The sequence below is a fragment of the Mangrovimonas sp. DI 80 genome, assembly GCF_001975575.1.
Classification (GTDB): domain Bacteria; phylum Bacteroidota; class Bacteroidia; order Flavobacteriales; family Flavobacteriaceae; genus Mangrovimonas_A; species Mangrovimonas_A xylaniphaga.
The window spans coordinates 1-115343 of the sequence record NZ_MSDT01000001.1 but is presented as its reverse complement, the minus strand read 5'-3'; the positions used below and the strand labels follow the sequence as shown (position 1 = coordinate 115343).

The window sequence follows — 115343 nt, the reverse complement described above, 5'->3', positions numbered from 1 at the left end:
TGCCTCATGACCAATTGGACGACATGGCAAAATTGGTACTAAAGTATGGTCAATTGATAAAGGGGTTTCCCAACCATCTCAGTGTTCATTCCTGTGGCATTTTAATTTTGGACAGGCCCATCCATTATTACTCCGCTACAGACATGCCGCCAAAAGGGTTTCCAACGGTACAGTTCGACATGATTATTGCTGAGGATGTGGGCGTCTTCAAATTTGATATTTTGGGCCAACGGGGTCTTGCCAAAATCAAGGATGCCTTGGAGCTTATCAAACAGAATAATCCCAATCTACCTCCTATAGACATCACTGATGTGGAAAAGTTCAAACGGGATTCCAAAGTCAATAATCTTCTCAAACAGGGCAAGGCCATTGGGGCTTATTACGTAGAGTCTCCCGCTATGAGGGGGTTGATGCAAAAATTACAGACACAGGATTATTTGGGGTTGGTGGCGGCAAGCTCTATTATCAGGCCAGGAGTATCCAGTTCCGGAATGAAACAGGAATATATCATCCGTCAACGTCACCCCGAAAGGAGGAAGGAGGCCAATCCCATGCTACTCAATATTATGCCGGAAACCTATGGTATCATGGTTTATCAAGAAGATGTCTTAAAAGTGGCCCATCAATTTGCGGGGCTAAATTTTGGAGAGGCAGATGTGCTAAGAAGAGGGATGAGTGGTAAGTTCCGTTCGAGGGCCGAGTTTTTGGAAGTGGAGCAAAAGTTCATTGCCAATTGCAGGGAAAGGGGTTATCCCGATACTCTTACCATAGAGGTTTGGGAGCAGATAAAAAGTTTTGCAGGCTATGCCTTTGCCAAAGGGCATTCTGCTTCCTATGCTGTGGAAAGTTATCAAAGCCTCTATCTTAAATGTTACTATCCGTTGGAATTTATGGTAGCGGTGCTCAACAATGGTGGTGGTTTTTACAGCACCGAACATTACATCCACGAAGCCCAGATGTGCGGAGGTAAAGTACATCCTCCCTGTGTCAATACAAGCGACCATCCCATAACCATTCAGGGAGATAGCATCTACTTGGGCTTGGGCTATCTCAAACAATTGGAACACTATACTATAAGACGACTCCTTTCAGAACGCCAACTTTACGGGGCTTATAAATCCTTGGATGATTTTATTGACAGGGTACATATTAGTGTAGAGCAGCTGTCCATCTTGATTAGGATAGAAGCTTTTAGGTTTACGGGGCAGCCCAAAACGGAACTGTTATGGCAGGCCATGTTCAAACTCAATAAAAACAAGTTGAAGTCTTCTCAGGCATTGTTGTTTAAACCTGAGCACAAAACTTATAAACTGCCAAAGCTAAATGGCAATTGGTTGGAAAATGCCTATGACCAAATGGAGTTGTTAGGCTTTCCTCTCTGTGGGTATTTTGATTTGGTGGAGGAGACTTTGATGCCTCATATATTGGTTAAAGATTTTAAAAAGTATGTCAATAAACAGGTGTTGTTGTATGGTGCTTTGGTACATACAAGGTTTCATAAAACATCCCAAGGGAAGCGTATTCGGTTTTGTACTTTTATTGACAAGGAGGGGCAATATTTTGATACGGTACATTTTACAAAAGTGGTCGATTTGTATCCTATTCACGGCATTGGGGTGTATGCTTGCTATGGTACTGTCACGGAAGACCATGATTTTTGTAGTTTGGATATCCTGTGGAGTAGGAAATTGGGTTTAAGACAAGACCCTAGAAATATTTGAATTCAGGAAAAAGGAACAGTATTGTAAGAGGCGGTAGTCGTTATTACCATGACTATAACCATCATAAATCTTTTAATTATTTCCACTGTTAATTGTTTTAAGAAAATCCCTATCTTTATATGAATAAATTCTCACTGTAAAATACTGTAAATATGAAAGTTAGTCAAAATGGAATCCCCAAATTAATTGCGCTCTTGTTTTTGTTTTTTACGCTGTCATGCGATCAGACGGAGTACCCTACTTTGTCCACCTCTGATTCTATCCAATACAATCACGGTCAGATTGTTTGGCATGATTTGATCACGCCTAATCCGAAACAGGCTATGGATTTTTATGCTAACCTTTTTGGTTGGACCTACAAGTCCCTTGGTACGGATGATATGGCCTATCATGTCATCTATAGCGGAGGCCATGCCATTGGCGGTATTATTCCGTTAAATGTAGCAACGCATCCTTCTGGGGAATGGCTGAGTTCTGTTTCAGTGACCGATGTCGACAAAGCGGTGGAATATAATACGGCCAAAGGAGGAAAGACCTTATTTAAACCTTCCAACTTTAAGGGCAGAGGCCGATCTGCTTTGGTCCAAGATCCGCAGGGGGCCTATGTGGCTTACGTCCATTCAGAAACTGGAGATCCTCAATTTCAAGTAGCCAATAATTCCTGGCTTTGGAACGAGCTGTGGACCAATGATGTTACGGGCTCCTTAGACTATTATAAGGGGGTAGCTCCCTATGCTGCCATGGAAAACAATGAAGAAAAGGTACCTTATTTCATCTTGAAATCAGGAGATCAGAAGCAGTGCGGTGTCATGAAAAATCCAGTTGCCAACATGAGATCAGCCTGGTTACCTTACATTAAAGTGGTGGATGTCGAAAGCGTTTCTACAAAGGCGGTTTCTTTGGGAGCCAAAATAATGCTCGAACCTCAGCAGGATATCAGAAATGGTTCTGTAGCCATCATTCAAGATCCTAATGGAGCGCCTTTCGCCGTTCAAATCTGGAATCAATAACATTAAAACTCCTTAAAATGAAAATACATAAATCCTTTTCCGTTCTCGTCGTTATTTTGTTCTTATTTCTTTTAGCTGCCTGTGGCTCTGCCCATACCAATGTGGGGGTAGACATGCGTTTCGGCCCCAATGGACCTCATGTGTCACCTCATGTAGGTGTTGACTTTTATGGTGGTGGACGCCACTAATATTTTTTTGGAGTTGAGGTTAAGCTGATGATGTGTAGTGCAGTTGCTCTCTGGCTAGTTGCTCTTGTTTGTGGCTATAAGTCCTAATTGGGCAAAGGTGCCTATGGTGAATAGTTGTAGAGCTTGAGTTACATTGCCCTATTTGCAGTTTGTGCTAATATTTTAGAGTTTCTATGTTAAATGTCCTCAGTGGGTTGTTCGATGTATTTTAAAACAATCCCTCCATTTACTAATTGTTGAATAGAAACCAATGACAGGTGCTTTGGTGTTAAACCTTGAGAGAAGAGTGGGCGGCCACTACCCAAAATAACGGGAGCAATCCCAATACGATACTCGTCGAACAGATGGTCGTTCATCAACATTTTGGAGAGGTTGGCACTTCCAAACACAAACATGTAGCCTCCTTGTTGAGCTTTTAATTTGAAGATTTCTTCTGATGGGTTTTCCTTAATGAGTGTGGTATTGTTCCATTCGGCGTTTGATAAGGTTTGAGAAACCACAATTTTGGGAATTTGATTCATTAAATCGGCAATTTCTCCTTCGGCGTTGGTCCAATAGGCCGCCATCCCTTCATAGGTCAAACGTCCGAATATGAGATAGTCTGCCGAGTGCAGTTGCTCGATACTTAGTTGTTCAAGCTCAGGTCCCCATACCTTATTGTGAAAGGATAAATCCCAAGGCTCATTGCCTTCATAGTAGCCGTCTAGTGTGATGATGTTCCACATGATCAGTTTTCTCATGACGCCATTGTTTAGGTGAGGAAAAGGAATGTTTTTAGTAGGGAAGGGTATCTAAAGTTAGTGGTTTTTTAGGAATGGATAGGTGAAACGGTAAGTTTTTGAAATAGAATTGTTTAGTTTGTATTGTTTGAAAATAGATTTAAGAGCGGTATCAAGAGTATTAGTCTTTCCACCAAACTTTATTCTCATGATTTTTATAATCGACCAATTCACCCAATTTTGGATGGATATGGGCACTCTTGTTGCCTTGTGCAGCATCTAAAAAAGCGTCCATGGGTTCTTGCCAACTGTGTTGCGCCAAGGAAAAGCCAGCCCAGTGCACAGGCATGATGCATTGTACTTTTGCATCCCGAGCCGCTTGCACACTTTCTTTTGGGAACATGTGGATAAGGTGCCAATTTTGGTTGTATTGGCCACATTCCATAAATCCAAAATCGAAGGGGCCCAATCGGTCTCCTATTTCTTTAAAATGTTTGCCATAGCCACCATCGCCAGAGAACCAGATGTTTTCGGAAGACGTTTTAAACGCCCAGCCTCCCCAAAGGCATTTTGCCCTGTCGGTAAGTCCTCTACCTGAAAAGTGGCGGGTGGGAGTAAAGGAGATATCGATCCCTTCAAATGAACTTTTTTCCCACCAATCGAATTCGGTGATTTGATCATTAGGAACTCCCCATTTCTCTAAATGACGCCCCACCCCCAAGGCCACATAAAACTGTTTCACCTTTGACTTCAGTTTTTTGATGCTTTTATAGTCTAAATGATCGTAATGATCGTGGGTTATCAACACAAGGTCAATCTCTGGGAATTCTTCAATCAGGTCCAAGGTGTTTTTGCTAAATCTTTTTACAGGAAAGGGCGCAATTGGCGCTGCATCTGGTCCTAACATAGGGTCGATCAGGAGAGTTTTGTTCTGCATACGCAGTAATATCACGGAGTGTCCGTACCAGATAAATTTGGTGTTTTCGGAAGGTGAGAGAAACTGTTCTTTATTGAAGGTTTCTATTGGCAGGTGCGTTTTGGGTTCACGATCCTGCTTTTTAAAAAACTGTTTGTACAGTAATTTGGGAAGGTTTTGTATACTGATGGACATGATAGTTTCTTCCAAATTTTGGAATTTATCATTGTTCCAATTGGGGCTCTTGGCATATTGGGTGATATGGTCGTTGGTGGGTTTTGCTCCGTAATGCTTTTTGTTCATGGTTGAGGTTTTAATGCTAAGTTCTCCTTCGTTTGTTCTTGTCTAATAGATTATAGTATACTAGGCTACAATATATTCAAACCTGGAAATATACTTTCTGCTAAAAATCAAGTAAAATTACGCTTTATATATGATATGCTCGCGCAGTAGCTATCCTTAAATAATTTGGTTTTAAATGGAGTTGTGAGAGAAAAACATCGCGTCGCATTTCAGTGTGAAAAACAACGCAATGAATTATGATAGGGGTAATGAGGAGGAGTTATTGAAATACTATAGGCAAATTGGATATTGGAATTTTCACAATAAGAAAAGGTTGCGTCATCACTGTGGTTGCGATTCCATCGGAACCTAGTGTGTTAATCCTAAAGATGATATTTTCAACATTGGCAGTCATATTAAAATCCAAACTAGAGCCTCCATTAGGAAGTACTTCGCTAAATATGGCTATAACTTGATATTGAGAAAAATCGATATCCGTTTCCGAAAAATTATCGGACACATTGTTTACTGAATTCATTTGGGCCAATAGAATTTTCCAAGCTCTTTCTTCAGTAATAATCATTTTCTGTTCTACTAATCCTTCGGCTCCAGCACCATAAAGATTGTCCTTAGCAATCAAGGTGGGTTCAATTTCTATCATGTCAGGTTGATTGTCGATTGGTTCGCATCCCAATAAGATAATCGATACTAAGATAATTAAGGCATGTGTTCTCATAATTGTGTGTTTTTTTGATTAATGATGATTATTCAAAATAGATGGTTTTGAATATTTTTAGAACATAGGTGCCTATAACTTAAAAGCGCGTAGTTTTGTTAGGATGCCAATCTCTTTGAAGTAATGATTCTTTTATCCTTTTAGTTAAAGAATAATTTTAAGTGATTGATTTTGTGTTAGGTGTAATAAAATTACAATATAAAAATCAGAAACCGAGTGATTTTCAGGTGTTTATATTTTTTAAGAGGAGTTTTTTAGGGAGTGCTATTATAAGTTTGTCATTGTTTATACTATTGTTACTTAAAAATGAGTTCCCAATAGCCAACATCAATCCATTTTTCAAACTTATAGCCCACCTCTTTGAATTGGGCAATCTTTTCAAAACCTAGTTTTTCATGAAGTGCAATACTTAAATCATTGGGTAGGGCAATGCCTCCAATAACCGCATGGAATTTCTGTTTTTTAAGTTGATTTATAAGGCTTTTGTAGAGTTGGGTACCCAATCCTTTTCCATGTTGGTCGTACCTAAGATAAACAGTACTTTCAACAGTATATCGATAAGCAGATCTTGATTTCCAAGCCATAGCATAGGCATAGCCTAAAATTTCATTATTTTCTTCGTAAACAATCCAAGGGTATTGAGCGCTATTGGTTTTGATTCTCTCTGCCATCTCCTCTTTGGTAATAGGAGTTTCCTCAAAGGTAATCACGGTATTTTTGATATAGTAATTATAGATGTTTGAAATTTCTTCAGCATCGCTCATTTCAACATTTCTAACCATGCACTGTTTTGTTGTTTAATTTAAAATAGAAGGAACATTACTAATTTACAGAATAAAAAATCCAGTTTCACCCTATTGCAGCATGAAACTGGATTTTATTTAAAATGGTAAGTTTTAGTTACCGCCTATGGATGATTTCAGTTTTTCCTCAACGGCGCTCAAATTAAACGAACCTGGGGTCTGGCTAGGTGGGTAATCCTTCATGGTCATTAGGAAATTGGCAGCCAAACCTTGTATAGGGACCAATACATAGGCGCGGTCCAAAAGCCAATCGTAGTAAGTGTTGGAGTTGTGTTGGGCTTTTTCAAAGGGGTCTCGTCTTAGGTTTTCAATAACAGGAACCCGTAGTTCCGCCCAAGGTTCCATCCAAACACCGAATTTTTCACCCCTATTTTCCAAAAAGATAACTTTCCAGTCATCATAACGTGCGGCCACAATTTGTCCGTCGTCGTTGACATACCAAAATTCGTGACGTGGGGATTCTTCTGTTTTTCCAGTAAGATAGTCGGTTAAATCATACCCATCAATATAATTTTTATAGCTTCTGCCATTTAAGGAGACTCCTTTTTTGATTTTGTCCTTAATGCCGGGAGCTCCAGCAATGGAAGCAAAGGTTGGCAGCCAATCTTCATGGGACACAATGCCGTTTAAAGTTTTATCAGCAGGGAAATGTCCAGGCCATTTAATAAAGGTTGGCACACGGTAGGCGCCTTCCCAGTTGGAGTTTTTCTCCCCTCTAAAAGGCGTGGTCCCGGCATCTGGCCAAGTGTTGTAGTGAGGACCATTATCTGTAGAGTACATCACCACCGTATTATCAGTAATGCCCAATTCATCCAATAAATCCAAGAGCTCTCCAACGTTGCCGTCGTGTTCTATCATACCATCGGTATATTCATCATTACCAGGATGGCGATGTTCTTCCCTAACATGGGTACGGAAGTGCATACGCGTACCATTCCACCATACAAAAAAGCGTTTGCCATCTTTTACTGCTTTTCTGATAAAATCTTTAGCTGCCGCTACAGTTTCGTCATCAATGGTTTCCATGCGTTTTTTTGTCAAAGGTCCTGTATCCTCAATACGTTGACCTCCTTTTCCGTCGGCCCAGCAATGAAGCACTCCTCTTGGCCCATATTTTTCCAAAAAGGTTTTGCCGTCCTTCATTTTCATATCTCTTGGATAATCAAAATTTTCAGGCTCTTCTTCGGCATTGAGGTGGTACAGGTTTCCTAAAAATTCATCAAAGCCATGCATGGTTGGGAGGTGTTCGTCCAGATCGCCTTGGTGGTTTTTGCCAAATTGTCCAGTTGCGTATCCCTGGCTTTTCAAAACAGTTGCCATGGTCACATCGGTTTTTTGCCAACCTTGGGCAGCGCCAGGCAATCCTACCTTGGTCATTCCAGTTCTTACGGGGACGTTGCCACCAATAAAAGCTGCCCGACCAGCGGTACAACTTTGTTGCGCATAATAATCGGTAAAGGCAAGGCCTTCTTTAGCAATTCGGTCGATGTTTGGGGTTTTGTAGCCCATCATACCGCGGTTGTTGTGACTAATGTTCCAGGTACCAATATCATCGCCCCAAATAACCAAAATGTTTGGTTTTTCCTGACTGAAAGAGCATAAAGGTATCAGCATCAACAATAAAAACAACTTTAGAGGGTGAAGTTTTTGTTTCATGATTTTTGAGATTAATTAAAAGTTATTGATTAATAGCTGTGAAGTAGGAGGAGAATTATAGAGGGGCTGGTAATCAGTATCTAATGTAAACAAAATAAGTCAAACTTTTACTACAAAGTGTTGCTAATTAGTGTTTTATGTGGAAATTTTTGATTTTAGGGAAATTGTTTGCAAACTTTTCATTCTAAAACTTAAGTTGTTGAAGTTCAATTAATATAATGAAATAGGAAAGTAGTGATATGAAAAGAGGTGTTCAATTTTGAACACCTCTTTTCGGCTAACAACTCTAAAGATCAAAACAATGGAATTTTTAGGGTTTATATGTCGACACCCTCAAGGGCTATACAGTGATTATTTTGGTCAAAGTATACCCGTCGGTAGTGTTTCCGGTAAGGGTGTCGGCCATATTATCCTCCAAACTATCCGAGAACACATTATCGGTTTCGTTGGAGGTGTCTGCTGTACCGTGGTAGCCTGACGTGGCGTAAACGGTGTCGCATATATCTTTAGGAAAGGCAATTTGGGTGACTCTTTTTGAGTTGCCATTGGCATCTAGAATTTCCACATGGATGTGAGGCGCCCTGCCCATGTACCATCCGGGAAAAATACTGATAAAGGAGGCTTGTCCATTACTATCGGTAGTTTGACGCCCTCTTAAAAAGTGATTGTCGGTATAGTCGGCCGTCTGCATTTGTACGCCGCCATATTCAGAATAGTTTCCATCCGCATCACAATGCCATATATCCACCAAAACTCCCTCCAATGGAGCACAATCGTTGTCTTTATCTTGTACGGTAAGGGTCATTAGGAAAGCCAAACCAGAGCGATCGCCTATAATATTTTCCCTAACCAATTGCGAGGGTGTTTTGATAGGGAAGGGACCTTTGGTCTCACTTGGGGATAGTACACAGTCCTCAGTAGTACTGCCAGAGTTATTTCCTGAATTGTCTCCCGTTGCATTACCTGATCCTGAATCATCATCACTGGAACAGCCTGTTAGAACTGTTGGAATGGCCACGATGGTTCCAACTCCCAAAAGTCCGTTTTTTAAAAAATCTTTTCGTTTCATAAGCTGTATGTTTTAATTCTTCAACCAAATTATAAAAAGCTTAATGAGAAATGAACAAATTGAGAGGAAAGGGAGAAAATTTGCGGTTAATTAACCAAAAGTGTGTTTAGCTGAGTGGCTCCAAATTTTGTTTGTAACTGTTACCAATGGGCAGTTTGGTATAGCCTAGGTCTACTTCTTGGGAAGCGATACTTTTAATATTGTGCAAAGGCACAATATAGGATTTGTGGATTCTGGCAAACTGTGCTTTCGGGAGTTTTTCCAAGATGCCTTTCATGGTGGATCTTGTAACCAGACTTTTTTGGTCTTGGATGTGAATTTTTACATAGTCGTCCATGGCTTCCAAATAAAGGATGTCCTGAATTGGGATGCGGTGAAGTTTGTAGTCGGCCCTTATCGATAGCAAGGGGTTGGCATTTTCGTGTGCCTGTTCCAATTCCAAGCTTTTTTGAACTCGCAAGACTGCTTCGGTGAAGCGTTCCAGGGAAAAAGGTTTTAACAAATAGTCTGTAGCATTCAAATTGAAGCCTTCTACGGCATATTCATCATAGGCGGTGGTAAAAATGACCTTTACCGGTTTGGTGAGAGAGGCATAAAAATCGATCCCATTGATATTAGGCATTTCTATGTCCAAAAAAATGACATCTACCGGAAATTTATTGATGTATTTTTTGGCATTTGTAAGATTGGAGAAGGTTTTTTCCAATTGGATACCATCAAGCTGCTCACAAAAGGTCTCTATGACTTTAAGTGCCAGGGGTTCGTCGTCTATGGCAACTGCCGTGATCATGATAAGTTTAGTTGTAAAGCCACTTTAAACCTTCCTGATGCTACCGTAGTTGTGAGTTTATGCGCATTGGGGTAGAGAATGTTTAGGCGACGCTTTGTGTTTTTCAATCCTTGCATGGTAGAGGTTTGCTCATCTTGATATTTTTTGGAGAATGTATTCTCTACTCTCAAAAATAAGGAATTCTCTTCGTTTATGGATAGGTCTATTAGAATCTCTGAGTCGTTTTCTGCGGAAGGCCCGTATTTAAAGGCATTTTCAATAAAATTGATCAAAAGCAAAGGCGCTATTTTTTTGTTGGAAAAGTCCCCCGAAAAATTGGCAGTCACCTTTATGTCCTCTGAAAGACGCAATTTTTGAAGAGCGATAAAATTTTCTATATAGGCAATTTCCTTTTTGAGATCCACCATTTTTTGGTCGCTTTCCGTCACCACATAGCGCATTAGGTTGGAAAGTTTGATGACTGCTTTTGGCGCTTCATCAGATTTTGTAAGGGTTAGGGCATACAGACTATTAAGGGTGTTAAACAGAAAATGCGGATTGATCTGAGCTTTTAAATATGAGACTTCAGTGGCCAATTTTTCGTTTTGCACACTATGCAGATGTTCTTCCAATCTTAAAAATAAGGACAGTAAAAACACGACGATGTAGTGGAAGAAATAGCTATCTCTTGAAAAAATGCCGAAAGGCAACAACCGATTTCTCGGTTCGGGCGGCATTGCGGGCATTTTGGGTCGTCTCATGTTATTTGGGAAGTGTTCTGGAATCAGGATTTGTGGTAAATTAAATACAAGGAGATACCCCAAGAGAGAGAGCCCCAAAAACCAAAACCAGCGCTTTTTGATATAAAATTCTGGTACAATAAAATAGTAATTGCCATAAAATACCAAGAGCAATAGCACATAGCTTAAAAGGCTGCGCTGAAATGGTTTTACCTTAAGTAATTCCAAACCCGAACCAAGGTCGGGGGAGGTTAAAAAAGGAATGCTCACCAAACCAATACCAATCAATAGATTGATGAGGAGGTACCTGTTTTTAAAAGGGCTGAAATTCATATTTCAAAAATACCCCTTAAAGATAGTGATTTGAAAAAAATGAGGTGTTTGCTTGGTACAAAGCGGTAAACGCACATTTGCATGTTTGGTTAAAAGTATGGTATATATGCGAAGGGTTATTCTATCCGTCTGTAGTTTTCTGAATAGATTCTATTGCCCTCATCGTCGATCTCGATTTGTGTAAAGGAGTTGGGGCCCAATTGCAATTCGTTATTGAACTTTGTTTTCAAATCGATGATTTTGGTCATGATTTTAGAACCATAATCCAACACTTCCGTTAGGGTATCTCCATGGATTTCGTAACTGCCGTAGCCAAACCATTCCGAGGAATCTGACGGTACATTTTTACACCACATCACCTTAGATTTGGTATACATTTTTACTTGACGGTAACCTTCACTGGTTTGGAAGGAGTCTACTATTTTATTGTCTTCATAATTGTAAAAACTCACCAGTTCCCAAGCCCCTTCCAAGGATTTTTTGTTCATCATTTTATCCTTGTTAATGGGGTCAATGGCTTCCGTTGTGTTGGAAGATTTCGAGTTGTTGCAGGATGCTATAAGTATACAAATGGCTAAAAAAGGGAGTAGTTTTTTCATGATGGAATGCTTTAAAAAAGATGACACGATAGCTGTTTGCTCGCAGAAAATATTAGAAATTACCAATTGTTAACATATGTAAAAATACTCATTTTTATACGAATATCGTAATTTATTTCCCTTTGAATTATTGATATGCATTGAGTTGTTGTGAAAAATTAACAAAAAAATAACGCAACCGATTGAGTAAAAGAAATAATTACGTATATTTATCGATATCAAAATTATACTAGGTTAAAAATACCATAACCTTAAATTAACAGACCTTAAATTAATATTTTGACAAAATGACCGATCAATTCAAAAGTAATTACAGGAATAAACCCCAAAAGGGTTTTTTAACGTTACTGCTCATGGCCTTTGCCTTGGCAGTGCAAGCACAAACGGTTAGTGTTTCAGGAAAGGTTGCCGATGCTACTGGCCCTCTGTTGGGGGTTAGCATAATAGTAAAGGGAACTACCACAGGAACCGCAACCGATTTTGATGGGAATTATACCTTGGATGGGGTAGACTCCAATGCCACCTTGGTTTTTAGCTATGTGGGGTATCTTACCCAAGAAGTAGCCGTTGCAGGAAGAAGTGTCATCAATATCACCCTGCAAGAAGACCTTGCTCAGTTGGATGAAGTTGTGGTGGTTGGATATGGTACTATGGAACGAGCCAATGTAACCGGAGCCATTTCAACGGTTGAAATGGAGGAGGTAGCTAAAGCTCCTGTAGTCAATGTGGTAGAGTCTTTAAGAGGACAGGTTGCCGGGGTACAGATTAGCAGAAATACTGGGCAACCAGGTTCGCCGCCAGTACTTAAGATTAGAGGTAACAACTCTTTGGGGGCTTCTACAAACGGGGGGACAAATCTTGATACTGTGAACCAGCCTATCATTGTTGTGGACGGTGTTCCATTGGTTGGTGGTAATATGGCCGAGTTTAACCCAGACGATATCGAAAGTATAAATATCTTAAAAGATGCCGCTTCCGCTTCTATTTATGGTTCCAGTGGCGCTAATGGGGTCGTTTTGATCACAACTAAAAGTGGAAAAAAAGGGAAAACTCAGATCACAGTTAACAGTTCATCCGGTTTTGTTAGTTTGGCTCAAAGGCCTGATATCATGACTGGAGATGAATTCGTGAAATTTAGGATAGATGTTAATCAGAACAGTAGTTCAGGAGCGCAGTATTTTCCAAATACTTTGGGATTGGATCCTATTGAATATGCTAATTATATTGAAGGAAATCAAGTAGATTGGATGGATGAGGTTGCCAGAACCGGAGTTCAAAACAATGTAGGGTTGACAGTTTCTGGAGGAACGGAGAAGACAACTTTTTACTTAAATGGGGATTTTTTTAGAGAATCAGGGCCATTGGTGGCTTCAGATTATAAGCGGTTTTCTGTACGCTTCAATGGAGACCTACAAGCTACAGATTGGTTGAAAATTGGAGCTAGAGTTCAACTATCTAAAAGTTTTGCCGACCAAAGAACAGCCATTGTTGGTTTTGGAAATGGAGGAGTACCGGCCCTTTCTGCATTGGTTGAGTCCAGTCCGTACGGTAATTTATATGATGAAGATGGTAATTACAGCAAGTTTGCAACAACTGACCTGTTTGCAGTAAACCCATTGCACAAGTTTAACGAAAGTGAACTGGATGTTAATATTACAAGGTCTTATGTGAATCCTTATGTGAATATTGATATAGCCGAAGGCTTGGATTACACCTTGAATACTTTTGCTGAAGACAGAAGAGAGTTTTTAGGAAGATTCCAATCAACTAATTTTACAGATGGTGCAGATAATTTAGCTCAAATAAGAGAGCGTCAACAAGTTACCTATTTGATTGATAATATTCTTTCCTATAAAAAGGATTTTGGTAAGCACGGGTTCGATGTAGCGTTGATATACGGAATGCAAAAATCTGAATGGACAGAGGTCAATTCCCAAGCTACTAGAACCGCAGCCGATGAGTTGGGGTATTGGGGCCTTGGAACGGCACCTCAGGAGCTTCAAAGTACAGGGGTAAACACTAGTGATTGGGCTAAATCCTATCTAGCCGGAAGACTTGGTTATAATTACGATGGCCGCTATAGTGCTACTTTAACTTTACGTAGAGATGTGTCCAATAAATTTATTGGAGACAATAGAGTGGGCTATTTTCCATCGGCAGCTTTTGCATGGAATGCGCACAATGAAGCTTGGTGGTTTGGAGGAGATACCTTTAGCAATTTTAAAGTACGTTTGAGTTATGGAGAATTGGGTAACGATAATATTCCTTCATTTTCGTATCAAGCCAATACCAATGCAGTGTTAATTCCACCGGCAGATGCTGAAACAGGCTTAATCCCTGGAAATGTTGCTGGAAATCCAGATATTAAGTGGGAAACTAGTAAACAGTTCAATGTTGGGGTAGATTTTGGCTTTTTCAATAGTAGGGTTAATGGTTCTGTAGAAGTTTATAACACAAAAACAACAGATGTATTGCTTTATCAACGCATCCCAGCAGCGCTTAACAATGGATATGAATTTTACCCATCAAATATTGGTGAGACTGAGAATTCGGGAGTTGAAGTTGGCTTAAGAGGTGATATCATTAGAACCGAAGATTTTTCATGGAACATGGGTGTTAATTGGGCCACTTCGAAAAGTAAAATTATAAGATTGAATGAGGTAGGAGAAGATGGAGAACCTTTGGATGATATAGATAATGGTTGGTTTATTGGTCAAGATTTCCAGGAAATTTATGGATTTGAATATTTAGGAGTTTGGCAAACAGGTGAAACCCCAGATGTTACTAATTTGGGAGCGGTTCCACAACCAGGAGATCCTAAAATTAAAGATACCAATGGCGATGGCAATGTAGATTTTGAGGACAGAACCTTTTTGGGGAATCCAACACCAGATTGGTATGGTGGTATCAACAATGTGTTCCGATATAAAGGTTTGGAGCTTTCGGTTTTATTTGAATTTGTAGAGGGCGTAAAGAGAATCAATTCTATCTACAATAGTTATAATTCTGCTAGACAGAATAGAATAAATATCAATTATTGGACGCCAGACAATCCAACCAACGATTATCCTAGAGTAGGTGAAGGTAGTGCGATGACTCCAGGAGGAACTTTCTACAATTCTATTTTTCTTGAAGATGCCAGTTTTGTATCTTTAAGAAATGTCTCCTTGTCCTATAGTTTACCAAGTGAAATGCTGGATAGAACTTTTCTAAATGGTTTGACCTTATCCGTTAGTGGTAACAATTTAAAATATTGGACAGATTATACAAATGCCTATTCTCCAGAGATAACAAATACAGATCAGTATCCTATTTCTAAAACTTGGGTGATGGGAATTAAATTAACCTTTTAAAAAAGAAGACAATGAGAAAGTTTTATAAAATTTCAATTGCGCTTTTTGCAGTTACACTCTTTTTTACAGGGTGCCAAGATGATTTTTTAGATCAAGACTTACGCCATACTTTATCCGCTGAGGATGCGGCAAATACGGTAAATGGTAATAAAGCTTTAATTGCCAGTGGTTTGATTTACGCCAGAAGTATATTTGCTGATGGGGGCGCTGGAATTTCAGTATTTAAGCCCTGCGGTACGGATATCGTACGGAGTGGGACCAATTTAACTGATGAACCAGCAGATGGATTGTTGGGAATGAATACCTATGACGGTAATTTCTCTGCTGCCAGTGGGCCGCTTGATGCCATGTGGAATTATTATTACTCAGGCGTCACTCCTGCCAATATTGCAATTAGTGGCATAGAGGCTTCAGGCCCTATTGAAGATTTGGATCCAGAAATCAAGGATGCATTGGGCCAAGCGTATACCATGAGAGCCTATTTGTATCTTGAATTGGTGAGAAGGTTTGAAAATATCCCAATAGTTGAAGTAGCCGATTTGGAAGAAACAGGACCTGTGTTTACAACAGAGCAAAATTCTAAAGAGGAAGTATACGATTTAATTATTTCAGACCTAGAAGCTGCCATACCTTTATTGAAAACCAGAAGTGAGGGTGATGATCAGGCAATTTCTATATCTAAAGGTTTGGCTAATATGATGTTGGCAGAAGCCAGTTTAGATATTGGTGATTATACTAAAGCCGTTGCGGCAGCTGAGGCTGTGATTAACGATGGGTCTTATGTATTACAACCATTGGATAATATTTTCGGATTGGATGGAGGCAAAGGTGGTGAAGAAAATAACAGCGAGTTAATTTTTTCAATTGCTTTTCAAGAGTCCTCATCTACTGTGCAATGGACATCACAAATGTTTGTACCACTGTACGACAGAATCCCAGGTGTAGCCAGAACTATGGAAAGTGGCGGAAGACCTTGGTCAAGGTTATCGCCTTCAGAATACTATTGGTCTTTATTTGACACCAATGGTGATGGTGATGTTATGGATGAAGCCGACGGTCGTGTACAAGCTTGGCATAAGTTGTTTTGGACTTTTGATGATGCTGAAAATTTGCCTGATGGGGTAGAAATAGGAGATGTAGTTTTAGAAGAGCACGCAGCCTCAACCAATGTAAGATATATTGAACCAACTTCCACTAAAACTTGGGAAAATGGGCAATATAATAGAACAACTGCTTTAGCTGAAGGTTGGAGAAATATTATTATTTTCAGATTGGCCCATGCTTATCTTGATGCGGCCGAGGCACATTTTCAGTTAGGGAATACCGGTCAGGCCATGCAGTATCTTAATGTGTTAAGAGAACGTGCTTATGGGAATACTTCTGGGAATTTTTCCAACATCACTTTTGAAGATATTATTGAAGAGCACGCTCGCGAATTGGGCCATGAAGGTCATCGCTGGTATTTCTTAAAAAGAAATGGCCTATTAATTGAAAGAACCAATATGTACAATCCAAATGCAGCTGGAAATATAACTGCAGGAAAACATGAGCGTTGGCCTATTCCTCAAAGTTTTATAGATCAAACAGGTGCTACTCAAAACCCTGGTTACTAACAAGTAAAGAATAAGTTATGAATAAATTTTTAAAATTTCTTTTTAGTGCATTCACAATAGTGTTGGCCTTGACACTTGTGAACTGTAACAATGATGACGATTTTACTGAGGTTTCGGTAACAGCGGTAAATCCAACATCTGTATATCCTCTTGAAAGTGTAACCATTCAAGGTTCAAATTTCGATTATGTACAGTTTGTTTTTGTTGGAGATAAACACACGGAATTTTTCCTCAACGAGGATGGTACTTTAACCTTTGTCGTTCCAGAAAATGCCCAAGTAGGCAACAATGTGGTGACTTTGGCCATGGTTAATGATTATAGAGTTCACTTTAATATTGAAGTCTTATTAACTCCGGTACCTATCATACAAAACTTTGATGCTTTTGTGGCAGTAGGCAGCAATGTTACCATAACAGGAACTAGTTTTAATGCGGGATATAACCCGGTAGTAACAATAGATGATGTGCCAGCCACAATAGTTTCCAATACCGATACTGAATTGGTGGTGACCGTACCTGCTGGGGTAGATGACAATGCATTTTTGGATCTTACTGTTAGTAATGATTTTGGAGAAGCAACGGCTTCAACAGCTTTTGTGGCAAGACAAAATTTCCTAGTGAATAGTACCTTAAGCGAAGGTTCAGGGGATGAGTTTACCGGATGGGAAAAACTTAATGGAGGTGAAACCATGACCGAGCTAACAGGAAATGATGCTTATGGCGGCGGTCGCTCAATGAGAGTGGCACCTGCTGGAGGTAACCCTTGGGACCGACAGTTTGCCAGTACGCCAACACCGTTAACTTTCGGCGAGCAGTATACCATTATCTTATTTGCCAAGGCAGAATCTGCAGGAGCGCAAATGCGTGTGTCGGTATCGCAATGGGATGGCAATGGCGCCGATTATTTTTATGGAGACACCGTTGAAATTTCCAATGCCGATTGGTTGCCTTATACATGGACTTTTACTGTGACCAATGATTTACCAACCCACAAAGTGGTGTTGGATATGGGAATGGGAAGCGTACCTTTTGGTATTGATCATATTGCTTTGGTACCTGGAGCATTTTCAGCTGTCGCTGGGCCACCAGAATTATTGTCTAACGGAAGTTTTGAAGATGGTTTGACTGGTTGGGAAAGCTTGAATGGTGCCCACGATATCTCTACTTCTGAAGCCTATTGTGGTGATCAATCTTTAACGGCTACTGGAGCGGGAGGAAACCCTTGGGATACCCAATTGGCTTCAGACCCTATGGATTTGGTTGTAGGAACCCAATATGAAATTGGTTTCTGGGCCAAAGCGGCGGGACCTGATGGCGTATTTAGAATTTCCATGTCACAATGGGATGGCAACGGATCGGATTTCTTTTATTCGGATGATTTGAGTATTCCAGAAGATTGGAAGTATTTCTCCTTTGTAGTAGAAGCGGCTTCAGTTCCTTCGGGGGTATATAGATTATTGTTCGATATGGGAGCCACATCACAAACCTTCTTTGTGGATGCCGTAACAGTTAAAGAATATGAAGTAGTAGGAAGCAGTTTGGCTGCCAATGGTGGATTTGAAGATGGATTAACCAATTGGAATACCTTAAATGGCGCCCATGAGGTTTCCACAACAGAATCCCATTCAGGATCGGCTTCTATGACAGCTACTGGAGCAGGGGGCAACCCTTGGGATGTGCAAATGGCATCAGACCCAATGGATATGGAGGAAGGAAATGACTATAAAATTAGTTTCTGGGCGAAAGCCGCAGGACCTGATGGCGTCTTCAGAATTTCTATGTCGCAATGGGATGGTAATGGATCGGATTTCTTTTATTCGGATGATTTAAGCATTCCAGAAGACTGGACTTATTATTCGTTCGTAGTGAATGCGGCTGCAGTACCTTCAGGAGAATATAGATTGCTGTTCGATATGGGCGCTAGTACACAAACCTTTTTTGTAGATGATGTGTCGGTGGTTCCATACGATGCCTGCGATTAAAAAAATAGAAACAGAGTTAAATTAGAATTAGTTTTGAATTAGTTGGAAAATCGTCAGGTCTAGAAGCCTGACGGTTTTTTTATAGCTACATTTAAAATCGTTAAAAGAAAACAACTTGTATATGAACTCCAAATCCATATTTAAGAGCGCCCTGACAATTTTGGCGTTTATTGTTTGTAGCTCAAACCTTTTGGCTCAAATTCGACTTCCCAAGCTTTTAAGTGATGGTGTGGTATTGCAAAGGGATACAGAACTGAGGATTTTTGGTTGGGCTTCAGCGGGAGAGACCGTTCGCTTAAAATTCAACAAACAAAATTTTGAGACGGTTACCAATGCTTCGGGGGAATGGGAATTCTTATTGCCGCCTCAAAAAGCAGGAGGTCCTTACCAAATGACTTTTAGGGGGAAGAACTCAATTGAGGTAAATAATATCCTTTTTGGAGATGTATGGATTTGTTCAGGGCAATCCAATATGGAAATTTCCATGGAAAGGGTCAAGGAAAAATACCCAAAGGAAATTGCGGCTTCAAAGAATCCTTTTATCCGCCAAATCGAGGTGGTTGATGCTTATGATTTCCATCAACCCCAAACAGATTTTAAGGCTCCTATGCAATGGTTGGAGGCCAATCCCGAAACTATTTATAAGTTTTCTGCAGTGGCCTACTTTTTTGCCAAAGAATTGTATGATACTTATCAGGTGCCTATTGGTTTGGTTAATGCCGCCCTTGGAGGGGCTAGGGTGTCTTGTTTTTTGAGTGAAGAGGCCCTTAAGGAGTTTCCAGAGGATTACCAAGTTGCTCAAGAGTTTAAAAATGACAGTCTGATTGAGGCTATTACAACAGCCGACAATAAAAGAGCGGAAGATTGGCACAAAGAATTAAACTCAAATGATTTGGGTGTTAATCAGTTACCACAATGGAGTGATCCGCAATATAACGATTTCGATTGGAACCAAATGATGGTTCCTGGATTTTGGGCAGACCAATCGTTGGGCTTTGTGAATGGAGCGGTTTGGTTCAGAAAAACTATCGATGTGCCCAAGTCCATGGCAGGAAAGCCAGCAAAACTTATGATGGGGCGCGTGGTGGACCAAGATTTTATCTATATCAATGGGCAACAGGTGGGCAGTATCAGTTATCAATACCCGCCGAGACGCTATGAGGTGGCTCCTGATATTTTGAAAGAAGGTAAAAATGTCATTACCGTTAGAGTTGTGAACCAGTCGGGAAGAGGTGGTTTCTTCTATGATAAACCCTATTGCCTAGCTGTTGGTAACGATACCATTGACTTAAAAGGGATTTGGAAATACCGTTTAGGGACTAACATGCCATCTTTGGCTTCTCCAACTTTTATTAGATGGAAACCCTTAGGGCTTTACAACAAAATGATTGCGCCTTTAACCCAATTCAAAATAAAGGGTGTGTTGTTTTACCAAGGTGAATCCAATACCTACGATCCTCAGTTGTATGCAAAACAATTTCCTGCTCTCATTTCCGATTGGAGAGCTCAGTGGGGACAAGGAGATTTCCCTTTTTTGTATGTGCAGTTGCCTAATTATATGCAGCAATACAACACAGAAAAGGAGAGTCAGTGGGCGCAATTACGGGAAGCCCAATGGAAGGCTTTGTTGCTTCCCAATACGGGAATGGCGGTCGCTATAGATGCGGGCGAATGGAATGATATCCACCCATTGAATAAGAAGGTTATAGGAAAACGTTTGGCCTTACAGGCACGTTCCTTGGCTTATGGGGAACAAAACTTGGTGGCTTCGGGTCCTTTGTTTACATCTGCTATGGAGAGGAATGGTGCTTTGTATGTCAATTTTAAAAATGAGGGAGAAGGCATGGTTTGTCATGGGGATGCATTGAAAGGTTTTGAAATAGCAGGAGCCAATCTTCATTTCGTAAAAGCTAATGCCTCTATTGAAAATAATACCGTGGTGTTGAGTCATCCCAATATTGCCGATCCTCAATATGTAAGATATGCCTGGGCCAACAACCCTGTGGAAGCTAATTTATACAACAAAGGAGGCTTGCCGGCATCGCCTTTTAGAAACTATGATCCTGGAACGTTGCACAAAGTAGCTTGGCAAGGAAAGCAGTGCGCCGTGGTGCTAACTTATGATGATGCCCTAGATGTGCACTTGGACAATGTAGCACCACTATTGGATGAATTAGGCATGAAAGCGACCTTTTACATTTCTGCAGCAGCAAGCGGTTTTACATCACGAACAAAGGAATGGCAAACCTTGGCTTCCAATGGGCACGAATTGGGCAACCATACACTTTATCACCCCTGTTTAGGAAATCTTCCCGGTAGGGAATGGGTGAACCCTAACTATGATTTAAGTACCTACAGTATTGAAAAAATGGTGGAGGAAATTAGATTGACCAATGCCTTTTTAGGTGTTCTTGACCATAAAACCGAGCGCACCTTTGCTTTTACTTGTGGAGACATGGCCATAGGAGATAGAACGTTTATGGATTTGTTGAGAGGAGATTTGGTAGGCGCTAGAACGGTCTATAAAGGCATTGAACCGATAGATGCTATAGATCCATATGCCATCAAGTGTTTTGGGGTGAATGGCGAATCAGGAGAAGAGTTGATTGCCGAAGTGGAAAAGGCGATGAAAAACAAGGGCCTTTTGGTGTTTTTGTTTCATGGTGTTGGAGGAGGTCATTCCTTGAATGTTTCTTTGGAGGCTCACGAAGCCCTTGTACGTTATTTAAAGGCTCATGAAGATGTTATTTGGACGGATACGATGTTGGATGTGGTAAAAAATATTAAAGCCAACCAGGAGCAGCAATAGCTCTGTTTTGAAAAAGCTAAAAATAAAAAAGCCTGCATCACTTGCAGGCTTTTTTAATACTTAGTTTTTTTACGGAACGTTCGTTCCGTTTAAACCATCTTTAAAGCCGTCGTAGGCTGGTTTGGGTTCAAAGTCAGCATCATACATTAAGGGCCATTCGGTACCATTGTCGTACAGCCAACTGTCAACATCCCTTACGCCCCAAACCGTGATTCCAAATTGCTGGTTGGTAGGAACCATAGTCTTATAGTAATAGGATACGCGTTGGTATTGATCAGATTGAAGAGCTGCTCTTTCCGCCGTCAATTCAGTAAGGTCATCGGCATAATTCACTTTAACATCCAATTCCGAAACATGAACTAAAAGCCCAGTGTTGGCAATTTCCTGAATAGCCAATGGCAGATCGCTGGTAGGCCAATCGTGGTTGAGGTGCATTTGCATCCCAATACCATCAATAGGAGTGCCATTGTTTTGGAATTCGCTAACCATGTTCAGGATGGCTGCTCTTTTTGCAGGAGTTCCAGCAATGTTATAATCGTTGTAAAACAATTTTACATCAGGGTCAGCTTCTCTAGCCCATTGAAAGGCTTTGGCTATATAATCATCTCCAATACGCTGTTGAAATAGAGTGGAGCGCAAAGCGCCACCATCGTATCCTTCATTTACCACATCCCAACTTTGTACGATAGGATTGCCATCATCATCCAAAGCATTCGCAAAATGGGCTACGGCGGCCTGAATGTAATCTTTTATAAGAGTTTCAAATTCGGCATCGGTTCCAGAGAAATTTTCCAACCAATTTGGAATGGCATATTCTGGATGCCACAGTAAAGTGTGTCCATGAACCCTTAAATCGTTGTCTTTGGCATAGGCTACAATGGCATCGCCATCACTCCAATCGTAGCTGTCGGGACCCATATACATATTGTACATCTTCATGTCATTGCCTGCCGTGATGCTGTTATAATCGTTGAGCAACACCTCCTTAAAGGCGGTATTGGTTGCTGAACTAGAAGCAAGTTCGGCCGCTGATACTGTATTTCCTATTGGAAAATTTACCTGGTCTTGTAAATAGTCCGGAGTGCTAGGGTTTGGGTTGGGGTTGGAAGGACCGCCTACAATAGGACTGTTCCCACCATCATCGCTACTACAGGAAACGATGAGCACACAGATAAGGAGTTTGAAAATCTTCTTCATCTATATTTTTTTTAAGTTTTGCCTACTTCAAAATTTAAATGGTGGTTCGGCATATTCCCATTGTGCTTTTTTGTAACAGTAACGCACTTCTGTTATATTTTAAGTTTTGGACAGTTGATGAATGGTACCAAGTTCCAAACCACGCAATTCCGCTAATCCTTTTAATCTGCCCACTAATGAATAGCCGGGGTATTGTTCCTTTCCTTCTTCAATGGAATGTAAAAAGCCATGGTCTGGCCGCATGGGGAGACTGGTTTGTCGTTCTTGCATTAGAATTATGAGACGTTCCATAATTTGTGCAATTGGATTGTTTCCGTAAAGGTGTTCTGATTCCCTAAAGATACCTTCTTTTTCCCTTGTAACATTGCGCAAATGCAAGAAATGGATGCGATCTCCAAAATCGTCTATCATTTGCAATAAATCGTTGTCTGGATGGGCTCCAAAGGATCCCGTGCAGTAACACAGACCATTCGTTTTAAGAGGCACCGCATCAAAAATTGCTTGCACATCTTTGGAGGTACACATGACCCTTGGCAATCCCAATACCGAAAAAGGCGGGTCGTCTGGATGGATCGCTAATTTCAAATCCAAGGATTCAGCTACTGGAGCTACTTCTTCAAGGAAATGAATGAGGTTACTTCGTAAGGCATCGTCGTCAATGCCTTTGTAATTATCCAAAAGGGACAGAATTTCTTCTGCTGTAAAATTCTTTTTGCTTCCCGGAAGTCCCAAAAGTACATTTCTGAACAAGGTTGCTTTGTCTTGTTGTGAAAGCTGTTCCCCGTAGGCTAAGGCATCGGCTTTTTGTACTTCGGTATAGTCGTCTTTTGCCCCAGGGCGTTTCAATAGAAATACATCAAAATAGATAAAAGCCTTAGGGTTGTACATTAGGGCCTTGGTGCCATCAGGATTTGTAAAGCTATGATGCGTCCTTACCCAATCCAAAATGGGCATGAAATTGTAGGTAATTATTTTAATGCCACAATGGGCAATATTTTTAAGACTTTCTTTATAGTTTTCAATATAGGTTTGATAGTTGCCCGCACGACGTTTGATGTCCTCGTGTACGGGAAGACTCTCTATGACGGTCCATTCCAGTCCTGCGTTCGCAATGGTTTGTTGGTGTTTTTGGATGTCCTCAATTTCCCAAACGTCCCCCACTGGAATATGGTGCAGAGCACTTACAATCCCTGTGATGCCACATTCCTTAAGGTCTTTGAGCCCGATAGTATCGTTTGGGCCAAACCATCTCATTGTTTGTTGCATTTGTATCATGGCCTTTCCAATTAAAATCCAATACTGTTACCGCCATCTACAGGAAGTACGGTTCCTGTAACAAAGCTGGCTTCATTTAAGGCGAAAAAGTACACGGCATCTGCAATGTTGGAAGGTTCTCCCAAAATTCCCATAGGTGTTCTACCCAATACCTTGTTTTTGCGTTCTGGATCATCGTCCAAAGCTTTGGCAGACATTTTGGTTTTAATAAAGCCAGGGGCAATACAGTTCACCCGAATGCCATATTGCGCCAAATCCACGGCCATAGATCTGGTCATGGCTTCTATGGCTCCTTTACTGGCCGTATAGGCAATTACTTTTGGAATCCCATATTGAGATGCCATGGAGCTGATATTGATAATGCTTCCGCCTTGGTGCTGTTTCATAATTTTAACCACCTCTCTGCTCACGGCAAATACACTTAATACATTGGTGTGAATGATGTTTGCAAATTCTTCATCCGAGACGTCTTCAAAAGGTTTTTTGAGGTTGATCCCTGCATTATTGACCAAAATGTTTATATTTTCATCACCCGCTATATCCTGAATCATGTCTGGAATGCCTTCTAAATTATTCAAGTCAAAGATGACTGGCACGGCATTCGGACCTATTTCTTTACAGGCATTGTTGGTTTTGTCTTCCGAGCGTCCTATTATGTAGGTAACAATCCCGTTGTCGCATAATTTTTTTGCGGTGGCAAAGCCCAAACCCGAATTTCCTCCTGTTACAATTGCTATTTTACTCATGTGTTCTTCTTGTCATTTAAACGTTTAAACGTTACCATTGTGGCCGTATGCCTGGGGCATACGGAAATTGTAAATTTTGATAATATTGTAATGTGTGTGCAGGAGCTTCAACTCCTTTTGGAAGCTCCATTTTTGAAAATTGTTGAAAATACAATAGGCAGGCATCTCGCCACCATTTGGCTTCCTTGTATTGTATGTTCAATAGCATTTTTACTTCGTTGAAGCGTTGTGTGTCCACCTCGTTTTCCAATTGGTTCCAAGTGGCTTGCATTTGTGCTACTTCATTGACGCCTTCCTGGTATTTAAGGGCTAATCCGTCCCATAGTATGTGGCCATTTTTGAGCTTATAGTTCCATGGCACATGGTGGAACCATAGTAAATCCTCTTCGGGGCAGGTTTCTAAATTATTGAACATGGCGGCCACTTCAGGTGCATACTGCGCTGTAGCATTGCTTCCAGTAGGTGTGCGATCAAAACCAACACCGTTGTTATCTGCTTTATGGTAATAAACTGGGTTCCATTCGGGTCTGGAAAGGTCGCTTACCCATGGTCCAGGACCATAGTGATGACCGGTAGCCATAATATGATGTAAACCAAGTGGTGTCATATAATTAACTACCGCTTCCCTGGATTTTATCATCATGGCAGATACCTTTTCAACAAATGGTTCTTTATTGGAAAGGGTCATTTTTACCCATTCCTTGGCAATGTCTTCGGAATTTAAATACGGATCCCATGCCAAGCGGCCAAAACCATACCAATTGGCCTGTAGAAAATGGTGGCCGGTCCAATTACGATCGGTTCCGATGTTGGAAACTCCGGCAACCCCCGTAATTTTTTTGTTGTGCAGGCTGCCATCAATCACTTTTGCAACGGTAGACCCTTTTCCTTTTCGGTAGGTGTCTGCTTCAAAGACCTCTTCAAATAATTTGGGTTGATAGACTAGATGGGTAGCGCCACCCATATATTCTTGGGTGATTTGAAATTCAATCATCAGATTGGTATTGGGCATGGCACCAAACATAGGGTGGAAGGGCTCCCTAGGCTGAAAGTCGATAGGTCCATTTTTCACTTGAATGATGACATTGTCCTTGAATTGGCCATCATGGGGCACAAACTCATTGTAAGCCTGTTTGGCCCTGTCGGTGGCATCGTGTTCCGAATACACAAAGGCACGCCACATCACCACACCATTAAAAGGCGCTAGAGCTTCCGCCATCATGTTTGCACCATCCACATGGTTGCGACCATAGTTTTGAGGACCCGGTTGCCCTTCGGAATTGGCCTTTACCAAGAAACCTCCAAAATCAGGAATATAAGTGTAAATTTCTTCTACCTTATTTTTCCACCAGTTTTTGACATCGGTATCCAAAGGGTCGGCAGTTTTAAGTCCGCCGATTTCCATAGGGGCAGAGAATCTCGCCGTCAAGTATACTTTTAAGCCATAAGGACGGAAAATATCCGCCAAGGCTTTCACTTTTTCCAAATATTGAGGGGTAAGCACCAAGGCATTGGAATTGACATTGGTGAGCACGGTGCCATTGATGCCTATAGAGGCATTGGCTCTAGCATAATCTTCGTAACGAGGATCTTTATATTCTGGTAGTTGGTGCCAGTTCCAAAGTGAAAACCCTGCATAGCCGCGTTCAACAGTTCTGTCCAAATTGTCCCAATGGTTTAAAATCCGGATGTCTATTTTAGGACTGTCAGTTATATTTAGGTTTTCAATGGATTGATGGGTTTGGAGCCTTTTTATAAAGTTAAAGGTTCCATATAAAACGCCTATATCGGTTTTTGCTGTTATTACGATGGAATTGGAAATTGATTTTATCACATAGCCTTCTTTGTTGAGGTATTCCAACTCTTTTGAAAACTGATGGGCTATGTCTTTTGGTAAGTTGCTATAGGAGCCAATAACGAGCCTATATTTTCCATGTAGTTTTTCGGAATCCATTCCCAATAGGCCAGAAATTCCCTGTTGGATTTCCCTGCTAGCTTTCTCAATGGTTTCAGAGTTTCCGTAAAATTGAATACCTCCAAGTAATGATTGGTATTCTTTTAAAAGCGAGTTATCTGAAATCGTCTTATAGTCCAACCACAGTTTATAGCCATCGGTTGCGTAGGTCGCACTTTGGAAGAGCAAAATGAGACTAAAAGAGAAAAGCCATTTTAAGCATCTAGGCATAGGAACAAGAATTATTTTACACCCCATTTTTGAAGCCATAAAACCTCTAAAAATGGAATTAAGTGTAAAATAAACAAAAATAATGCTATTGTCAAAACAATAAATGCAATCGTTTGCATTTATTGTTTTTTTAATTGATATTTGGTTTTGTTATCAATTTCATAATATTATGTGGTTTTTATTTCATAGGCAGAAATCCCTTTCTACTTTATTAGGTTTTGCAATGGTTCTTTTGATGATTATTGCGTGCCAAAAGAATGTAAATTCTAAAGACTCCTCAGTTCCTTCAGAAGACATTGCTTTAGCAGAATCCCACCAAGAATTTGATTATCCGTTTTATAATCCGTCTTTATCTTTGGAAGAACGGGTACAGGATTTGATTTCAAGATTGACATTGGAAGAGAAGGCCGACCAAATGATGCACAACACCAATGCCATCGAACGATTGGGCATACCGCCATACAGTTGGTGGAATGAAGCATTGCATGGCGTGGGGCGTTCTGGAGTAGCCACAGTATTTCCGCAGGCTATCGGTTTGGGAGCAACTTTTGATGAGGAATTGGCCTTAAGGGTTTCCTCGGCCATTTCTGATGAAGCCAGAGCCATGCACAATGCGGCCAAAGCTAAAGGGTATTATAAACGATACAGCGGATTGACCTTTTGGACGCCCAACATCAATATTTTTAGGGATCCCAGATGGGGCAGAGGACAGGAGACCTATGGAGAAGATCCCTATTTGACGTCTCGTTTAGGGACTGCTTTTGTAAAGGGGCTACAGGGAGATAATCCCAACTATTTAAAAACGGCTGCATGTGCCAAACACTATGCAGTGCATAGTGGACCGGAAAAGTTGCGTCATGAGTTTGATGCCGAAGCCAATCCAAAGGATTTATGGGAAACTTATTTGCCTGCTTTTGAGGCCTTGGTACAGGCCGATGTGGAATCTGTGATGTGCGCCTATAACAGTACCAATGGCGCTCCTTGCTGTGCCAATACCTACTTGATCTCGGATGTGCTTTTAAACAAATGGGGATTTAAGGGGCATGTGTTGAGTGATTGTTGGGCCATCGTTGATTTTTACACACCATCTGATAAAGGAGGGCATGGCACTGTGGAAACAGCTGCTCAAGCTTCGGCTTTGGCGGTAAAAAATAGAGTGAGTTTAAATTGTGGCAGTACGTATTTGGAAGGTATTCCTGAAGCAGTAAAACAAGGGCTTTTAACGGAGGCTGAAGTTGATAGGGAATTAGCCACTTTGTTGAAAACTCGATTTAAATTGGGACTTTTTGATCCGTCTGGGAGTCATCATTATGATGATATCCCAATAGATGTTGTGGATAGTGATGAGCATCGTGCTTTGGCGAGGGAAGTGGCCCAAAAGGGGATTGTCATGCTGAAGAACAATGGCGCTTTGCCCTTAAAGAATGACCTGGCGCGTTATTTTGTAACGGGGCCCAATGCTGCCAATTCTGATATTTTATTAGGGAATTACTTTGGTGTGAATCCAAAATTGGTCACCGTTTTGGAAGGCATTGCAGGAGCAGTAGACCATGCCAGTCAATTGCAGTACAGAATGGGAATTATGTTGGACCGCCCCAATTCCAATCCACAAGATTGGACTACTCCAAATGCAGGGAAAAGTGATGCTACCATTGCGGTTTTAGGAATTTCAGGACTTTTGGAAGGAGAGGAAGGAGAGTCTATAGCTTCAGCCACTCTTGGGGACCGTTTTGAATATGGTTTGCCGGAAAACCAATTGGAGTTTTTGAGAAAATTACGAAAGGAAGCAGGAGAGCGTCCTATCATCACAGTGGTTACCGGTGGTAGTCCCATTGACTTGGCTGAAGTTGAAGCTTTGTCGGATGCGGTGTTGTTTGTATGGTATCCGGGGGAAGAAGGCGGCAATGCCATTGCGGATATTATCTTCGGAAAGGTGTCGCCTTCGGGGCGTTTACCAATTACCTTTCCCAAATCCTACGAACAGCTGCCTGCCTATGAAGATTATACTATGAAAGGGCGCACCTATAAATACATGGAAAAAGAACCCTTGTATCCCTTCGGTTTTGGGTTGTCCTATACTTCATTTACTTATGGCAGTCCAAAGTTGTCTTCAAAAACCATTACTTCCAAAGATACCGTAACTGTATCGGTTGAGGTTACCAATTCGGGTAAAGTCGATTCCGATGAAGTCATACAGTTATATGTGGCCGATATGGAAGCGAGCTTTGAAATACCCAATTTTCAGTTGCAAGGGGTAAAAAGAAGTCATTTTAAAGCAGGAGAAAGCAAAACAATAACTTTTGAACTAGAGCCAAAAGCCTTTAAAATGGTTAACGACAAAGGGGAACGACTTATAGAACCTGGGATCTTTAAAATCTATATTGGAGGTTCAAGCCCTATGAAGAGGAGTGTTGTTTTAGGTGCTTCCAAAATGGCTGAAACCACTGTAGAAGTTCGATAATCCAAAACGGAAAAATGACTTTTTTAATGACGTTTGGATGATTGTCTAACCACCACTTCGGTATTTAGGAAGGTGATTTCTGTAATATCATCGTCCAAAGCATTTTTAAGATGTTTCACTATTTTTTCTGCAGAGGTTTGGCCCATTTTAAATGCGGGATGCGTTACGGTTGACAGTCCAGGATCGATGATGGATGCAATAGGGTCGTCATTAAACCCGATTACCGCCAATTCTTCAGGAACCTTCACATTAAGACGTTTGGCTATTTGAATGGCGCTCACCCCTGTAGTATCGTTTGAAGAGAAGATGCCATCTGGTGGATTATCCATTGTAAGCAATTTTTTTGTGGCCTTTTCCCCTTCCTCATAACTTAAAGTGCTGAATGGGATGATAAGGTCTTCATTCACTTCCAAATTGTAATCCTTTAAGGCATCCATGTAGCCTCGTTTTCGCTCGCTATAAATATTCATGTATTGTGACCCCGCAAAGTGGGCAATACGTTTACAACCTTGTTCAATTAAGTGTTTTGTGGCCTTGTAGGCTGCCGAGTAATTGTCAATCATCACTCTATAGGTTTCAATGTCCTTAGGCACACGATCCACAAATACGATGGGGATATTTTTATCCAGAAATTGTTTAAAATGGGAGGTATCCCTAGTTTCCATGGCCAAGGAACAAATGACTCCACTTACCCTACTGTTATATAGGGCCTGGGCCATGTTGATCTCGTTTTCATAGGAATCGTTGGACTGGGTGATAATCACGTTGAATCCAGATTTTTGGGCCCGTTCTTCAATACCACTAATTAGGGCTGAAATAAAAGGACGGTTGATTCTTGAAATAAGAACCCCGATAGTATAGGTCTTGTTGTTTCGTAAACTGGCCGCAATGATGTTGGGGGAATAGCCCATTTCCTGAGCCGCTTGCTTTACTTTTGCAATGGTTTTTTTACTAATGCTATGATGGTTTTTTAAGGCTCTGGAAATCGTGGAAGTTGATAAATTGAGGGCCTTGGCAATATCATAGATGGTAATGTCCTTTTTTTGTGTCATGGATGAGGATTGTGCGTACCTACAAAAATAATCTTTTTTAACAAATTACCGATTGTTGAATTTTTTTAGCTTAAAAATTAGTAATACGAAAATTAGACGGATAAAAATTATTTAATTGTTAATTTTTATGTAAAACTTTTGTAAATTGTCAAGAAATAATTTTTGCTCACATCCTTGATTCGGGTTATGAAAGTTTTAAAAAATCAATTTATTCTTTTTGTGGCGCTTATAAGTTTGGGTTTGGTATTGGTTTCCAATGCCAAATTTTTTTCCAATTTAAAGCAACCGATTGCGTATAATGAAGAAGTCGCCTTTGATTGGTTTGAATATCAAGGACAGGATGCCATGTTTGATAGTAACCATCCAACTCAAAATGAATATGTAAATCCAATATTGGCAGGGTTTTATCCAGACCCCAGCATTTGTAGGGCCGAAGACACTTATTACTTGGTGACTTCGTCATTTTCCTATTTTCCTGGATTGCCCATTTTTAAGAGTAGTGATTTGGTTAATTGGAAGCAGATTGGCCATGTCATTACTAGAAAATCACAAGCAGATTTTAACGGGGGAGTGTCCAGAGGGCTTTTTGCACCTACTATTAGATACCACCAAGGAACTTTTTATGTGATATGCACCAATGTAAGTTCCAAAGGGAATTTTATAGTGACCAGTATAAACCCTGAGGAAGGTTGGTCCGAACCTATTTGGTTGCCCGAAATAGATGGTATCGATCCCGATTTGTTTTTTGATGATGATGGCAAAGTCTACATTACCCATAATGGTCCACCGCCAAGAAATATTTCCAAACACAATGGGCATAGAGCTATTTATACTTGGGAATATAATTTGAAAACACAAAAAATAGTCTCCAAACAAAAACTATTGGTTGATGGAGGCACTGACATGGCCAAGGAGCCTATTTGGATTGAGGCTCCGCATATTTTCAAAAAGGATGGCTACTATTATTTGTTTTGTGCCGAAGGGGGAACGGGCTATAACCATTCCGAAGTGGTGTTTAGAAGCAAGCATATTTACGGTCCATATACCAGTTATGAAAACAACCCGATATTGACCCAAAGGCATTTGCCTAAAGAGCGTCCCAACCAAATTACCACAACAGGTCATGCCGATTTTGTGGAATTGCCCAATGGCGATTGGTGGGGCGTATATTTAGGGTGTCGGCCTTACGGTGGCGACTTTTATAACACAGGAAGGGAAACCTTTATGCTGCCTTTGAAATGGGAGGCTAACGGTTGGCCTGTTTTTGAACAGGGCAATGAACCGCATCCCCTAATACATAGAAGACCCGAATTAGCTTTAAATACAGAACAGATTCCTCCAACCACCGGAAACTTTGTGTCTAGAGATGACTTTACGTCAAAGACATTAGGTGGGATTTGGAATTTCCTTAGAACACCCAATTCGCAATGGTACACTTTGGAAAATGGTCAATTACTGGTAACGCCACAAGATGAAAATATGCATGAGGAAACCAAGTTTTCCTTTATTGGGAGACGACAACAACATGCCAGTTTTGAGGTGGCTACCAAATTTTCATTTGTGCCTTCTCAATCAACAGGTGCTGCTGGGTTGGTGGCCTTTCAAAATGAAAAACATTATTTATTTATAGGTAAACGTTTGACTGATCAGGGAAACTCAGAGGTATTCTTAGAGCAAAGTTTTGGCGATTCGTTAGAGATTTTGGCCTCCAAAGCTTTGGAGGAACACAGTCAAAACCTTTGGGTGAAAATTGTAGGACGAACTAAATATTACGATTTCTATTATAAACAACATAAAGATGAGGATTGGCGCTTGCTGAAAGCAAATGTGGATGCCTCATTATTGAGTACCAAAGTAGCCAAGGGATTTGTTGGGGGCATGTTGGCAATGTACGCTTCCAGCAATCATTTTTGAAAATCACTGTTATTAACTAATCACAAGATGTATTATATAGGATACGATTTAGGAAGTTCATCAATAAAAGCCGCATTGGTGAATGCCGCTTCTGGTAAGGTTTTGGGACTAGCTCAATACCCAGACAAGGAGATGGAAATCATGTCTTCCAGAGCGGGTTGGGCCGAACAGGACCCTAATCTTTGGTGGGAATATCTGGGTATCTTGACACAAAAATTAATCAAGGACACAGGTGTTTCCAAAGTTAGAATAAAGGGAGTGGGTATTGCCTATCAAATGCACGGTTTGGTTTTGGTGGATAAGGATTTCGAGGTTTTACGACCCTCCATTATTTGGTGTGATAGTAGAGCTGCTGTGATTGGAAATAAGGTGTTTCAAGATCTGGGAGAAGAAAAGTGCATGACGCATCTTTTGAATTCTCCAGGGAATTTCACCTTATCCAAACTCAAATGGGTGAAGGACAATGAACCTTCGCTTTATGAAAAAGTACATAAGTTTTTATTGCCTGGCGATTTTATTGCCCTCAAATTAACTGGAGAAGCTACTACTACCATTTCTGGACTTTCCGAAGGGATTATGTGGGATTTCAAGACCAATACCCCTGCGAATTGGTTGTTTGATTATATGGGAATTGATACTGGTTTGATTCCTAACATGGTGCCTACCTTTTCTGTTCAGGGATCCGTGACCAAATCGGCGGCAAAGCTTACAGGGTTGCCTAGTGGCATTCCAGTGCTATATCGTGCAGGCGACCAACCTAACAATGCCTTGTCTTTAAATGTTTTGAGACCTGGTGAAATTGCCGCTACCGGAGGCACTTCGGGAGTCGTGTATGCTGTAACTGACAATAAAAGCACTCAAGAAAGTCTTCGTATCAACAATTTTGCTCATGTAAATTATACCAAGGAACAATCTATTATTGGCAAACTTCTCAATATAAATGGCGCAGGGATTCAATACAGTTGGATGAAGGAACATGTTCTAAAAGGTGAAAACTATGAACAGATGAACGCCATGGCGGCAAACGTTCCTATTGGATCTGATGGTTTGCGGGTAATTCCATTTGGAAATGGTGTAGAGCGCATGATGAACAACAGTAATGACGGGGCGTCTATATTCAACCTAAATTTTAATAAACATCATTCTGAGCATCTTTTTAGGGCTGCTTTGGAGGGCATTGCCTTTTCGTTTGTGTACGGAGTCAATATTATGAAGGGTGATGGGGTAAAGGTGTCCAATATTAGGGCAGGCAACGACAACCTATTCCGATCTGGAATATTCGCAACCACTTTGGCAACCCTTATTGATTCCGAAATAGACATTTTGGATACTACTGGGGCCATTGGAGCTGCAAGGGCGGCAGGAGTAAGTATGGGCGATTTTAAAAGTTTGGAAGACGTTTTTTCTGATAATGAAAAAGTCTGCACCTATGGGCCGGTTAAAGATAAAGGCCCATATACAGAGGCGTTTCAATTATGGGAGCAGGATTTGAGGCGAAGGTATTTAAGCAATTTGTAAGCTAATATTCATAAAATTTAAACATCATAATCTTGACTAAATATAACTAAAATGGCAACTAAAGAATATTTCAAAGGCATCAAACATATCGAGTATGAGGGGAATTTGTCCCATAATCCATTGGCATTTAAATATTATGACCCCAATAGGATAGTGGCAGGAAAAACCATGCGGGAGCATTTTAAGTTTGCCGTAGCGTATTGGCATACGTTCTGTGGCCAAGGTGCCGATCCTTTTGGAGTGGGCACCCAGAATTTTCCTTGGGATCAGTCTTCAGATCCCATTCAGGCGGCCAAAGATAAGGCCGATGCTGCGTTTGAGTTTCTTGACAAAATTGGCTTTGATTATTACTGTATGCACGATTTTGATTTGGTTCAGGAAGCTCCAACTTTTGCAGAATCGGAAAAGCGCTTGAGTACTATTGTGGATTATATCAAGAGCAAGCAGAAATTCCATGGTAAAAAGTTGCTTTGGGGAACCTCCAATTGCTTCACACACCCTAGGTATATGAATGGTGCAGCTACCAATCCAGATTTTAAAGTGTTGGCAAGAGCAGGAGGACAGGTGAAATTAGCCATAGATGCGACCATTGCCTTAAACGGTGAAAACTATGTGTTTTGGGGTGGTCGAGAGGGTTATATGTCCTTATTGAATACCGATATGGCAAGGGAGTTGAACCATTTGGCCCAGTTTTTAACTATGGCTCGCGATTATGCCAGAAAGCAAGGTTTTAAAGGCACTTTTTTCATTGAGCCTAAACCTATGGAACCTACAAAGCACCAGTATGATTTTGACACAGCTACCGCCATTGGGTTTTTAAAGGAATATGGCTTGGAACGCGATTTTAAAATCAATGTAGAAGTCAACCATGCTACCTTGGCACAGCACACTTTTCAGCATGAATTGGAAGTGGCTGCCAGAGCTGGAATGTTGGGCAGTATCGATGCCAACAGGGGCGATTACCAAAATGGTTGGGACACCGATCAATTTCCTAACAACATACAAGAAGTCACCGAAGCCATGTTAGTGTTTTTAAAGGCAGGTGGTTTGCAGGGGGGCGGTGTTAATTTTGATGCTAAAATCCGTCGTAATTCTACCGATATGGAAGACATCTTTTTGGCACATATTGGAGGTGCCGATACGTTTGCCAGAGCTTTGATTACAGCAGACAAAATCATTTCCTATTCTGGTTATGATTCCTTAAGAAAACAGCGTTACAGTTCTTTCGATTCAGGAAAGGGTAAAGAGTTTGAAAAAGGAAAGTTGGACTTGTCAGATTTGTATGAAATCGCTGCGGAAGGTGGCGAAATTCCATTGCAAAGTGGTAAACAGGAGTTGTTTGAAAACATTATTAGCCAATACATTTAAAACGGATATATGTCATTTTTAAAGATATAAGGATTATCGAAAAGGTTAGTTCCAAAACTTCTTATGGTCATTAAAAAATCAATTAAATTTTAAATATAAGTCTTACCTTACAACAGTAAAAATTATAATACCTAATAACTAAACTACTATTTATGGAAACAGTTTTGCAAACCGCCGACTGGTGGGTTTTGGGACTCTATTTTTTGGCCCTTATTGCCGTGGCGGTATGGGTTGTACTTCAAAAGAATAAAAACACAGAAGATTACTTTTTGGCAGGCCGTAATGTGGGCTGGTTCGTTATTGGAGCCTCTATTTTTGCTTCTAATATTGGATCGGAGCACGTTGTTGGATTGGCGGGGACGGGTTTTGAATCGGGCACTCCAATGGCGCATTATGAATTGCATGCGTGGATTGTACTGCTTTTAGGATGGTTGTTTTTACCATTTTACATTAGAAGTGGTGCTTTTACCATGCCCGAATTTTTGGAAAAACGATTTGATAGTCGCTCCAGATGGTTCTTGTCGGTTTTTTCATTGTTGGCTTATGTTTTGACTAAGGTATCTGTTACCATTTACGCCGGAGGAATTGTGGTTTCTGAATTATTGGGAATCCCTTTTTGGTATGGCGCTATTGGCATTGTCATTTTCACTGGAATTTATACCGTAGTGGGAGGGATGAAGGCCGTAATTTATACGGAAACGCTTCAAACGGTTATTTTGATTTTGGGATCAATGATCATTACCTATTTAGGAATGCAGGAAGTAGGCGGGTGGTCGCAATTGAGGGAAACTGTTACGGCGGTGAGCCCAGATCATTTCAACATGTGGCGTCCAATTAGTGACCCTGATTTTCCTTGGACAGGGATGTTATTTGGGGGGACCGTTGTAGGGGTTTGGTATTGGTGTACGGATCAATATATCGTGCAGCGTACATTGGCAGCCCATAATATTAAAATTGGTAGAAGAGGTGCCATTTTTGGAGCCTATTTAAAGTTGTTGCCTATCTTGATTTTCTTGATTCCCGGTATCATCGCTTTTGCCTTGACTATTCAGAATCCAGAAATGTTCGGTGTAGAAAAAGCCGATAGAGCATTTCCAATGTTGGTGAAAACCTTGTTGCCTGTTGGATTGAAAGGTTTGGTTGCAGGAGGATTGATGGCGGCGCTTATGAGTTCGTTGGCATCGGTATTCAATTCTTGCTCGACGATTTTCACCATAGATATTTACAAGAAGTTGAAACCACAAAAAAGTGAACGTGAATTGCTTACGATAGGTAAAGTAGCAACCGGTTTTATTGTAATATTGGGCATTATCTGGATTCCTATTATGGAAAAAATTGGAGGGGGAGTGATGTACCAATACCTTCAAAATGTACAGTCGTATATTGCGCCTCCTGTAACTGCAGTATTCCTTCTGGGGATTATTTGGAAACGTGTCAACTCGCAAGCGGCCATTACAACTTTAATGACGGGATTGGTGTTGTTGATTTTGCGTTTGGGATCTGAAATTTATTATCAGCCACAAATTGCTTCGGGGGAAACGGTAGATAGCATTATGTTTAGTTTTGCCTCTATCAATTTTGCCCATATGGCTATCTTCATGTTTATTTTCTCAGTGATTTTATGTGTCACTGTAAGTTTGGCTACTGGGGCTCCAAATTATGAGAAAATCAGTGGTCTTTCTTTTGGAACCTTGACAGCTGAAGATAAAGCTGCTTCAAAAGGTAGTTATGCTACAATCGACATTGTACTTTCTGTACTTTTAGTTGTCATTGTGGTCGCTATTCTATCGTATTTTACGAGTTAATTTTTCTGAACCTTACTATAAAATGGCCAATCAATTTTGATTGGCCATTTTTTTTGAAATTCACAAAAATAATTTTGTTTAGTCATTGTTAATTAAGCTTTTAGCGTTAATTTTAGTGAGTGAACTACAAAATGTTTATTTTGAAGTTTCCATTCGATTAGTAGCAAGCACTGAAAATATTAATCCATAAAAAAAATAGTATTATGAGCAACAGTAATTCAATTTTCGGACTTTTGGTAGGAACCGCGGTTGGCGCTACTTTAGGAATTCTTTTTGCACCAGAAAAGGGTAGTGTTACAAGACAACGTATCGCGGATGAAGCCATGTCGGCAGCAGACAAGTTTAACAGTACCGCACATGATTTAAAGGATAAAGCCAGTTCTAAGGCACACGATTTAAAAGATAAGGTTTCAAGTTTTATGAGCCATGATAAGGACTCGCTTGGTTCTAATTTGGAAAGCTTGGTTAAAGAAGCCAGTGTAAAAGCGGAGGACGTTATTTCTGTTTTGGAGAAAAAATTGGCGGACCTAAAAGCTCAAAACAAGAAATATCAAAAAGCCTAGTATGAATTTGTTTGAGTCATTAAATGAAGCATCATCCAAAGCCGTAGATTCGGGCGAAGTATTTTTGATCAAATCCAAGGAATATGCCAAATTAAAGGTCTTTGAACAGCTCACCATTTCTATGAGCTTATTGGGCAAGGCCCTTTTAATAGGCAGTTTTATATTAATTGGTTTTTTCTTTTTTGCTATTGCCGCTGCCATCGCCTTAGGGAGAGTCTTGGACGACTATGCTTTGTCCACTACCATAGTTGGTGGTTTCTTTTTGCTATTGGCCCTTTTGGTGTACCTGCTTAGACATCTTATCAACAAAAAAGTGATACAGACCATGTCACATAAATTCTTTAATTGATTTTTATGAAAAAGTATAGTTCGTTTGCAGAAATAGAGCACGACTTAAAGCGGTTGGATTTGGAACGGAAGATTGCTTTGGAAGAACTGAAAGGCGTTAAAGGAGGCTTGAAGGAAGATTTGCGACCTTCCAATTGGATGCAGTTAGTGTTAAATTCCGTAGGAAAATATGGTGCTTATTTATTGTTTAAAAAGTTGTTTTAAACAGCTCAAATAGTTCTGAAACAAATCTACCCCGAACATTTTGTTAAGCAAGGATGTTTCGGGGTTTTTTGTGGTTTATAGTGACCAATAAACGTCTCCTATTGATGTATAATAACTTTTAATAACTTCCATGTAAGTTTTTGTGTAAAAGTTCTACTTTTGTTAAGATTAAATCAGAGAAATTATGTCAGATACAATTGAAAAAGTAAAATGCCTTATCATAGGTTCGGGACCTGCAGGATATACTGCAGCTATATATGCAGCTAGAGCTAACATGGCACCGGTATTGTACCAAGGAACCCAACCAGGGGGGCAGTTAACCACCACCAATGAAGTAGAGAATTTTCCAGGGTATCCAGAAGGAATCACAGGGCCAGAAATGATGATGGAGCTTCAAAAGCAAGCAAGCCGTTTTGGAACCGATATTAGAGATGGTTGGGTTACCAGAGTTGATTTTTCTGGTGATGTACACAGAGTATGGGTAAATGACCATAAGGAAATCCACTGTGATTCTGTAATTATCTCTACAGGAGCCTCTGCAAAATATTTGGGATTGGTTTCTGAACAAAAATATTTGAAGTTAGGCGGCGGGGTTTCTGCCTGTGCCGTATGTGATGGATTCTTCTATAGAAATCAAGAGGTAGTGATTGTAGGGGCAGGAGACTCGGCTTGTGAAGAAGCTCATTATCTATCCAAATTGTGTTCAAAAGTAACGATGTTGGTAAGAAGAGATGTATTCCGCGCTTCAAAAATCATGGCCAATAGAGTTAAAAACACCAAGAATATAGAGATACTATTCAATACAGAAACAGAGGAAGTATTGGGAGACGGACAAGTAGTAACGGGTGTAAAAGTTAAAGACAATGTTACAGGAGAAGTTAAAACCATTCCTGCTACCGGCTTCTTTGTAGCCATTGGTCATAAACCGAATACAGATATTTTTAAGGAGTATTTAGATTTGGATAAAACAGGGTATATTATCAACAAACCTGGTACTTCAAAAACCAATGTTGAGGGTGTATTTGTTAGTGGAGATGCTGCAGATCATGTGTACAGACAAGCTATTACGGCAGCTGGCACTGGATGTATGGCGGCCTTGGATGCTGAGCGTTATTTGGCAGCCAAAGAAGCACCTGTAGAAGCATAAAGAAAATTTTTCTTCAATAATATAAAATCCGAAGTTTGCACTTCGGATTTTTTTATGTGGAATTTTGAATTTGATTAGGGTATATTTAAAATTTTGCAATTCTTAATTAATTATAGGTTAAAGGCATGTTAAAACTTTGGGCTTAGGTATTATTTTCTAAATTAGCGGCTTTATTAACCCTAATTAATATTATGAAGCAATACTCAAAATTACTTTTAGCTAGTTTGTTAGCAGTGTTTTTTATAACACTTTCTTGTAGCGATGATGATGGAACGAAATCAGAAAGTCCAGCAATTACCTTATCTACCAATGCAGAATCTATTCCTTTAGGAGAAAGCATTACTTTTGAAGTAATGACACATGAAAACCAAAACGTGACGGGGAATGCCACATATTTGGTGAACAATACTATTTTACAATCAAATGTATTTACTCCGGAAGCGGAGGGACAGTACACTGCTAGGGCAACATTTGCTTTAAACGGTTCTAATCTTACCAGTAATACTGTTACTTTTGCTGTAACAGAAATGCTTTTAACTTCTATCGAAATTAGTGCAGCATCTGAAATTATCGAAATAGGTGATACCTTTTCGTTTATTGTAACAGGAAATAACGGTCTAGATGTAACGTCTGAGGCCACTTACTATATTAATGGAGAAGAAATTTCCTTTAACGAATATACTCCGGAAGAAATAGGTACTTATGAAGTAAAGGCTACCTATATGCATGAAGGAGCACTTTTGGAAACTGATCTGTTGACTTTGGAAGTAACGTATCAGTCAACCGAAGTAACTGTTTTTGATGAGGTGGTATTTTACGATGGTTACCAAGGAACTGTAAGTGAACCGGTACCTGCGGGAGTTATTAGAAAAAGTAATGCTTCAAATGTAACTAAATTAAGTGCCGAAGCGATTGAATCATTTAGTGATGAGCTATCTATGCAAGTGACTATTGGTGCTTTGTGTGATAACTACGATAGAATTGGAGGTGTATATTTAAATTTGGTGCCAAGTGGTTCCGAATTCAGTACGGATATTGTAGAAGAGCGTATTGAAATAGGTCGTTTCATTACTCCTTTTATGAATAAAAACTATCAGCCTACAGAGGTGCCTTACGAATTTGAAGTTGGCAATTTAGCCTTGTTATTCAATGACCCAGTAATTAGCAGTACTTATGATTTTTGGATTGAATTATATGTGTTTGGTGTGTCTTCTGCGGCTCAAAAAGAAGTGTCAGGATGTGCGGGAAGAATTGACACCTTCTTAGGAACTTTAAAGTTTATTTCTAGTGATAAAACCTATGAGCATGTGGCACAACATTTAGAGCCAATTGCATCTAGTGCGCGTGTGAATAACTATAACTCCAATGGAACAGATGTTATTGGAGAAACGACCAAGACATTTACCTTTGATGTTGAAGCAAATTTAAGCAATGCCAAAATACATTTGATAACTTCTAATCACGGAGCTAATTCTGGAGGTGAAGAGTATGTAAGAAGAGAGCATTTTATATATTTTGATAATACCCAATTAGATATGTATAAGCCAGGAGGTAAATCTTGTGAGCCTTATCGTGAATATAACACTCAAGGTAACGGAATTTATGGTAGTTCACCAAGAACAGAAGCGCAATGGATTTCTTGGAACAACTGGTGTCCTGGAGATGTCATTCCAATTAGAAGTTATGAATTGGGAGAAGTTTCTCAAGGGACACACTCATTTAAAATTGAAGTTCCGGATGCAGAATTTGTTGACGGAAAAGGTTATATCCCGGTATCGGTTTACATACAAGGGGATATCAACTAGAAAGCATAAACTACAACTAAAACTACAGAAACTACAACAAAAAAATCCGAGGCGTAACTGCTTCGGATTTTTTATATCTATTTTTTAAAACTTAGATGGTTTCTGGTAACGTATAAGTTCTTCCTTCGTTCTGTGCTTTTAAATAGTCCATTAATGGCGCAAAGTAATCCAACATAGGTTTTGCACTCATTTCGCTTCCTACGCTTGATTTTAAAAGTTCTCTCCAATCATTGTTAGCTCCAGTTTCCAACACTCCTTTTAAGAAGGTTCCCACGTCTTTACTTCCAAAATAGTTTGTAGCGTGTGGATCTTGATGTAAGATGTTTTTAGCAATGTGATCGTGGAACTGGAACAATAAAATGTATGAGATGGCATAGTCATAATATTGTGCCGCATCATCATTGATATGGGTTTTTGATGCAGCATCACAGAATTCTTCACCTCTTTCTGATGGAGGTACCATACCTTGGTATTTTTTAGCCAATTCCCACCATTTTGCATTGTATTGGTCTTTTGGTAAGTTTTCTGCATACAAAGCGTTTTCAAACTCACTCATCACACCTGCAGAGAATGGTAAAAACACAACATAGTTCAAGGCTTCTTTTAATAGGTTTTGAGTCTCATCAATTTTTACACTTTCGTCAACTAGACCTTTACTGGCCAAGAAAGGCTTTTGCATTGCAGCCAAACCTAATAAACTTCCAATGGCTTCGTGGTACCCTCTATTGGCTCCAGCACGTAATAATGGTGGTACATTTGGATTGGTATAGGCTTGGTAGTAGTAAATATGACCTAATTCATGGTGAATGGTTTCATAGTAATCTGCAGTAGGCTCTACACTCATCAAACAACGCAAATCGTTTTCAAGATCCATGTGCCATGCAGAAGCGTGGTTGTTCTTTTTGTAATCAGCATCAGGCGGTAGTGGGTACATGCTTGATTTTTCGTAGAAACTCGCTGGAAGCGGATCGAAACCAATGCTCACATAAAAGTTTTCTCCTTCTTTTACAATCCACTCCGGATCTTTGTCAGCCAAGGCAGCGTCAATATCCAACCCTTCAACATTTACCAATGGACTCCAGTCTTGTCCCCAACGGTTAGGCAACCAGTGGGCAGGAATGTACTCAGGTACTTCGGCATTATATTTTTTAGCCAATTCGTAACGAGCCCAAGTGTGCAGTTCGCGGTATAAAGGCCAAACTTCCTTCACCATTTTGTTCATTTCTGCAAGCATTTCCTGGCGGTTCATTCCGTATTCAGAAACTTGGTAACTAAAGTAATCGTCATAACCTAAAGCCTGTACCGTTTGGTTGCGCAATTGACGTAAGTTTTCCAAGCCGTCTTTTAGATCTTTTCCAACTGCTTTTGAGGCTTCCCAATTTTTAAGACGCTCTGTTTCGTTGGAAGATTCTCTTAAAACTTTATCAATATCTCCCGTAGTTATTGATTTCCCATCCACTTGAAAATCGAAACCATAAAGGGTTTCACTTTGTGCATTTTGAGCAGCAATTCTTTTGGATACAATATCCGAAACAGTTTCAGGGTTGTTTCCTGCACCGTAAAGAATGGTGTTCAATTGACGTACCTGCACGATGTCCAATTCGTCTTTATGCTCTAAAAACTGTTTTGTTTTTTCAATAACTTCCGTGCTTCCTGTGAATTTAGCATATGCTTCATTGGCTTTTTGTACGTTGTAAGCGTTGGTGGTGTCACCTGCTACAATGTGGGTATTGGCAGCCCATTCTGCTTTGGAAGAATCATAATACAATTTTTTGTAGGTTTTGGAATAGTCATCCAAAAAGGCTTGAGCTTCCTCTTTGACATTGGAAGACGCCTCTTGTTTTTTGTCTTCTTCTTTACAAGCAAACATTGCAAGCAGAAGAAAAACTAAAGGGGTTAATTTTCTCATTTGTGTAGTATAATTATAGAATTTAATTAGTTTCTTTTTTTTGAAGTTTGGCCGTTCCCGTAAATTTGTTGATGGTTATTTGCGGTTCGTGGTACAGGTATATTTCAGAATTTCCGGCGGCGTCTATAGTGACATTTTCTTCAACACCAATGGCCACATAACTGCTGAGGTCGCTTACCAGATTACAGGTTTTAACCGTAAACTCTTTTCCTTCAAAACTTGACGAGTTATCAGTGCGAATTAAACAGGATTTTGAAGCCCCTTCAATATTGGCATCCGCACGCTGGTACATGTCCAATTTTACATATTTGCTGTTGATCAAGGCTTCGGTTTTGCTGTTGTCGTTTAAGATAATCTTGGAGCTATCTGCAGAAACATTCAATTTCACCTTGGATTTGTCATGGCTTGAAAACTCAAAATTAGTTGCATTAATGTTGAGATAGGCACGGGCAGAACCAGAAGTTTTTAGAGAGGTGTTTTTTAATTCCAAAGAAGTGAGAGACCTTACTTCGCCATCGTCCTTCACTTCAATATATTTCAGGTCATGACTATAATTGACCGTAATGTGCATTTTCTTGGAGGAGGTAATTTTTTTTGAAGAGCTGAAGACCAACGTGCTGTCCTTTACTTCAAAAAGAATGATTTCGTGTAGGTTATCGTCGGTTTCAATTTCTACGGAGGGCTTTGAGTTATAGATGATTTCGACTGAAAAGTCCTCGGCAACTATAATTTTGTTGAATGCATCAATGTAGGTTTGCTTGATGGTTACATTCCTGTCACCTTTTATTTTATCGTCGCTTTGGCCAGAGGCCGTTAGAATAAAACCTATGCCGATACATAACGTTAAAAGGATTTTGCTCATTAGGTTTATTTAAGGTTCGTTAAGCAAATATATACAAAAACCATCCCAAACTCTAAAATGAGCTTGAAATGGTTTTCAAAATGATTGGCTTGATGGTGTTTATTATGCTATCTAGTGCTTTTTGATACTTCCCGAAACGTTATCGCTTTTTTCAATCTTTTCTGGATTGCCATAGTAGGTTACATCGCCGCCACTGGTGGCCGTTGCAATGAGTTCCTTGGAAGTGTTTACCTTGATCCCAGCACCACTGGATGCTTTGACGTGCGAGGATTCGGTGCTTAGGTTTTCGGCATCAATATCGCTACCGCTGCTGGCGGATGCAATAAAATCGGTAGTACTTCCGGATAGGTCCAATTCGCTTCCGCTGGAAGAACTACAATCGATGGATTTGGCCTGTATGTCCAACTCCATGTCGCTGCCGCTGGAAGTTTCCAATACAAAATGGTCGCCTTCAATGGTATTGGTGCCGTGCACATCGCTGCCGCTAGTGGCTTTGATTCTGGATACTTTATCAAAATTCACCATCACCTTTTTAGAGGCTGAACTGGAAATGTTTTGGTTGGCGTAAATCTTCAAGACATCGCCATCAACTTCCGTTACAATAACATCTTGAAGATTTTCATCGGCTTCTACCGAAATGCTAGGTGTGTCACTTTGTGTTAGGTAAACATCAAGTCCTCTACTGATTTTTATTTCTGTATACTCGCCGGTTACCTGGCGTTGTTCAGTAGTTACGTTTCCATTGCCCTTTATCCCAGAAATTTTAAAATCCAGGTTGCAGGAGCTTGCTAGAGCTCCCAACAGGGCTGCAATAATAATTTTGGATAAGGTTGTCATAACTGATTGTTTTTTGATTGATAATTGCTTGTGTAAATGTATGATTTGTTGTTGATGAATGGTTTTATAAACGTATGGGTTGTCGATTTTTAATGATGAACTGTAGCTTAGTTGTCGTCTGAGGTAATTTCAATGCCCTCATCTGAAATGTTGACCTTTACATCTTCTTTTTTAGCCTTTAGTCCTTCGTTGTTAATTTCAATTTGAATACTGTCCTTTTTAAAGCGAACACCTTCCTCGTCAATGTTAAGTCCTGAATTTTCATCATTGACATTCACTTTTACTTTAAACTCTTCATCGTCACAGTCCAAACAAATGGTGTTGTCTTCCATTACTTTTAAAGTGTGAGAGGTGTCGTCATAAGTTGCAATATTGTCACTGTTCCTATTGTGTCTTAAGTAGGATCGCGTATTGCCATGCAAATTGAACACCATACCTTCTGGTAAATACAGAATCACGGTAACGTTTTGATCGGAAAATTTGTTTTTATAATCCGTATGCAAATAGTTGCTCAGCAATAACTGGTTGTTTTTAAGCTCAAACTCATAATCTATTTTCTCGGCAGTTTCTCGGGCTTCAATATAGTCGCTACCCTTGGCTTCTTTTACAATTTGCAAATAGGCCATGCTGTCTGAGGTAGAACGAATGTTAAGCATCACATTCTTTGAGAAAATAACCTTTTGGTCTTCATTGTTATACTTGATTTCAAAGCCACCTTCTCTATGCATACCATATCGGTACTTATCAAATTCGCTGGATACCATTTTAATGGACAAGGTGTCCTTTTTGGAAAGGTCTAAGGTTTCGGTTTGAGTGACTGAATTTTCCAAAGCAAAATGAGATGCTTCAGTAATTCCAATGACAATGATGCTTACTAGAGACAATAACCACAATCCTAATAAGGTGAATTTGGCCACATTTCCTATAGACTTAAGATTGTTGATCAATATTTTCAATCCCAAATAGAAAATGAAAAACAATGGAATCCCAAACAACAGGAACAACAGTACCGAGCCTACCCATAGTGGCAATCCTGTAGTGTTGAGTGCTTCAGGATAGTCCATCCACCAAGGGCTATAGAAGCTAGAACCTCCAAGGGAGAACAAGCTAATGATAAGCCCGAAGAGTAAAATCGCTCCAAAAATGATTAATATGATACCGATAAACTTGGCAAATATTTTAAGGAAGAACATGATAATGTCCCCAATAGTATCAAAGAACGATTTGGATGTCGATTTGATTCTGTTGCCCTGTTTGGGCAAATCGATACTTTTTACGGTGTCCGATACCGTTTGGGAGACATTTTCAAATCCGTCTTTAATTTTTTTTTCAATGTTGCTGATGTTTACAGGCTCTCCGGTCATTGTGAGTTTCTCAGCAGTGGTCACGGCCTCCGGGACCAATACCCAAAACAGGATATAAATGAACACGAAAGTACCTCCTGAGCCCAAAGCCAATAAAATCCACAACAAACGAATCCAGATGGCATCCACTCCTAAGTAATGTCCCAAACCGGAAGACACACCTCCTATATAAGAGTTGTCGGTATCGCGATACAGTTTTTTTGAAGTTCTAGACTTGCTTTGGTAGCTTGTTTTTGGTTCGTCCTCAAAAATCTCGTTATCTACAAGATAATCCTCTGGTTGCCCCATGATGGCGATGACTTCCTCTACTTCCTTGTTGCCAATGACTTGTTTATCGTGCTGTACACGTTCGTTGAACAGTTCCGCAATGCGGGCTTCAATATCTGCAATGATTTCTGAGCGACCTTGGGAGTCGGTAAATGAACGTTTGATAGCCTCAAGATAGCGTTGCAGTTTTAAGTATGCATCTTCATCGATATGAAAAAATATACCTGCTAAATTTATGTTGACTGTTTTATTCATTTTGTTTGTTTTTTTGGCTTGTTACTAGGTTTACGGCGTGTTGCAATTCACTCCAAGTGGTATTTAATTCTTTTAAAAACAGCTTTCCGGTTTCGGTAAGTCCGTAATATTTTCTTGGAGGTCCAGAGGTGGATTCTTCCCAACGGTAATTGAGAAGCCCGGCATTCTTTAATCTTGTTAGTAGGGGGTATATGGTGCCTTCTACCACAAGCATTTTTGCGTCTTTTAGTGTATCCAAAATTTCTGCAACATAAGCATCGTCATCTTTTAGAATGGAGAGTATGCAGTATTCAAGGACACCTTTACGCATCTGTGCTTTTGTGTTTTCTATTTTCATGTGTCAATGCTGTTTTTCAATGGATCCAACAGGTCCATTGGGTTAATTTTTTGGTGGAAACTTCCTGATACTGTTCGTGTCATGGTCCTGGGGAATTAAAAGTTAAACTGTTCATTTTATGATTGATTATTTGATGAAATTTATTGTAAAAGGGTAGTGGAACGGTTCACCATCCCTAGCCTTAAGACTGGCTTTTATGATGAAAACCAATTCCAGGATAAATCCTATAAAGGCCAAAACTCCCAATCCACCACCTATATATAAAAGTGGTGAAGGTTTGCCGATATTGATATGGAAATCGTGCAACCCATGAAAATCTATAAAGTCTATACCATGAAGGAATTTAAAGACGAAAAAGGGAACGGTAAGAGTTCCAATAATCAAGGCATATAACAAAATACTAATTTGAAAATTGATGGCCTGTTTGCCGTGTTGGTCTACAAACTCCGATTTATCCTTGTTCGCAATCCACAAAATAATAGGCCCGATAAAGTTCCCCATGGGAATTACAAACCTTGAAAAGGTGGATAAATGAATAAATGTGGCGATATTTTTTTGGTGATTGTCTAGCATGGTTTTAAAACATATAATAGTTTCTTATGCAAATATATATCCAAAAGAAGGTATTATGCAATACAAAGTACTTAAAATTAACAAAATATTAACAATAATCAATTCCTTAATTTTCAATACTTTTAGTGAAATTTTAATCGCTATTATGAAGCTTACTCCAGCAAAAATCAACCTTTTCTTAATGTACAAATTACCGGCGGCCTACTTTACCGGTGTCCGTGCTACCTATATCGATGATGAACGTTGCGAGGTTAAGGTGAGGCATCGTTGGATCAATCAAAATCCATTTCGATCTATGTTTTGGGCTGTTCAGGGAATGGCGGCCGAATTAACCACAGGGGCTTTGGTACTTTCAAAAATTAGGGAATCAGGAAAGCCAATTTCTATGTTGGTGGCTTCTAACAGTTCTACCTTTTCAAAAAAGGCTGTGGGTAAAATAACGTTTCAGTGTGTGGATGGTCTTCTATTGGATGAAGCTATAGAAAAGGCAATTGTCACCAAGGAAGGTCAAAGTTTTGTATTGCATGCCAAAGGTGTTAATAGCGACGGGGAAGAGGTATCTGCATTTAGTTTTGAATGGACCATTAAATTAAAGGATCGGCTGTAACAAAGTATAAAAATGAACAACTTATAGATGTTTAATTAAAAAAGGAAAAGATGACAGCACACGAAATCGACTATAGAATTTATGGAGAAGAAATGCAATTTGTAGAAATTGAACTCGATCCCAATGAAGGGGTTGTAGCCGAAGCTGGTAGTTTTATGATGATGGATGATGGTGTGAAGATGGAAACTATCTTTGGAGATGGCTCTACAAAGAGCGGTGGTTTTTTAGACTCCATTTTGGGAGCCGGAAAGCGTATTTTAACAGGTGAGAGCCTGTTTATGACAGCGTTTTACAATACATTGCCCGGAAAGCGAAATGTGTCTTTTGCATCTCCCTACCCAGGAAAAATTGTCTCTTTGGATTTGACCGAATTTGGAGGGAAGTTTATTTGTCAGAAAGATGCTTTTCTTTGTGCGGCTAAAGGCGTGAGTGTTGGTATAGAATTTAGTAAACGCTTGGGGAGAGGGCTTTTTGGTGGTGAAGGATTTATCATGCAGAAGTTGGAAGGAGACGGAATGGTGTTTGTTCACGCCGGGGGAACTTTGGCTAAAAAAGTTCTACAACCGGGAGAGGTTCTTAAGGTTGATACAGGTTGTATTGTTGGGTTTACCAAGGAGGTTGATTATGACGTTGAATTTGTTGGAGGCATTAGAAACTCCATCTTTGGAGGGGAAGGATTGTTCTTTGCCAGATTAGAGGGGCCAGGAACGGTTTACATTCAATCTTTACCATTCAGCCGACTTGCGGGAAGGGTATTGGCCAATGCGCCTCAGGCAGGAGGAAGAAGTAAAGGAGAAGGCAGTATTCTTGGAGGTTTGGGCGATTTGTTGGATGGCGACAACCGTTTTTAAGGCTTTAATAATAGTTTCTTAAAGCTGTATTAATGTTTGTTTTTTCGTGTTAAAATTTGAAGATTTTGGTCAGACATAAAGGTTTTTTTACTACATTTAAAACATGGAAAATCTAAAAAAAGAGCCTATACATAAATCTACTTTAAACCTAAAAACCTAACAAACGCATGGCAAGAGCAATGTTTGAGTACACCAAAACAATCCTTAAAAAAGTGAGTTTTGATGCTACGTTGTTTTGCAAAGAGGTACAAAAGGCAGTCAATAGATTATTACCCTATGAAATTGACGAACTTAGAATCTTTATCGATTCGCTTGTACAGCAAAACCCAGAACTAAATCAATGTTTAATTTATTTAAAAGCATAAAGAAAAAGGCGACCAATTGGTCGCCTTTTTTATGACTCTTTTTTAGAATAATAAGGATTAGCGAGTTATCTTTGCCGAAAATTTCATTCTGAAAAAGATATTTCTTCTCATATTGTTGGTTGCCTTTTCATTACGTCCTGTGTTCTACTTGGGCCAGATAGGCTATTATGAGTTGAATATCGACTACATTATTAAAACTTATTGTGTCAATAAGGACAAACCGCAGTTGCAGTGTAATGGAAAATGTCATTTGGCAAAACAATTGCAGCTTACTTCAACTTCTTCCGAAGATAGTGCCGATGCTACATTTTTGGCAGAAGCTTTTTTTCCGGTGTTTTTGGTTCAACAGTCTGAGGTGATCTTTAAAAATAACCATTTTGGCTTTCAAAAGAAACCAAAATTCTACTACAACAAGCAGTATGCCCATCTGGTAGAGCATTCCATCTACAAGCCTCCAATGGCCTAAAATTTAATATTCATTTTTTTTTACAAGGCTTATGGTGCTTGCCATTAAAAGCACCCCAATATTAAATTTTACAAATGAAGATTATCAAATTTGCATTTGCAGTATTGCTATGCGCCGCAATTATATCATGTTCATCTGATGATGACAATAATACAACAGACCTAACGGGTCAAACAGGAACTCTAGCTTTAAAATTCGATAACGGTGTAGGTGACCAAGATTTTATTTTTGGCGTGACCTATAATAAGTCCAACGGAGAATCCTATCAATTGCAAACCCTTAAATATATCATAAGCAACATTCGCGTAAAGGATGCCGAAGGGAATACATTTACCTATCCTTTAGAAAGCAACGCTTTTATTATTGATGAGAGCAACGGTAACAATGCCGGTGAAATTTTTGTGACCTTGGACAATGTTGATGCCGCCGACTATACTGAAATTACCTTTGGTATTGGGATTGATCAGGAGCGTTTTGCGATGGGAGCTGAAGGACAAGGCGATTTTCTTGTAGAGGCCGAAGCGTCAGGAATGATGTGGTCTTGGGCAACCGGGTATAAATTTACACGTTTTGACGGCACCTTTTCAACAGGAGCGCTTGTTGACCAACCTTTGAACATTCATATGGGAAGTGTTGGAACCTCTTTAGACAACTATAGAGAAGTAACCTTGTCATTTCCAAATACCGTAAGAGTAAGAGAAACAGCTTCTCCTGAAGTGCATATCAAGGCTGATTTTGCCAAGGTTTTTGATGGAGAAACCTCTGTGAATTTTGCCGATGGTTACGGTCAGGTGCATACCAGTTCGGAAACAACGCCTGTAATTGCGAGCAACCTTCCTGGTATGTTCCAGGTGCATCACGTTCATAATAACTAATTAATAAGCTAGTGTTTGTCTGGAGCATTCAAAAGGATGTTCCAGCCTATGCACTATCATTTAATATGACGTTGTGATGAAAAAGATCATTGTAATGATGCTTCTTCAGGTGTTTGTGTTGTCTTGTTCCAAAGATCAGGAAGTTGGTTATGTACCAGTACCCTTAATTTTGGAAGCACCTTCCAATTTTCCTGAATTGGCCTATAATTTAGACAACAATCCACTTACCGAAGCAGGTTTTGAGCTAGGGAAATCCTTGTTTTACGAAGGGAAACTTTCAGTGAATGATGCCATTCCATGTGCTTTTTGCCATGAACAGGCCTTTGCCTTTACCCACCATGGGCATAATTTGAGTCATGGTGTTGATGGTGCCATTGGCCTGCGTAATTCTCTACCAATTCAAAATTTGGCCTTTCTAAATGAATTTATGTGGGACGGAGCCGCTACGCATCTTGATATGCAGCCCATTATTCCTATTACAAGTCATTTGGAAATGGGGGAAACCATTGGCAATGTGGTTGAAAAGCTAAAGTCCGACCCTAATTACCAACAGCAGTTTGAAAGGGCCTTTGAAGATGGCACCGTGAACGCTGCCAATATGCTCAAGGCATTGTCGCAGTTTATGGTGATGATGGTGTCTTCCAATTCAAAATATGACAAATATGTGCGCAATGAAGAAGGCGTTACCTTATCTGCTATGGAATCGGATGGCTTGGAAACCTTTCAAAATAAATGTGCTTCTTGCCATGCCACCGATTTGTTTACCGATCAAAGCTATCGTGACAATGGTTTGCCCATCAATCCGCAATTGGATGATAAAGGACGTTTTGACATTTTTGAAGACCCAAATGACCTTTACAAGTTTAGGGTACCCAGTTTGCGGAATGTAGAGAAATCCTATCCTTATATGCATGATGGAAGGTTCCAAACCTTAGAGGCTGTTCTGGATTTTTATGACCATGGGATGGTAGACAATGGCAATGTAGATCCAATATTATTAAGAGAGGATCAAACCTATGGCATCCCTTTAAATGCCTATGAAAAGGAAAGCATCATTGCCTTTTTGAAAACTTTAACCGATAATGAATTTTTGACTGATGAACGTTTTTCAGAATATTAAAAAACAGACGTTTTATACCACATTATTACTGTGTTTCTGGTTTGTAACTGCTTCGCAAGCTTGTGATTTATGTGGTTGTACCACTAGTAGTGGGAGCTCTAGTTTTGGAGATCTAAGTACTTCAAACTTTATTGGGGTACGCTATATCCATCAAGATTTTGAATCTAGGGATGGTATTTTTGCAAATTCACCCAAAAGTGAAGAAACGTTCCATACCTACCAATTGTGGGGAAGGATTCCTTTATCGGATAAGGTTTATGTGAGTGCGATTGTACCATATCAAGATTTGTACAGACATTTTGATCACCGCACAGAGCATATCCATGGTTTGGGAGATATCAATATAATGGGATGGTACCAGCTTAATTTTTATCAAAAGCAGAAAAAGGATAGCCTGGTGTTTGCTAATAGAGAACTGTCTGGACATGGCTTGAATTTTGGTTTGGGAATGAAATTGCCAACTGGCGAATTTGAAGAACAGCTCACTGATAGAGTCAACCCAGGGTTTCAGGTTGGCACTGGAAGTTGGGATATGGTTGCTACCGTCTTGTATAGTTATAAAAAGAAGAACTTGGGAGTAGGGGCTAGTTTAGCGTATTACCTGAAGACTGAAAACAAGAATGACTATAAGTTCGGAAACCAGTTTAGCAGTGCTGCAAATGTGTTTTATGATGTGAATTTGAAAACCACCACATTGAGGCCCTTTCTAGGAGTGTCTGGAGATATTTACGAAAGTATAGAACAGTATAGCGAAACATTGGCCGATACCAATGGCCATATCATTAATGGTTCTTTGGGAGCTGAAGTTTCAAAGAATAAATTTATACTGGGATTAAAATATACCTTACCGATTGCTCAAGATTTGTTTGGTGGCGATGTGAATTCCCAACAACAGTATTCATTATATCTCAACTACAGTCTGTAATTGAGATATAATGATTTATAAAGGTTTGTCTGTTTATTTTGAAGCCGGCAGCGGACTGATAATTTTTACATTCTGAAAGGCAATGGCGCCTCTAATGATACCTGAAATTACCGTTTGAAGGGCCTCGATAATTTGCATCTTTAGCTCACTTTTGTGGTAAATGATACTGACTTCGCGGGCAGGAGACGGCTCTTCAAAATGACGTAGATTTGATTGGAGTTTATCATTTAATTCCAAAGTATGTAGATATGGCAATAAAGTCATTCCAAGGCCTTCATTTGAGAGTTTAACCAAGGTTTCTATACTACCACTTTCCAATTGAAAATTGTCGTCTACGTGGCTTTTAAATACTTTACAGAGGTTGATGACGCCATCCCTAAAGCAATGCCCATCTTCCAAAAGGAGCATGTCATCTATTTCAAGATCTTCTGTCCCAATTTTCGATTTTGCATGAAGTCGATGGCTTTCCGGAATGTAGGCAACGAAAGGCTCGTAATACAATACACGTTCTTTGATGGCTTCATTTTGTAATGGAGTTGCGGCAATGGCAGCGTCCAAATGCCCTTCACTAATACGGGTAATGATTTCTTCCGTAGTAAGTTCCTCAATAATCAATTTTACTTTTGGGTGCCTTTTGATAAAGGTTTTTAGGAACATAGGTAATAGAGTCGGCATAACGGTTGGGATGATTCCTAACCTAAATTCACCTCCAACATAGCCTTTTTGTTGGTCTACTATATCTTGGATTCGGTCTGATTCATTTACAATATTTCTGGCCTGCTGAACAATTTTCCGACCTACATCCGTCAATTCTATTGGTTTTTTACTTCTGTCGAAAATGAGCACATCCAATTCGTCCTCCAATTTCTGTATTTGGGTACTTAAAGTAGGTTGTGTTACGAAGCATTTTTCTGCGGCTTTGGTGAAGTTTTTATATTCCGCAATGGCTAAAACATAGTGAAGCTGGGTTATGGTCATGGGTTATTAATTTAAGCTATAAAAATATAAAAACTATTAATAAAACTTATGGAACAATGTGTTAATTATGCCGTAAATTTGTATTAAACCTAAAAATCAAAACGTTATGACATTTAACAGTATTGGATTAGATACTAAACAAACAAAAGCCATTGCAGAAGACCTAAATGTGCTGTTGGCTAACTTTCAGATATATTACCAAAACTTAAGAGGAATTCACTGGAACATTAAAGGAAAACGTTTCTTCGATTTACACGTGAAATTTGAAGAATTGTATACCGATGCCAATGTTAAGGTGGATGAAATTGCAGAACGTATCTTGACTTTGGGAGCAACGCCATTACACACCTTTGAGGATTACACCAAAAGTGCCAAAGTACCTGTGGGAAAAAATATTTCACAAGATGAAAAGGCGGTCCGCCTGATTGTAGATTCCTTAAAGGAATTGTTGCAGATTGAAAGAGAGATTTTAGAGGCTGCAGGTGAGGCTAGTGACGAAGGAACCAATTCTATGATGAGTGATTTTATTACAGAACAGGAAAAAACCGTTTGGATGATGAAGGCTTGGTTAGATGAAAGCATCTAACGAGTGTTAATTGATAATGATTGGTGAAACCACTGCGAAAGCAGTGGTTTTTTTGTTATAATAATCCTCGAGCTTTTATTTCGAGGTATTTGTTAATGGTATTTATGGTTAGGTTTTCTGGAGCAGTCAATATGGTTTGGATGCCATGTTTGTTCAGTTCTTTAACCATTAAACGTTTTTCATAGGAGAATTTCTCCGCAATGGTTTTATGGTAGATGCTTTGTAAATCTTCGGCATCCGTGTTAATGAGCGATTCCAATTCGGTGTTTTCAAAGAAAATGACAACCAACATATGTGTTTTGGAAATAGCCTGAAGAAAAGGCAATTGCCGTTTCAAGGCACTGATATGCTCAAAATTGGTATATAGCAATAGTAAACTTCTATGAGTGATTTTTCGTTTTATTTGGGCATAAAGTAGGCTATAATCACTATCGGTAAATTGAGTATTGACATTGTATAGCGTCTCCAAAATCCTGTTGAGATAGGTCAACTTTTGGTTGGCCGGCAAGAGGGTTTCAATGTTTTTTGAAAAGGTCATTAGTCCTACCTTGTCATGTTTTTTTAAAGCAACATTGCTAAAAGCTAAAGTAGAATTGATAGCGTAATCCAAAAGTTTCAGTTCATTGAAAGGCATTTTCATAACACGACCCGTATCTATAATAGTGTAGATGGGCTGCGATTTTTCGTCTTGGTATTGATTAGCCATCAATTGGGCCCTTTTGGCGGTAGCTTTCCAGTTGATGGTTCTAAAATCATCACCGGGAACATATTCCTTTATTTGTTCAAATTCCAAAGTATGGCCAATACGTCTTATTTTTTTCAGACCAAATTCAGTCAATTTATTGCCAATAGCCAAAAAGTCGTATTTCTGCATTTGAATGAACGAAGGATAGACTGCTACCATTTGCTCGTTCTGAAATTGATATTTCCGTTTAACAATTTTAAGGGCCGTAGACGCAAAAACATTCAATTGACCAAACACATATTCACCGCGTTCCACCGGACGAACTGAATAATTGAAATTATGGGTAGCGTTTGGAGCTAAAATAGATGTATATGAAAAATCCCGTTTTTGAAATTGCACAGGAAGTTCATCTATCACTTGGATAAATGTTTTAAAAGGATATCTGCTAGATATTGTAATGGGAACCTCATTTTCATCACTATTTGAAAATTTTTCGGGTAGCAAACGTCTTCCTTCGATAGCATTTTTAAAGCGATATAGCAAAATTAAATCCATGACAAACAGAATACCAAGTGTCAAGACCATGGCCCAAGCTAGAGCATATAAAGCAGTAAGCCAATAGGATGCCAGGAAGCAAAGGCTGACAATTGCCATGTAGACAAAAAAGCGACTGTGAATGTACAGGGATTTAATAAACTTCATTGCTTATCTAGGCACTTCAACAGATTGTACAACTATATCGATGACCTGTTCTGTAGTCATGCCTTCCATTTCACGTTCTGGAGTTAAAATGATTCTGTGGTTTAATACGGGAGCAATGGCTTTTTTAACGTCTTCAGGAATAACAAAATCTCTACCACTAATTGCTGCAAAGGCTTTAGCAGTATTCAAAATTGCAATGGAGGCCCTTGGAGAACCTCCCAAATATAAATGTGGATGATTTCTAGTTTTTGATACCAATTCCGCAATGTATTTTATGATCTTTTCCTCTACCAAAATGGCTTGAGTTTTTTCTTTAAAGGCGGCCAATTGTTCCGCATCCAAGATTGGAGAAATCAACGTTTGTGGTTGTTTGCCCTGACGTTGGTGATGGGTGTCCAAAATTTTAATTTCTTCCTCCAAAGATGGGTAATCCACTTTTATTTTGAACAGAAAACGGTCCAATTGTGCCTCGGGAAGGGCATAGGTACCTTCCTGCTCAATTGGGTTCTGCGTGGCCAAAACCATAAAAGGGGCTTCAAATTTATAAGTGGTACCGTCTATGGATGCCTGTCTTTCCTCCATGGTTTCAAATAGGGCTGCCTGTGTTTTCGCTGGGGCTCTGTTGATTTCGTCTATCAGGACAATGTTTGAAAAAATAGGCCCTTTTTTAAATTCAAAATCGGAGGTTTTCATGTTGAGTACAGAGGTTCCCAACACGTCACTCGGCATTAAATCTGGGGTGAACTGAATTCTGCTGAAATCTGTTTTCAACACCTTGGCAAATAGTTTTGCCGTAACCGTTTTTGCAATTCCCGGAACTCCTTCAATAAGGGCATGACCATCAGCCAAAAGAGCTACGATAAGTAATTCTACAAATTGGTCCTGACCAACAATGACTTTTTGTAGTTCCGCTTTAATCTGATCCACTGCATTTTTAAGGTCTTCTAGAGGAATGCGGTTATTGAATTCCAAATTGTCCTGTTGTGGTGTTATCTGTTCATCCATATTACAATATTTTAAGCATGCACCTTAGGCATGTTTGGATTTAAAAGTTTCAATTAAGTTATTTAGTGTTTCCAATTCCGTGGCGGTTATGTTAGGAGTGTTGGATATGCTTTCGATGGTGTTGAACAAGGTTTTGGTAGCTTCAACACTGTTGTTGCTTCTTGCCGCCAGGTTATTGATGAATTCAGTATTGACGGTTTCGGTAGACAAGTAAAGTTGGGTGCGAATGTAATCCATAAAATGCTGAATTTTATGCAACGCAATATCATGATGGTTGCCTTTTTCAAAATACATGTTGGCAATAGTCCTAGTAAAATCAAGTGTTTGGTTGCGTAATGGTGTTACTATAGGAATAGCTCTTTGCTTGCGTTTACCTTCAAAAATGATATAGAATAGAACACCGATAAGCATGATATAATAGGCCCATTTTAAATGCTTGTTGTTAAGTATGAGGTACAAGGGGGAGCTATAAAATATTTTACCAGATTTATAATATTCATCCAAGTAAATGGGCTGCTCCTCATTTAGATACGACATCAAACCGGCGGTATATTGTTGGTTGGGAGGGGTGAGTATAAAATAATTGGTAAAGGCCTGAGGAAATAAGCTCACGATAACTGTTCCCTCTCCAAAAGGGGTTTTGATGATATTTGGGTGGGCAAGGTTTAGCGAATCTGAACTATTCAATTTCTCGATTACCCCAACAATCTTCGAGTTTATAGTATCAATACTGCTGAAGTAAGCTAAAAGCCCTTTGGCGTCTTTATTATTGAAGCTTACTTTGCCCGTGTCAAGTACTTTATTTTTTAGCTGTAATTCATAGTCAAATCCAAAACCATCAAATTGGCTTAAATGGGAAGTTTCTAATTTTAGGGTGTCTAATAATTGTTGTTCCAAAATAGAAGCTGCCACAAAAAGCGTGTTGCCCTTGGAAGTCCAATCCAATAGTCTATCCAACTCACTTTGGCCAAAATTAATCTCATTGTTTATAAAAACGTAGGAGCCAATGGAGTCAGGAGTGTTTTCTAAATATTCAAAAGGAGGTCTATCGACATTGATAAGTTGGGATTCTGAAAATAACCTCTCCAATTGTTCTTGGAACACGTAGGTGCCCAACGGAATTTTATGGTGTTTGGCAAAGGATGGGAACCAATTGAGTTCTTTGGGTTTGGTAGCTTCTAATGCCACGATACTCAACAAAGTAAAGACCGCTAAGGCGATATATATTTTTCCTTTTTTATTCAATTGGTTTTGAGGCTTAGGTTAAGTTTTTCAAAAACGGTACTCAGGGTTCCAAACTTTATGTCATCTATAGGGAATTCTCCATACCAGACATAGTCATAGATTCGGGTAATGGTCGTGAATTCTATTTTTAACTGATCTTGAGAGATTTCCTTGATATAATCTTCATTGGTTTTTTGTTGTTTCCAATCAATGATTTGTTGTTCCGAAAGGTGTTTTAAGGATTGTAAATAGTGGTACCTAATCGCCAATCTATAATTGTTTTGGGAAATGGCTTTTTGTATCAAGACTTGGATATCTTCATTTTTAATGATATGTTCATCATCCGAAAACTTAACGGTAGGCGGGTTGGACTGCCCAGAAATAATGTTTTTAGACTTGACTTTTAAAAAGAATTTCGACAATAAAAAAACTAGCGTGGTAAAAATTAGATAAGGAAATGCCTGCAGAATAAAATTTAGTATTCCTGTAGCTTGACCTACTCCAAAAATGGCTTCCAAGATCGTTCTTAGCATGTCGATAAAAAATGATTGAATACCCTGTAAAAAGTCACCAACTGCATTCTCTCCTTCGGGAGTTTCAACATAACTAAAATCGCTATCTTCACTATATTTCGCTAAGTCTTCAAGGCTGATCTTCTTAATAGCGACAGGGCTATCGTCGTTACGAACCATCAAGGAATACTGTTGGGCATTGGCCAAAGGAGCTATCAAAAATAGGAATGTTGCTATGAAATATGGAAGCCGCATTTATTCCTCTGTGTTTCCAATAGCTTTAATTCGTTCCATGGTTCCTGTAAAGTTTTTGCGTTCATTTAAATTGAAATACAAAAAGGCAGTCCCTATTGTAACCAAGACGTTAAGGGCGTATTGGAAGAGAGAACTAAGTACGTTTAGGAAAATGTATACAGGGTCTACAAACGACCTCATATTGCTAGGGTCTACGGCGCCACTGAAAATCCCCATTTTAATCCAAGTATAGATTACCGTTGGTACAGAAAATATACTGGCAGCAACTGCTATAATGATGTAGAAAACAATGATTGTGGCAAGCGTGATCCAGAATTCATCTTTAGTCAAGGTAAAGCCATAACCAAAGGAGTCGCCAGCATTCATTTCTCTAAATACCAAAATAGGCAACACTATGGCCATTGGCACAATAAAATAGAACACAGGCAAACAACAAAGCATCATAGAAACGAATAAGGTGAGCCATTTCAAAAGTGAAAGTCCTAGGAACCCCCAAAATGTTTGTTTCACATTTTGTTTGACCTCTAAAACATCTGTGGCTCCATTATGCTTTATGTATGATTTGATATAGTGTAATACTGTTGATGTTGTTGCCGTATAGGCCACAATAGCGGCTATAAAATAAATTACAATCGCAAGTAGATACATCATTGGGCTGGTACTTGGAAACCCTTTGCTTATATCAAAATTAAAGCTATCACCAACTATATAAACGTAAAATACCAACGCTACCAAAAAGAACACAATATAAGGACCTGCAATTTTAAAAATAGCCTTAAAAAGAGGCTTGAATTCCATTCTAAAAAAGGCAAAAGTATCGGTTAAGATGGCTCCAAGTTCGCGCTGTTGTTTAAATTCTATGTATGATTTCATTAGTTTGGGGTTAGTGTTTTGGTTGATTTTCTATGTAATTGGATAGGATATAAAATGTAATAAAATACGATGCAAAATAGAGAGCTGCCAATAATGAAAATGGCCAGCCAATCCGGCATTTCGGTGTGACGGGTTACAAAACCTTCAAGGAACCCTGCTACCACAAAAAATGGAATGGTACTCAGTAAAATTTTAAGTCCGTTAACAATACCTCGTTTAAAGGATTCCAAACGGGTATAGGTGCCGGGGAACAGAATGCCGTTTCCAACCACCAAGCCTGCGCAACCGGCAATGATGATGACCGAAATTTCAAAGGTTCCATGAATCCAAATGGTTCTAGCCGATTCCCATAGTAATCCTTTTTCGTAAAAGAAATATTGAAAGCTTCCCAACATAATGCCATTTTGCATCATGACGAATAGGGAGCCTACACCAAATAGAATTCCGTAGACGAACGCCATCAATGCTACCTTGATATTGTTGATGGTAATGCCTAAAAACATATTCACTTCCCCTGTCTTTTTGTAAACGGCCATAGGATCGTTGTTTTCTATGTTTTCTAGCGTCATATTTACATAGCCGTCTCCCATAATTGCCCTTACAAAGTCCCCTTCATGGGCTGCCGAATAGGCGCCTACGCTACCAAAAAGTGCAAATACCAAAAAGGCAATCAGCAATTCCCGTTGATGGTGATAGAACTGTGTAGGAAATTCAGTTTTGAAAAAAGAAATAAGTCTGTTTTTGGATTCCTTTTTAGTGGTGTAAATTGTTAAATGCGCCTTGGATGCCAGTTGATTTAAATAGCGTTCGGTATTGCTGTTGGGATAAAAAGTTTTTGCGTAGCTTAAATGGTCGGTAATTTCAATATAAAGATCGGAAAGCTCGTTTGGGTTTACCGTTGTTTTATTTGAAAGAATGTTTTCAAATTGTAACCATTTATTTTTATTTTGCTTGGCGAAAGCAGCTTCACGCATAAGTAGCTATTTGCTTTCAAAGAAAAGAAAATATGGAAAAATTTCAAATAGAAACTGCGCAAAATGTAGGCATCCATCAAAATGTTGCCGGTATTGGAGATAGGATATTGGCATATTTGTTGGACTCTTTGGTTGTAGGGTGTTATTTAATATTGTCGTTCATGCTTTTGGGGGCTCTAGATTTGGGTATGGGAGATCAATGGGCGTTGTATTTGTTGATTACGCTACCTGCTTTTTTGTATTATTTATTGTTGGAAGCTTTTTGGAATGGGCAAACCATTGGGAAGTCTGCATTAAAAATTAGAGTGGTAAAATTGGATGGGTCTAAGCCAACTTTTGTCAATTATTTTGTGAGGTGGATTTTAAGGATTATTGATGTAAGTCTTTCAAGTGGAGGAGTAGCCATATTAACCATTTTATTCAAAGGAAATGGGCAGCGTTTAGGTGATATGGCGGCGGGAACTATAGTAATTAGTGAAAAGGATCTGGTTTCTGTAAATGATATGGTTCTAAAGGATTTGCCTACTGATTATGTGCCTACATATACCCAGGTAACCTTGTTTAAGGATAGCGATATGCAAACCATAAAAGGCTTATATCAAGACGCTAAGAGAAATGGACAGCACAATATTATTGTGATGTTGCATGACCAAATTGTTAAAGTGATTGGCATTGAGCCCAAAGAAAAGCCAATAGATTTTGTAGATACTGTGATTAAGGACTACAATTACTACACACAACAGATGTAATGTTTTTTCAAATTATTGATATACTAGGAACCATTGCTTTTGCCATTTCGGGAGTTTTGGTGGCACTGAGCAAAAAGATGGATCCTTTTGGGGTTTTCATAATTGCCTTTGTAACGGCGGTAGGTGGAGGGACCCTTCGGGATGTGTTGATTGGACAAACACCAGTTGCTTGGATGACTAATATGACTTATGTCTATGTTATTTTTGGAGCCACTTTATTTGCCGTCTTGTTTAAAAGTAAACTCAACTACCTAAGAACTTCTTTGCTGTTGTTCGATACCATTGGGATTGGTCTTTACACGGTTGTTGGCATTGAGAAGGGATTGGTAGCTTCTCTACATCCTTTAATATGTATTGCTTTAGGAACAATGACCGCCTGTTTTGGTGGGGTAATTCGTGATATATTATGTAATGAGATTCCTGTGATTTTTAGAAAGGAAATTTATGCCACAGCATGTATTTTGGGAGGAAGTACCTATTTTGTGTTAAGGGAACTGCCTATTGCAGAGAATATTGTTTTTGTTATCGCCGCTTTGGTAGTCATTGTCATTAGACTTTTGGCTGTTAAATTTAAGATTAGTTTGCCGAGTTTATATAGAGAATAAACATCAATTATTAACATAAAAAAACCACGCTTCTAGCGTGGTTTTCTTTTTCTATAATGAAGTTTTTACTTATTGAACTGGAAACCCGCGGTCTCTCATCAATGCTTCAATTTTAGCATCACGACCTCTAAATAAGCGGTACGCTTCAGCTGGGTCCATGGCGTTTCTTGGAGCGAATAAGTATTTTACCAATTTAGCGGCAACTTCTTTATCGTAGAATCCTCCTGGAGCTTCAGCAAAGGCTTCAGAAGCATCACTTGTCAATACATCGGCCCACATATATCCGTAGTATGCGGTGGCATATCCTTCACCAGAGAATACGTGTCCAAATTGAGGTGTTCTGTGACGCATTGGCAATTCCTTAGGCATGTTCAATTCTGCTAAAGTTTCACGCTCAAATTTGTCGATATTGATGTTTGTTGGATCTGCCAAGTGCAATTTCATGTCGATTAACGCAGATGCCAAATATTCTGTAGTTGCAAATCCTTGGTTGAAGGTAGCAGCTTTTTTGATTTTAGCTACCAATTCAGCAGGAATAGGCTCTCCTGTTTTGTAGTGCACCAAAAACTGGTTGATTACTTTGTCCGTTGATAACCAACGCTCCAATAATTGTGATTGGAATTCAGTATAATCTCTAACACCACTGTTTAAAGTAGGGTATTTTACATTGGCAGAGTAGAAGTGTAGTGCGTGACCAAATTCGTGGAAGAACGTGTTAGCGTCATCCCAAGATACCAATACGGCCTCACCTGGAGCAGGTTTTACAAAGTTAGAGTTGTTAGAAGCCAATACGGTTTTCTCTCCTTCAAAAGACGTGTAGCTTCTATAGGTAGTAGCCCAAGCACCAGAACGTTTTCCTTCACGGGCATAAGGATCCAAATACCAAAGTCCTACCAATTTTCCTGAATCTTTATCGGTTACTTCCCAAACTTTTACATCTTCGTGGAATACAGGTACGCTTCCTTCTTTAACAGGTGTAAATTCATAGTTGAACAATTCTCCCGCAACATAGAATAATGCTTGGGTTAATTTATCCAATTGCAAGTATTGTTTTACTTCGTCACTATCTAAATCATATTTCTTCTGACGCACTTTTTCTGCGTAGTATCTGTAATCCCAAGGCTCGATTGTAATGTTATCTCCATTAGCATCGGCAATAGCCTGCATGTCTGCAACTTCCTCTGCAACTCTACCAATAGCCGCTGGCCAAACAGCCATCATTAAATCCATTGCATTTTCTGGATTTTTAGCCATACGGTCTTGTAAACGCCATTGCGCATAGTTGTCGTAACCCATCAATCCAACACGCTCTTTGCGTAGTTTCAAGATTTGGGCAATCAAAGCGTTGTTGTCATACTCATCGCCGTTGTCTCCTCTAGCGTAGTAGTTGGTCCAAACCTGCTTGCGTAATTCGCGCTCGGTAGAATAGGTAAGGAACGGATCCATTGAAGAACGGGTGTTGGTGATAGCATATTCACCTTCGTGACCTTTATCGGCAGCAATTTTAGCTGCAGATTTAATAAATCCTTCCGAAAGTCCTCCTAATTGCTCTTTGGTAAGGTAGGTTACATAGTTTTCTTCGTCGTGTAACAAGTTGTCTGAGAATTTGTTGTAAAGACTTGATAATTCTTTATCGATTTCAGCATAACGGGCCTTTTTCTCAGCATCAAGATTCGCTCCGTTCATTTCAAAACTCTTATAAGTCAAGTCAACTACACGTTGTTGATCTGCTTCCAAAGGCGTGGTTTGAGACGCATCGTAAACTGTTTTGATGCGTTGGAACAACTTCTCGTTTTGTGAAATCTTAGAGCTGTACTCAGATAATTTAGGCGCCAATTCAGCTTGAATGGTTCTAAATTCTGGAGTTGATACGTTGCTGCTCATAATGCCGTAATAAGCAAACACACGATCCAAGGTTTTTCCAGAGCTTTCCATTGCTACAATGGTATTTTCAAAGGTAGCTGGTTCTGGATTGTTGGCAATTTTTTCAATTTCTAGAAGGTGCGATTCCATAGCCGTTTCCATGGCTTGTTTGATATCGGTTACCTTCATTTTATCAAAGGCAGGAACCCCTCCGTAAGGCCCTGTCCATTCTTGTAGCAAAATGTTTTCGGTATTGTCTGCCATAGCAATGTCTTCTGTTTGGTTAGGGACATCTTTGCATGAAGTAAATGCAACTAAAGCACATAATCCAAAGGCTTGGATGTGTTTAGCGATATTTTTTTGTTTCATTTAGAATTAGTTTTTATTAACGGCCTCCAAGGTATTAAATCTCTGTTGAATTTTGCGTGAATTTTTCGTTAAAACCTTAGTTTGTAGTAAGGTTTTAGTCGATAATTTCTACTTTTCTTATGTAAATGTTATGAAGGGGCCATTCTGCCTTGTCCGTTTTTTGGGCCGCAATTTTATCCACCACATCCATCCCCTTGATCACTTTCCCAAAGGCTGTGTAGGCGCCATCTAAATGGTGAGCACCACCTTGTTTTTGGACAATGAAAAATTCATAAGGGGAAGCCAATTTATAGGCGTTTTCAATTTCGCTGCTAGGCATGCTTACAATGCCACGGTCATGTTTAAAACCTTTTTTAGTGTCTGGTGGTAATAGGTATTTGCCAATTTTGCTTCTTTTTTTTGTGATTTCGTAATCATCGGAACTACCACCTTGAATGATGAAATTGTTAACCACTCTATAAAATTGGGTATTATCGAAATAATGCTGCTTGGTGAGGTATATAAAATTGGCACGGTGGAATTTTGTTTCGTCAAACAGTAAAATATCAATTTCACCAAAGTCGGTTGTGATACGCACTTTGTTTTCCTTGTTGTGTTTTTCGTATTCCAAAAAGAATTCCATCACGGTGTCATCTGTAAGTCGTGGGAATTTTCGTTTTGGCGTAGTAATAGTGTCCTTTTCTTTAGGTTGTATCTGGGGTACGGTAGTGGAATCTACCTTGGAAGTTGTGTTTTTTTTCTTGGATTGCGTACCTTCACAGTTTGTTAGAACACAAAAGGTGAGAAATAAAAGAAAGGGTGTTTTTAGAGTCTTAATAATGTTGGACATCTGTATCTATTTAGGGATTTGTTAATTTCCTGAGTGATTGGGCAATTAAAAATGGGGTTATGGAATTTGATGCATTCACTAAATTGGTTTCAAAAATAAAAAATCTGCCACTTCCAGGAGAAGCCTCGCAGATTAAAATGTCTCCGCCTTTTCGTTTGGAATTTATGAAACAGCAGGAGCAGGCCATAAGACATTCCAAAAACGCAGGGGTTATGGCCTTGTTTTACCCCGATGAAAAATTATACACCAAATTGGTGCTCATTCTTAGAAAAACCTACAAAGGAGTGCACTCTGCCCAAGTTGGATTTCCTGGTGGCCGCTATGAACAAAAGGATCAAAATCTAGAGGAAACGGCCTTAAGGGAAACCCATGAAGAAATAGGGGTGCCCATGACAGACATTGATATTGTAAAACCCTTGACCCGCTTATATATTCCGCCCAGCAACTTTACCGTATACCCATTTTTGGGGGTTACCAACAAAACCCCAAGTTTTATCAAGCAGGAAGATGAAGTAGAAGACCTAATTGAAGTTCCTTTTGGACACTTTGTTGATGAAGGCAGTTTGACCAGTGCTTTTGTGAATACTTCTTACAAAAAGAATGTTGAAGTTCCGGCGTTTAAATTGAATAATCACATTGTTTGGGGGGCTACCGCCATGATGCTTAGTGAATTAAAAGACTTGTTAAAACAGGCGACTTAAAATTATAGAATTGTTACTTTTGTAGCTTCGTAAAAATTAAAGGGTATGGGATTGTTTAAAAAAAATCCTTTTGGACATATATTGTTTATAAAGAAATGGTTAATCCGTGTGTTGGGTGTTATTACCCACAGACGTTTTAGAGGTTTTAACGAACTTCAGATTGAAGGCTCTGAGGTTATTAAGAATCTTCCGGACAAAAATGTCCTTTTCATTTCCAATCACCAAACCTACTTTGCGGATGTGGTGGCTATGTTCCATGTATTCAACGCCAGTTTAAGTGGACGAATAGATTCCATCAAAAATGTGGGGTACCTGTGGCATCCAAAATTAAACTTGTACTACGTTGCGGCGAAAGAGACCATGAAAGATGGTTTATTGCCCAAGATTTTGGCCTACGTAGGATCTGTGAGTATTGAGCGTACTTGGAGAGCCGAAGGGAAGGATGTAAACCGTCAAGTGAAAATGAGCGATATTTCCAATATTGGAAAAGCTTTGGATGATGGTTGGGTAATTACCTTCCCACAAGGAACCACCACGCCTTTTAAACCTATTAGAAAAGGAACTGCTCACATCATTAAAAAGTACAGACCAGTGGTTGTGCCTATTGTTATTGATGGTTTTAGACGTTCTTTCGACAAAAAAGGACTTCGTGTAAAGAAGAAAAACGTACTGCAATCTTTCGAAATTAAACAGCCTTTAGAAATTGATTACGACAATGATTCTGTTGCAGACATTGTTGAGAAAATTGAATATGCCATAGAGCAACATCCTTCATTTTTAAAGGTAATTTCACAAAAGGAACTTATGGAATTGGAGGAGCTCAACAAACAGCGTGAGTGGTAAGCTAGCTGTTTTTAGATTTCCAATTTTTTAAGTTCGTGGTAATTTCTGTTGAGTTTTTTGAGTAAAATTCCATAGACTAGCCAATAGAAGCCTAAAAGAATCAAGATTACCAAACCGAACACTACAGTAAAGGTTAGGATAACTTTGGCATAGAACATTAAAAGATGACCATTGGCAGAGGCTTCCTGTACCTTAGCAATCAAATCTTGGTTTTGGTCAAATTCAATAAACAGCACTGCCAAGCTTGAAAATACCATGTAAAACAAGTTGAAGGCTACGTATTGCTTCACGGTTCTTCTGGTCTTTAGAATGTTTTCCATGAGTTGTTTGGCACTGTCCGTTACCGATATTTTTCGGTAGTTTCTGTAGAACAGAAAGAAGAAGTAAGCCAACACCAAATACCCAATGACAGTTAAAGGAATTAGGAGGTAGCTACCGTCCAATCGGTCGAAGGATTTGAGGTTTTTGGAGTCTTTCAGCAAAAATGAAATACTTAGCCAAAACACAAATTCCAGCATACTTAGAATAAAGATCCATTTAACGATGGAAGAGGATTTTTTAAGGATCATCTTGTAAATATCGTTGTAGGACAACTTGGGGTAACTGTCCCCACGTTTATTCCAATCTTTCTTTAATAGTTCTAATTCATCCATTTGCTACGGATTTAAGATGGTTTTTAATTTCGTTTTCACGCGGTTCATTTTCACTCGAGCATTCACTTCTGATATCCCTAAGGTCTCACTGATTTCTTTATAGTTTTTGTCCTCAAGGAATAAAAATACCAAGGCCTTCTCAATGTCATTCAACTGGTAAACGGCATTGTACAAGAGTTTAAGTTGTTGTTCTTCGGTGTCGTCATACTCTTCCGATTTTATTTTGAACTGTACAGTGTCAAACTCCTGAGTGTCAATTCTGCGTTTAGACTTCCGGTATAGGGTAATGGCTGTATTTAAGCCTACTCGGTACATCCAAGTACTAAACTTAGCATCGCCCCTAAATTTTGGATACGCTTTCCATAGCTGTATGGTAATTTCCTGAAACAAATCATTGTGGGCATCTTGGTTGTTGGTATATAGCCTACAGACCTTGTGCACGATGTTTTGGTGCTCTTCAAGTAATTTTACAAAACTATGTTCTAGTTCTTTATCCAAATTTTTAGTTGTTAGCTGACTATTTGTAGAGGTTGCAGAGAAGATGTTACACTTTAGGAGCGTTTTATGGTGTTAATTTTCAAATTTTTAACATAGGTGTTGTTTTTGCTTCTGAAAACTAACGAATTAAAAGTTAGGTTGTTTTTTGAAGAATTTCAACTTTGTCCCTTGATTTTAAAAGTCCCAACACGATGCAATACTGAGCCAGAGCATAGGTGAACATAATGCTAATGTGGGAAAAGGGTAGGGGCTCGTGAAACTTGTCGATGGCCAAAATACTATCCGAAAGCATGAATAGCAGTGCGCCAGAAAATATTAAATAATAGCTATTGCGCGTCCCTGTTTCCTTTCTTAGGTAAGCTGTTGTAACCATGGTTAGAATGACCAACATATAAGTGATGACAGCCACCGTTAAATTTCCTAATCCTTCATAAATAGTAAATAACAATCCAACTGCAAAGAGGAGTAGAATTGCAATGAAGGGAAATGGTTTTTTTTCGGGATCTCTGTTTTTTAAAAACACGAATGTGTACATCACGTGGGACGCTAAGAAGGCCACTAAACCAAAGATGAAATAAAGTTCGTCGCGTTGGGCATACATAAGTTCTATATCTCCCAAAAGTGAAAACAAAAGGGCGAACAAAGTCATTAATCGCAACGTTTTGTTGAGATGATTGCTTCGCGTCACAAAAAAGATGATCAAAGTGGTTAAGATAGCGGGTTTGCTTACATAGTGCAATGCATGTAGGCGTTCAGAATTTCCAAATACCAATTCGGCTAGGACAATAATGAAGTAGATGAGGCTAAAGGACTTTTCTGTTTTGGTAAGCATTAATGTGTTGTATTCGTTTAGGCGTAACCTAGTAAAAGGTTTCCTTAAAGGTATTGTTTTTAATTGTAACAAAAAACGCTATCAAGTAATTTAAGAGCCGGAAAATTGTTAAAATGCTTCACCAATTCTGAAATAGATTCCCCAATCGTCTTTCCCTACAGCGGCATCCAGCCCCACATTAAATTTCATGGATTTAAAGGCTTGGTAGCGATACCCCACGCCAGCCCCAGGATACATTTTCCAATCAAAACTAGAGGTGTCAGACCCGTAAATGGTGGCTAGGCCAGCAAAGCCAACAAGGCCCATTTTTCTATGGAAATTCCATCTGTATTCACTCTGTACAGCAATCAAGCCATCGCCGCGATATTTCCCCTCAGAATATCCTCGGATATCCTTTCCTCCAACAGTAACCTGTTGTTCAAAAGGAATGCTGCCAAGACCAAATTGTCCCGAATAACGGGCAGCCAACACATCTTTATCTTTTCTAAATGGGAAGTAGTGGTTGTGAGAAGTTAAAATACGGTTGGCTCTTTCATCATTGCCCATCCATAAAGGGTACATTTTCAAGCGGAGTTTGGTTTGGTAACCGTTCATAGGATAGTAAATGTTACTTCTCTTGTCTATCATAAAGTTAATTTCAAGGCCTTGAGAAGTGGTCGTTGTTGCGGGCTGTAAATCGTAAAAATCGGTTTCGTAATGAGAGTAAGTATAGGCAAACCCCCCGTATAGATGTTCAACTATTTTCCTTTTGATTCCTACATTTATAATAGTTGTATTTGTGGCATAATCATAAAACCCGGGTTCATCAATATCGCCGGCATAGAATTGTGAAAGGTGGTCTCCTGTAACACCAAAAACTTGTAGTCTCCAGGAATCCTCTTTAAAGTACATTTGAGAGAAAACCGCGATGAAATAGGATTTATTGGTGGTGTACACGCCTGCCAATCCTACCATGGATCTTGGGGATTTTAAATCATTTCTGTTCATCCTGAACATGTACATGGGAGTGACCCCAAACATAAATTCAAGGTTCCTATTATAGCTTATATAGGGCATAACCGTGAATTCGTGTGGTTTTTGAACTATGGAATCCTTGGTTTCAGAATTGGTGTCCTGTTGTGCCCAATTAAGGGTGAAACTCAGAAGGAATACTAATAGGAGGAAGCGGTTTTTCATAATTGGAATAGTTGTATTTAAATATACAAATATTTCCGATAGTTCTTACAATGAGTGGGTTATGTTTGTGATGTGTGGTTTGTAAGTGAGTTTTAGACCAGACTGTTTAGAGAATTGCTAGGGAGAACTTTTCCATTTTTATTATTTTAGCGGCCTAGAATTAAAAATGTTAAGAATGAACATTAAAAAGCCCCTCTTCTATGTTATGCTAATGGCAACTTCAACCATTGCATTTTCTCAATCCTACCAATTTAAATCCCTTATAGATCTTGAAACTACCGAGGTCATTAGTCAAGGGAACACTGGAACTTGTTGGAGTTTTTCTACCTCTTCTTTTTTGGAAAGTGAAATTATGCGTCTTTCAGGAAAACATATCGATTTATCTGAAATGTATAATGTGAGGCAGACCTACCCTAAAAAGGCGTGGAATTATGTAATGCGCCAAGGGATGGCACAATTTAGTGAAGGTGGTTTGGCACATGATGTTATCAATAGTATTTCGCAATTTGGAGTGGTTCCCAATGAGGTGTATACTGGATTGCAAGAAACTGAAAAACCGCATGATCATTCTGAAATTGTAGGTGATTTAAAACCTGTTTTGGATGCTTATATTAAAAATCCAACGACCTATAAAGGGGATTGGAAAATGGATGTTGAAGCCATATTGGATGCAGCTTTAGGAAAACAAATTGAAACTTTTGTTTATGAAGGTGAGACTTACACACCTCAATCATTTTTGGAAATGACAGGGGTGCAATTTCAGGATTATGTGAGCATTACTTCGTTTACACATCATCCTTATAACAGCAATTTTATATTGGAGATTCCTGATAATTTCTCAAATGGAAGCTATTATAATGTAGCTTTGGATGAATTGGTGCAGATTACAAATGAAGCCCTAAAAGCTGGGTTTTCCATCGAATTGGATTGCGATGTTACCGAAACTACATTTTCTTCTAAATATGGTCTTGCGGTAATCCCTGAAGATAAAAACATAGGGGAGGCTGCATTGAAAGCGATTACAAATGAAAAGGAGATAACTCCAGAATTTCGTCAACAGGAGTTTGAAAATTTTAATACTACCGATGATCATTTAATGCATATTGTGGGCATGGTTGAAGATCAAAACGGCACTATTTATTACAAAGTGAAAAATTCTTGGGGGAAGCACACAAAAAAGGTGCCTAATGATGGATTCATATACATGAGTGAAGCTTACTTTAAATTGAAAACCATTTCCATTATGGTGCATAAGGATGCCCTGCAGCCCTCTGTAAAAAACAACTTGAATTTATAATCTGAAAGAAAAGGCGTCCATGAAATGGTCGCCTTTTTTATGTGTTATTGTTTTACAATGGTAAGAATACCTGAATCTCCCATATTGGTTGTAATGTGAAGAAAATACAATCCAGGAATTTGGTCTATATCCATATCAATTTTATCAATATCCTTAAAATTGTCTTCCGAAAGGACGTGTCCTTCTATATTGATAAGTTTTGTTTGGACTTCTGTAAATGAAGAGCCCAAATCGATTGATACACTTTTTTTAAGCTCATTTTTTGAAAGTGCAATAGTGTTGGTAAAAGAACTGTCAAACGCATCCAAAGACGAAATAGTGATGCAATTTGAAAACTCCATACAGCCTTCGGCGTTGGTGATTTTTACAGCATATGAACCAATAACTTTTGGGCTAAAGGATTGGGATGTAGCTCCGTTTATTTCTTTATTGTGGTCGGAACAATCAAACCATTGGTAATTGGCACTTTGTAAATTTGCTGTAAGTGTAGAGCCTTCAGCACTAATAGAAGTGTCTAAATCTGTTTGAGAAATTGGGCTTCCTTCTGTCCAGTTGGAGTTGGTCCCTGATAATTTAAAATTTTTAAGGTTGGCATTGTAAGCATTTCCGGCATAGTCCATGACAATATTTTGGTCTTTATTCTTGCCATTTTGAATGCCTTGGTTGAATTTATAGTATAGTTCCAAATTGGGAGATTGGCATATTTCGGTATTCATATTATTTTTGATCTCTTCCTCAGTTCGGGCAACAGACCAAACCCTCACTTCGTCAAGGAGACCTTCAAAAGGGCCTAAATCATAATTACTGAAACCTATTCGTATGGGGTTGTCGATACCTGTGTCTACTTCTAAATCAAGATCTCCTTCTCTGTCCAATTTTCCGTCTACGTAAAGTTTAAATTGATTTTCGGATAAGTCCGGGTCATATGTTGTGGCCACATGATGCCACTTGTTGTCTGTGACGGTTGTTTTGCCGTAAATACCGCCGCCCCCAACTTCAATTCTAATAAAGCGGGCATTATTATTTATTTTAAAAGAAAATCGTTGTCCAATTCCTGAGATACCCATATCTACAATAAATCGCCAAGTATCACTAGGCTTCACTTTTATCCAAGCTTCAACGGTTCTGGCACCATCCCCTTCAATGCCTTTGTAGTCTGTTTGTATATAATCGTCCACGCCGTCAAAGTGAAGTGCGTTTTGAGCATGAGTACTGCAACTTAAACCTATTAAAATAAAGAGTAATTGAATTTTTGAGCTTAAAAATTTTGTCATAATCATTAATCAGCTAGAAAGTTAAAATTAGGAAGCTTTTCAGTTTTAAAGCTGTGAAACCGTGTCGATTAACCTTAATTTAACCTCTATGTAAACTATCTTTAAGTGCTGTGTATTAGGTGTTTGTGAATTAAAAGCGTCAATTTTAATAAACTTGAATTAAAGTAATGAAAGTAAATTTTGCTTGAAAATTTCCATTCCTTGGGTAGCGCTTTCGGCAATTACGGTAATGTTTTTAAAGTTAGAAACCGCAGGTCTTGGGTCAATATAAAATGTGGGCGTGTTTTCAGGAGCATAGTGCATTAAACTAGCCGCAGGGTAGACCTGCAATGAAGTGCCAATTATAAGTAGTATGTCTGCTGTATCGCAAATGGAAATGGCAGGTTCTATCATGGGGACTGCTTCTCCAAACCATACAATATGTGGACGCATTTGGTATCCTCTTTGGCATTTATCTCCCATTACAATGTCGGTAGTGCAATCAACAATATCAGCATCGTCGTAGGTGCTTCGGGCTTTCAATAATTCACCATGTAAATGAAGCACGTTGGTGCTGCCGGCGCGTTCATGAAGGTCGTCAACATTTTGGGTGATGATGCTTACTTGGTATTCTTTTTCCAATTCAGCCAAGGCAAAATGTGCATCATTTGGAGATACTTCAAATAACTGGCGGCGTCTTTGGTTGTAAAAGTCCAAAACCAATTCGGGGTTGGCTCTAAAGCCTTCCGGAGAAGCCACTTCCATAACATCGTGCCCTTCCCAAAGGCCATCGGCGTCCCTAAAGGTTTTAATGCCGCTTTCGGCGCTCATTCCTGCTCCTGTGAGTACTACGAGGTGTTTCATGAGTCAAAATTACTATTTATAAATTATATTTGGCCCATGACAGATCTCAAACTTTTAGAATACCTAGAGACCTATCTTACCGATAGCAGAAAACAACGATTTGAAGAAGTATTGGCCCAACGTACCAAACATTTTACGGTTGCTACAGAGGACGTTTTTCAGTTACATAATACTAGTGCAGTTATTAGAAGCTGTGACGTTTTTGGCATACAGGAAGTGCATATTGTAGAGGAACGAAATAGCAGACGTATTGATAGGGAAATTGCCATGGGAGCCCAAAAATGGGTAGATATAAATCGATATCATAGTGTAAAATCATGTGTAGCTGATTTAAAAAAGAAAGGCTATCAAATTGTGGCCACAACGCCGCATACCAACGACTGCGAATTGCATGAATTCGATTTCACTAAAAAGTCTTGTTTCTTCTTTGGAAGAGAGACCGAGGGCCTTTCTGAAGATGTCTTGAAGGAAGCTGATTGCTATTTAAAGATTCCTATGGTGGGCTTTACAGAAAGCTTGAATATCTCAGTTTCTGCAGCAATTATATTGCAGCATGTGACTTCAAAAATGAGACTGAGTGATTTGGACTGGAGACTTACCGAAGCAGAGATTTTTGAAAAGCGCATGGATTGGGTCAAAAAGTCCATTAAAAATTACGATAAAATTGTAGCCCATTATCATGAAAACAAGGAGAATTTGTAACTTTAAATGAAATTGTAAATTCTCTGGCTATGGCACATAATATGGTTGGTTGGTTTGAAATTCCCGTGTCTGATATGGCTCGGGCCAAAAAATTCTATGAAACTGTTTTTCAAGTAGAAATTGCCCTTCATGATTTTGGAGGTTTACAAATGGGGTGGTTTCCAGACAGAGGGGAAGTATCAGGAGCACAGGGCACCTTAATCAAACAGGATTCCTATATTCCAAGCCAGGAAGGAACCTTGATATATTTCATTAGTGAAAATGTGCAAAACGAATTGGATAGGATAGAGGAAGCTGGTGGACAGATTTACCAACCCAAGACCCAAATTTCACCCGAACACGGGTATATGGCAGCATTCATAGATTCGGAAGGGAATAGGATTGCCCTTCATTCTAGAGCATAAAAAAAGTCGAAACTAAGTTTCGACTTTTTCTTTAATATTTAAAACCTACTAGGTCTATTTCTGTTGAGTACTTTGTATTCTTCGTAACACTCACTAATAGCATCTAAAATTTGAAGATCGTTGGCCGTTTCAATGAAGTCCTTGGAGTAGTTGCAGTGGCTAACGATTTCATCCAAATCATAGCGGTCAACCTGTAATAGAACTGTAAGCATTTCTCTGTCAAACTTGGTAGCTAAAAGATTTCGGATTTCATCATCCTCTTTCATTTGGCGCAGTTTTTTCATTTCGTTTGGTTTTCTTCCAAAGGCATTATACAGGAAATCTGCAGGGTTAAAAATGGCTCCCAACACTTTGTTTACGGCATTAGGGGAGTTGTTCCCTGCTTCATATCCCTTGTTGGACAATCCTGAAATACTGTAACGGTAATTGGTTTTGATAGGTACCTGCTTTACGTCAACTTCCAGATATCCGGTAAGCCTTAATTGGTTTACTACAACTTCTTCCAATGCCAATGCAGACTCTGTCAATTCAATTTGAGTTTCCCCAAATTTAATCCAGTCGTTGGTAACCCTTACTTTGATACTTTTGTATCCAAGATATGAGAAATGCAGTGTGTCGTTAGCTTTGGCTTTGATTTCAAAAGCCCCTTTGTCATCCGTAGAGGTTCCTATAACCTGGTTAAGATTGACAATGTTTACCTTTTCCAAAGTTTCTCCTGTACTTGAACTTACTACAATACCTTTTACTCTGGTGTCATCTTCTTGAGAGACCACAGAGGTGGTTATAAAAAAAGTACATATTAGTAGAAGTAGGTATTTCATATCAATCTTTGTAAGGTATAAAAGTAATAAACTAAAGATATATTACAGATACATCCAAAAAATTTTGACTAAAAATTAACAAGCGCTTTTCCTTGTTGGAGCCAATTTGAAAGCAAAGAGGCTATCCTGTTTTCTTAGGATAGACTCTTAATATATTATTGTTTAGCGTCTAGAACGTCTTGGTCTGGATCCGCCAACAGAACTAGATTTTGGAGCTCCGCTGCGTCTTGGTGGTTTAGAACCTCCTTCAAAACGTTTGCCTTCTCCTTTGCTTCTAGAGCTTCCGCCTTTAAAGTCGTCGTTACCTCTTCTTCTTCCTCCGCCATCGCGTCTACCGCCTTTACGTTTTTTGCCGCCATACTTTCCTTTGTCCGAGCTAAGCTCAACATTTACATAACGACCTTCATGTTTAAAGTCGGTGAAGAAGCTTAGAATTTTCTCTTGTAATTCAGGTTCTGTATTAAAGAAAGAGAAGCTGTCCATAACGTCTACTTTAAAGACATCGTCCTTACCTAATTCTAAAAGATCTCTTAAGAAATCCTTCAGGTTCATCCAGTCATACCCGTCTTTTTTACCAATGTTGATAAAGTATCTCACATCGTCTGAAGAAGATGATCTACCGCTGTCTTTACTTCCTCTAGGTTCTTCAACATTTAAGGATTGCGATTTTTTGTAGTAGTTATAGAAACGGTTGAATTCTACAGAAAAGAATTTTTTAATCAGTTCGTCTTTATCGGTATCCTTGAACAGCTCGTTGATGTTGCTTAGGTATTTATCAATTTCGTGGTTAACTTCCGTATTGTGGACTTTGTTTGCCAAGGATAACAATTGCACTTCGCAAATTTCCATACCACTTGGAATGTCTTTTTTCTGGAAGTTTTTCTTAATGATGCGCTCGATACTTTTTATTTTTCGAAGCTCACTTTTGGAAACAATCACCATAGAAACCCCCGTTTTTCCTGCACGACCTGTACGTCCAGAACGGTGAGTATAGGTTTCAACTTCATCCGGAAGTTGGTAGTTGATTACGTGGGTCACATCGTCCACATCAATACCACGGGCTGCTACGTCTGTAGCTACAAGCATTTGGATTTGCTTGTTTCTGAAAGATTTCATCACCAAATCTCTTTGGTTCTGGCTTAAATCTCCGTGAAGTGCGCCAGCGTTGTAACCGTCTTCAATAAGGTTTTCTGCCACTTTTTGGGTATCACGCTTAGTACGACAGAATACCACTGAAAAGATATCAGGATTGGCATCAGCCAAACGTTTCAAGGCTAGGTAACGGTCTCTTGAATTTACCAAATAGTATTCATGCGAAACTTGGTCACTACCCACGTTTTTAGATCCAACAGTGATTTCCTTAGGATCGTACATAAACTCTTTGGCAATGGCAGCTACTTCTCTAGGCATGGTTGCAGAGAACAACCAAGTACTTTTTTCTGCTGGTGTGTGGGATAGAATGTCTGTAATGTCTTCATAGAATCCCATGTTCAACATTTCATCTGCTTCATCCAGAACAGAATATTCAATTTTTGAAATATCCACCATGTTTCGGCTAATCATGTCCTTCATTCTACCAGGAGTTGCAACAATAATTTGTGCCCCTTTTTTGATAGCTCTAGCTTGATCGCTGATGCTGGATCCACCGTAGATGGCTACAACGTTTAATCCTTTACAGTATTTTCCGTAAAGTTTAAGCTCGTTGGTAATTTGCAAACAAAGTTCGCGGGTTGGCGATAAAATAAGTCCTTGTGTGGTTCTGCTGCTAACGTCTATTTTATGTAGCATAGGAAATCCGAAAGCTGCGGTTTTTCCTGTTCCGGTTTGTGCCAAAGCTACCAAATCGGTGTCTTCTTCTAATAAAATTGGGATGGCTTGTGCTTGTACGTCACTAGGAGTTTCAAATCCTAAATCATTAATAGCATGCAATAGGTCGTCATTAAGACCTAAATCTTGGAATGTGTTCATTCGATTGTAAGTATTCGATTATGTTTTTGTAGTGTTACATAAGAAGCGAATCGACATACTTAACCTAAATCTTCCTGTAACACATCCTCACTCTGAGGAATTTAACTCAACCTTTTGAGTTTCAGCCGGCAAATATACGGTTTTTATTTCAGAGAACAGGAATTCCCTGATAATTATGATTTTGTTAAGAGTGTTTTAAGAGTGTTTACAGTTGGTTAAGAAAGTTGACCAGCTGTGAGACGGCTCTTCCTCGATGGCCAATACTATTTTTTTCTTCCATGGAAATTTCAGCAAACGTAAGGTTGTATCCCTCAGCTTTAAAAATAGGGTCGTAACCAAATCCTGCAGCGCCAGCTTTTTCTTGGGTGATGTCTCCTTTGCAAATTCCGGTAAAGGTGTGTTGTCCACCATTAATTGAAAGTGCAATGACGGTTTTAAATTGCGCCTTACGGTTGGAATGGTTTTCCAATGCTTCCAGCAGCTTGTCCATATTGTCATTGGCATTTCTTTGAGGTCCTGCATACCGTGCCGAATAGACGCCAGGGGCACCATCTAAAGCTTCAACCTCTAAACCGGTATCGTCTGCAAAACAATCGTAGCCATAATTCTCTTTGATGTAATTGGCTTTTTGAATGGCATTGCCTTCAATGGTGTTTTGTGTTTCTGGAATGTCCTCCAAACAATCAATATCCTTTAGACTCAGCAATTGGATGTTTGAGGGAATTAACTTTTGAACTTCTTTAAGTTTGTTCAGATTGTTGGTGGCAAAAACCAGTTTCATAGCTCTAAATTTAGAGTTCAAAAGTACAACTTAGTATTTCAAATTAAAACCCAAGTAGAATTTCTCAATGAATCTAGGTCTACTAATAATTGATTATATTTGAGTATAAACCTTATAAATTGTGCTTTAAAGCGTTTTTGTAAATAGACTTATTATGAGATCTTTTTGTTTTCTTTTGTTAGCCCTTATCGTTTTTAATTGTAAAGAAACTGTCACCGAAAAAACAGCCTTGGGAAGTGTAGAGTTTACTGTTCAAGGGGATGAACAGGCACAGCCCTATTTTGAAAAGGGATTGTTGTTATTGCACAGTTTTGAATATGTTGATGCTAGGGAAGCTTTTAAAAAGGCACAGGAATTAGATCCAAACTTGGCAATGGCCTATTGGGGAGAGGCTATGACTTACAATCATAGTTTATGGTCTGAACAAGACTTTGAAGAGGCTAATGCAGTTATTGCAGAATTGAAACAATTAGAGCGTTTGGATGAATTATCCGAAGTAGAGCAGGACTTTATAAAAGCTGTAGAAATATTGTACACCCCAAAAACGTCCAAGAATGAGCGCGATGTAAAGTATCGAGATTTTATGGGGAGTTTGTATGAAAAGTATCCGGGTAATAATGAAGTGGCCTCTTTTTATGCGCTTTCCCAATTGGGCTCAGTTGTAGGGGCTAGGAATGATTCTATTTTTGGACAAGGAGCTCTCATAGCAAAACAGGTGTTGGAAGATAATCCTAAGCATCCCGGGGCTTTGCACTATTTGATACATTCTTATGACGATCCTTATCATGCGCATTTGGCATTGGATGCGGCCAATAGTTATTCCAAAGTAGCTCCAGATGCCAGCCATGCCTTGCATATGCCATCCCATATTTATGTGGCTTTGGGCATGTGGGATGAGGTGGTCAGTTCCAACGTGGCGTCTTATGGGGCCAGTATTACCAGAAAGAATGCTAAAGAATTGGATAATGATGCAAGGGGGTATCATTCTTATCATTGGTTGGAATATGGCTATTTGCAAATGGATAGTATCAACAAGGCTAGGGACATGGTTTGGGACATGCGGAAATACACCAATGAATTGCCTTCCAAACGTGCCAGAACACATATGGTATTTTTAAAAGGAACTTATTTGTGTGAAACGGATGATTGGGACAATGCCATTGCCGAGATTCCTATTGATGTGTCTGGGTTGCGAATTTCAATTAAAGCCATGAATCAGTTTTTAGATGGTTACAAGGCGTTCTATCATAAGCAGCCTCAACAATTGGACAGCCTCATTGTAGATTTAGAAGAAAAAATCCATAAGGAAAGTTTACTGGTTGATAATCTATCTCAAGGCGCTGCGTTTTGTGCCTCGGTGACAAGGGAAACACCAACACAACGGAGTATAGATGGTTCAACTGTGATATTGACCCAACTCAAAGCTCTACAGACGTGGTTGGATGAGGATGTCGAAAAAACAGAAACATTTTTAAAGGCTTCGGTAACCGCCCAAGAGGCCATGACCTATAGCTATGGCCCTCCATCAATCCAAAAACCAACACATGAGTTGTACGCGGAATGGTTGGTAGAGCAAAAACGTTATGGGGAAGCCCTACAACAATATGAGCTTGCTTTGGAGCGAGGACCTAAAAGAAAGTTGGTAGAACAAGGAATTCAAAAAGTTAAGGTATTATTAGCAGACAAAGTAGTTATGGAATAGTATATTTGTTCGGATTTTTAAAAATACTTTAATGAAAACTACTTTTTATTCACTTTTTACACTCTTATTGCTAATGGGATGTGCCGACAAAACTGAATCTGAACAGGTACAACTAAAAACGCTGTCAGAAAATAATCCTTTCAATGTTAAACTAAATGTTCCAATAGATTACGCATCTGTGGATGGTGCTGCTATAAAAGAATATGTAGCCACTACTATCGATAACGTGGTGACGGAGGTAGAAGCTATCAAAGGGCAGGAAACACCTACGTTTGAAAATACCTTTGTGGCGTACGACAGAATTAATAACCAATTGAGCAAGGCTAGTAACAATGCTTTCATGTTGTATTGGGTGTCTACAGATTCTATTGTGCGTGCTGAAGGTTTGAAAGGAAATCAGAAAGTGGATTCTTTGGGAACTGTGATTGGGTCTGATAAATTATTGTTTGAAAAGTTTGAAACCTTTGCAGCTTCAGAAGCTTACAATACCCTTCAGGGACACAAAAAGAAAATGGTAGATGACGTGATTGCAGGATTCAAGCAGTCTGGGGTTAATTTAAGCCCTGAAAACCTTGAGAAGTTTAAAACGCTTACAGCAGAAATTAGCGATTTGTCTTCACAGTATTCAACAAATATGAATACGGCTAATGAAGTGTTGACCTTAACAGAAGCCGAAACTGATGGTTTGCCAGAATCTTTCAAAGTGCAGTACAAACAAGAAGATGGTTCCTATGGTATTCCTGTAATCAATGCTACTAGAGTGACCATGTTGAACAACCCAAATAGTTCTGAGGTTAGAAAAGCCTACACTATTAAGTATGACAATCGTGGAGCCGATAAGAATTTAGAGATTTTAGACTCTTTGGTGAGCAAGCGTTACCAATTGGCTCAGTTGTTTGGAGCCAAATCTTATGCAGAGTATAATTTGAAATTGAAAATGGCCAAGACTCCAGAAACCGTATGGAACTTTATTGATGGTTTGGTAGCAGAATCTAAAGGTAAGGCTGTTGAAGATTTAAAAGTGTTGGAAGCTGTCGCGGCCAAGAAAGGACAAACAGTTAACGCTTGGGATTTGGGATATTATAAAGATCAAATCTTAAAGAATGACTACAACGTAGACCACGAAAAAATTAGGGAATATCTTCCAATGGATGCTTGTTTGGAAGGATTGTTTACTATTTATCAGCAGTTGTTGGGACTTGAATTCCGTAAGGCTGAAAATGCTTCAGTTTGGTCTGAAGAAGTGGAAGCTTACGAAGTGTTCGAGAACAACAAGTTGAAAGGACGTTTCTATTTGGATTTATATCCAAGACCTTTTAAAGAAACTTGGTTCTATGGGGTGCCATTAACTTATGGTAGACAAACTCCGGAAGGATATGAGGTACCTGTGGCTATGTTGTTGGGGAACTTTACCAAGCCAACTGAAGATATGCCTTCATTATTGACCTATAAAGAATTGAGCACGCTTTTCCATGAGTTTGGTCATATTGTAAACAGTATGTCTTACGATGGAGAATTCAATGTTCAGGCTCAGGCTAATTCCGATTTTGTGGAAGCTATGTCTCAAATTTTCGAAAACTGGATTGGAAACTATGAGATGTTGAGTTCTTTTGCGAAACATTACAAAACAGGAGAAGTATTCCCTAAGGAGTTGTTCGATAACATGAAAGCCTCTCAAAATGTATCTTCTGGTTTGAATGCACAGTCTATGTTGAGAAAGTGTATCTACGATATGAACCTTTATGACAAATACGATCCTGCCAACCCTGTAAATACAGATGAGATTTGGAAGAATATCGACAAACAAATGGGTGTTATGGATTGGTATGTTGAAGGAACACATCCGCAAGGAAGTTGGATCCACGTAAATACCCACCCAACTTACTATTACGGATATTTATGGTCTGAAGTATACGCTCAAGATATGTTTACCCTTTTCGAGAAAAATGGTTTGACAGATCAAGAAACGGGCGTTCGCTACAGAAAGTTGATCTTATCCAATGGTAGTCAACGCGATGTGGTAAGTGCTGTGGAAGAGTTTTTGGGAAGACCTTCAAACAACGAAGCGTATATAAAAAGTTTAGGATTGGAGTAATTTGGTAACTATGATGGTGGTCATATTTTGTTTGGGTTAAGGGCTGTAAATTGCAGTATGTTTAACCCTTAAAAGCCACAATCATGAAAATCAAAATTCAATACGTAAATCTAGATAACAGTAATTCTTTATCTACTTACACAATTCAAAAACTTGAAGGATTAGCAAAAAAATATGATTGGGTAATCAATTGCAGCGTTTCTTTTAAAGAAGATAACAATTATCAAAAAAATTGGAAAATTTGTAATATGGAATTGAGTTTGCCTGGTCCAAGAATTTTTGCTTCTTCCACAGAACGTAATTTTGAAATGGCGGTTAAGGAAACCATTGGCGATTTGGAAAAACAGTTGAAAAAGAGAAAACAATTGTTTGCAACGTATTGATTTCGTGGAGTAAGTGATTTTTTCTATATTAGAACATCGTTTTAATTTGTTAAAATCCCTCTCCAAATATGAAACAAAACTTACTCTACGCTTTAGTGGTGGTTTTGGTCACAGTATTGCAAGGCAATGCGCAAAATGACACCATTGTTTTAAAGAACAACAATACCATTGTTGGGACGATGAAAGAAATGAACAATGGGGTGTTGACCATAGAGACCGATTATAGTAAAGACGATTTTAGAATAAAATGGCTGCATGTGAAAAAAGTAAAAAGCATGCAGCTTTTTTTAATCAATCTATCCAACGGAAGACGTTTTAATGGCTCCATTAAAATGTCGGAAGAACAGCCCAATGAGGTGCTTTTGGTGAATGAGGATGAAACCCTCACCGTAAAGGTGGATGAGATTGTCTATTTCAAGGAAGTGGAATCCGATTTTATTTCTAGGGTAGATGCTGAGGTCTCGGTGGGTTTCAATTTCACCAAGTTGAATAACTTGGCCCAGTTGACCATTAACAGCAAGATTTCCTATACGGGAAGCAAATGGTTTTTTAACGGGGGATATAATCGGGTGAGTAGTAGTCAGGATAATGTGGAATCGACTATCCGTACCGATGCTACTTTAGGATCCCGTTATTTTCTTAAAAAAGACTGGTTTGCCTTGGCTTCGGCAAATTTCCTTTCCAATGACGAACAGAAATTAAAACTACGTACCGCTATTCAAGGTGGTATTGGAAAGTATATCATTCATTCCAACAAAATGTATTTGGCTTCTGGAGGGGGATTGGCATGGAACAACGAGCGCTATACAGATGCCGATATCAATAACCGAAACAGTTTGGAAGCCTTTGTGTCGGTAGAGGCCAATTTGTTCGATTTTGATGATTTCGATTTGTATACTCACGTAACGGGCTATCCCAGTTTAACGGAGAGCGGACGTTTTCGTACCGACCTTAATGTGACCGCCAAATACGATTTGCCTTTCAATTTGTTTATCAAGCTAGGGCTTACCTATAACTACGATAACAAACCAGTTGAAGGAGCTTCTACCAATGACTATGTGTTTCAGGCCACTTTTGGTTGGGACACCGATTAAGCTTAACGGTGATGGTAGGGTTCATTTTTCAAGATGGTGAAGGCTCTATAGAGTTGTTCAATCATAAATAAACGTACCATTTGGTGTGAAAAGGTCATTTTGGACAAGGAAACTTTCCCTTGAGCTTTTTGATATACTTCAGGTGAAAAACCATAAGGCCCGCCAATGACAAACACCAATTGCTTAATGCCAGAATTCATATGTTTTTGTAGGTATTCCGAAAAGTTGACGGAGTCCATTTGCTTACCATTTTCATCCAATAAAATCAGAACATCTGTGGGTTGGAGTTTGTTTAAAATCAGTTCACCTTCTTTTTGCTTTTGTTGTGCTTCGCTGAGGTGCTTTACCTTTTTAAGGTCAGGGATGATGTCCAAGTCGAACTTAATGTAAAATCCAAGGCGCTTTTCGTAATCGTTGATTAGGGATTGTAAGTCCTTAGAATCGGTTTTCCCTATGGCTAAAAGTTTTATGGTCATGCGGCAAAATTACAACTAAAGATTGTGAATTGAAATCTGGATATGGAATTCCATTATCGGAAATCTATTCTTATTTTAGCATAAAATATAGTTATCATGATTTCCGAAGCTCAATTTAATAACGAATTAGAATTAATCATTGCCAATGCCATCCGGGAGGATGTGGGTGATGGAGATCATAGCTCATTGGCGTGCATTCCTGTAACAGCAGTGGGGAAGGCGAAACTTTTGGTAAAGGATAATGGAATTATAGCAGGGGTAGATTTCGCCAGAATGGTCTTTAAAACTGTCGATAAAAATCTATCGATGAAAACCTTTATTAAAGATGGTCGTACGGTTCAAAAAGGAGATGTGGTATTTTATGTGGAAGGGCCTTCTCAATCCATACTCAAGGCTGAACGTTTGGTGTTGAATGCCATGCAGCGCATGAGCGCCATTGCCACTAAAACCAAAAAATATGTAGATTTATTGGAGGGCACCAAAACCAAGTTGTTGGATACAAGAAAAACTACGCCGGGAATTCGCGCTTTGGAAAAATGGGCAGTAAAAATTGGTGGGGGAGAAAATCACCGTTTTGCCCTTTATGATATGATCATGCTCAAGGACAATCATATTGATTTTGCGGGAGGCGTTACTAAGGCCATTACTAAGACGAAGCAGTATTTGCAAGATACTAATAAGGACCTGAAAATAATTGTGGAGGCTAGGGACTTTAATGAAATAAAAGAGATTCTTGAAAATGAAGGTGTGTATAGAATCTTGATTGATAATTTTAATTACGAGGATACCAAAAAGGCCGTTGCAATGATTGGAGATAAATGTTTGACAGAGTCCTCTGGAGGTATCACCGAAGCTAGTATTCGAGAGTATGCCCTATGTGGTGTGGATTATATTTCCTCAGGAGCCTTGACGCATTCTGTCAACAATATGGATTTAAGTTTAAAAGCTGTAGAATAATCATTGTTTTAAAAAGTTAAGCAAATAACATAATCTATGACCAAATCCTTAGAAGAAAAGCTAGAGTCAATTCCCGTTATAAGCACCTTTATGCGGTTGTTGAAAAAAATCCAGCTTCCAGCCTTAGAGGGTTTGACATTATATGATTTACTGAAGCTTTACATCACTGGAATCGTAAAGGGGGCGGTAACCTCCAGGGCCAGTGCCATTGCCTTTAGCTTTTTTACAGCTATTTTTCCTTTTCTTCTGTTCATTTTAATCTTGATTCCACATATTCCCATTGATGGGTTTAGAGAGGAGTTTTTGATGTTTTTGGAATCCTTTCTACCTCCAAAAACCTCCGATTTTTTCTTTGCGAATATTTTCGGAAATATTGAGAATAATGAACGAGGCGGCTTGCTGTCTTCCGTGTTTTTACTGTCTATCATGCTTATGGCCAATGGGGTGAGTGCTGTATTTTCTGGTTTTGAAAGTTCCTATCATGAGCAGCTTACCAGAAGTGTGTTTAGGCAATATTTGTTGGCAGTGGGAGTGGCTTTGATTTTGGCGCTTTTGCTCATTATTACCGTGGCCATTTTTGGATATTTCGAGATTTACATCATTCAACCGCTTTTGGATAGTTTGCATCAGCAAGGGCTAGCTCCAAAAGAAAGCAATGTAACTTGGCTTATCGTTGCCAAATATGTCTTTTTTGTGTTGATGGTTTATATTGCTACAGCCGTATTGTACTATTTTGGAACCAAAGAAGGGAAATCTTCAAAGTTCTTTTCGGTTGGGGCCTTGCTTACAACCTTACTCATCATTTTAAACTCCTATTTTTTTGGTATTTATATAGAAAACTTTTCACAGTATAATGAGCTCTATGGTTCCATTGGGGCTTTATTGATCCTTCTTTTTTATCTGTGGTTGAATTCCAATATTCTGTTGTTGGGCTATGAACTCAATGCGACTATCAATCGTTTAAAGAAAGGAGTTTAGTATGCCGAATTTTATAGATGTTATATTACCGATTCCTTTGGAAAAGCAGTTCACCTACCATATCACGGAGGCTGAAGCTGAATTTTTAAAACCAGGAATGCGTGTATCCGTGCCTTTTGGAAAGAGCAAAATTTATTCGGCCATTGTGTTGAGTGTGCATACCGAAAAACCTTTGGCCTATGAGGCTAAGGACATCCATCAGATTTTGGATGAGGTACCAATTGTGACGGAAACCCAAATTTTACACTGGAAATGGATTGCCAAATATTACTTGTCCACTTTGGGTGAAGTGATGCGTTCGGCACTTCCTGGTGCATTTATTTTGGAGAGTGAAACGGTAATTACAAAAGGGGAGGCGGTTATTGAAGATGAAGGAGATTTACGGGATGATGAATTCCTGGTGTATGAGGCGCTTCAATATCAATCGTCCTTGAAAATTCAGGATTTGGAAAGTATTCTGGATCGGAAAAATGTATTGCCCATCCTTAAACGCTTGCTGGAAAAGAATATCATTTCTGTTGAAGAGGAAGTTTACGAAAAATATAAGCCTAAACTGGTGCGCTATGTAAAACTAGGAGCGTCATATACTTCCGAAGATAAACTTAAGGAGCTTTTGGAACAATTGTCTAGAGCACCTAAACAAAGGGAGGTGGTGATGAGCTTGTTTATGCTTTCTGCCAAAACCCAAAAACCTGTAAAAGTATCTGACTTGTCTGAAGAGAGTGGCGCTTCGTCTGCAATTGTAAAGGCATTGATAGACAAAGGCATCTTTGAGGAATACCATATACAAACAGATCGAGTGCAGTATGACGGTGACGAAAATATGGCCTCCAAAAATCTTAATCCTTATCAGGAAACGGCTTTACAGGAAATAAAGGATGCTTTTGAAACCCAAAATATCACCTTGCTTCATGGGGTAACTTCTTCTGGAAAAACGGAGATTTATGTGAAGCTCATTGAGGAAATGGTGGACCAAGGGAAACAGGTGCTGTATCTCTTACCTGAAATTGCTTTAACTACGCAGCTGGTCAACAGGCTTCAGGATTATTTTGGAGAGAAGGTGTCGGTGTTTCATTCCAAATATTCTTCTCATGAACGGGTTGAGGTTTGGAACAATGTGTTGAACAATGCTCCAAAAGCCCAAATTATATTGGGAGCGCGTTCCTCGGTGATGTTGCCCTTTCAAAATTTAGGATTGATTATTGTGGACGAAGAACATGAATCGTCCTTTAAGCAATTTGATCCTTCGCCGCGTTACCATGCCAGGGATACTGCTGTGGTACTAGCAAGTCTGTTTAAGGCGAAAACTTTGTTAGGTTCGGCAACCCCAAGTTTGGAAAGCTATTTTAATGCACAGCAGGGAAAATACGGTTTTGTGGAGTTAACGCATCGTTTTAATAATGTGCTGATGCCAGATATTGAGTTGGTCGATATCAAAGACAAGCACAAAAGAAAACGGATGAACGGTCACTTCAGTGATCGTTTGATTGAAGAAATTTCAGAAACCTTGTCCGAAGGGCATCAGGTGATCTTGTTTCAAAATCGTCGAGGGTTTTCTCCAATTGTGGAATGTAATACCTGTGGGCATTCTCCACAATGTCCCAATTGCGATGTGAGTTTAACCTATCATCAATATAAAAGAGAGTTACGTTGCCACTATTGCAGCTATCACATGGCCATGCAACAAAGTTGTCAAGCTTGTGGAAGTGCTGAGTTGGATAGTAAAGGATTTGGGACCGAACAAGTGGAAGAGGAGGCGAAGGCCTTATTTCCAAATCAAAAGGTGGGACGGATGGATTTGGATACCACAAGAGGAAAGTTTGGTTACGAAAAAATCATCACGGCCTTTGAGCAGCAGGAAATCGATATTTTGGTGGGAACCCAAATGCTTACCAAAGGGCTTGATTTTAGAAATGTAAAGTTGGTAGGTGTCATGAATGCCGATAACCTATTGAACTTCCCTGACTTTAGGGCCCATGAACGTAGTTATCAGCTTATGGTGCAAGTGTCAGGTAGGGCAGGGCGTACCGATATTAGAGGGAAAGTATTGATTCAAACTTACGATCCACACCATCGTATTCTACAGCAGGTTTCTACCAATAGTTATCTGGATATGTACAAGGAGCAATTGGACGAGCGCTACAACTTTAAATATCCGCCTATTTATAGATTGATTAAAATTACCCTTAAGCATAAGGATTATAATCGGGTAAATGTTGCTGCCGATTGGTATGCGAAGTCCTTAAGGCAGTTTTTTGGAGAATATGTGTTGGGGCCGGAGTTTCCTCCTGTGGCTAGAATTAGAAACAACTACCATAAAAACATTTTGGTGAAAATTCCGCAGAAGCAGTCATTGGCAAAAACAAAAGAAGCTATCGTTAGAATAAACAATAGCTTCAATAGTGTTAAAGATTTTAGGGCTGTAAGAGTAGTTCTTAATGTTGACAATTATTAATAATGACTTTATCCTTACCTAAACTTTAGGGGAGTGTCCTATTAAATATTATTTAAAGCGTCTACCAGTTGGGTCTTTTTGTTTCTACTTAACGGAATCTCGTAAGCGCCAACTTCTACATTTTTACTGTTGAATCTGTCTACCTTGTCAAGGTTAACGATATATGATTTGTGGATTCTTAAAAACTTGCCTTCTGGAAGTTCTTTTTCAAAAGCTTTCATTGTAGAAAGTACTACAAGGCTATTTTCCTCGGTTACCAATTTTACGTAGTCACCAAGAGCTTCAATCCATTTTATGTCCTTAATATATACTTTACGTTTTTTAAGGTTGCTCTTTACAAAGATGTGCTCGCCATCAGTTTCGTTAAAGTCCATTTTAAGCTTGTGCTGTTCAATGGCCTTATCTACTGAAATATTAAAGCGTTCTCTTGTGATTGGTTTTTGAAGGTAGTCGGTAGCGTCGTAATTAAATGCTTTAAAGGCATACTCTGTTTTACCGGTCACAAAAATAATTTGGGGCTTATTATTTAATACGTCCAATAACTCAAACCCATTCAAAACGGGCATTTCGATGTCTAAAAAGATTAAATCGACTTTGTGCGTGTTTAAACCATTTTTGGTTTCCAAAGCACTGCTGTATTCAGCAATTAAATTAAGAGAAGGGTGGTTCTCTATTAACTTTACGATGGATAAGCGTTGTATCGCGGAATCATCAACTACTACACAGTTTAAAGTCATAACATTGTTGTGTTTTAGGTTAAGATATCGACAATAGTACAAAAAATTCGGATAAAAACCAAAAAACATCGGTAAAACGTTATTTTTAACAAAAATTTATTGAGGAGCAAAGTCCTGTTTTTTAATTGGAAAAATGTTGTTAGTGTTGGAAATAATAGTTATTTTTGCACCCATTTTTAATTATAAATACATTTTTATATGAATCATTATGAAACTGTTTTCATCTTAAATCCCGTTTTATCTGAGACTCAGGTAAAGGAAACAGTAGAGAAATACGAAGATTTTCTTGTTTCTAGAGGGGCAAAGATGATAGCCAAAGAAGATTGGGGGCTTAAAAAATTGGCGTATCCAATCCAAAACAAAAAAAGTGGTTTCTATCACTTATTTGAGTACACTGTAGATGGTGAGGTTATTTCTCCGCTAGAATTGGAGTTCAGACGTGACGAGCGTTTTATGCGTTACTTGACCGTGAAATTAGACAAGCATGCAATTGCTTGGGCTGAAAAGAGAAGAACTAGAAACAAACAAAAAGCGTAAATTATGTCTTCAATCGAACAACAAGCAAAAGGAAAGAAAGATGGAGAGATCAGATATCTTACTCCATTAAACATCGATACTAGCAAAACGAAGAAATATTGTCGTTTTAAAAAGTCTGGAATCAAGTATGTTGATTACAAAGATCCAGATTTCTTATTGAAGTTTGTAAACGAGCAAGGTAAATTGTTACCAAGACGTTTAACAGGAACTTCTTTGAAATACCAAAGAAAAGTATCTGTAGCTGTAAAGAGAGCGCGTCACCTTGCGTTGATGCCATATGTAGCAGATTTATTAAAATAAAATACCAATAACTATGGAACTTATATTAAGACAAGACGTTGAAAATTTAGGATTTAAAGACGATATTGTAACAGTTAAGAACGGTTATGGTAGAAACTTTTTGATTCCTCAAGGATTTGCTGTAATGGCTACAGCTTCTGCTAAAAAAGTATTGGCAGAGACTTTAAAGCAAAGAGCTTTTAAAGAAAAGAAAATTGTTGACGAAGCTACTAAAATTGCTGAGGCTTTGAAAGCTTTGGAAATCAAGATCGCTTCTAAGGCTGGTGCTGGAGATAAATTGTTTGGTTCTGTAACCAGCATTGATTTGGCTGATGCTTTACAAAAAGAAGGTCACACTATCGAGAAGAAATTCATCAATGTAATTGGTGGTTCTGTTAAGAGATTAGGAAAATACGAGGCAGTTGTAAGATTGCACCGTGAAGTGACTGTTGCTTTACCATTCGAAGTTATTGCTGAAGCATAGTTCGCAACATCATATTACAAAAAAGCCTCAACCCTTTGGATTGAGGCTTTTTAATTATATAAAATTTACATATGAAATATTCAAGGCTTACCAAAGAGCAATTTGAAGAATTGCACAAAGAGTTTATCAATTTTTTGGCAACGCAATCCATTACTGCAGATGAATGGGCAGATATTAAAGCCAACAAACCCGAAGTAGCGGAACAGGAGCTTGATGTGTTCAGTGATTTGGTTTGGGAAGGTGTTTTGGGAAAGGTGGATTATTTAGAACATATTTCACCCCAACAGATACACTTGTTCTATTTCACCGAAGAGCACATGCAGCTTATTGCCATTCATCTTAAAAATGCCATTGATTTAACTTCAAGGGATGGTTTTAATTGGTTGCGTGAAAACCTGATGGATGAGGACGTAGAGTTCTTAAATGCAAAAAAAGAGTATACCGAAGATAAGGCTTTAGATAAGTTTAAGCTCATCCAGCAAGGTGGGGTAATCACCAAAGGTGAACTTTATACCTATTTTGATAAGCTTATCAATTAATAGGCTACTCGTATCTTAAGGATTCAATAGGATCTAATTTGGCGGCTTTGATGGCGGGAAGCAGTCCTGCCACAATAGCCACAACAAAGGCAATGGTAAAAGCCGAGAACATGGCCAGCCATGGAATGACAAAATCGAAGTCGGCTATCTTTGCAAAGGCAAACCCGATAATACTACCTAGTATAATGCCTACAATTCCACCCATTTGCCCAATAAGAATAGCTTCCATAAAAAACTGAAAAGCAATGGTTTTTCGTTTGGCACCCAAAGCTTTTCTAACCCCTATTTCACGGGTGCGTTCCGTAACCGAAACAAACAAGATGTTCATTAAAGCTATGGATGAGCCAATGATGGTAATGATGCTAATCACCCAAGCAGCGATGTAGAGGTACGTGGTCATGGAACCAATTCGGTTCAAAAGATCGTCGCTACGTTCAATGGCAAAGTTGTCTTCTTCAACAGGGTTAAGTTTTCTAATATTTCTAAAGGTGCTTACGGCATGGTCCTGCGCGCCTTCAAGCATGTCATTTTTGTCGGTTTTTACGCTAATGCTGTAATTGATGTCAGCATTGGTAAACATGCTTCTGGCTTTTTGCAGCGGAATGATCATTCTAAGATCCTGGTTGTTTCCAAAAGTGGACCCTTTAGATTTTAGGACTCCAATTACTTTAAACTTTGCCCCGCGAACACTTAACACTTGATTGATGGGATTAATGTTGTCCAACAGTGCTTTTTTAAGGTCGCTTCCTATAACGCAGACACCATTATTGTTTTCAATGTCAAAAAAGTTGAAGTCTCTACCGTCTTCAATTTCAAGCCCCGAATTTTGGATAAATTGCTCATTGGCCCCAATTACAGCAACTTCTGGATCGGTTTTTTTGTTTTCATATTTTACTTCTGCGGAAGAAGTCCCGTAAAACGAAATAGAAGTTTGGGTATAGGGATAATTGTATTGGTCTTCAAAATCCTTTGCATTTCGATAGGTAATGATTGGGTTGTTTTTGGGACGTTCCCTTCTCCCGTGGCGTTCCACTGTAAACTTATAGCGTTGGATGTTGAAAGTATTGGCTCCCATAGAGGAAAAGTCGCTTGAAATGGTGTGTTCCAAATTGGAAACAGCGCTCAAAATACCCACCAAGGCCGTAATGCCAATGGCAATGATCAAAACAGTTAAAACAGTACGTAATACTTGACTTTTTACAGAGTCTAGGGCGATTTTAAAATTTTCTTTGGCCAGTGAAAACATTCAAAAGGAATTCTATAATTGGTGTCTTTATCTATAAGACTTTAAATACCCAATAAAGTTACTATAAAATCGAAATAACTTATGACTGCCAGTAAAAATTATAATATTTTTGTGGTTCAATAACGTTAGATATGGCAAAAAAACCGGGAATACCAAAAGGTACGAGAGATTTTGGCCCCATGGAGGTGGCAAAGCGAAATTATATTTTCAATACGATTAAGGCAAACTTTGAAGCCTTTGGGTTTCAACCTATAGAAACGCCAAGTTTTGAGAATTCGGAAACCTTAATGGGGAAATATGGTGATGAAGGTGACCGCCTTATTTTCAAGATTTTGAATTCCGGGGATTTTTTAGGAAAGGTAGACGATGCATTATATGCTGAAAAAGATGCCCAAAAAATGACCTCCAAAATTTCCGAAAAGGCCCTGCGTTATGACTTAACGGTGCCATTTGCTAGATACGTGGTACAGCACCAAAACGAAATTGAATTTCCGTTTAAGCGTTACCAGATCCAACCGGTTTGGAGAGCCGATAGACCGCAGAAGGGACGTTTTAGAGAATTTTATCAATGTGATGCGGATGTAGTGGGATCTAAATCCCTATGGCAGGAAGTGGAGTTTGTACAGTTGTACGATGCGGTATTTACAGCGTTGAAGTTAAAAGGTGTGACCATAAAAATCAACAATCGAAAAATATTGTCTGGTATTGCCGAAGTGATTGGTGCACATGATAAATTGATCGATTTCACAGTGGCCTTGGACAAGCTTGATAAAATAGGTGAGGAGAAAGTTAAGGAAGAAATGTTGGGCAAAGGGATTCCGCAGGAGGGCATTGATAAATTGCAGCCATTGTTTTCACTTTCTGGAACTTTTGAAGAGCAGGTGGCTGTGCTAGGTGAAATCTTAAATACTTCGGAAGAAGGTAAAAAAGGAATCGAAGAATTACAGTTCATTGACAATGCCATTACCGAATTAGGATTGCAAACTGCCAAGTTGCAATTGGATGTGACTTTGGCTAGAGGTTTAAATTACTATACCGGGGCTATTTTTGAAGTGTCTGCGCCAAAAGGCGTTGCTATGGGTTCTATTGGTGGCGGAGGTCGTTATGATGACCTAACCGGAATTTTTGGGTTGAAAGATGTAAGTGGTGTGGGAATTAGTTTTGGATTGGACAGAATATATTTAGTTTTGGAGGAATTGGATTTGTTCCCTCCAACCATTACCGAAAACATAAAAGTTTTGTTTATCAATTTTGGAGAAGGCGAAGCCTTAGGTTGTTTAAAGGCTATTAAGGAACTTCGTAGGCAAGGAGTGGCCGCAGAAATGTATCCAGATGCCGCTAAAATGAAAAAGCAAATGAACTTTGCCAATAAACGCGAAGTGCCGTTTGTGGTGATGGTAGGGGAGTCTGAATTGAATTCAAATACCTTTACCTTAAAAAACATGGCTACTGGAGAACAGCAAACCATATTCCTAGAAGAATTGGTGGGAAGACTTAAATAACAAAACTATTATAAATTAAAAAAGCCCTGAGATTACTCGGGGCTTTTTTATGTTGTTGTTTACGGCGTATTAGAGAAACAATGCCAAACTTAAGATGAATTGGTCAGGACGTGTATCGATTCGGTCTTGTAAAATGCTAAGGTCATTGTTCAGAAATTTGGCTTCGTTGGAATTGAAACCTCTTTCGTACCTCAAATCAATACTCAACTTATCAATAGTGACACCCACACCAAAATTAAGCCCGGTGGTAAAGTCGTTTTCAATTTGGTCAATTGTGTTATCACCAAATTCAGTCTTTAAAATATATTGAAAAGACGGTCCTGCAAAAACATGCAATGGACCAACAACTCTAAACCCTAAAAGCATTGGGGCATCCAGTTTTTGAACTTTAAGGTCGTCATTGTCGTATTCACTTTTGGTATTGGTATACACCAATTCCGGTCTAAAATACAAACGACCACCTATTTTTCCGAAGAGCCCAAAATGGAACCCGATATTTCTATCGGGAGATTTGTAACTCACCGAAGCAGCTTCAAAATATTCACCATTGGTACTGTAATTCAATCCTCCTTTTAGTCCATAACCAATTAACTCCTGTGCTTGGGCTTTATGGTTAAGGGCCGTTGTGAGCATGATGACACACAGTAGGCCAAAGGCTTTGCCGTAATTCTTATTTCTTGGTTTGAAAAGATCCTGTAACGTTTTCATAAATACTCTGTTTTAGATTTGGGTTATACCGTCTAAAACGTCAGGAAACAGTTATTATTTTCTTTTCATTACAGTTTGGGCAGCCTTCACGATAGCTTCAGCGTTCAATCCGTACTTGTCCATCAATTGAGCTGGAGTTCCAGATTCACCAAAAGTATCTTGAGTCGCTACAAATTCTTGAGGCGTTGGATTGTTTGTTGCCAATACTCTAGCAACACTTTCTCCAAGACCACCAAGGTAGTTGTGCTCTTCAGCAGTTACAATACAACCTGTTTTAGCAACAGAATCTAAAATAGCTTTCTCATCCAATGGTTTGATGGTGTGGATGTTGATAACCTCTGCAGAAATACCTTGCTCGTACAATGCTTTCGATGCTTCCAAAGCTTCCCATACCAAGTGACCAGTTGCTACGATGGTAACATCTGTTCCTTCAGTTAACTGAATCGCTTTTCCGATTTCAAATTTTTGATCGGCAGGCGTAAAGATTGGCACAGATGGACGTCCGAAACGTAAGTAAACTGGTCCTTCATGTTCTGCGATAGCGATAGTAGCAGCTTTGGTTTGGTTGTAATCACAAGGATTGATTACTGTCATTCCAGGAAGCATTTTCATTAACCCGATATCTTCAAGGATTTGGTGGGTTGCACCATCTTCACCTAAAGTTAAACCGGCGTGAGAAGCACAGATTTTTACGTTTTTACCTGAATAGGCAATAGATTGACGGATTTGGTCATAAACACGACCTGTTGAAAAATTGGCGAAAGTTCCTGTGAAAGGAATTTTTCCTCCAATTGTCAAACCAGCGGCAATACCCATCATGTTGGCTTCGGCGATTCCAATTTGGAAAAAACGCTCTGGGTTTTCCTTGATGAAATCACCCATTTTCAAAGATGGGGTCAAATCGGCACAAAGCGCTACAACATCAGGATTGGTACGTCCAAGTTCGGTTAAACCATCCCCAAATCCACTTCTAGTATCTTTCTTTTCTGTATATGTATATGTTTTCATTTTGTGTTGCGTTGTTATTAGTAATCTCCTAAGGTTTCAGGGTTTTGGCTTAATCCACTCTCCAATTGTGCGTCATTAGGAGCTTTACCATGCCATTCGTGAGTGTACATCATAAAGTCAACACCGTTACCCATAATGGTTTTTAACAAAACACAAACTGGTTTTCCTTGACCTGTTTTTGATTTGGCTTCAGCCATTCCTTTGATGATGGCTTCTACGTTATTTCCTTCTTCAATTTCAACAACAGTCCAACCAAATGCTTCAAACTTTTCACGGATGTTACCCATTGGCAATACCTCGTCTGTTGCACCGTCAATTTGTTGACCGTTCAAGTCTACTGTAGCGATAATGTTGTCTACTTTTTTAGCAGAGGCATACATGATAGCTTCCCAGTTTTGACCTTCTTGAAGCTCTCCGTCTCCGTGCAAACTGTACACTAAGTGAGCGTCGTTATTCATTTTTTTGGCTTGTGCAGCACCAAGTGCTACAGACATACCTTGACCCAACGATCCAGAAGCAATTCTTACACCTGGTAACCCTTCGTGTGTAGTTGGGTGTCCCTGTAAGCGGGAATCAATTAATCGGAATGTGCTTAACTCCTCTACAGGGAAGTATCCTGCTCTGGCAAGTACACTGTAAAATACAGGTGAAATGTGTCCGTTTGACAAGAAGAAAAGGTCTTCACCTATTCCGTCCATATCAAAACCTTCCTTTCTATCCATGATCTCATTGTATAATGCTACCATAAATTCGGTACATCCCAAAGACCCCCCAGGGTGACCTGAGTTTACCTTGTGTACCATACGTAGAATATCTCTACGCACTTGAATTACTAAGTCTTCTAATTGCTGTGTGTTTGGCATCTTTAAAACGTATTTTTTAAAGGCGCTAAAATAAGGCTTTATAGGGCGTAAACAAAACGATTTCAGAGGTATTTTAGCCTCATTTTCAACATAGTTTTTAAAGTTTATTTTTAAATATCAGGAGAGATCGTGTTTAGTTAATTATCTTTGCGAATTGATACATTTTTTTAGTCCTGAAAACTTGATAGTTACGGATTCTATTTGGGATTTGGATACGGTTTTGGGATGGTTAAAATTATACGCAGAAAGATGAAATTTGACTTAAAAGCGAAAGACCCACAAAGTAGTGCTAGAGCAGGGGTAATTACCACCGATCACGGTACTATTGAAACTCCCATTTTTATGCCCGTTGGAACAGTGGCCTCGGTAAAAGGAGTGCACCAACGCGAATTGAAAGATGAAATCAATCCAGATATCATATTAGGAAATACTTATCACCTGTATTTGCGACCACAAACTTCCATTTTGGAAAAGGCAGGAGGATTGCACAAGTTCATGAATTGGGACAGGAATATTTTGACCGATTCTGGAGGGTATCAAGTGTATTCGCTTTCTGGGAATAGAAAAATCAAGGAAGAAGGGGTGAAGTTCAAGTCGCATATCGATGGTAGTTACCATACGTTTACTCCTGAAAATGTGATGGAAATCCAAAGAAGTATTGGGGCAGATATCATCATGGCTTTTGATGAATGCACGCCTTACCCATGCGATTATAACTACGCCAAGCGTTCCATGCACATGACCCACCGTTGGTTGGATAGATGTATCAATCATTTGGAAAAAGTACCGTTTAAATACGACTATAGTCAGGCGTTTTTCCCAATTGTTCAGGGGAGTACCTATAAAGATCTAAGAAAGCAATCTGCTGAATATATTGCCAATGCAGGCGCTGTTGGAAATGCCATTGGAGGATTGTCTGTAGGTGAGCCGGCAGAGGAAATGTATGCCATGACCGATGTGGTAACAGCCATTTTACCTGAGGATAAACCTCGTTATTTAATGGGAGTTGGGACCCCTATCAATATTTTGGAAAATATTGCGTTAGGTATTGACATGTTTGACTGTGTAATGCCTACAAGAAATGCCCGTAACGGAATGTTGTTTACTGCCCACGGAACCATCAACATTAAAAACAAAAAATGGGAAGATGACTTTTCGCCAATTGATGAAATGGGCATCACTTTTGTAGATACTGAATATAGTAAGGCTTATTTGCGTCACTTGTTCACTGTAAATGAGCTCTTAGGAAAACAAATTGCCACAATCCATAATCTAGGGTTCTATTTATGGTTGGTTAGAGAAGCAAGAAAACATATATTAGCGGGAGATTTTAGAACCTGGAAAGATATGATGGTTAAACAAATGGACAAGCGTTTATAAGCCTATGAAAATACTGGATTGGTACATACTTAAACGGTATTTGTTTACATTTTTAATGATGTTATTACTGTTTATCCCTATTGGAATTACAGTAAACTTAGCAGAGAAAATCGGAAAGATTTTAGAGAACGAAGTACCGTTTCCTGCCGTGGCACAGTACTATCTGGATTTTACTGTTTATTTCGCCAACCTGCTTTTTCCCTTGTTTTTGTTCTTGTCTGTGATTTGGTTTACCTCCAAATTGGCAAACAATACGGAGATTGTCGCTTTTTTGAGTTCCGGAGTGTCTTTTTCTAGATTCCTCAGACCTTATATGATTGGAGCAAGTATTGTTGCTGCTTTTGCATTGTTGCTAGGGCTTTATTTAGCGCCTTTGGCCAGTAAGGGATACAATGAGTTCCGCTATAAATACTTAAAGAAGAACAGTAATGTTATTGAAACTCAGGATATTTATCGTCAGATCAATGACCATGATATTATTTATGTAAGCCGTTTTGACCCTAAAATGAAACGAGGGAACAAATTCACTTTGGAACATTACGATGGCAATAAGTTGGAATACAAAATATTTGCTGACAACATCACTTATGTAGAGCAAGACACTACTTATAAGCTGACCAATTTCGTGAAACGGACTTATGATGAAAATGACGAGGTCTTGGAAAGCATCAGAAGATATGATACCCTTTTTAAGTTCGATTTGGATGATCTTACCCCGGCCAATTATATGGCCGAGACCTTATTATATGGAGAGTTGACCCGATTTATCGAAAAGGAGAAAAAAAGAGGGTCTTCCAATATAGGACGTTACGAAGTGGTGCAGTACAAAAAGTGGAGTTTGCCGGTTTCTGTATTCATTCTTACCATTATCGCCGTTTCGGTGTCTTCTATCAAGCGTAGGGGAGGAATGGGCGTCAATTTGGCCTTTGGAATTTCCATTGCCATGGTTTATGTATTTTTCGATAAGGTATTTGGGGTCATGGCAGAGCAATCGGACTTTCCGCCATTGGTGGCCGTATGGTTTCCAAATGTAATCTTTGGTATGTTAGCGCTATACCTTCTGTACAATGCCAAACGCTAAGCTAAAACACTATCTGCAGTTACACTTTTTGGTTTTTATTGCAGGATTTACCGCTATTCTTGGAGAATTAATTTCGGTAGGTGCCATGGACTTGGTATGGTACCGAATGGTCATTGCCAGTATTTTGATATTTGGATATATGAAGTACAAAAAGCTGGGGATGCGACTTAGGCCAAAAGTTCTACTCCAATTTGTACTGGCCGGAATTATTATCGCCCTGCATTGGATCACCTTTTTTGAAGCCATCAACCAATCCAATGTGTCCATTACCTTGGCCATGTTTTCTACCGGCGCTTTTTTCGCCTCTTTTATAGAGCCAATGATTTATAAAAGACGCATTGTTTGGTATGAAATTATCTTTGGATTAATAGTTGTTCTAGGCGTGTTTTTAATTTCGAGAGGCGAGCTACATTATATCAATGGAATGATATTGGGAGTTATTTCGGCTTTATTGTCATCCCTTTTTTCGGTGTTAAATGGGGTTTATATCAAGCAGTACGATGCAACCATCATTTCATTTTATGAGTTTATAAGCGGTGTATTGTTCTTAAGTGTTTTTATGTTGTTTAAGGGAGGCTTTAATTCCCAATTCTTTCAAATTTCATGGATGGACTTTCTATACCTATTTATTCTCGGATCGATTTGTTCTGCTTATGCCTTTATTGAAGCGGTAAAAGTGATGAAGTATATTAGTCCTTATACCGTAATTCTGTCCTATAATCTAGAGCCTGTTTACGGTATTGTTTTGGCGATTCTTTTATTTCCTGAAACAGAAATCATGGGAGCCAATTTTTATTACGGCGTATTTTTAGTGTTGGGAACCTTAATCTTCGAAGCCATTTTAAAACAGCGCAAAGCAAACAAAATAAAACGCTAATTAATTGGTAAAACCCGTTAAAGTTTTTCTATTCTTCTACAATATATTTAATTTTGCGCCGTCATAAGACACGAAGCTACATTTCGCATTTTTTCATGAGTTAAAAACGAAAAATTATGTAGGTTTGTACGCTAACTAAAATTAAACTTAAGTTTCAATGGAATATTTAGAATTTGAACTTCCAATTAAAGAACTTCAAGACCAACTGCAAAAATGTCAACTTATAGGCGAGGAGAGCGAAGTAGATGTTAGTGAGACCTGTAAGAAGATTGAAAAGAAATTAGAAGAGACTAAAAAAGATATCTATAAACACTTGACGCCATGGCAACGTGTACAGTTGTCCCGTCACCCAGACAGACCTTATACTCTAGATTATATCAAAGCCCTTTGTGGGGACACGTTTTTAGAGCTTCACGGCGATAGAAATGTAAAGGACGATAAGGCCATGATTGGTGGATTGGGTAAAATTGGCGATCAAACTTATATGTTCGTAGGACAGCAAAAAGGGTACAATACCAAAACAAGACAGTACCGTAATTTTGGAATGTCCAATCCAGAAGGATACCGTAAGGCTTTGCGTTTAATGAAGTCTGCTGAGAAATTTGGTATTCCTGTAGTCACCTTTGTAGATACGCCAGGTGCTTATCCAGGATTGGAAGCCGAAGAGCGTGGACAAGGTGAAGCTATTGCAAGAAATATTTTTGAAATGACCAGACTTCAAGTGCCAATCATCACCGTTATTATTGGTGAAGGTGCTTCGGGAGGAGCTTTGGGTATTGGTGTAGGAGACCGTGTATTGATGTTGGAAAACACATGGTATTCGGTAATCTCTCCAGAATCTTGTTCTTCTATCTTATGGAGAAGCTGGGAATACAAGGAGCAGGCAGCTGAAGCATTAAAGCTTACCGCTCCAGATATGAAGAAACAAAAATTGGTAGACGATATTATAAAAGAACCTCTTGGAGGTGCCCATACCGATCGTGAAGGAGCCTTTTTGGCGGTTAAAAATGCCATTGAGAAAAATTACGACGAGCTCAAAAACTTATCACCAAAAGATTTGGTAAATGAGCGTATGGACAAATACATCAATATGGGTGTGTTTAAAGGGTAACTAGTTCATTTTTAAAGCTTTAATTAAAAACTGAAGTGGATAACTTCAGTTTTTTTTGGCACTATTAACAATTTTTTTAACTTATTAACAGTTAGATTGTTAATGGATTGTTAAGATTGATATCGCCATTTTTTTTAATCTTTCATATCATTTTATTTACATTCGTGATATATGAAACAACCAAGCCCAATACAAGGATACAGAGTCGATAAGAGTACATTAATTAGTCTAGAAAAGGGGAAAATCCCACCTCAAGCCACAGATTTGGAAGAGGTCGTACTCGGAGCCATGATGATAGATAAGAAAGGTGTCGACGAAGTTATCGACATCCTTAGCCCCGATGCTTTTTACAAGGAAGCTCACAAGCATATTTTTGAATCTATTTTCAAACTATTTGAAAACAGTGAGCCAATTGACCTTTTAACGGTGTCAACACAGTTAAAGAAAGACGGGAAGCTTGAGTTGATAGGTGGTGACTTTTATTTAATTTCCTTGACCCAAAGGGTGTCGTCTTCGGCGCATATCGAATTCCATGCGCGTATCATCCTTCAGAAATTCATTCAACGTAGTCTGATTAAAATTTCAAACGAAATTATTGAAGAAGCCTATGATGAAACGAAGGATGTATTCGACCTCTTGGACCATGCCGAGGCAAAACTTTATGAGGTAACTCAAGGGAACGTTAAAAAGTCTACTGAGTCTGCCCAAAGTTTGGTAATCCAAGCGAAGAAAAAAATTGAAGAGATTTCCAACAGGGAAGGGTTGAGTGGAATTCCAACAGGATTTACAAAGTTGGATAAACTGACCTCTGGATGGCAGCCTTCGGATTTGATTATTGTGGCAGCACGTCCTGGTATGGGTAAAACGGCCTTAACCTTGACAATGGCGAGAAACATAGCGGTAGATGGAAATATGCCCGTAGCCTTCTTCTCTCTGGAGATGTCCTCCGTACAGTTGATTACGCGTTTGATTTCGAGTGAAACTGGATTGTCTTCGGAGAAATTGAGAACGGGTAAATTGGAGAAGCACGAATGGGAACAATTGAACGTAAAAGTGAAGTCTTTGGAACAGGCGCCACTTTATATTGATGATACACCGTCGCTTTCCATTTTCGATTTACGTGCAAAAGCCAGACGTTTGGCATCCCAGTACGGCATTAAAATGATCATGATCGATTATCTTCAGTTGATGACCGCTGGGGGAAGCCAAAAGGGAGGTGGAAACCGTGAGCAGGAAATCTCGATGATTTCGCGTAACCTTAAGGCCTTGGCAAAGGAATTGAACGTTCCTGTAATCGCACTTTCGCAGCTGTCGCGTGCGGTTGAGACTCGTGGAGGAAGTAAGCGTCCTTTGCTATCGGATCTTCGTGAATCTGGAGCGATCGAGCAGGATGCGGATATCGTAGCATTTATCTATAGACCGGAATACTATAAAATTGAAGAGTGGGATGATGAAGAGCGTTCTCCAACCGAAGGACAAGGGGAGTTTATCATAGCAAAACACAGGAATGGTGGTTTGGAAAATATCCGTCTGAAGTTCCTTGGACACTTAGGTAAATTCGACAACCTGGATGAATTTGATACACCGTTTGGGGAATTCCATAGTAAAATGAATGAAGGGGGAGATGACAATTTTAGCCCAAGTAACTTTACACCATCGGCACATGATGCCTTTGGAGCGCCGGAACTACCGGACGACAACGATGTGCCTTTTTAATTAATTGATAGAGTTTTTACTCATTTTGAAGATGTGAAGAAACAGGAGCTAAGGTTCCTGTTTTTTTATGGGAAAAATTTAGGGAGATTAATTTCATCAAAGTCTTGTGAGTAGTACAATTTTAACCTTTGTTGGAGCTACTATTTTAAAGGCAATCCAAACAATTTGATGTAACTTTGCGCTCATTAAAAAGAAAAATTGCCAGCATGATCAATCAAACCCGTACCACCAACATGTTATTGCTAATTATAGTAATTCCATTAGTGTTTTATTTATTGAAAACCTTGTCGTTTATCTTTATTCCATTGGTGTTTTCAATGTTTATAGCCCTTTTGTTTTTGCCATTAATGCGTTGGTTGGGAAAACGAAACATTCCTAAAATGGCAAGTATTGTCATTGTGATTTTGTTGATTGTTTTAGGGTTGTGGGTAGGTGTAGAGTTGGTAAAATTGTCTAGCCAACAAATTATGGCCACCAAAAGTGAGTTTTTTGATAAAGCGGAAGTAAAACTTTTCAACCTAAAAAGCTATCTCACCACAACTTTTGGTGTAGAATTCAAAGAAAATGAAAACGTCCTAGCCCAATTTCTGCAAAAAGAGAATTTGGGAACTACCTTCGATTTTATTAGAAAATTAGCTACTTCTATATTGATGACCGCTTTTTTTGTGGTATTGTGGTTGGCAGAATCCATCAATATGCACCAATTGTTGAATACCACCATTCTAAAACAGCGCCACACATCGGTAAAGACGTTTATCAAAATTGAAAAGGACTTGATAAAATTTATCAAGGTGAAGTTTTTAGTGAGTTTGCTTACAGGAATTGGAACTGGATTGGCTTGTGTGGTTTTTGATGTAAGTTTCCCTATATTCTGGGGTTTATTTGCCTTTGCCATTAACTTCGTGCAAATGGTTGGGTCGTTTATTGCCGTGATTTCATTGGCAATTTTCGCCTTTGTTGAATTGGAGCCAAGCAGCACTTTGTTCTTTTTTGTATTGTCCATAACCGGGGTTCAAGTATTGTTTGGTGCCATTATGGAGCCAATTTTTATGGGGAAATCCTTTTCCATCAATATCATTACGGTACTGGTAATGTTGATGCTTTGGGGCTACATCTGGGGAATTCCAGGCTTGATTATGGCCATTCCTATTACTGTTTTCATGAAAATTATCTTAGAGCAATTCCCAAATACCAAGCGTATTGCCAATCTACTTTCGGGAACAACCTAGGCGACAGGACACAGTATGTTGGCTTAATATTTCCTTAAAGCTTTTTATGAAAGGCTAATTTTTAAGTATCTTTCCACTATGAAGAAGATAATCGCCTTAGTGGTATTTTTGGTTTTTTGTGCAAATGCTAGTTTTGCCTCTTATATCTTGGTTCCTATGGATGCCGAAGGGCAGCAAAACCATCTGAAGGCTTATGGCATTACCTATTGGACATTGGAAAAGCAACTTAAGGTGAAGTGGTTGTTGAACTACCGTGGAGGCTCTTTTTTGTTGCCTGATGCAGAGGAAATCCAACGAGAGTGCCAGATAAGAGGGGTGAGTTTTGAAGTCTTATCCAATTCCAAAGCCGAAGAAATCTTGGAATTCATTAGCAGTCCTTCCCAAAATATGGAGGCGGTGGTCTTGGAAAAGGCACCTAAAATTGCCGTATATACACCTTACGGAAAGCAACCTTGGGACGATGCCGTAACTATGGTGTTGACTTATGCAGAAATTCCGTATGATACTATTTATGATGAAGAAGTGCTCAATGATGCCTTGTTGTTATACGATTGGTTGCATTTGCACCATGAAGATTTTACAGGGCAATTTGGTAAATTTTATCGATCATTCAAATCGGCGGCATGGTATATTGAAGAGAAAAAAGCAGCGGAAGAATTAGCTGCAAAATTGGGATATGATAAAGTATCTGAAGCCAAATTGGCTGTGGCGCTAAAGATTCGGGATTATGTAGTTGGAGGTGGTTTTATGTTTGCCATGTGCAGTGCTACCGATAGTTTTGATATTGCATTAAGTGCCGAAGGTGTGGATATTTGTGAGCCAATGTTTGATGGTGATGGCAGCGATCCCGCTTATCAGAATAAAATTGATTTCAGCAAAACATTTGCTTTTAAGGACTTTTTATTGGAGCGTAATCCTAATGTTTATGAATTCTCATCGATAGATATGACCCAAAAGCGTCGCATTCCAAAAACAACCGATTATTTTACCCTAATGGATTTTTCAGCTAAATGGGATCCTGTGCCAACCATGCTTTGCCAAAATCATACGGCTTTGGTGAAAGGATTTATGGGGCAAACCACAGCCTTTACACGTGATGAAATCAAGTCGAATGTACTCATCATGGGAGAAAACAAAACCAATGGTGAGGCCAAGTATATTCACGGAATAAAAGGAAAAGGGTTCTTTACTTTTTATGGCGGACACGATCCAGAAGATTACACACATAGGGTAGGAGATCCCAAAACGGAATTGGATTTGCATCCTACGTCTCCTGGTTACCGATTAATATTGAACAACGTGTTGTTCCCTGCTGCCAAGAAGAAAAAGCAGAAGACCTAAATAAGTATGAAAAGTTTTCAGAAGGAAATTCGGCTTTCGGCCAAGTCAAGAGGTTTTCATTTGGTGACCCAAGAAATACTCAGTCAGTTTTCAGAAATTCAAAATATAAATGTGGGGTTGTTTTATGTGTTTATCAAACACACTTCCGCGAGTTTGACCATTAATGAAAATGCCGATCCAACCGTTCGTGACGATTTTGAAAATCATATCAATAAAATGGTGCCCGAAAATCAACCATATTACCGCCACACTTATGAAGGCCCTGATGATATGCCTGCACACATCAAGGCCTCTTTAATGGGAACCTCTGTTCAAATTCCGATTACTCAAGGACAATTGAATTTAGGAATTTGGCAAGGTATTTATTTATGCGAACATCGCAATCATGCCTCGGGAAGACGTTTGGTATTAACAGCCTTTGGCAATTGATTGTTTGTCTTTGATAAGCTGTTCCAAAATAACTTCTACGCCTTCTTCGTCATTGCTTTTGGTTTGGTAGCGTGCTACTTCCTTCACATTTGGGTGGGCATTGCTCATGGCATAGCTATAGGCCGCTTGGGCCATCATTTCCAAATCGTTGTTGTAGTCGCCAAAAACCATAGTTTCTTCCTTTGAAACCCCTAATAGATCCTGAACCTGTTGTAATGCATAGCCTTTATTGGTATTCATATGCGAAAGATCCAACCAATTAGATCCAGAGACTTTCACTTGTATATGGTCTTCGTAATGCTTTACGTGAGGGTAGATATTTTGTTCAGAACCACCAAAGCTGTAAACTGCAATTTTTAGGAAATTGTCATCGTTAACTTGGGTTAAGTCTTCAACCTGTTTAAATTCGGTGTAATATTCCTTGAACATATTGATGAAACTCTCATCGTTGCTTTCAATGTAGGCCGAACGTTCTCCACATAAAACTATATAGGAATCTTCAATGTCTCTTAAAATAGGAATCAGACGATTGATATCTTCCATTGGGAAATAGTTAGCGTGCAATTGCTTGTCGCCTTGTTTAGTAAGACCGCCATTTTCAGCAATAATGGTAATCTCGTCTTTTATAGAACCCAGTTTGTCAAGGATACTGAAATATTGACGTCCACTAGCCGCTATAAAATGAACATTATTGGTTTTAAGTTCGTTGAATAATTTATAAAAATTACTGCTCACTTCCCCTTTGGAATTGAGCAGTGTACCATCCATATCGGTGACCACCAATTTGATTTGAGATAAATTCATAGGCAAATTTTTTCCAAAGCTAAGACTCTCAAGGCAAAAGGCTCTGAAATTAATGTTAATATATCGTTTAGTGGGCAACCCCAATATGGCAACTACATGAAGGCGTAGTAAAACTTTGAGTTTCTTCATGCCATGGGAACGCTTGGTTGTACTTGTTGTTTTCCCAATAGAACTTTGTGCGTTCTTTAGGATTGTTACCAATTTCGTTCATGGTTTCGGTGTCATAAAGTCTTCCATTCACCATAGTGTAAATGATGCTTTCTGAGTTTTGAATGTTTTCCAACGGGTTTTTGTCCATGACAATAAGGTCGGCCAGTTTACCTTCCTTTAATGAACCAATGTCCTTGGCCATCCCAATATAATCCGCACCGTTGATGGTTGCAGCTTTAAGGGCTTCGTGGTTAGTCATACCTCCTTGTTGCAACATCCACAATTCCCAATGAGCTCCTAGACCTTGTAATTGACCGTGGGCACCCAAATTTACTTTCACACCAGCATCAGATAGCTTTTTACAAGTTTCAGAAACCAAAATGTGTCCATTTTCATATTCGTCATCCGGTACCATCGTTCTGTGTCTTGACCGGGCATCGATAATACCTCTAGGAGTGTATTTCAACAGTTTTTCATTTTCCCAAACATTGGTTTTTTGGTACCAATAGTATTCGCCATTCAAACCGCCATAATTCACAATAAGAGTAGGAGTGTAGCCAACATTACTATTGCTCCATAATTCAACAATGTCCTTATAAACAGGAGCTACCGGAATGTTATGCTCAATTCCTGTATGACCATCCATAATCATAGACATGTTGTGGAAGAAATTGGAACCTCCCTCAGGCACTACAAAAATACCTTCCTCGCGAGCGGCTTGTAATACCTGTTGGCGTTGGTCACGTCTAGGTTGGTTGTAACTTTTTACAGAAAGTGCTCCAAATGCTTTGGTACGTCTGATGGAAGAACGGGCATCTTCAAGTCCGTTGATGACAGCTTTAAAGTCGCCATCGGCACCATAAAGAATGAACCCTGTAGAAAACAATCGAGGGCCAACCATATCACCACTTTTTTGTAATTCGGATAAGGTGAAAATCGTTTCAGAATTAGCTGATGGGTCATGAGCAGTAGTGACACCAAAAGCTAGGTTAGCGTAGAATTGCCAGTGTTTTTGAGTAGGCAAACCATCTCTAAACCCACCAACGTGAGCATGTACATCTACAATCCCGGGCATAATGGTTTTTCCAGTGACATCATATACTTTCGCATTGGATGGGATTTTAACATCGGAAGCGCTACCCAAAGATTCAATTCTGTTTTCATTGATAATGATGGTTCCATTTTCAATCACTTCATCACCTTCCATGGTAATAATTCTTGCCCCTGTTAAAGCAATACGTCCATCAGGCTTATCAGTTTTCACTTTTAAATTGATGGTAATGCCATCTTTAACCAATTTGCTGTCTTCTGAAATGTTTGCGGTGTAATAGGTGTTCCCTAAAGTCCAGTGTAATTTTTTACTATCCGAAGACCAGTGAAGATTGAGTCCGGCATCTTTGGAAAGTTGGGTTACAGGGACAAATTTAGTTGCATCTGTGATATCCAAAGTTTGGCCGGCATGTGGCATTGGAGCCATGTATACTTTATGCAAATGAATAAAAGCAATCCAATTCCCATCAGGGCTAGGGACTAATCTGTTGCCGTGTTTGGATTTTACCAGTACTTGATCGTCATTACCATTAAGATTGGCAATTTTGAGTTCTTTGGTAAGCTCTCCAAAGAATTTACCGCCCGTTTGGTAAATGATTTTTGTGTCCTCATTATTGAAGATTGGAAAATCACCTTCTTTGGTTACAAATTTGGAATTACTACCATCGGCATTCATTACATAAATTCCATGGTTGTTGTCATAAGCATAACCTTGATCACTGTTACCGACTTCTTTTAAATAAACAATTTGGTTGCTGTTATGAGAAAAAGAAGGATTCCTGTAGATGCCTTTTTCAGAAGTTAGTTTCACAGGAGTGCCTCCAGAAGCAGGAATTTTATAGATAGCACCCAAGTCTTCATCGTTCCAAGTGACATAAACAATATTTTTTCCATCCGAAGAGAAGCTAGGTTCAAATTCAAAATCGGTGTTAGAGGTAAGACGTTTTGGAGTACCATTTGGAAGTTTTCGGGACCACAAATGACCAACGGCACTGAACACTAATGTTTTTCCATCAGGAGACGTTACGGCATGTCTAATAACTTTGGCATCGAAGGTATCGGGAGCCACAGGATTGTCAAATTTAACAGCTTTGGCAATTTTAATGTTAGCATCTACTTGAAATGGAATGTTGGAGACTTCTAAAGAATTGATGTTAATTTTATTGATTTTACCACCAGCCCAAAACACAATCTCTTCATTGTTTGGCATCCAGTTGAAGTTTGGGTATACTCCAAAAATGGCCCAAGCTTCCTGTTGATCCTTGTTCAACTTGTCATAAAGTGGCCACTCTTGACCAGTTTCCAAATCATGGATATACAGCACCGATTTTTCACGTACACGCTTAACAAAAGCTAGTTTTTTTCCATCTCTAGAAATTTGAGGGCGGGCAGCACCTCCAGGACCGCCACTAATTCTGTCAATTTCCCCCGTAGCCATATCGTATTTGTTGATCACATAAATTTGGCTGTTCGGATCTTTGTTGTATTGAAAATACCCTCCAGGGTACATATCCTCACTGTAATAAAGGTATTTTCCGTCAGGAGACATACTTGGTTCGTTGACATCCTGTTGGTCGTTTTTACGTTTTGTAAGTTGGATACCACTACCTCCTGTTTTGTGGTACATCCACATTTCACCGGCACCTGCCGAACGCTCTGAAGTAAAATGTTTTCTAGCAATGATGTATTGCCCATCTGGAGTCCAAATGGCATTGTTCAAAAGCCTAAAGTCCTCCTTGGTGATGGCTTTGGCATTGCTACCATCTGCATCCATCATCCAAATGTTGTCACCACCGCCGGCGTCACTGGTGAAAGAAATATGTTTTCCATCAGGACTAAAACGAGGTTGCACCTCAAAGGCAATCCCTTCTCTCAAACAAGTGGCTTTTCCTCCAGTACTTTTTATTTTGTAGATATCGCCCAACATATCAAAAACAATAAATTGACCGTTGGGGCTTATATCTAGATTCATCCAAGTCCCTTCATCAGTAGAAAAATGATGGGTTTGATAGTCAAAATCTCCTTGTGGATTGTTGACATCCCAAGTTGGGGTTTTGTCTTTATCCTGACTAAAGAGCGAAAAATGACATGATAGAAGTAATAGAATTAAAGAGCTTGTTCGTAGCATTTGCATAATGAATTGTTTTGGCTCGAAATATACTTATAAATAGTGATTTTTGACAACAAATTTAGCGAGGGAGTACCGGTAATATAAAAAAAAGCCAGTTCAAATTGAACAGGCTTTTTTTAATGTGTTTTAAAAACTATTATTATTCAGGAGCCCCATATTGGAAATATGTAGCCCAACTGTTACCTGAGAAACCACAGCCATCTCCCCAAGCGGTTTCGCTGCATTCTCCTTCATAGCAATCAATTGGTATGGTAATGATTGTTGGTTGAATTGATGGTATCTGAGGCATCAAAATGACTCCTAATAAATCACCACATCCCGGTTCAAAATCCAAATGTGAAAGGGCTGCATTGTAAATTTCTAAGGCTTTTGCTAGTGTGTACTCTCCTAAGTACGGACCGTCAATTTCTTCATCTTCAATGAACTTCCAGATTGCAAATTGAATCTCTCCCATGGTATATCCCTGACTGATGAAATCTTGATTGAGAATCCAATTAATCGCACCTAATGTTTCTTCGTAATCAAGTGGCAACCCAGATAAGTCATCAAAAATAGTATAGACATCTGCATCAAAACAGTCATCACCATAATTTAAATGGGTGTCATAATCAAGACACCAAGCACCGCTTATTCCAGATATGGAAGTTCCTTCAGAGATACTAAGATCAAAATAACTGCCTGTGCCTGGTTTTGCTTCAACACATACTTGAACAGTGCTAGGGAGATTCGCAATGACATCTTGGGGTGATTGTGAGATGCAGTTTACTTTTGCATGGGCAGCTATATAGGTGCCGTACGAGGTTGGAACCGTGTATGAAACCATCCCAATACAATCATGAGATCCACTCCATTCAAAATTGCCTATTTTAGGGTTGCCCCCTCCATTTACTGGAAAGTTAGATGGACTATCAACAACAGATAAATGGGTTTCTGTTAAGCAGTACATATCATTGGTAATGGTGTAAGTGATTATATAATTTGAACCAACTATTTCAACGTAGACGGTTCCAACGACATAACCATTCCCATTTCCATTTCCTGCAATTAAGTCAACTTGGGAGCTAGTGGTATTGCACACGACAAAGGATAGAGCATTTTCGCTTTTCTTTTCAGAATTTAAGGGTTCCACTTGGCAACTAAACATGGCAAATAGCATGAATAGACCAAAAATCAAATTGGAATAATTTGTAAGTCTAATTTTCATCATTTAATATTTATGAATTAATATTTGTTTTTTGCTATTAACCATTTTTTACTTAGTTGAAAATAGGTAATATTCTAAAAAAAGTAATCATAAATTAGATGATGAATAAATTTATCCGATAAATTACAGTCTAAACCGTAATGTGTTAGAATTAAAGGGGTAATGATGATTTATAAATTAAGGTCGCTGTATGAAGTGTAATATGATTGTGTGAACTTTGTTATATTTTTTTTATATAATGAAGGAAAATTGCTATTTTAAGTAATAAAAATGCCATGTTTTAAAAATGTATTTTAATATTATTAATTTAAATATAGTATGGGTAAAATTGGGACGATGTTGTCAATTTTAATTCCTGATGGAGAGAGTAGTTTGCTTTTATATGTAGTTAATGGCTTATCTCAAGTAAAGGGGATTAATATTTATGTTATGTCTAATAAGAAGTACATACCAATGAGGCTTTCAAGGCATATTAAAAACTTCTCTTTTTATCCCAAAACAGAAAATGAATTAGATTGGATAGAAAATATTAATCAAGAAATAAAAAAGTATAAGATTGATGTGTTGCTTCCTATTTACGAATCAGGTATAGAAACAATTATAAAATTTAGAGGGAAATTAATATCAGAAAAACTATGTTTGTTACCATCAATTGTTGATTTTACAAAAGCAAAAAACAAATGGATGTTAGCACGGCATTTGTTGATTAATGACTTACCTTATCCTGAGACGGCTCTATTTTTAATGGAAGAAAAGTTTCGGATTAATAAACTTAAGTTTCCTCTCATAGTAAAACCTGTTGAAGGTAGAGGAGGAGGAGAAGGGGTTTTTCTTTTTAACACTAAAGATGAGTTAGAATATTATTTTTTAAATAATAAATTTACTAATAGCCAAATTGTTCAGGAATATGTAAAAGGTTATGATATTGGATGCAGCGTATTATGTAAATCGGGGGATATCTTGGCATTTACCATTCAAAAGTGTACCATGCCAAACACCAATCCATTTAGACCTTTGCTTGGAGTTAAATTTGTATACGATGAAAATTTATATATAATAGTAAAAAAGATGATGGAATCTTTGAATTGGTCAGGTGTCGCACATGTAGATTTAAGGTATGACATAGAGGCTAAAGTATATAAGGTAATAGAAGTCAATACTCGTTTTTGGGGTTCCTTGGATGCTTCATTAACAGCAGGAATTAATTTCCCTTATTTATACTGTTTAGCTATTTCTAACGTGAATTTTGTAGTCCCTAAATACAATTATATATCTTTTTTAAACCTCAAGGGATTATTGTTGAGTATTGTTAAAGATAGGAAATTGTTATTTGATTTCAGTTATATGTTTAATAATACTCCTTTAAAATTTGCTTTAAAGGACCCGTTGCCCTTTATATTTAAATATATAAACTTTACGAAGGTAAGCTTAGCAAATTTGGTTAAAATTAAAGTAGGAAGGGAATGAATATAATGTAAAATCGAAGGGCTAAGTTTGACTTTTAAACAAAAAAAATCCGATTCAAATTGAATCGGATTTTTATAAGCGAATTGTTGTTATTATTTAGGCGAACGCCTTACTTTACTTTGTTTACGATTGCTTCAAAAGCTTCTGGGTTGTTCATCGCTAAATCGGCAAGAACCTTACGGTTCAATTCGATATTGTTAGCTTTAAGGGCTCCCATAAACTTAGAATATGACATTCCGTGTAATCTAGCTCCTGCATTGATACGTTGAATCCATAAAGCACGGAAAGTTCTCTTTTTGTTTCTACGGTCTCTGTACGAGTATTGCATCGCTTTTTCAACCGCGTTTTTGGCTACTGTCCAAACGTTTTTACGTCTTCCAAAGTAACCTTTGGCCTGCTTAAGAACCTTTTTTCTTCTAGCTCTCTTAGCAACTGAATTTACTGATCTTGGCATTTCTTAATTTGTTTTTTTGTAGTAGGCGGTCAATAAAATTGACACTTGTTACTTTTGGCCTAACTCCAGGGTTTATAAATTTGTTAACCGGTTAAAGACCGATATTACTTTAAACGTAACATGGTTTTAACATTGTTCTCGTCTGACTTATGTACTAAAGTATCATGAGTCAAGGCAAGTTTACGCTTTTTAGATTTTTTAGTCAAAATGTGACTTTTAAAAGCGTGCTTTCTCTTAATCTTACCAGTGCCAGTAAGTTTAAAACGTTTCTTGGCACTTGATTTAGTTTTCATTTTAGGCATCTTTCTCCTAGTTTTTAATTTACGTTTCGCTTATTATTGTTTACCTTAATAGGTATTATTTTGTTTTTTTAGGAGCAATGAACATGGTCATACGTTTTCCTTCCAATTTTGGCATTTGTTCTACTTTACCAAATTCTTCAAGATCCTGAGCCAATTTCAATAATAGAATTTGTCCCTGCTCTTTAAACACAATCGAACGCCCTTTAAAGAATACAAATGCTTTTAATTTAGCACCTTCCTTAAGGAATTTCTCAGCGTGTTTCTTTTTGAATTCGTAATCGTGGTCATCAGTCTGAGGACCAAAACGAATTTCTTTTACAACAACTTTAGACGCTTTTGCTTTTAATGCTTTATCACGTTTCTTTTGTTCGTAAAGAAACTTTTTATAATCCATAACCTTACAAACAGGCGGATCAGCTTTTGGTGATATTTCTACAAGATCTAAACCTTGTTCTTCGGCAAGGGCCAATGCTGGCCTAATGTCGTAAATGCCTACCTCTACATTATCACCAACAAGGCGTACCTTTTCGGCTCTAATTTTAGAGTTAATTCTGTGCTGGTCTTCCTTTTGTTCTCTCTTAAAGTTATTTCTTTGTCTACGTATTGCTATGACTTATAAATTTTAGTTAAACTTAATTTTTTATTTAAAGGTTTTTAAGGTCTTTTTGATCTCTTGGTCAACAATGTTTGAAAACTCTTCAATGGTTATGGAACCTAAATCTTCTCCACCATGTTGACGAACTGAAATTTTACCTTCAGCTTCTTCATTTTCACCGATAATCACCATATATGGAATCTTTTTCATTTCCGCTTCACGGATTTTCTTTCCTATGGTTTCGTTACGATTATCTATGAGGGCGCGAATTTCGTGATTTTCCAACAAATTTAAAACTTTTTCGGCGTATTTTTCATATTTCTCACTTATACATAGTACAATAGCCTGCTCAGGAACCAGCCAAAGCGGGAAGTTTCCTCCAGTGTGTTCCAACAAAATTGCTACGAAACGTTCCATACTTCCAAACGGGGCACGGTGAATCATAACAGGTCTGTGAAGCTCGTTGTCACTACCTTTATATGTAAGGTCAAAACGCTCAGGTAAGTTGTAGTCCACCTGAATGGTTCCTAATTGCCATTGTCTTCCCAAAGCATCCTTAACCATAAAGTCTAATTTTGGACCGTAAAAGGCGGCTTCACCTTCTTCAATCACATAATTTAAACCTTTGTCTTTGGCTGCATTGATAATAGCTTGCTCGGCTTTCTCCCAATTTTCAACTTTACCTATATATTTCTCTGGATTCTCTGGATCACGAACAGACACTTGAGCAGTGAAGTTTTCGAAACCTAAAGATCCGAATACATAAAGTACCAAATCGATTACTTCCTTAAATTCAGTATCCAATTGATCTGGTGTACAGAAAATGTGGGCGTCATCTTGAGTAAAACCTCTTACACGAGTCAAGCCGTGTAACTCTCCACTTTGCTCATACCTATATACGGTACCAAATTCTGCATAACGCTTTGGTAACTCTTTATAGGAGAAAGGACGGGTATTGTAAATTTCACAGTGGTGAGGACAGTTCATTGGTTTCAACAAAAATTCTTCTCCTTCGTTAGGTGTGTGGATTGGTTGAAAACTGTCTTCTCCATATTTTGCATAGTGGCCAGAAGTTACATATAATTCCTTTTGACCAATATGAGGAGTCACTACCATTTCGTAACCTGCTTTCTTCTGAGCTTTTTTGAGGAAGTTTTCCAAACGCTCTCTTAAAGCAGCTCCTTTTGGAAGCCATAATGGTAAGCCTTGACCAACTTTTTGGGAGAAGGTGAAAAGTTCCAATTCTTTCCCTAGTTTTCTATGGTCACGTTTTTTGGCCTCTTCCAATAAATGAAGGTACTCAGTCAGGTCCTTTTGTTTAGGGAAGGATATACCGTAAACTCTAGTCAGCTGTTTGTTGTTTTCGTTTCCTCTCCAGTAAGCACCAGCTACCGAAAGCAATTTTACAGCTTTAATGATACCTGTGTTAGGAATGTGCCCACCACGACATAAATCAGTGAAGGTGGAGTGGTCGCAAAACGTAATGGTACCATCTTCCAGATTTTCGATCAATTCTACTTTATATTCATTACCTTGAGATTGGTACATAGCCAAAGCATCTGCCTTAGAAACAGAACGCATCTTAAAATCGTACTTTCCTCTGGCAATCTCTAGCATTTTGGATTCAATAGCCTTGAAGTCCTTATCAGAAATGGATTGGTCACCAAAATCAACATCATAATAAAATCCATTTTCAATGGCAGGACCTATAGACAGTTTTACACCAGGATACAATTCTTCCAAAGCTTGGGCCAATACGTGAGAACTAGAATGCCAAAAGGCCTTTTTCCCATCTTTATCATTCCATGTATATAATATTAAGGAACCGTTGGTAGTTATTGGGGTAGAAACTTCAATGGTTTCGTTATTAAAATTTGCCGAAATCACGTTTCTAGCAAACCCCTCACTGATGCTTTTAGCAACATCCATCGGTGTAACGCCTTGTTCAAAGCTTTTTACCGTTCCATCTGGTAATGTAATATCAATCATTTATTGTCTTCTATTTAAGAGGACAAAGATAAGAGGATAAATAATTTCATACAATACATATATATGTATTATTTGGAATGACCTAATTGAGGAGTGTAGCGTTTGGTTGAATACCGTATTATATATAGTAATGGAAAACGATACATATTATATATTAAGAATAGATAGAAAAGGGTAGGGGGAGAAACACATCACGGGGAATAAAATATTCACACATCCAAACGCTTCAATTCCAGTGTTGTAAAATCCTTTTCTCAAAAAAATCACCAAAAACCGCAAAAAAGGCTTGCGCATATCCAAAAAGGCGGTATATTTGCAGCCGCAAAAACAGCGAGTGCTGCGAATGCGAAGGGAGTTTATTGAGAGAGTCGGTTATAAGTGTTTTGAGGGCGATTGCGCCACGAAAAAAAAACTTTCAAAAAAATGACCGAACCGCTTGCGAGCTTCAAAAAAGGGTTCTATATTTGCACCCGCTTAAGCGATAAGCTT

Annotated in this window: 104 protein-coding genes (1 of these 104 running past the window's edge); 53 read left to right on the top strand and 51 right to left on the bottom strand. The window is 38.9% G+C overall.

What is annotated here, in order from left to right:
* From BKM32_RS00515 to BKM32_RS16425, 3 genes are all read left to right on the top strand, one after another.
* Positions 1-1721, top strand: the 3' portion of a protein-coding gene (locus tag BKM32_RS00515; RefSeq protein ID WP_076662036.1) for a DNA polymerase III subunit alpha. The gene continues 1237 nt to the left of window position 1, outside the view; 1721 of the gene's 2958 nt are visible here — the last part of the coding sequence; the start codon falls outside the window, past its left edge; the stop codon is at positions 1719-1721.
* A 152-nt stretch (positions 1722-1873) separates the two neighbouring features.
* Positions 1874-2731, top strand: a complete 858-nt coding sequence (locus BKM32_RS00510) for a VOC family protein (RefSeq protein ID WP_076662034.1) — start codon at positions 1874-1876, stop codon at positions 2729-2731.
* A 17-nt stretch (positions 2732-2748) separates the two neighbouring features.
* Positions 2749-2919: a hypothetical protein gene (locus BKM32_RS16425; protein WP_171971839.1), complete on the top strand. Its 171-nt coding sequence runs from the start codon at positions 2749-2751 to the stop codon at positions 2917-2919.
* Positions 2920-3095: 176 nt separating this feature from the next.
* On the opposite strand, the gene BKM32_RS00505 is transcribed toward BKM32_RS16425, so the two are convergent.
* The 9 genes from BKM32_RS00505 to BKM32_RS00465 all read right to left on the bottom strand — a co-directional run bounded on the left by BKM32_RS00505 (position 3096) and on the right by BKM32_RS00465 (position 11541).
* Positions 3096-3659: a dihydrofolate reductase family protein gene (locus tag BKM32_RS00505; RefSeq protein WP_076662032.1), complete on the bottom strand. Its 564-nt coding sequence runs from the start codon at positions 3657-3659 to the stop codon at positions 3096-3098.
* A 160-nt stretch (positions 3660-3819) separates the two neighbouring features.
* The gene (locus BKM32_RS00500) at positions 3820-4857 is read right to left on the bottom strand and encodes an MBL fold metallo-hydrolase (RefSeq protein ID WP_076662030.1); all 1038 of its coding nucleotides are present in this window, start codon (positions 4855-4857) and stop codon (positions 3820-3822) included.
* Between the two features lie 259 nt (positions 4858-5116).
* Entirely contained in the window at positions 5117-5572 is a 456-nt protein-coding gene (locus tag BKM32_RS00495) for a protease complex subunit PrcB family protein (RefSeq protein WP_076662028.1), read from the bottom strand.
* 296 nt (positions 5573-5868) lie between these two features.
* On the bottom strand, positions 5869-6354 hold the full coding sequence (locus BKM32_RS00490) for an arsinothricin resistance N-acetyltransferase ArsN1 family B (protein WP_076662026.1): 486 nt from the start codon (positions 6352-6354) through the stop codon (positions 5869-5871).
* A gap of 114 nt (positions 6355-6468) precedes the next feature.
* A complete protein-coding gene (locus BKM32_RS00485) occupies positions 6469-8031 on the bottom strand; it encodes an arylsulfatase (protein ID WP_083702043.1) in 1563 nt (520 codons plus the stop codon).
* 340 nt (positions 8032-8371) lie between these two features.
* Positions 8372-9100 (bottom strand): intradiol ring-cleavage dioxygenase, encoded by a 729-nt coding sequence (locus BKM32_RS00480; RefSeq protein WP_076662023.1) that lies wholly within the window; start codon positions 9098-9100, stop codon positions 8372-8374.
* Between the two features lie 106 nt (positions 9101-9206).
* Complete coding sequence (locus tag BKM32_RS00475) at positions 9207-9890, bottom strand: LytTR family DNA-binding domain-containing protein (RefSeq protein ID WP_076662021.1); 684 nt, start codon at positions 9888-9890, stop codon at positions 9207-9209.
* Complete coding sequence (locus tag BKM32_RS00470) at positions 9887-10942, bottom strand: sensor histidine kinase (RefSeq protein WP_076662018.1); 1056 nt, start codon at positions 10940-10942, stop codon at positions 9887-9889. Before BKM32_RS00470 ends, BKM32_RS00475 begins: the two co-directional genes overlap by 4 nt.
* Before the next feature lie 116 nt (positions 10943-11058).
* Complete coding sequence (locus tag BKM32_RS00465; RefSeq protein WP_076662016.1) at positions 11059-11541, bottom strand: hypothetical protein; 483 nt, start codon at positions 11539-11541, stop codon at positions 11059-11061.
* 287 nt (positions 11542-11828) lie between these two features.
* Here BKM32_RS00465 and BKM32_RS00460 point away from each other — a divergent pair, with 287 nt between their 5' ends.
* From BKM32_RS00460 to BKM32_RS00445, 4 genes are all read left to right on the top strand, one after another.
* A complete protein-coding gene (locus tag BKM32_RS00460; protein WP_076662013.1) occupies positions 11829-14894 on the top strand; it encodes a TonB-dependent receptor in 3066 nt (1021 codons plus the stop codon).
* Positions 14895-14905: 11 nt separating this feature from the next.
* Positions 14906-16507: a RagB/SusD family nutrient uptake outer membrane protein gene (locus BKM32_RS00455; protein ID WP_076662011.1), complete on the top strand. Its 1602-nt coding sequence runs from the start codon at positions 14906-14908 to the stop codon at positions 16505-16507.
* Between the two features lie 17 nt (positions 16508-16524).
* Positions 16525-18489, top strand: a complete 1965-nt coding sequence (locus tag BKM32_RS00450; protein WP_083702042.1) for a carbohydrate binding domain-containing protein — start codon at positions 16525-16527, stop codon at positions 18487-18489.
* A 121-nt stretch (positions 18490-18610) separates the two neighbouring features.
* On the top strand, positions 18611-21298 hold the full coding sequence (locus BKM32_RS00445; RefSeq protein ID WP_083702041.1) for a sialate O-acetylesterase: 2688 nt from the start codon (positions 18611-18613) through the stop codon (positions 21296-21298).
* Between the two features lie 69 nt (positions 21299-21367).
* Here the strand turns inward: BKM32_RS00445 and BKM32_RS00440 are convergent, their stop codons facing one another.
* The 4 genes from BKM32_RS00440 to BKM32_RS00425 all read right to left on the bottom strand — a co-directional run bounded on the left by BKM32_RS00440 (position 21368) and on the right by BKM32_RS00425 (position 26701).
* Complete coding sequence (locus tag BKM32_RS00440; protein WP_076662007.1) at positions 21368-22495, bottom strand: endo-1,4-beta-xylanase; 1128 nt, start codon at positions 22493-22495, stop codon at positions 21368-21370.
* Positions 22496-22594: 99 nt separating this feature from the next.
* Entirely contained in the window at positions 22595-23761 is a 1167-nt protein-coding gene (gene uxuA / locus BKM32_RS00435; protein WP_216349590.1) for a mannonate dehydratase, read from the bottom strand.
* 20 nt (positions 23762-23781) lie between these two features.
* On the bottom strand, positions 23782-24516 hold the full coding sequence (locus tag BKM32_RS00430) for an SDR family NAD(P)-dependent oxidoreductase (RefSeq protein ID WP_076662003.1): 735 nt from the start codon (positions 24514-24516) through the stop codon (positions 23782-23784).
* Positions 24517-24547: 31 nt separating this feature from the next.
* Positions 24548-26701 (bottom strand): alpha-glucuronidase family glycosyl hydrolase, encoded by a 2154-nt coding sequence (locus BKM32_RS00425; protein WP_076662110.1) that lies wholly within the window; start codon positions 26699-26701, stop codon positions 24548-24550.
* Between the two features lie 235 nt (positions 26702-26936).
* On the opposite strand from BKM32_RS00425, the gene BKM32_RS00420 reads away from it, so the two are divergent.
* A complete protein-coding gene (locus tag BKM32_RS00420) occupies positions 26937-29162 on the top strand; it encodes a glycoside hydrolase family 3 C-terminal domain-containing protein (RefSeq protein WP_083702051.1) in 2226 nt (741 codons plus the stop codon).
* 23 nt (positions 29163-29185) lie between these two features.
* Here the strand turns inward: BKM32_RS00420 and BKM32_RS00415 are convergent, their stop codons facing one another.
* Positions 29186-30214, bottom strand: a complete 1029-nt coding sequence (locus BKM32_RS00415; RefSeq protein ID WP_053975459.1) for a LacI family DNA-binding transcriptional regulator — start codon at positions 30212-30214, stop codon at positions 29186-29188.
* A 186-nt stretch (positions 30215-30400) separates the two neighbouring features.
* On the opposite strand from BKM32_RS00415, the gene BKM32_RS00410 reads away from it, so the two are divergent.
* The 9 genes from BKM32_RS00410 (at position 30401) to BKM32_RS00370 (ending at position 40886) form a co-directional block, all read left to right on the top strand.
* Positions 30401-32128, top strand: a complete 1728-nt coding sequence (locus tag BKM32_RS00410; RefSeq protein ID WP_076662001.1) for a glycoside hydrolase family 43 protein — start codon at positions 30401-30403, stop codon at positions 32126-32128.
* A gap of 27 nt (positions 32129-32155) precedes the next feature.
* Positions 32156-33646: a xylulokinase gene (locus tag BKM32_RS00405; RefSeq protein ID WP_076661999.1), complete on the top strand. Its 1491-nt coding sequence runs from the start codon at positions 32156-32158 to the stop codon at positions 33644-33646.
* A gap of 51 nt (positions 33647-33697) precedes the next feature.
* Positions 33698-35014, top strand: coding sequence for a xylose isomerase (gene xylA / locus BKM32_RS00400; RefSeq protein WP_076661997.1), 1317 nt, complete (start codon positions 33698-33700; stop codon positions 35012-35014).
* A gap of 152 nt (positions 35015-35166) precedes the next feature.
* On the top strand, positions 35167-36819 hold the full coding sequence (locus BKM32_RS00395; RefSeq protein WP_076661995.1) for a sodium:solute symporter: 1653 nt from the start codon (positions 35167-35169) through the stop codon (positions 36817-36819).
* Positions 36820-37022: 203 nt separating this feature from the next.
* Positions 37023-37382, top strand: coding sequence for a YtxH domain-containing protein (locus BKM32_RS00390; RefSeq protein WP_053975455.1), 360 nt, complete (start codon positions 37023-37025; stop codon positions 37380-37382).
* Between the two features lies 1 nt (position 37383).
* Complete coding sequence (locus BKM32_RS00385; RefSeq protein WP_053975454.1) at positions 37384-37731, top strand: hypothetical protein; 348 nt, start codon at positions 37384-37386, stop codon at positions 37729-37731.
* Positions 37732-37736: 5 nt separating this feature from the next.
* On the top strand, positions 37737-37934 hold the full coding sequence (locus tag BKM32_RS00380; RefSeq protein ID WP_053975453.1) for a DUF6327 family protein: 198 nt from the start codon (positions 37737-37739) through the stop codon (positions 37932-37934).
* 184 nt (positions 37935-38118) lie between these two features.
* A complete protein-coding gene (gene trxB, locus BKM32_RS00375; protein WP_076661993.1) occupies positions 38119-39081 on the top strand; it encodes a thioredoxin-disulfide reductase in 963 nt (320 codons plus the stop codon).
* 191 nt (positions 39082-39272) lie between these two features.
* A complete protein-coding gene (locus BKM32_RS00370) occupies positions 39273-40886 on the top strand; it encodes a peptide-N-glycosidase F-related protein (protein ID WP_216349588.1) in 1614 nt (537 codons plus the stop codon).
* Between the two features lie 91 nt (positions 40887-40977).
* Here the strand turns inward: BKM32_RS00370 and BKM32_RS00365 are convergent, their stop codons facing one another.
* From BKM32_RS00365 to BKM32_RS00340, 6 genes are all read right to left on the bottom strand, one after another.
* Positions 40978-42795, bottom strand: coding sequence for a M2 family metallopeptidase (locus BKM32_RS00365; RefSeq protein ID WP_076661991.1), 1818 nt, complete (start codon positions 42793-42795; stop codon positions 40978-40980).
* Between the two features lie 22 nt (positions 42796-42817).
* Positions 42818-43657, bottom strand: a complete 840-nt coding sequence (locus BKM32_RS00360; RefSeq protein WP_076661989.1) for a GIN domain-containing protein — start codon at positions 43655-43657, stop codon at positions 42818-42820.
* 111 nt (positions 43658-43768) lie between these two features.
* The gene (locus tag BKM32_RS00355; RefSeq protein WP_053975449.1) at positions 43769-44494 is read right to left on the bottom strand and encodes a head GIN domain-containing protein; all 726 of its coding nucleotides are present in this window, start codon (positions 44492-44494) and stop codon (positions 43769-43771) included.
* Positions 44495-44601: 107 nt separating this feature from the next.
* Entirely contained in the window at positions 44602-46380 is a 1779-nt protein-coding gene (locus BKM32_RS00350; protein WP_076661987.1) for a PspC domain-containing protein, read from the bottom strand.
* Positions 46373-46717 carry a PadR family transcriptional regulator gene (locus tag BKM32_RS00345; protein ID WP_053975447.1) on the bottom strand — a complete coding sequence of 115 codons (345 nt, stop codon included), beginning with the start codon at positions 46715-46717 and terminating at the stop codon, positions 46373-46375. Before BKM32_RS00345 ends, BKM32_RS00350 begins: the two co-directional genes overlap by 8 nt.
* A gap of 126 nt (positions 46718-46843) precedes the next feature.
* The gene (locus BKM32_RS00340) at positions 46844-47290 is read right to left on the bottom strand and encodes a DUF4870 domain-containing protein (protein WP_076661985.1); all 447 of its coding nucleotides are present in this window, start codon (positions 47288-47290) and stop codon (positions 46844-46846) included.
* A gap of 145 nt (positions 47291-47435) precedes the next feature.
* Here BKM32_RS00340 and BKM32_RS00335 point away from each other — a divergent pair, with 145 nt between their 5' ends.
* The 7 genes from BKM32_RS00335 to BKM32_RS00305 all read left to right on the top strand — a co-directional run bounded on the left by BKM32_RS00335 (position 47436) and on the right by BKM32_RS00305 (position 52499).
* The gene (locus BKM32_RS00335; protein ID WP_076662104.1) at positions 47436-47897 is read left to right on the top strand and encodes a DUF4442 domain-containing protein; all 462 of its coding nucleotides are present in this window, start codon (positions 47436-47438) and stop codon (positions 47895-47897) included.
* Between the two features lie 50 nt (positions 47898-47947).
* Positions 47948-48748 carry a TIGR00266 family protein gene (locus BKM32_RS00330; RefSeq protein WP_076661983.1) on the top strand — a complete coding sequence of 267 codons (801 nt, stop codon included), beginning with the start codon at positions 47948-47950 and terminating at the stop codon, positions 48746-48748.
* Between the two features lie 167 nt (positions 48749-48915).
* Positions 48916-49113, top strand: a complete 198-nt coding sequence (locus BKM32_RS00325) for a hypothetical protein (protein WP_053975444.1) — start codon at positions 48916-48918, stop codon at positions 49111-49113.
* Positions 49114-49252: 139 nt separating this feature from the next.
* Complete coding sequence (locus tag BKM32_RS00320) at positions 49253-49579, top strand: hypothetical protein (RefSeq protein ID WP_123812034.1); 327 nt, start codon at positions 49253-49255, stop codon at positions 49577-49579.
* A gap of 74 nt (positions 49580-49653) precedes the next feature.
* Positions 49654-50454 (top strand): MbnP family protein, encoded by an 801-nt coding sequence (locus BKM32_RS00315; RefSeq protein ID WP_076661981.1) that lies wholly within the window; start codon positions 49654-49656, stop codon positions 50452-50454.
* A 76-nt stretch (positions 50455-50530) separates the two neighbouring features.
* Positions 50531-51574 (top strand): cytochrome-c peroxidase, encoded by a 1044-nt coding sequence (locus BKM32_RS00310; protein ID WP_076661979.1) that lies wholly within the window; start codon positions 50531-50533, stop codon positions 51572-51574.
* On the top strand, positions 51552-52499 hold the full coding sequence (locus tag BKM32_RS00305) for a hypothetical protein (protein WP_123812033.1): 948 nt from the start codon (positions 51552-51554) through the stop codon (positions 52497-52499). Before BKM32_RS00310 ends, BKM32_RS00305 begins: the two co-directional genes overlap by 23 nt.
* A 33-nt stretch (positions 52500-52532) precedes the next feature.
* On the opposite strand, the gene BKM32_RS00300 is transcribed toward BKM32_RS00305, so the two are convergent.
* Positions 52533-53477, bottom strand: a complete 945-nt coding sequence (locus BKM32_RS00300; RefSeq protein WP_076661974.1) for a hydrogen peroxide-inducible genes activator — start codon at positions 53475-53477, stop codon at positions 52533-52535.
* Positions 53478-53583: 106 nt separating this feature from the next.
* On the opposite strand from BKM32_RS00300, the gene BKM32_RS00295 reads away from it, so the two are divergent.
* Positions 53584-54063: a Dps family protein gene (locus BKM32_RS00295; RefSeq protein ID WP_053975438.1), complete on the top strand. Its 480-nt coding sequence runs from the start codon at positions 53584-53586 to the stop codon at positions 54061-54063.
* 55 nt (positions 54064-54118) lie between these two features.
* Here the strand turns inward: BKM32_RS00295 and BKM32_RS00290 are convergent, their stop codons facing one another.
* From BKM32_RS00290 to BKM32_RS00265, 6 genes are read right to left on the bottom strand one after another with little or no spacing between them, the layout of a single operon-like run.
* Positions 54119-55450: a DUF58 domain-containing protein gene (locus tag BKM32_RS00290; protein ID WP_076661972.1), complete on the bottom strand. Its 1332-nt coding sequence runs from the start codon at positions 55448-55450 to the stop codon at positions 54119-54121.
* A 3-nt stretch (positions 55451-55453) separates the two neighbouring features.
* Complete coding sequence (locus BKM32_RS00285) at positions 55454-56455, bottom strand: MoxR family ATPase (RefSeq protein ID WP_076661970.1); 1002 nt, start codon at positions 56453-56455, stop codon at positions 55454-55456.
* Between the two features lie 24 nt (positions 56456-56479).
* Positions 56480-57700 (bottom strand): DUF4350 domain-containing protein, encoded by a 1221-nt coding sequence (locus BKM32_RS00280; RefSeq protein ID WP_076661968.1) that lies wholly within the window; start codon positions 57698-57700, stop codon positions 56480-56482.
* Positions 57697-58446, bottom strand: a complete 750-nt coding sequence (locus tag BKM32_RS00275; RefSeq protein ID WP_076661966.1) for a DUF4129 domain-containing protein — start codon at positions 58444-58446, stop codon at positions 57697-57699. The genes BKM32_RS00280 and BKM32_RS00275 overlap by 4 nt, the downstream gene beginning before the upstream one ends.
* Positions 58447-59319, bottom strand: a complete 873-nt coding sequence (locus BKM32_RS00270; protein ID WP_076661964.1) for a hypothetical protein — start codon at positions 59317-59319, stop codon at positions 58447-58449.
* On the bottom strand, positions 59319-60293 hold the full coding sequence (locus BKM32_RS00265) for a stage II sporulation protein M (protein ID WP_076661962.1): 975 nt from the start codon (positions 60291-60293) through the stop codon (positions 59319-59321). Before BKM32_RS00265 ends, BKM32_RS00270 begins: the two co-directional genes overlap by 1 nt.
* Positions 60294-60325: 32 nt before the next feature.
* Here BKM32_RS00265 and BKM32_RS00260 point away from each other — a divergent pair, with 32 nt between their 5' ends.
* Entirely contained in the window at positions 60326-61042 is a 717-nt protein-coding gene (locus BKM32_RS00260; RefSeq protein WP_076661960.1) for an RDD family protein, read from the top strand.
* Positions 61042-61647 (top strand): trimeric intracellular cation channel family protein, encoded by a 606-nt coding sequence (locus tag BKM32_RS00255; RefSeq protein ID WP_076661958.1) that lies wholly within the window; start codon positions 61042-61044, stop codon positions 61645-61647. The genes BKM32_RS00260 and BKM32_RS00255 overlap by 1 nt, the downstream gene beginning before the upstream one ends.
* Before the next feature lie 69 nt (positions 61648-61716).
* On the opposite strand, the gene BKM32_RS00250 is transcribed toward BKM32_RS00255, so the two are convergent.
* Positions 61717-63879, bottom strand: a complete 2163-nt coding sequence (locus BKM32_RS00250) for a M3 family metallopeptidase (protein ID WP_076661956.1) — start codon at positions 63877-63879, stop codon at positions 61717-61719.
* Between the two features lie 94 nt (positions 63880-63973).
* Positions 63974-64708 (bottom strand): peptidylprolyl isomerase, encoded by a 735-nt coding sequence (locus tag BKM32_RS00245; protein ID WP_053975428.1) that lies wholly within the window; start codon positions 64706-64708, stop codon positions 63974-63976.
* A gap of 59 nt (positions 64709-64767) precedes the next feature.
* On the opposite strand from BKM32_RS00245, the gene BKM32_RS00240 reads away from it, so the two are divergent.
* Together BKM32_RS00240 and BKM32_RS00235 are read left to right on the top strand one after the other, a co-directional pair.
* Positions 64768-65409 carry a CoA pyrophosphatase gene (locus tag BKM32_RS00240; protein ID WP_076661954.1) on the top strand — a complete coding sequence of 214 codons (642 nt, stop codon included), beginning with the start codon at positions 64768-64770 and terminating at the stop codon, positions 65407-65409.
* Between the two features lie 45 nt (positions 65410-65454).
* Positions 65455-66252, top strand: a complete 798-nt coding sequence (locus BKM32_RS00235; RefSeq protein WP_053975426.1) for a 1-acyl-sn-glycerol-3-phosphate acyltransferase — start codon at positions 65455-65457, stop codon at positions 66250-66252.
* A gap of 11 nt (positions 66253-66263) precedes the next feature.
* Here the strand turns inward: BKM32_RS00235 and BKM32_RS00230 are convergent, their stop codons facing one another.
* The 4 genes from BKM32_RS00230 to BKM32_RS00215 form a co-directional block, all read right to left on the bottom strand.
* A complete protein-coding gene (locus tag BKM32_RS00230) occupies positions 66264-66905 on the bottom strand; it encodes a hypothetical protein (protein ID WP_076661952.1) in 642 nt (213 codons plus the stop codon).
* A gap of 3 nt (positions 66906-66908) precedes the next feature.
* Positions 66909-67403 carry an RNA polymerase sigma factor gene (locus BKM32_RS00225; protein ID WP_076661950.1) on the bottom strand — a complete coding sequence of 165 codons (495 nt, stop codon included), beginning with the start codon at positions 67401-67403 and terminating at the stop codon, positions 66909-66911.
* Positions 67404-67536: 133 nt separating this feature from the next.
* Positions 67537-68235 (bottom strand): lysoplasmalogenase, encoded by a 699-nt coding sequence (locus tag BKM32_RS00220; protein ID WP_076661948.1) that lies wholly within the window; start codon positions 68233-68235, stop codon positions 67537-67539.
* Positions 68236-68343: 108 nt separating this feature from the next.
* On the bottom strand, positions 68344-69411 hold the full coding sequence (locus BKM32_RS00215; protein ID WP_076661946.1) for a BamA/TamA family outer membrane protein: 1068 nt from the start codon (positions 69409-69411) through the stop codon (positions 68344-68346).
* A 181-nt stretch (positions 69412-69592) separates the two neighbouring features.
* On the opposite strand from BKM32_RS00215, the gene BKM32_RS00210 reads away from it, so the two are divergent.
* Positions 69593-70708 (top strand): C1 family peptidase, encoded by a 1116-nt coding sequence (locus BKM32_RS00210; RefSeq protein ID WP_076662100.1) that lies wholly within the window; start codon positions 69593-69595, stop codon positions 70706-70708.
* A gap of 44 nt (positions 70709-70752) precedes the next feature.
* Here the strand turns inward: BKM32_RS00210 and BKM32_RS00205 are convergent, their stop codons facing one another.
* Both BKM32_RS00205 and BKM32_RS00200 read right to left on the bottom strand, forming a co-directional pair.
* On the bottom strand, positions 70753-71982 hold the full coding sequence (locus BKM32_RS00205) for a LamG domain-containing protein (protein WP_076661943.1): 1230 nt from the start codon (positions 71980-71982) through the stop codon (positions 70753-70755).
* Between the two features lie 159 nt (positions 71983-72141).
* Entirely contained in the window at positions 72142-72825 is a 684-nt protein-coding gene (locus tag BKM32_RS00200) for an NAD-dependent deacylase (protein ID WP_076661941.1), read from the bottom strand.
* A gap of 36 nt (positions 72826-72861) precedes the next feature.
* On the opposite strand from BKM32_RS00200, the gene BKM32_RS00195 reads away from it, so the two are divergent.
* Together BKM32_RS00195 and BKM32_RS00190 are read left to right on the top strand one after the other, a co-directional pair.
* Entirely contained in the window at positions 72862-73527 is a 666-nt protein-coding gene (locus BKM32_RS00195; RefSeq protein WP_053975419.1) for an RNA methyltransferase, read from the top strand.
* A gap of 29 nt (positions 73528-73556) precedes the next feature.
* The gene (locus BKM32_RS00190; protein ID WP_076661939.1) at positions 73557-73931 is read left to right on the top strand and encodes a VOC family protein; all 375 of its coding nucleotides are present in this window, start codon (positions 73557-73559) and stop codon (positions 73929-73931) included.
* Between the two features lie 38 nt (positions 73932-73969).
* On the opposite strand, the gene BKM32_RS00185 is transcribed toward BKM32_RS00190, so the two are convergent.
* From BKM32_RS00185 to BKM32_RS00175, 3 genes are all read right to left on the bottom strand, one after another.
* The gene (locus tag BKM32_RS00185; RefSeq protein ID WP_053975417.1) at positions 73970-74752 is read right to left on the bottom strand and encodes a carboxypeptidase-like regulatory domain-containing protein; all 783 of its coding nucleotides are present in this window, start codon (positions 74750-74752) and stop codon (positions 73970-73972) included.
* Between the two features lie 162 nt (positions 74753-74914).
* Positions 74915-76720, bottom strand: coding sequence for a DEAD/DEAH box helicase (locus BKM32_RS00180; protein ID WP_076661937.1), 1806 nt, complete (start codon positions 76718-76720; stop codon positions 74915-74917).
* A 205-nt stretch (positions 76721-76925) separates the two neighbouring features.
* Entirely contained in the window at positions 76926-77501 is a 576-nt protein-coding gene (locus tag BKM32_RS00175; RefSeq protein WP_076661934.1) for a non-canonical purine NTP diphosphatase, read from the bottom strand.
* 154 nt (positions 77502-77655) lie between these two features.
* On the opposite strand from BKM32_RS00175, the gene BKM32_RS00170 reads away from it, so the two are divergent.
* From BKM32_RS00170 to BKM32_RS00155, 4 genes are all read left to right on the top strand, one after another.
* Complete coding sequence (locus BKM32_RS00170; protein ID WP_076661932.1) at positions 77656-79203, top strand: hypothetical protein; 1548 nt, start codon at positions 77656-77658, stop codon at positions 79201-79203.
* A gap of 31 nt (positions 79204-79234) precedes the next feature.
* The gene (locus tag BKM32_RS00165; protein ID WP_083702037.1) at positions 79235-81298 is read left to right on the top strand and encodes a M3 family metallopeptidase; all 2064 of its coding nucleotides are present in this window, start codon (positions 79235-79237) and stop codon (positions 81296-81298) included.
* A gap of 83 nt (positions 81299-81381) precedes the next feature.
* Positions 81382-81681 carry an HPF/RaiA family ribosome-associated protein gene (locus BKM32_RS00160; RefSeq protein ID WP_053975412.1) on the top strand — a complete coding sequence of 100 codons (300 nt, stop codon included), beginning with the start codon at positions 81382-81384 and terminating at the stop codon, positions 81679-81681.
* A 68-nt stretch (positions 81682-81749) separates the two neighbouring features.
* Positions 81750-82775: a DUF481 domain-containing protein gene (locus BKM32_RS00155; RefSeq protein ID WP_076661928.1), complete on the top strand. Its 1026-nt coding sequence runs from the start codon at positions 81750-81752 to the stop codon at positions 82773-82775.
* Between the two features lie 2 nt (positions 82776-82777).
* Here the strand turns inward: BKM32_RS00155 and rlmH are convergent, their stop codons facing one another.
* Positions 82778-83251: a 23S rRNA (pseudouridine(1915)-N(3))-methyltransferase RlmH gene (gene rlmH, locus BKM32_RS00150; protein WP_053975410.1), complete on the bottom strand. Its 474-nt coding sequence runs from the start codon at positions 83249-83251 to the stop codon at positions 82778-82780.
* A 96-nt stretch (positions 83252-83347) separates the two neighbouring features.
* Between rlmH and nadC the strand changes: the two genes are divergently transcribed.
* Genes nadC through priA form a run of 3 tightly spaced genes read left to right on the top strand, consistent with a single transcriptional unit; the run spans position 83348 to position 87641 of the window.
* Positions 83348-84208, top strand: coding sequence for a carboxylating nicotinate-nucleotide diphosphorylase (gene nadC, locus BKM32_RS00145; RefSeq protein ID WP_076661925.1), 861 nt, complete (start codon positions 83348-83350; stop codon positions 84206-84208).
* Between the two features lie 36 nt (positions 84209-84244).
* On the top strand, positions 84245-85186 hold the full coding sequence (locus BKM32_RS00140) for a YihY/virulence factor BrkB family protein (protein WP_076661923.1): 942 nt from the start codon (positions 84245-84247) through the stop codon (positions 85184-85186).
* Between the two features lies 1 nt (position 85187).
* Positions 85188-87641, top strand: a complete 2454-nt coding sequence (gene priA, locus BKM32_RS00135) for a primosomal protein N' (RefSeq protein WP_076661921.1) — start codon at positions 85188-85190, stop codon at positions 87639-87641.
* A gap of 41 nt (positions 87642-87682) precedes the next feature.
* Here priA and BKM32_RS00130 read toward each other — a convergent pair whose 3' ends face one another.
* The gene (locus BKM32_RS00130) at positions 87683-88378 is read right to left on the bottom strand and encodes a LytTR family DNA-binding domain-containing protein (RefSeq protein ID WP_053976999.1); all 696 of its coding nucleotides are present in this window, start codon (positions 88376-88378) and stop codon (positions 87683-87685) included.
* Between the two features lie 198 nt (positions 88379-88576).
* Here BKM32_RS00130 and rpsF point away from each other — a divergent pair, with 198 nt between their 5' ends.
* The 4 genes from rpsF (at position 88577) to BKM32_RS00110 (ending at position 90217) form a co-directional block, all read left to right on the top strand.
* Positions 88577-88915, top strand: coding sequence for a 30S ribosomal protein S6 (gene rpsF, locus BKM32_RS00125; protein WP_053975406.1), 339 nt, complete (start codon positions 88577-88579; stop codon positions 88913-88915).
* A 3-nt stretch (positions 88916-88918) separates the two neighbouring features.
* Entirely contained in the window at positions 88919-89215 is a 297-nt protein-coding gene (gene rpsR, locus BKM32_RS00120; protein WP_053975405.1) for a 30S ribosomal protein S18, read from the top strand.
* A gap of 13 nt (positions 89216-89228) precedes the next feature.
* A complete protein-coding gene (gene rplI, locus BKM32_RS00115; protein ID WP_053975404.1) occupies positions 89229-89678 on the top strand; it encodes a 50S ribosomal protein L9 in 450 nt (149 codons plus the stop codon).
* A 71-nt stretch (positions 89679-89749) separates the two neighbouring features.
* Positions 89750-90217 carry a DUF6495 family protein gene (locus BKM32_RS00110; RefSeq protein WP_053975403.1) on the top strand — a complete coding sequence of 156 codons (468 nt, stop codon included), beginning with the start codon at positions 89750-89752 and terminating at the stop codon, positions 90215-90217.
* 4 nt (positions 90218-90221) lie between these two features.
* Here BKM32_RS00110 and BKM32_RS00105 read toward each other — a convergent pair whose 3' ends face one another.
* Positions 90222-91463 carry an ABC transporter permease gene (locus tag BKM32_RS00105; RefSeq protein WP_076661919.1) on the bottom strand — a complete coding sequence of 414 codons (1242 nt, stop codon included), beginning with the start codon at positions 91461-91463 and terminating at the stop codon, positions 90222-90224.
* Positions 91464-91594: 131 nt separating this feature from the next.
* Here BKM32_RS00105 and hisS point away from each other — a divergent pair, with 131 nt between their 5' ends.
* On the top strand, positions 91595-92965 hold the full coding sequence (gene hisS / locus BKM32_RS00100) for a histidine--tRNA ligase (protein ID WP_076661917.1): 1371 nt from the start codon (positions 91595-91597) through the stop codon (positions 92963-92965).
* Positions 92966-93034: 69 nt separating this feature from the next.
* Here the strand turns inward: hisS and BKM32_RS00095 are convergent, their stop codons facing one another.
* Genes BKM32_RS00095 through BKM32_RS00085 form a run of 3 tightly spaced genes read right to left on the bottom strand, consistent with a single transcriptional unit; the run spans position 93035 to position 95544 of the window.
* Positions 93035-93673, bottom strand: a complete 639-nt coding sequence (locus tag BKM32_RS00095; protein ID WP_253187364.1) for an outer membrane beta-barrel protein — start codon at positions 93671-93673, stop codon at positions 93035-93037.
* A gap of 54 nt (positions 93674-93727) precedes the next feature.
* Positions 93728-94681 carry a transketolase family protein gene (locus BKM32_RS00090; protein WP_076661913.1) on the bottom strand — a complete coding sequence of 318 codons (954 nt, stop codon included), beginning with the start codon at positions 94679-94681 and terminating at the stop codon, positions 93728-93730.
* Between the two features lie 17 nt (positions 94682-94698).
* Positions 94699-95544 (bottom strand): transketolase, encoded by an 846-nt coding sequence (locus tag BKM32_RS00085; protein ID WP_053975399.1) that lies wholly within the window; start codon positions 95542-95544, stop codon positions 94699-94701.
* A 249-nt stretch (positions 95545-95793) separates the two neighbouring features.
* On the opposite strand from BKM32_RS00085, the gene tgt reads away from it, so the two are divergent.
* From tgt to BKM32_RS00045, 8 genes are all read left to right on the top strand, one after another.
* A complete protein-coding gene (gene tgt, locus BKM32_RS00080; protein WP_076661911.1) occupies positions 95794-96924 on the top strand; it encodes a tRNA guanosine(34) transglycosylase Tgt in 1131 nt (376 codons plus the stop codon).
* A 4-nt stretch (positions 96925-96928) separates the two neighbouring features.
* The gene (locus tag BKM32_RS00075) at positions 96929-98005 is read left to right on the top strand and encodes an LptF/LptG family permease (protein WP_076661909.1); all 1077 of its coding nucleotides are present in this window, start codon (positions 96929-96931) and stop codon (positions 98003-98005) included.
* Positions 97992-98882: a DMT family transporter gene (locus BKM32_RS00070; protein ID WP_076661907.1), complete on the top strand. Its 891-nt coding sequence runs from the start codon at positions 97992-97994 to the stop codon at positions 98880-98882. Before BKM32_RS00075 ends, BKM32_RS00070 begins: the two co-directional genes overlap by 14 nt.
* Before the next feature lie 157 nt (positions 98883-99039).
* On the top strand, positions 99040-99993 hold the full coding sequence (locus BKM32_RS00065; RefSeq protein ID WP_053975395.1) for an acetyl-CoA carboxylase carboxyltransferase subunit alpha: 954 nt from the start codon (positions 99040-99042) through the stop codon (positions 99991-99993).
* A 171-nt stretch (positions 99994-100164) separates the two neighbouring features.
* Complete coding sequence (gene dnaB, locus BKM32_RS00060; protein ID WP_076661905.1) at positions 100165-101709, top strand: replicative DNA helicase; 1545 nt, start codon at positions 100165-100167, stop codon at positions 101707-101709.
* Positions 101710-101915: 206 nt separating this feature from the next.
* A complete protein-coding gene (locus BKM32_RS00055; protein WP_076661903.1) occupies positions 101916-102938 on the top strand; it encodes an AI-2E family transporter in 1023 nt (340 codons plus the stop codon).
* A gap of 156 nt (positions 102939-103094) precedes the next feature.
* Positions 103095-104279 carry an asparagine synthetase B gene (locus BKM32_RS00050; protein ID WP_076662098.1) on the top strand — a complete coding sequence of 395 codons (1185 nt, stop codon included), beginning with the start codon at positions 103095-103097 and terminating at the stop codon, positions 104277-104279.
* Between the two features lie 6 nt (positions 104280-104285).
* Positions 104286-104708: a secondary thiamine-phosphate synthase enzyme YjbQ gene (locus BKM32_RS00045; RefSeq protein ID WP_076661901.1), complete on the top strand. Its 423-nt coding sequence runs from the start codon at positions 104286-104288 to the stop codon at positions 104706-104708.
* On the opposite strand, the gene BKM32_RS00040 is transcribed toward BKM32_RS00045, so the two are convergent.
* From BKM32_RS00040 to BKM32_RS00030, 3 genes are all read right to left on the bottom strand, one after another.
* Positions 104688-105512 carry an HAD family hydrolase gene (locus BKM32_RS00040; protein WP_076661899.1) on the bottom strand — a complete coding sequence of 275 codons (825 nt, stop codon included), beginning with the start codon at positions 105510-105512 and terminating at the stop codon, positions 104688-104690. The genes BKM32_RS00045 and BKM32_RS00040 overlap by 21 nt on opposite strands.
* A gap of 67 nt (positions 105513-105579) precedes the next feature.
* The gene (locus BKM32_RS00035; RefSeq protein ID WP_076662096.1) at positions 105580-108840 is read right to left on the bottom strand and encodes an amidohydrolase family protein; all 3261 of its coding nucleotides are present in this window, start codon (positions 108838-108840) and stop codon (positions 105580-105582) included.
* Positions 108841-108982: 142 nt separating this feature from the next.
* Entirely contained in the window at positions 108983-110050 is a 1068-nt protein-coding gene (locus BKM32_RS00030; protein ID WP_123812032.1) for a hypothetical protein, read from the bottom strand.
* A gap of 315 nt (positions 110051-110365) precedes the next feature.
* Between BKM32_RS00030 and BKM32_RS00025 the strand changes: the two genes are divergently transcribed.
* The gene (locus BKM32_RS00025) at positions 110366-111514 is read left to right on the top strand and encodes an ATP-grasp domain-containing protein (RefSeq protein ID WP_076661895.1); all 1149 of its coding nucleotides are present in this window, start codon (positions 110366-110368) and stop codon (positions 111512-111514) included.
* Between the two features lie 109 nt (positions 111515-111623).
* Here BKM32_RS00025 and rplT read toward each other — a convergent pair whose 3' ends face one another.
* From rplT to thrS, 4 genes are all read right to left on the bottom strand, one after another.
* A complete protein-coding gene (rplT, locus tag BKM32_RS00020) occupies positions 111624-111968 on the bottom strand; it encodes a 50S ribosomal protein L20 (RefSeq protein ID WP_053975391.1) in 345 nt (114 codons plus the stop codon).
* Positions 111969-112072: 104 nt separating this feature from the next.
* Entirely contained in the window at positions 112073-112270 is a 198-nt protein-coding gene (gene rpmI, locus BKM32_RS00015; RefSeq protein ID WP_053975390.1) for a 50S ribosomal protein L35, read from the bottom strand.
* Between the two features lie 55 nt (positions 112271-112325).
* Complete coding sequence (gene infC / locus BKM32_RS00010; protein WP_205625697.1) at positions 112326-112880, bottom strand: translation initiation factor IF-3; 555 nt, start codon at positions 112878-112880, stop codon at positions 112326-112328.
* A gap of 30 nt (positions 112881-112910) precedes the next feature.
* Entirely contained in the window at positions 112911-114854 is a 1944-nt protein-coding gene (thrS, locus tag BKM32_RS00005; protein ID WP_076661890.1) for a threonine--tRNA ligase, read from the bottom strand.
* Positions 114855-115343: the final 489 nt, after the last annotated feature.

Excerpts from the sequence above, each read along its gene's own strand:
- BKM32_RS00190 (WP_076661939.1), top strand. The coding sequence starts at position 73,557 with ATGGCACATAATATGGTTGGTTGGTTTGAAATTCCCGTGTCTGATATG.
- BKM32_RS00380 (WP_053975453.1), top strand. The coding sequence starts at position 37,737 with ATGAAAAAGTATAGTTCGTTTGCAGAAATAGAGCACGACTTAAAGCGG.
- BKM32_RS00195 (WP_053975419.1), top strand. The coding sequence starts at position 72,862 with ATGACAGATCTCAAACTTTTAGAATACCTAGAGACCTATCTTACCGAT.
- BKM32_RS00045 (WP_076661901.1), top strand. The coding sequence starts at position 104,286 with ATGAAAAGTTTTCAGAAGGAAATTCGGCTTTCGGCCAAGTCAAGAGGT.
- trxB (WP_076661993.1), top strand. The coding sequence starts at position 38,119 with ATGTCAGATACAATTGAAAAAGTAAAATGCCTTATCATAGGTTCGGGA.
- BKM32_RS00285 (WP_076661970.1), bottom strand. The coding sequence starts at position 56,455 with ATGGATGAACAGATAACACCACAACAGGACAATTTGGAATTCAATAAC.
- BKM32_RS00050 (WP_076662098.1), top strand. The coding sequence starts at position 103,095 with ATGGATGCCGAAGGGCAGCAAAACCATCTGAAGGCTTATGGCATTACC.
- hisS (WP_076661917.1), top strand. The coding sequence starts at position 91,595 with ATGGCAAAAAAACCGGGAATACCAAAAGGTACGAGAGATTTTGGCCCC.
- BKM32_RS00300 (WP_076661974.1), bottom strand. The coding sequence starts at position 53,477 with ATGACCATAACCCAGCTTCACTATGTTTTAGCCATTGCGGAATATAAA.
- BKM32_RS00465 (WP_076662016.1), bottom strand. The coding sequence starts at position 11,541 with ATGAAAAAACTACTCCCTTTTTTAGCCATTTGTATACTTATAGCATCC.
- BKM32_RS00255 (WP_076661958.1), top strand. The coding sequence starts at position 61,042 with ATGTTTTTTCAAATTATTGATATACTAGGAACCATTGCTTTTGCCATT.
- xylA (WP_076661997.1), top strand. The coding sequence starts at position 33,698 with ATGGCAACTAAAGAATATTTCAAAGGCATCAAACATATCGAGTATGAG.
- rplT (WP_053975391.1), bottom strand. The coding sequence starts at position 111,968 with ATGCCAAGATCAGTAAATTCAGTTGCTAAGAGAGCTAGAAGAAAAAAG.
- BKM32_RS00200 (WP_076661941.1), bottom strand. The coding sequence starts at position 72,825 with ATGAAACACCTCGTAGTACTCACAGGAGCAGGAATGAGCGCCGAAAGC.
- BKM32_RS00420 (WP_083702051.1), top strand. The coding sequence starts at position 26,937 with ATGATTATTGCGTGCCAAAAGAATGTAAATTCTAAAGACTCCTCAGTT.
- BKM32_RS00405 (WP_076661999.1), top strand. The coding sequence starts at position 32,156 with ATGTATTATATAGGATACGATTTAGGAAGTTCATCAATAAAAGCCGCA.
- BKM32_RS00180 (WP_076661937.1), bottom strand. The coding sequence starts at position 76,720 with ATGAACACATTCCAAGATTTAGGTCTTAATGACGACCTATTGCATGCT.
- BKM32_RS00175 (WP_076661934.1), bottom strand. The coding sequence starts at position 77,501 with ATGAAACTGGTTTTTGCCACCAACAATCTGAACAAACTTAAAGAAGTT.
- BKM32_RS00025 (WP_076661895.1), top strand. The coding sequence starts at position 110,366 with ATGGGTAAAATTGGGACGATGTTGTCAATTTTAATTCCTGATGGAGAG.
- BKM32_RS00030 (WP_123812032.1), bottom strand. The coding sequence starts at position 110,050 with ATGATGAAAATTAGACTTACAAATTATTCCAATTTGATTTTTGGTCTA.
- BKM32_RS00155 (WP_076661928.1), top strand. The coding sequence starts at position 81,750 with ATGAAACAAAACTTACTCTACGCTTTAGTGGTGGTTTTGGTCACAGTA.
- rlmH (WP_053975410.1), bottom strand. The coding sequence starts at position 83,251 with ATGACCATAAAACTTTTAGCCATAGGGAAAACCGATTCTAAGGACTTA.
- tgt (WP_076661911.1), top strand. The coding sequence starts at position 95,794 with ATGAAATTTGACTTAAAAGCGAAAGACCCACAAAGTAGTGCTAGAGCA.
- nadC (WP_076661925.1), top strand. The coding sequence starts at position 83,348 with ATGATTTCCGAAGCTCAATTTAATAACGAATTAGAATTAATCATTGCC.
- BKM32_RS00350 (WP_076661987.1), bottom strand. The coding sequence starts at position 46,380 with ATGAATAAAACAGTCAACATAAATTTAGCAGGTATATTTTTTCATATC.
- BKM32_RS00330 (WP_076661983.1), top strand. The coding sequence starts at position 47,948 with ATGACAGCACACGAAATCGACTATAGAATTTATGGAGAAGAAATGCAA.
- rpmI (WP_053975390.1), bottom strand. The coding sequence starts at position 112,270 with ATGCCTAAAATGAAAACTAAATCAAGTGCCAAGAAACGTTTTAAACTT.
- BKM32_RS00235 (WP_053975426.1), top strand. The coding sequence starts at position 65,455 with ATGGGATTGTTTAAAAAAAATCCTTTTGGACATATATTGTTTATAAAG.
- BKM32_RS00355 (WP_053975449.1), bottom strand. The coding sequence starts at position 44,494 with ATGACAACCTTATCCAAAATTATTATTGCAGCCCTGTTGGGAGCTCTA.
- BKM32_RS00035 (WP_076662096.1), bottom strand. The coding sequence starts at position 108,840 with ATGCTACGAACAAGCTCTTTAATTCTATTACTTCTATCATGTCATTTT.
- BKM32_RS00070 (WP_076661907.1), top strand. The coding sequence starts at position 97,992 with ATGCCAAACGCTAAGCTAAAACACTATCTGCAGTTACACTTTTTGGTT.
- BKM32_RS00370 (WP_216349588.1), top strand. The coding sequence starts at position 39,273 with ATGAAGCAATACTCAAAATTACTTTTAGCTAGTTTGTTAGCAGTGTTT.
- BKM32_RS00215 (WP_076661946.1), bottom strand. The coding sequence starts at position 69,411 with ATGAAAAACCGCTTCCTCCTATTAGTATTCCTTCTGAGTTTCACCCTT.
- thrS (WP_076661890.1), bottom strand. The coding sequence starts at position 114,854 with ATGATTGATATTACATTACCAGATGGAACGGTAAAAAGCTTTGAACAA.
- BKM32_RS00090 (WP_076661913.1), bottom strand. The coding sequence starts at position 94,681 with ATGAAAACATATACATATACAGAAAAGAAAGATACTAGAAGTGGATTT.
- BKM32_RS00270 (WP_076661964.1), bottom strand. The coding sequence starts at position 59,319 with ATGAAATCATACATAGAATTTAAACAACAGCGCGAACTTGGAGCCATC.
- rpsF (WP_053975406.1), top strand. The coding sequence starts at position 88,577 with ATGAATCATTATGAAACTGTTTTCATCTTAAATCCCGTTTTATCTGAG.
- BKM32_RS00275 (WP_076661966.1), bottom strand. The coding sequence starts at position 58,446 with ATGCGGCTTCCATATTTCATAGCAACATTCCTATTTTTGATAGCTCCT.
- BKM32_RS00510 (WP_076662034.1), top strand. The coding sequence starts at position 1,874 with ATGAAAGTTAGTCAAAATGGAATCCCCAAATTAATTGCGCTCTTGTTT.
- BKM32_RS00230 (WP_076661952.1), bottom strand. The coding sequence starts at position 66,905 with ATGGATGAATTAGAACTATTAAAGAAAGATTGGAATAAACGTGGGGAC.
- BKM32_RS00205 (WP_076661943.1), bottom strand. The coding sequence starts at position 71,982 with ATGACAAAATTTTTAAGCTCAAAAATTCAATTACTCTTTATTTTAATA.
- BKM32_RS00445 (WP_083702041.1), top strand. The coding sequence starts at position 18,611 with ATGAACTCCAAATCCATATTTAAGAGCGCCCTGACAATTTTGGCGTTT.
- BKM32_RS00170 (WP_076661932.1), top strand. The coding sequence starts at position 77,656 with ATGAGATCTTTTTGTTTTCTTTTGTTAGCCCTTATCGTTTTTAATTGT.
- BKM32_RS00365 (WP_076661991.1), bottom strand. The coding sequence starts at position 42,795 with ATGAGAAAATTAACCCCTTTAGTTTTTCTTCTGCTTGCAATGTTTGCT.
- BKM32_RS00295 (WP_053975438.1), top strand. The coding sequence starts at position 53,584 with ATGACATTTAACAGTATTGGATTAGATACTAAACAAACAAAAGCCATT.
- BKM32_RS00455 (WP_076662011.1), top strand. The coding sequence starts at position 14,906 with ATGAGAAAGTTTTATAAAATTTCAATTGCGCTTTTTGCAGTTACACTC.
- BKM32_RS00345 (WP_053975447.1), bottom strand. The coding sequence starts at position 46,717 with ATGAAAATAGAAAACACAAAAGCACAGATGCGTAAAGGTGTCCTTGAA.
- BKM32_RS00440 (WP_076662007.1), bottom strand. The coding sequence starts at position 22,495 with ATGAAGAAGATTTTCAAACTCCTTATCTGTGTGCTCATCGTTTCCTGT.
- BKM32_RS00450 (WP_083702042.1), top strand. The coding sequence starts at position 16,525 with ATGAATAAATTTTTAAAATTTCTTTTTAGTGCATTCACAATAGTGTTG.
- BKM32_RS00165 (WP_083702037.1), top strand. The coding sequence starts at position 79,235 with ATGAAAACTACTTTTTATTCACTTTTTACACTCTTATTGCTAATGGGA.
- BKM32_RS00240 (WP_076661954.1), top strand. The coding sequence starts at position 64,768 with ATGGAATTTGATGCATTCACTAAATTGGTTTCAAAAATAAAAAATCTG.
- BKM32_RS00040 (WP_076661899.1), bottom strand. The coding sequence starts at position 105,512 with ATGAATTTATCTCAAATCAAATTGGTGGTCACCGATATGGATGGTACA.
- BKM32_RS00395 (WP_076661995.1), top strand. The coding sequence starts at position 35,167 with ATGGAAACAGTTTTGCAAACCGCCGACTGGTGGGTTTTGGGACTCTAT.
- BKM32_RS00290 (WP_076661972.1), bottom strand. The coding sequence starts at position 55,450 with ATGAAGTTTATTAAATCCCTGTACATTCACAGTCGCTTTTTTGTCTAC.
- BKM32_RS00260 (WP_076661960.1), top strand. The coding sequence starts at position 60,326 with ATGGAAAAATTTCAAATAGAAACTGCGCAAAATGTAGGCATCCATCAA.
- BKM32_RS00185 (WP_053975417.1), bottom strand. The coding sequence starts at position 74,752 with ATGAAATACCTACTTCTACTAATATGTACTTTTTTTATAACCACCTCT.
- BKM32_RS00415 (WP_053975459.1), bottom strand. The coding sequence starts at position 30,214 with ATGACACAAAAAAAGGACATTACCATCTATGATATTGCCAAGGCCCTC.
- BKM32_RS00495 (WP_076662028.1), bottom strand. The coding sequence starts at position 5,572 with ATGAGAACACATGCCTTAATTATCTTAGTATCGATTATCTTATTGGGA.
- BKM32_RS00075 (WP_076661909.1), top strand. The coding sequence starts at position 96,929 with ATGAAAATACTGGATTGGTACATACTTAAACGGTATTTGTTTACATTT.
- BKM32_RS00160 (WP_053975412.1), top strand. The coding sequence starts at position 81,382 with ATGAAAATCAAAATTCAATACGTAAATCTAGATAACAGTAATTCTTTA.
- BKM32_RS00325 (WP_053975444.1), top strand. The coding sequence starts at position 48,916 with ATGGCAAGAGCAATGTTTGAGTACACCAAAACAATCCTTAAAAAAGTG.
- BKM32_RS00130 (WP_053976999.1), bottom strand. The coding sequence starts at position 88,378 with ATGACTTTAAACTGTGTAGTAGTTGATGATTCCGCGATACAACGCTTA.
- BKM32_RS00105 (WP_076661919.1), bottom strand. The coding sequence starts at position 91,463 with ATGTTTTCACTGGCCAAAGAAAATTTTAAAATCGCCCTAGACTCTGTA.
- BKM32_RS00220 (WP_076661948.1), bottom strand. The coding sequence starts at position 68,235 with ATGCTTACCAAAACAGAAAAGTCCTTTAGCCTCATCTACTTCATTATT.
- BKM32_RS00460 (WP_076662013.1), top strand. The coding sequence starts at position 11,829 with ATGACCGATCAATTCAAAAGTAATTACAGGAATAAACCCCAAAAGGGT.
- dnaB (WP_076661905.1), top strand. The coding sequence starts at position 100,165 with ATGAAACAACCAAGCCCAATACAAGGATACAGAGTCGATAAGAGTACA.
- BKM32_RS00475 (WP_076662021.1), bottom strand. The coding sequence starts at position 9,890 with ATGATCACGGCAGTTGCCATAGACGACGAACCCCTGGCACTTAAAGTC.
- BKM32_RS00250 (WP_076661956.1), bottom strand. The coding sequence starts at position 63,879 with ATGAAACAAAAAAATATCGCTAAACACATCCAAGCCTTTGGATTATGT.
- priA (WP_076661921.1), top strand. The coding sequence starts at position 85,188 with ATGCCGAATTTTATAGATGTTATATTACCGATTCCTTTGGAAAAGCAG.
- BKM32_RS16425 (WP_171971839.1), top strand. The coding sequence starts at position 2,749 with ATGAAAATACATAAATCCTTTTCCGTTCTCGTCGTTATTTTGTTCTTA.
- BKM32_RS00425 (WP_076662110.1), bottom strand. The coding sequence starts at position 26,701 with ATGCCTAGATGCTTAAAATGGCTTTTCTCTTTTAGTCTCATTTTGCTC.
- BKM32_RS00245 (WP_053975428.1), bottom strand. The coding sequence starts at position 64,708 with ATGTCCAACATTATTAAGACTCTAAAAACACCCTTTCTTTTATTTCTC.
- BKM32_RS00385 (WP_053975454.1), top strand. The coding sequence starts at position 37,384 with ATGAATTTGTTTGAGTCATTAAATGAAGCATCATCCAAAGCCGTAGAT.
- BKM32_RS00140 (WP_076661923.1), top strand. The coding sequence starts at position 84,245 with ATGACCAAATCCTTAGAAGAAAAGCTAGAGTCAATTCCCGTTATAAGC.
- BKM32_RS00305 (WP_123812033.1), top strand. The coding sequence starts at position 51,552 with ATGAACGTTTTTCAGAATATTAAAAAACAGACGTTTTATACCACATTA.
- BKM32_RS00480 (WP_076662023.1), bottom strand. The coding sequence starts at position 9,100 with ATGAAACGAAAAGATTTTTTAAAAAACGGACTTTTGGGAGTTGGAACC.
- BKM32_RS00095 (WP_253187364.1), bottom strand. The coding sequence starts at position 93,673 with ATGAAAACGTTACAGGATCTTTTCAAACCAAGAAATAAGAATTACGGC.
- BKM32_RS00490 (WP_076662026.1), bottom strand. The coding sequence starts at position 6,354 with ATGGTTAGAAATGTTGAAATGAGCGATGCTGAAGAAATTTCAAACATC.
- BKM32_RS00085 (WP_053975399.1), bottom strand. The coding sequence starts at position 95,544 with ATGCCAAACACACAGCAATTAGAAGACTTAGTAATTCAAGTGCGTAGA.
- BKM32_RS00430 (WP_076662003.1), bottom strand. The coding sequence starts at position 24,516 with ATGAGTAAAATAGCAATTGTAACAGGAGGAAATTCGGGTTTGGGCTTT.
- BKM32_RS00315 (WP_076661981.1), top strand. The coding sequence starts at position 49,654 with ATGAAGATTATCAAATTTGCATTTGCAGTATTGCTATGCGCCGCAATT.
- BKM32_RS00065 (WP_053975395.1), top strand. The coding sequence starts at position 99,040 with ATGGAATATTTAGAATTTGAACTTCCAATTAAAGAACTTCAAGACCAA.
- rpsR (WP_053975405.1), top strand. The coding sequence starts at position 88,919 with ATGTCTTCAATCGAACAACAAGCAAAAGGAAAGAAAGATGGAGAGATC.
- BKM32_RS00500 (WP_076662030.1), bottom strand. The coding sequence starts at position 4,857 with ATGAACAAAAAGCATTACGGAGCAAAACCCACCAACGACCATATCACC.
- BKM32_RS00505 (WP_076662032.1), bottom strand. The coding sequence starts at position 3,659 with ATGAGAAAACTGATCATGTGGAACATCATCACACTAGACGGCTACTAT.
- BKM32_RS00360 (WP_076661989.1), bottom strand. The coding sequence starts at position 43,657 with ATGAGCAAAATCCTTTTAACGTTATGTATCGGCATAGGTTTTATTCTA.
- BKM32_RS00055 (WP_076661903.1), top strand. The coding sequence starts at position 101,916 with ATGATCAATCAAACCCGTACCACCAACATGTTATTGCTAATTATAGTA.
- BKM32_RS00265 (WP_076661962.1), bottom strand. The coding sequence starts at position 60,293 with ATGCGTGAAGCTGCTTTCGCCAAGCAAAATAAAAATAAATGGTTACAA.
- BKM32_RS00410 (WP_076662001.1), top strand. The coding sequence starts at position 30,401 with ATGAAAGTTTTAAAAAATCAATTTATTCTTTTTGTGGCGCTTATAAGT.
- BKM32_RS00335 (WP_076662104.1), top strand. The coding sequence starts at position 47,436 with ATGAAGCTTACTCCAGCAAAAATCAACCTTTTCTTAATGTACAAATTA.
- BKM32_RS00390 (WP_053975455.1), top strand. The coding sequence starts at position 37,023 with ATGAGCAACAGTAATTCAATTTTCGGACTTTTGGTAGGAACCGCGGTT.
- uxuA (WP_216349590.1), bottom strand. The coding sequence starts at position 23,761 with ATGCAACAAACAATGAGATGGTTTGGCCCAAACGATACTATCGGGCTC.
- BKM32_RS00310 (WP_076661979.1), top strand. The coding sequence starts at position 50,531 with ATGAAAAAGATCATTGTAATGATGCTTCTTCAGGTGTTTGTGTTGTCT.
- BKM32_RS00340 (WP_076661985.1), bottom strand. The coding sequence starts at position 47,290 with ATGCTAGACAATCACCAAAAAAATATCGCCACATTTATTCATTTATCC.
- BKM32_RS00110 (WP_053975403.1), top strand. The coding sequence starts at position 89,750 with ATGAAATATTCAAGGCTTACCAAAGAGCAATTTGAAGAATTGCACAAA.
- BKM32_RS00470 (WP_076662018.1), bottom strand. The coding sequence starts at position 10,942 with ATGAATTTCAGCCCTTTTAAAAACAGGTACCTCCTCATCAATCTATTG.
- rplI (WP_053975404.1), top strand. The coding sequence starts at position 89,229 with ATGGAACTTATATTAAGACAAGACGTTGAAAATTTAGGATTTAAAGAC.
- BKM32_RS00485 (WP_083702043.1), bottom strand. The coding sequence starts at position 8,031 with ATGAAACAAAAACTTCACCCTCTAAAGTTGTTTTTATTGTTGATGCTG.